The following is a 115,343-nucleotide window of genomic DNA, read 5'->3' on the forward strand; positions in this document are numbered from 1 at the left end:
GGAAGGCACTGAACATGGCCGGTGCCCTGTTGCTGTTGCTGGTCGTGGCGGGGATCGCAGCTGGCTGGAGCGGGGCAGGACCATGGCAGCTGGCCGGCCTGGGCTATCTGGCAGTGCTGTTGGGCTGCTCGCAATGCCCGCCGCGTCTGCTCGTCAACCGGGCGACGGCGTGGCTGGGTACGGTGAGCTACTCGCTCTACCTGGGGCATCCCATTGTGATCGCCGTGCTGGGGCCGGTGCTTCGCCGGCTGTTGGCGGCCGTTGGTGATGGGACAACCGGCTATCTGCTGTGCGCTGCGCTGGTACTGGCAGTCGCAATGCCGTTGGCTGCGCTGGGCCACCGCTGCATCGAAGCGCCGATGATCCGGCTGGGCAAACGCGTGATGGCATCGCTGTCCGTATCACGTGCAGGGCCCTCTCCCAGGCAGGCAGAGGGCGGCCCACGCTAGAATGACGCGCCCCACTACGGGGACGCTGTCCAGAAGTGGTGTTCATGATGTTGCTTCAATCGTCGATTTTTCCCACTCCGCGCGCGATGCAGTCGCCGGCAAGCGTGTTGTATACGGTTGCACTGCCGTGATCCTCGACCTGGTCCGCCATGCCGGCAACGGTCGCGATGAGTTCCTCGATGGCCGCAGCGATCCACCGCAGCTGGCCCGCCTGCCGCAGGAACTGGTCGACGCCTACGCTGCGCAGCCCTGGGAGCGGGTGATCAGTTCGCCACGGCTGCGCTCGCTGCACACGGCGATGGCCCTGGCCACGCCGCGTGGGCTGGACGTGGAAGCAGACGAGGAATGGGAAGAGCTGGATTTCGGCGATTGGGACGGGCAGTCGCTGTTCGACCTGCCGGAGGACGCATTGGCGGCCTTCCATGCCGACCCGCATGCATTCCCGCCGCCGAACGGCGAAAGCTGGGGCCACTTCGAGCGGCGCATCGCGCGCGCGCTGGATCGCCTGCTTGATGATGACGATCCGGTACCGACGCTGGTGGTCAGCCACGGCGGCCCGCTGCGCATGGTGCTGTCGCAGGTCTGCGGCCTGCCGATGTCGCTGTGCTGGGCCCTGCGTATTGACCACGGCACACGCCTGCGGGTGTGGCTGGAGCGCGGCGAGGTCGGGATGGTGGGCGAACTGCTGGAGCTGCAGCAGCCCTGACCGCACTCGCCGGGCATGACCCGGCGCTACCGATCCCGCATCACAGTGGTAGTGCCGGCCGCTGGCCGGCATCCCCAGGAACGCGGAGGCCTCAATCCTCGTCCGCGCGCTCGGCCACGCTGTCCTCAGCGTCGTCGTCAGCATCGAAGCGCTGCTCATGCACCGGGCCCGAAGCGGGGCCGGCCGCCTTCAGCGGATGCGCAGCGATGCGCGCTTCGTAATCCTGCACCAGCGCCTCACGCTGCGGCTCGCTCAGTTCCTGCCAATGGCAGTCCAGCAACGCGCCTTCCAGTGAATAGAGCAGGTTCAGGCTGGGCTTGAAGCCGGCGCGCTTGACCTTGACGAAGGCACCGACCGCGCCGATCGCAACCAGATCCTCGCGGCTGCGCAGGCCGACCTGACGCAGCCACGCCGCACTCTTCGGGCCGATGTTGCGCAGCTTCGGTGCGCTCATCCCAGCGCCTCGACGAACACGCGGGCGATGGCTTCCAGGCCGGCCTGGTCGTCGGCATCGAAGCGGCCGACTTTCGGGCTGTCGATGTCGAACACGCCGATCAGTTCATCGCCGCGCAGCAGTGGCACCACCAGTTCCGAACGCGAGGCCGAATCGCAGGCGATGTGGCCGGGGAAGGCATCGACGTCCTCCACGCGCTGGGTCACGCGCTGGCTGGCGGCGGCACCGCACACGCCCTTGTCCAGCGGGATGCGCACGCAGGCCGGCAGGCCCTGGAACGGGCCGACCACCAGTTCCTTGCCGTCGTAAAGGTAGAAGCCCACCCAGTTCAGGTCGGGCAGAGCGTGATAGACCAGTGCGGAGAGGTTGGCCGCGTTGGCGATGCGGTCGGACTCGGCGTAGACCAGGCCACGGGCCTGTTCCAGCAGCTGGGCGTATTGTTCCGGCTTGCTGCCGGTAAGCGAGGCATTGGCGAACATGCCCGCAGTCTAGCAAGCGCGCCGGGCCGGCGATAATGCAGGCTCTGTTGCCCCGCTGGAGCTTATCGATGCCGTTGCTCGCCACGCTGCCGCCTGCCCTGTTCGTCACCGGCACCGATACCGAGATCGGCAAGACCGCGGCCAGCACCGCGCTGCTGCATGCACTGCGCCGGCGCGGCCTGCGCGCAGTCGGCATGAAGCCCGTGGCCAGTGGCAGTGAAGATCTGGGGCAGGGCCTGCGCAACGAGGACGCGCTGGCGCTGCAGGCGGCCAGTTGGCCGGTGCCGGTCTATGCCGACCTGAATCCGTACGCGCTGCGGCAACCGCTGGCGCCGGAGCTGGCCGCTGCCGAGGATGGCGTGCAGGTGGAACTGGCGCCGATCGTGGCCGCGTTCGCGCGCCTGCGTGCGCAGGCCGATGTCGTGGTGGTGGAGGGCGTTGGCGGTTGGCTGGCGCCGGTCTCGGCCACGCTGGACCAGCTTGACCTGGTGCGCGCACTGCAGCTGCCCGTGCTGTTGGTGGTGGGCATGCGGCTGGGCTGCGTCAACCATGCGCGGCTGACCGCGCAGTCGCTGCAGGCCAGCGGCGTGGAGTGCCTGGGCTGGATCGGCAACCACATCGACCCGGTGATGCAGCGCCAGGATGAGAACATCGCGACGTTGCAGCAGCGCCTGCCGATGCCGTGCTGGGGGCGGCTGCCGTATCTGCCGGGTGCGAATGGCGAAGCGCTGTCGGCGTACCTGCTCGAGTGACCCTGGGTAGTGCCGGCCGCTGGCCGGCAACTGCATCCACCCGGCGATCCCGAGGTTGCCGGCCAGCGGCCGGCGTTACCGTGCCGCAGCCGCCAGCTCCTTCGCGATCGCACCGAGCCGCTCCACCGCACCGATGAAGCGCGCATCCAGCGTCTGGCAGCACGACAGCCGCAGGCAGTGGCGGTAGCGTGCGCCGCGCGAGTACACGCGGCGCTGGGCGCGCACGTGCTTGAGTGATCCTGGGTAGTGCCGGCCGCTGGCCGGCAACTGCATCCACCCGGCGATCCCGAGGTTGCCGGCCAGCGGCCGGCACTACCGTGTTGCAGCTGCCAGCTCCTTCGCGATCGCACCGAGCCGCTCCACCGCGCCGATGAAGCGCGCATCCAGCATCTGGCAGCACGACAGCCGCAGGCAGTGGCGATAGCGCGCGCCGCGCGAGTACACGCGGCGCTGGGCGTGCACCTGCTTGAGTGATCCTGGGTAGTGCCGGCCGCTGGCCGGCAACTGCATCCACCCGGCGATCCCGAGGTTGCCGGCCAGCGGCCGGCACTACCGTGCCGCAGCCGCCAGCTCCTTCGCGATCGCACCGAGCCGCTCCACCGCACCGATGAAACGCGCATCCAAGGTCTGGCAGCACGACAGACGCAGGCAGTGGCGATAACGCGCACCACGCGAATACACCTGGCCGGGCATGAACACGATGTCCTCTGCCAGCGCACGCTCGAACAGCTCACGCGTATCCACGCCCGGCAGTTCGAGCCACAGCAGGAAGCCGCCTTGCGGCTCGGTGGCACGGGTGCCGGCCGGGAAGTGTTCGGCCACCAGCTGGCGCAGCCGTCCCACCTGTTCGCGGTACAGCCGGCGCATGCGGTGCAGGTGATGCTCGTAGCTGCCGGCTTCCAGATACGCCGCCACCGCATCGCCCAGCAGCTGCGGTTCGCCACCGGTGGACTGGAACTTGAGCAGTGCGATGCGCTCGGCGAAGCGCCCCCCGTCCAGCCAACCGATGCGGTAATCCGGCGCCAGCGTCTTGGAGAAACCACCGACCACCATCACCCAGCCATCGCGATCAAACGCCTTCAGCAGCGGTGCCGGCGGCTCGCAGAACTGCAGTTCTGCGTACACCGCATCTTCGATCAGCGGCAGCTGGCGCGCGTTGACCAGTTCGGCCAGGCGTTGCTTGGCGGGTGTCGGCATGGTGCAGCCCAGCGGATTGTGCACGGTCGGCATCACCACCAGTGCGGCCAGCGGCGTGTGCTCCAGCAGCGCATCCAATGCGTCGACATCCAGGCCGTGCTGCGGGTGGGTGGGCAGCTCGATGGCCTGCAGGCCGAGGTTGGCCAGCAAGGGGTAGAGGTTGAAGTAGGACGGCGCCTCGATGCCGACCGCGTCGCCGGGCTGGGTGACCGCGCGCAACGCCAGCTGCAGGGCCTCCATCGCGCCGTGGGTCAGCAGCAGCCGCTCGCTATGGGTGTGCAGGCCCATGCGTGGACCGCGACGCACGATCTGCGCCAGCAGCCTGGGGGAGCCGTTCGGGCGCGCGTAGGATTCCACTGTCTGCTGGCCGTGCCGCAGCACCTGCGCGGTATGCCGGGCCAGCTGCGCGCCCGGATAGAACTGGCGCCCGCGCGGACCGGCGAAGGCCAGGTCGATCACTCCGGAGCGACGTTGTGCCTCCAGCACGCGCGCCATCAGCACCTGCTGCAGTGGTGCGGTGGGTGCGGACGGCGTGTCGCGCAGCGAACGTTCCGGCACCGACAATCGCGGCGCGACCTCGAAGCCGGCTTTGGGCCGCGGAATGACCAGGCCGGCGTCCTCCAGCTGGCGATAGGCCGCGATCACCGTGTTCAGGCTGAGCCTTCGCTGCAGGGCCATCTGCCGCAGTGAAGGCAGGCGGCTGCCGACCGGGAGACGTCCGCCGTGGATGGCTTCGGCCAGTTCATCGGACAGCCGTTGGTAGCGGGGTGGGATCATCGCGCTCTGGTCATCTGTATCCATCGAACTTCCCGCCATCTGGTGCTGTACCCATGATGATGGCGAGCCTAGCATGTCGTTGTCGGACGGGCCTGATCGGGGCACGGCCGATACTTCCCAAGCGCACGGCTGGATGGCCGTGCGTCTTTTTGGAGGTGGTACCGGCCGCTGGCCGGCGATCCCCAGATCCGCAGGAGCCGGCCAGCGGCCGGCACTACCCGGGTCGTTACCGCATCGGCACCAGCGCCGCGTCGCGCCGGTACAGCGCCGGGAACTGCTTGCCCAGTGCCGCCAGCTTCGGTGCGTCGTAGTAGCGGATGTAGGCCGCCTGCGGGTAGTTGCTCATGTAGTTCTGGTGGTAGCTCTCGGCCGGGTAGAAGCGCTGGCCGCTGACCAGCTGGGTGACGATCGGTGCGCGGTAGCTGCCGGCCTGGCCGAGCTGGGCGATGTAGGCGCGGCTGGCAGCCTGCTGGCGTGCGTCATCACTGAAGATCGCCGAGCGGTACTGGCTGCCCTGGTCCGGTCCCTGCCGATTGAGCTGGGTCGGGTCGTGCACCACCGAGAAGAACACCTGCATCAGCTGGCCATAGCTGACCTGGCGCGGGTCGTAGTCGATCTTCACCGCCTCGGCATGACCGGTCTGGCCACCGCTGACGCGCTCATAGCGCGCATTGGCCGCGCTGCCACCGATGTAGCCGGACACCGCATTGCTCACGCCTTTGACGTGCTGGAACACGCCCTGCACGCCCCAGAAGCAACCGCCGGCGAACACCACGCTGGCATGGGTGGCGTCATCGCGGAACGCGGCGTCGCCGCTGGGCGCCGGCAGTGCCTTGGCCTGCGCGCTGGCTTCCAGCGGTGCCGCGACTGCGCCGTGGTCGACCAGCAGCACGCCAGCGATCAATGCAGCAGCTACCAAGCCGGCGACACCGGCGGCGATACCTTGTTCAAAAGAGAGTTTCATCGTGTGCTCCCGTTTCAACCGAAGGTGAAGGCATAGGCCTGCGCGCCCGCATCGAGGAATTCGATCTCGAAGCGATGCGGGCCGACCGCGCCGCGCTGGCGCACCAGCTGGTACAGGCGGTGTTCGTTGACCACGCCGCTGCCATCGGCGCCGACATCGCTGCCGGCATCGGCGGCGGGCAGCGGCTTGCCATCCAGCCAGACGCGGAAGCGCACTGGCTTGCCGTCCTCGTTCGGTGCCAGCACCAGGTGCAGGTCACGTGCGTGGAACTGGAAGGCGATGCGGCCACCGGCCTGCTGCAGCTGTGCGGCCTCGTCGGTGACGGTCCAGCGCCCGGACAGTCCCCATTGGTTCAACGCCAGAGTGGTGGGCAGCGTGTAGTCGAACGCGGTGTCGCTGCGCTGCCCGCCGGGCGAGGCGAACTGCTCGGCGCGGGCGTGGCCCAGGTAGGTTTCCGGCGAACGCAGGTTGCCCATGTCGGCCTGCACGGCCACGCCCTTCAGGTCGGCGGCAGCGGGATCGGCCGGTGGTGGCAGGTTGGTCTGCCCGGCTTCGGTCAGCAGGCGACGGATCATCTGTTCCGAGCGCGCATAGTTGCCCTCGCCGAACTGGTGGCCGCGGATGTTGCCCTGCGCGTCGACGAAGTACTGCGCCGGCCAGTAGCGGTTATTGAAGGCGCGCCAGATCGTGTACTGGTTGTCGAGCGCCACCGGGTACTCGACCTTCAGCTGTTGCACCGCCTTCATCACGTTGCGTGGGTCACGTTCGAAGGCGAATTCCGGCGTGTGCACGCCGACCACCACCAGCCCATGGTCACGGTAGCGACGTTCCCATTCGTGCACGAACGGCATCGCGCGCAGGCAGTTGATGCAGGAATAGGTCCAGAAATCGACCAGCACCACCTTGCCGCGCAGCTGCTGTGCGCTCAGCGGCGGGCTGTTGAGCCAGCCGGTGGCGCCATCCAGCGCGGGCAGGGTGCCTTCCACCGGCAGCGGTGCATCGGCACCGGCATTGGCGCCGGCCATCATCATCATCGGTGGTGCCGCCGGCTGCGCGCCGGGCACTGCGTCCAGCAGGCTTTGCTCGATACGCGCGGTGCTGACCGTTGAAAGACGGGTCAGCAGGCCGGTATCCCAGCCGAGGCCGATCGCCACGACGGCCAGCAGCGCGGCTACACCCAGCACCTTGCGCAGGACATCGCCGAGGCCGAGCCGCGCATGCAGCGCACGGAACACGCGGCCGCCGACCCACACCGCCAGCGCCAGCGCGGTGATCGCACCCGATGCATAGGCAAGCAGCAGGGTGCTGGTACCGACGCTGGCGCCATGCAGGGCAGCACCGGTCAGCACCAGGCCGAGGATCGGCCCGGCGCACGGCGCCCACAGCAGGCCAGTGGCGATGCCGATCAGCAGCGAGGTCCACGCGCCGCCGTGCCCCGCGGCATCCGCCGCATCGGCGCGTGCGCTCAGGCGGGCACCCACGCGCTGGAACGGTGCCAGCAGGTGGTCGGCCAGCCGCGGCCAGAGCAGGGCGACCGAGAACAACGCCATCAGCAGCAGGGCGATCCAGCGTCCTACCTGGTTGGCCTGCGCCACCCATTGGCTGCCCACCGCGGCCAGGCTGGCGACCACGGTGAAGGTGAGCGCCATGCCCAACAGCAGCGGCAGCGTGCTGCGCAGGAACGGGCGATCGGCACGCGCGAACACGAACGGCAGCACCGGCAGGATGCAGGGGCTGAGCAGGGTCAGCGCGCCCCCCAGATAGGCAAGCAGCAACAGCAGCATCGTCAGGCTCCGGAAGCAGGGGAAGAACCGACCGGCACCCGCCAGCCGTCGGCAGTGCCAGCAGGGGCACTGGGAACGAACACCATCGCCGCACCGTTCATGCAGTAGCGCAGCCCGGTCGGGCGTGGCCCATCGTTGAACACATGGCCGAGATGGCCGCCGCAGCGGCGGCAGTGCACCTCCACCCGCAGCATCCCGAAGGTGACGTCGCGGTCTTCGCCGATGGCGTTGTGCAGCGGTGCCCAGAAGCTGGGCCAGCCGGTGCCGCTCTCGAACTTGGTGGAGGAGGAGAACAGCGGCAGCGCACAGCCGGCGCAGGCGAAAGTGCCCTGCCGATGTTCCTTGTTGAGTGGGCTGCTGTACGGGCGCTCGGTGGCCTGCTGGCGCAGCACCGCGTACTGCGCCGGGGTCAGTTGCTGGCGCCACTGCGCATCGCTGTGCATGACCTCGAACTGTCGCGGCGGGCGTGCTTCAGCGGCCGCCGGGGCGGCGCGGCTGCAGGCCCCCAGGCCGAGCAGGCCGGCGGCGGTGGCAACACCGCCCAGGCCCAGCAGATGGCGGCGGGAGAGGGACATGGCGGACTCCGGGAAGGGGCGACGGGGCCATGCTGCGCCCGCCCGGGTCAACGAATCCTCACGCAGGATTCAATTTTTCGTGAGGTATCGGCGGCCGTCCCGCGCCACAATGCAGCCAGCCTCCCCACTGGCCCCGAGCTGCCGATGTCCACCAAACGCGTGCTGATCGTTGAAGACGATGCCCACATCGCCGACCTGCTGCGCATGCATCTGGGCGATGAGGGTTACGACGTCGCCCATGCCGCCAGCGGCGATGCCGGCCTGCGCCTGCTCGAGCAGGACGGCCCGTGGGATGCACTGGTGCTGGACGTGATGCTGCCCGGCGTGGATGGGCTGCAGGTGTGCCAGCGTGCACGCGCGATGGCGCGCTATGTACCGATCATCATCATCAGCGCGCGCGGCAGCGAAACGCAGCGGATCGTCGGCCTGGAACTCGGCGCGGACGATTACCTGGCAAAACCTTTTTCGATGCCGGAACTGGTGGCACGGGTGCGCGCGCTGCTGCGCCGCGCCGAGGCGATGGCGCAGAGCGCGCGCATCGATGCCGGCGCGATCGAGCTGGGTGGGCTGCAACTCGATCCGGTCGCGCGCACCGCGTCGGTGGATGGCAATACGTTGGAGCTGACGCCGCGCGAATTTGATCTGCTGCTGTTCTTCGCCCGTCATCCGGACCAGGTGTTCGCGCGTATGGAGCTGCTCAACCAGGTCTGGGGCTATCAGCACGATGGTTACGAGCATACGGTCAATACCCATATCAACCGCCTGCGCAGCAAGATCGAGCCGGACCCGGCCAACCCGCGGCGGCTGCTGACGGTGTGGGGCCGCGGCTACAAGCTGGTCGACCCGGCCGGGGCGGCGGCATGATCAAGCCCAATCTGTGGCAGAAGCTGGCGGCGGTGATCGCCGCGCTGATGCTGATGTGCTGCATGGCGTTGCTGGCACTGCAGATGCGCGCCAACACCCGCCATGAGCAGGAAGTGGTGCAGCGGCTGTCGCTGGGCCTGGCCGAACACATCGCCCAGCGCAGCGAACTGATGGACACCAGTGGCATGCGCGATGCGGCGGTGCGCGCGCTGTTCGGTCAGTTGATGGCGGTTAATCCCAGCGTCGAGGTCTACCTGCTGGACGACCAGGGCCGCATCCTCGGTCACGATGCGCCCAGTGGCCATCTGGTGCGAAACAAGGTGGACGTGGCACCGCTGCGCCGCCTGCTGGCTGGTGCGCCACTGCCGATCCTCGGCGATGACCCGCGCAGCGCCGATGGCCGCAAGGTGTTCAGTGCTGCACCGTTGATCGTGCAGGGCCGCCAGGCCGGTTATGTGTACGTAGTGCTGGTCGGCGAACACCGGCAGATGCTCGCCGACGACCTGGCGGCGGGCAGCCAGTGGAACACCACATGGTGGTCGGTGATGCTGGTCGGAAGCCTCGGCCTGCTGGCCGGGCTGGTGGCGTTCTACTGGGTGACCCGTCCGCTGCGGCGGCTGACCCGGCGCATCCAAGCCTTCGATATCGATGCGCCGACACCGTTGCCGCCGCCCGAACCGCTGCGCCCGGGCGAGCGCGACGAGCTGGTAATTCTCGAACATGCACATGCGCAGATGGCGCAGCGGCTGGGTGAGCAATGGCAGCAGCTGCGCCAGCAGGACCTGCAGCGGCGCGAACTGGTGGCCAACATCTCGCATGATCTGCGCACGCCGTTGTCGTCGCTGCACGGCTACCTGGAAACGCTGGCGCTGAAGGACTCCACGCTGTCACCGGACGAGCGCCGCCGCTACCTCGGTATCGCGCTGGCACAGAGCGCCAAGGTTGGCCGGCTGGCGCGTGCGCTGTTCGAGCTGGCGCGGCTGGAACATGGCGAAGTGCGCCTGGAGTGGGAAGTGTTCGCGCTGCCGGAACTGCTGCAGGACGTACTGCAGAAATTCGAGCTGGCGGCGCAGGCACGCAACCAGCGCCTGCACGCCGCGTTCCCGCCCGGCCTGCCGCTGGTACGTGCTGACCTGGGCCTGGTCGAGCGCGTGCTGACCAACCTGCTCGACAATGCATTGCGGCACGCACCGGAAGGTGGCCGGATCGAAGTGTGCCTGCGTGCGACCGCGGACAGCATCGAGGTGAGCGTGGCCGATGATGGTCCCGGCGTGGCAGCGGCGCTGCGTGCACAGTTGTTCCAGGCGCCGGCCGCGCTGGGCGCACGGCGTGGCGAGAACGGTGGGCTTGGCCTGCTGATCGTGCAGCGGATCGTGCAGCTGCATGGCCGCCGCATCGAACTGCGTGACAGTGAGCGTGGCGCGCTGTTCGTGTTTGCCCTGCCGCGCGCGGAACCGGCGGTCTAGCAGGTCGTCTCGCTCTCCACGGCACCGCCGCTTTCCAGCGGCAGGTGCAGGCGGATGCAGGCACCGCCCAGCTCCGAATCGGTCACTTCAACGTGGCCGCCATGCTTGTCGGCCACCACCTGCACCAGCGCCAGGCCGAGGCCGAAACCGGGGCTGCCCGGGTCCAGCCGCACATAGGGTTGCAGCACCTGGCCGCGCAGTTCGGGCGCAATGCCGGGGCCGTCGTCCTCCACCTGCAGGCACAGCCAGCCGTCGTTGACCGTGCTGGCGATACGGATCTGCCGCCGTGCGTAACGCAGGGCATTGCCGAGCAGGTTGCGCAGCGCCAGTTCCAGCATATGCCGGTTGACATTGACCAGGCCTGCTGGCGACAGCGCCTGCTGTACCGGCAGCGGCAGCGGTGCGAACTGAGCCACCACGCCACGGACCAGCGCGGCCAGCTGCAGGCGCTGGCGGGTCAGCTGATGGCAGCGGCCCAGCGCGGCGTACTCGACGCCGGCATCGGTGAGGTGCTGCAGCCGATCGACATCGGTGCGCAGGCCGCCCAGCGCATCGCGTTGTATCTCGTCCAGCGCGGTGTCCTCCAGGTCGGCCAGGCCGAAGCGCATCCGCGCCAACGGCGTGCGGACTTCGTGCGCCACCGCCTGCGCCAGCACGCGCTGGCTTTCCAGCAGCTGCTGCAGCTGCTCGGCCATGTGGTTGAATGCATTGGCCAGCGGCCGCACCAGCGCGGTGCCGGCGCGCGGCGCACGCGTGTCCAGCTGACCATCGCGCATCTGCCGGGCGGCCTGGGCCAGCTGCGAGACGTCGCGCCACAGGCGGTAGACCATCACATACATCGGCAGCGCCACGGCCACCATCAGGATCAGCAGCAGGATCGCCACGCCGGACACTTCGCTGTCCTGCCAGCCTTCCTCAGGCAACGCTTCATCCAGTGGCCCCAGCATCACGGCATAGTCGCTGTCGCCGATCCGCTGCAGGCTGCGCATGTGTTCCAGGTCGATCTGCACACGGCCGTTGTTGAACGGCGGTCGCTGGCTGGCCGACAGCGCCTTCTCCGCCTCGGCCAGCGGCACCATCCGCAGGGCATAGGCGAAGTCGGCGTCGAGCCCTCGTGCCAGCGCCGGCCACTGGTCACGTGGTGTTTCCGCGAAGCGTTGCTGCAGCAGCGCATGGGTGCCACGCATCTCGGCCAGCAGGCTGGCTTCGGTGCGGTCTTCCAGCAGCGCATCCCAGGCCCACAGGCCCAGCACGATCAGCAGCAGGTGGGCGACCAGGAAGCCGATGCCGTAGCGCAGGAAGTGGAAGGCGTGGCCGCGCATCGCCGAGTGCGTGCGCTTCATCCCCATGCCGAGCGGCTGAACAGGTAGCCGCGTCCACGGACGGTCTTGATCCGCTCCGGTTGTTCAGGGTTGTCGCCCAGCTTGCGGCGCAGGCGCGAGATGCGCGCATCGATCGAACGGTCCAGGCCGTCAAAGGCGATGCCACGCAGGCCGCGCAGCAGCGCATCGCGGTCCAGGATCTGGCCGGCGTTGCTGGCCAGCAGGAACAGCAGGTCGAACTCGGCCGTGGTCAGCTCCAGCAGGCCGCCCTGCAGGTGCACGTTGCGGGTGGACGGGTCGATGTTCAGCTCGCCGAAGCGCAGGCTGCCGTCGCGCGGTTCGACCCGGCGATGGCGGCGCAGGTGGGCACGCAGGCGGGCGAGCAGCACCCGCGGTTCGATGGGTTTACCGATGTAATCGTCGGCCCCCAGCTCCAGTCCCAGCACCTGGTCGATGTTGTCGGTGCGGGCGGTCAACACACAGATGATGCCGTCATAGTGGGGCCGGATCTGCCGACACACTTCGAAACCATCCTGGTCGGGCAGGCCGACATCGAGCAGGACCAGGGCCGGCTTCTCGGCCAGGATCCGGGCCACCGCGCGCTCACCACTGCGCTCATGGGCCACCTGATAGCCATGCCGCTGCAGATAGTCGCTGACCATCGTACCCAGGCGGGCATCGTCTTCAACCAGTACGATATCCAGCATTTTCAAGGCCTCCGTGGGCGCAAACGTACCGCCACGGCACGAGCGCGGCGATGCTATCCCAGCCTGCGGGCCGCCCGGGTCCCGGGGGCGGGCGCCATTCAGCCGGGGTTGCTGGCGCTCGGGCCGGGCCTCAGGCCTGGCAACAACTTGGCGTCCAGCATAGCCGGTTGCCGTTACAAAACGTTACCTTCGTGATACGTCTGGTGACCATCGCTGACAGCAAAGCGACTGACGCGGGGCAGGTGGGGCGCCGAGCATGGAGTCTCCTCCGCTCCGCGTGCCGTTCCCATGTCGCTCGCCGCCCCCTGCCTGCTGAACCCGTCCCGCCGCTGCCGCTGCGGAGGTGCCCGATGAGCGGCGTGGTCGGGGCCTGGTTGCCGCCCGCCGAGGACGAACATCTGCTGCAGCAGCTGGCACCGATGCTGCGCGCCCTGCAGCAGCGTGGCCGGGGCCGCATCGGTTACTGGACCGACGCCGAGGCCGGCCTCGCGCTGGGCCATTGCCGGGCGCCGACCGACACCCCACTGCAGCCGCTGAGCTCGGACTGCGGCCGTTACGTGTTGTGCCTGGACGGCCGCCTGTACAACCGCGCCGACCTGCAGGCGCAGCTGCGCGAGCTGCCACGCAGCTGCAGTGACGCCCGGCTGTTGCTGCAGGCGATCGTTGAATGGGGCGTGGAGCGGGCGCTGTCGCGTATCGAAGGCGCGTTCGGTTTCAGCGTCTGGGACCGCGAATCGCGTGAGTTGTGGCTGGCGCGTGATCCGGTGGGCGAGCGGCCGCTGTATTACGGCTGGTTCCAGGGCCAGTTCCTGTTCGCCTCGGAAATGAAGGCGCTGCAGGCCTTCGCCGGCTTCGCGCCGAGCATCGACCAGGATGCGCTGAGCCTGCTGCTGCGCCACGACTATGTGCCGGCGCCGCACACCATCTACCGGGGCATCCACAAGCTGGTGGCCGGCGCGGTGCTGCGCGTCGATCTGGATGACCACGCTGCCGGCGGTTCCAGCCAGGCGGCGGAAGGGGGCGCGCGCTACTGGTGCGCACGCGATGCGATGCAGAGTGCGCTGCAGGAACCCCTGCAGCCGGCGCCGAGCCTGGAACAGGCCACCGACCAGCTGGAAGTGGTGTTGCAGAAGGCGATCGCGGCACGCATGCATTCGCCGCTGGCCTGCGGTGCGTTCCTGTCCGGCGGCACCGACTCGTCGCTGGTGACCGCGATGATGCAGGCGCAGTCGACGCTGCCGATCGAGGCGTGGACGGTCGGCTTCGACGATCCCGGCCACGATGAGAGCGACTGGGCCACGCAGGTCGCACGCCACCTGGGCGTGCAGCATCACCTGCACCGCATGGACGCGCGCCAGGGCCTGGACCTGCTGCAGCGCCTGCCGCAGGTCTGGTGCGAACCGTTCGCCGACGCCTCGCAGCTGCCGACCCTGTTGGCCAGCGAACTGCTGGGCGCGCGCAAGCCGGTGGCGCTGACCGGCGACGGTGGCGATGAACTGTTCTTCGGTCATCCCAGCTATGGCCGGGCGCTGCGCAATGCACGCCTCTGTGGTGGCTTGCCGGACTGGGTGCGTGATCTGGCGCGACGCAGTGGCAACCGCATGAACGTCGAACGTGGCCGCCTGGGCGGTTGGCGTGCGCTGGTGGCCGAGGTTGCCGCCAACGATGTGGAAGGGCATTACCTGCAACGTGTCACCCGCTGGCGGCAGCCGGCGCAGGTGGTGCTGGGCGCACGTGAGCCGATGACGATCTTCCAGCAGCAGGACACCGCGCTGCCGGCCGAGGCGCGCATCCAGCTGTTGGATTTCCGCATGGATCTGGCCGAGGGCATCCTCGCCAAGGTCGATCGTGCGGGCATGGCGGCGGGCGTGGAGACGCGTGCGCCGCTGCTGGACATGGAGGTGGTGCGTCTGGCCTGGCGCCTGCCGCAGCACCTGAAGTACCACGATGGTGAGCACAAGCGGATCCTCAAGCACCTGCTGGCGCGCTACCTGCCGGAACCGCTGGTGTACCGCCCCAAGCGCGGTTTTGGCCCGCCGATGGCGCGTTGGCTGGCGGGCCCGCTGCGCGATTGGGCGGAGGCGCTGCTGGAGCCGCAGCTGTTGCGCAACCAGGGGTGTTTCGATGTTGCGCGCGTGCGCGGTATCTGGGAGGCGTTCCTGCGTGGCGAGCGCAAGTGGCACACGCACCTGTGGAACGTGCTGATGTTCCAGGCGTGGCACCAGCATTGGCACGGTGGTCGCGGGCGCTGAGCGGTTTCTGCATCGCGTGCGGCGGATTGAATCATCGTGGCGCGGGGCGGATGCCCTTGCGTACGAATGTCCTCCGGCGCCGGCCGTTGGCCGTCACCTCCCCCTTTACTTCGTACGCAAGGGCATCCGCCCCGCGTTCGGAGTTCGTCGGCGCCTCATTGAGAAGCTGTCGCGAGCGCTGCGCTCTGCTCACCGCACGCCGAGCCTCGTCGGGATGGGCAGGGGTCTGGGCAAAGTAAAGGAGGAGGTGACGACCAACGGCCGGCACCGGGGGACATTTGCCCAGGCCCCTGCCCACCCCGGGGAGGCCCTTCAGTTCGCGGCGAATCCGGACGAAGACGCGCTTCGTAATCCGAACGCCAGGCAAAAAAAGACCCGACAGAGGGAGGGATCTGCCGGGTCCGGATTGCGTGGGGGGAGGGACCCACGCAATGAGCGTTGCGTCGCGTCAGTGGTTGCTCGCGTCCGCCGTTGATTCGTTGTAGCCCTGCACCAGTTCGGACCAGGCCTTGCCGGCCTGCAGGCCGAGGCCGACCACGTCCTGCTGGGCCTGGCCCAGCCGCTGCAGGTTGTCCTGCCACAGCTGCGCCCCCTTGTTGAGCATCCCGGCCGCATCCTCGCTGCGGGCCAGTTCGCCCAGCCAGCCGCTGGTCGCGGTCAGGTTGCGCTCCATCACCTTCAGCTGCACGCCGAACATGCTTTCCGCGTTCTCCAACGCCAACCGGTTCGCACGCGTTGCCGCGGCGGCGAGCTGGCGGGTGGCATCACTGAAGCGATCGCTGAAGGCGGCGGCCATGGGGGCATCAGGGAGTGGCTTGATGCACTGCAGCATACGCCGTTGATGTGGCAATGCAACAAAAATAACAAAGGCGCCCAAGGCGCCTTTGAAATGCCTTTCAGATCAATGGGTTGATCAGGCCGTCGGGCCGCGGTAACGGCAACCCGAGGTGCAGGTTTCGTGCACGGTGATCTCGCTCAACGCCGGCAGGCTGGGCTTGAGTTCGTTCCAGATCCACACCGCCAGGTTCTCGCTGGTCGGATTCTCCAGGCCGGGGATGTCATTGAGGTAGTGATGGTCCAGGCGGTCATAGATCGGCTGGAAGGCCGCCTTGACGTCGCCGAAGTCCATGATCCAGCCGGTCTGCGCACCCGGCTCGCCCTCGACCTTCAGTTCCACCCGGAACGAGTGGCCGTGCAGGCGCGCGCACTTGTGCCCCGGCGGCACGTTGGGGAGGCGGTGCGCCGCCTCGAGCATGAAGACTTTGAAGATTTCCATGGTGCGATTGTACGCCGCAGGTGGCCGGGCAGCCTGAGCGGATGTTGGGTCTTCGTGAAGAAGTTCTTTCCATCCGGATGAAGAGATGATAGTTTCTCTTATATCCGTATGAAGAGATGTTATTGGCCGGACCCCGGCCAGGCATGGACTACTGCGGAACTTCGTCGTCCTTTCCACCTCCCCCACATCGTCATGCCCAAGCACACCCTGCTCGTGGCGGCCCTGGCCGTCGCTCTGGCCGCGCCTTTGTCCGCCGCCGCCGAAACCTCCGCCGACGCCAGTGGCGAAGCCAGCACCCTGGCCGCCGTGCGCGTCACCGGTTCCAACATCAAGCGCACCGATACCGAGGCCTCCAACCCGGTGCAGGTGATCGGCCGCCAGCAGCTGGAACAGACCGGCAAGGCCACCGTGGCCGATGTGCTGCGCTCGATCTCGGCGAACACCGGCAACGCCAGCAACGAAACCACCAACAACGGCTGGGCCTCCGGCTCGGCCGGCATCGGCCTGCGTGGCCTGTCGCAGAAGAACACGCTGGTGCTGCTCAATGGCCGTCGCCTGGCCAACTACGGCTTCCCGGCCGGTGGCCTGTCCGACACCTTTGTTGATCTCAACGCGCTTCCGCTGGTCGCGGTCGAACGCATCGAAGTGCTCAAGGATGGCGCCTCGGCGGTCTACGGCTCCGACGCCGTGGCCGGTGTGGTCAACATCATCACCCGGCAGAACTTCGAAGGCGCCGAGATCGGCGGCAGCTTCGGCGGCGCCGACCAGGGCGGCCTGCACGAGCAGAACCTGAAGTTCGTCGGCGGCCTCGGTGATCTCGATACCGATGGCTACAACATCCTCTTCAGCCTGCAGGGCTACAACCGCGAACGCCTGGATCAGGACGAACGCAACCTGACAAAGAGCGGCATCTACACCGACAAGCCCGGCGGCCGCTGGAACGGCTGGTCGGCCAAGGGTGCGCGCTATCTGGTCGACGGCGTGTCGGTGCCGATGCTCGATGCCAACGGTAACTGCCCGACCGGTACCACCCGCGTTGCCAGCGCGCCGATCGACGGCCTGGCCGGTGATACCTGCGGCTTCAACCAGGCGCCGTTCACCACGCTGATTCCCTCGACCAAGCGCTACCAGGCCTATGCCAACGGCACCTTCCGCCTGAACGACAATGTCGAAGCCTTCGGCGAAGTGCTGTACAGCCAGATCAAGAGCACCGCGTGGTTTGGCAGCAGCCCGTTCTTCACTCTGGAAAGTGGCCGCTTCGCCTTGAACGCGGACAGTGGCCTGGCCGAGCCGGTGTCGTCGCTGCTGCCGGCCAACAATCCGTACAACCCCTACGGTCGTGCGATTCCGATCGAATACACCTTCTTCGACCTGGGCGGCACGCTCAAGACCAACCGCTCCACCGCCTACCGCGGCGTATTCGGCCTGCGTGGCACCACCGCGAACTGGGACTGGGAAGTGGCCGCGTTCGGCGCGCGCAGCAGCGAGCGTGAGAGTGTCTCTGGCGGTTTCGCCAACCGCTGGGCGCTGGCCGATGCGCTGGCAACGGGCAGCTACAACCTGCTGAACCCGGCCGCCACCCCGCAGTCGGTGCGCGACTCGATCAACATCGCCACGCTGCGTCCGGCCGAGTCCAAGCTGCAGGGCATCGATGCGAAGATTTCCGGCAGCCTGGGCCATACCTGGGCCGGCGAGATCGGCTTCGCCGCCGGTGCCGAGTGGCGCCGCGAGAAGCTCGATTCCAACAACCCGTGGCAGATCGACGCAGGCCTGCAGGTGCGCCCGGCCATCGCCGAAGTGCACGGCAAGCGCCAGGTCAGTGCGGCCTACGCCGAAGTGAACGTGCCGCTGGCATCGACGCTGGAGCTGTCCGCTGCCGCGCGCGCCGATCACTACGATGATTTCGGCGATGCGTTCTCGCCGAAGATCGGCCTGCGCTGGCAGCCGCTCGACTTCCTGCTGGTGCGTGCCTCCGCCTCGAAGGGCTTCCGTGCGCCGTCGCTGTCGGAGAACTCCAACAGCACCAGCATCGCCTACGGCAGCGTGGTCGATCCGCGTGACCCGGACGTGCCGGGCTCGCGCCAGAACCCGACCTTCTTCACCGTCGGCAACAACGAACTGAAGCCCGAGCGCACCAAGAGCGTGAACTTCGGCGTGGTGCTGTCGCCGTGGGCCAATACCAACCTGAGCGTGGACTACTACCGCATCCAGCTGGACAACCTGGTCGGTACCAACAACACCCAGACCCTGGTCAACGACAATGTCGCCGGTGCCGTGCAGCGCGATGAGCGTGGCAAGCTGCAGGCGGTCTACAACCGCTACCAGAACCTGAGCGAGTTGAAGACCTCGGGCATCGACGTCGAGCTGCGCCAGCGCATCCCGACCGCTGCGTTCGGTGACTTCACCGTGTCTTCGGCCTATACCCACGTGCGCGATTACCGTCGCCCGACCGTGGTCGGTGGCCCACTGGTGGACTACGCCGGCAGCAACCTGGGCGCAACCCTGCCCAAGGACAAGGCCACCACCGCGCTGGACTGGAAGTACGGCGACTTCAACGCAGCCGTGACCTGGTACTACACCAGCAGCTACCGCCAGGAAGCCAGTACCGCCGCCAAGGCCGTGCAGCAGCGTGTCGGCAGCTACAGCCAGTACGACCTGTACCTGGCCTACACCGGCATCGACAAGCTGACCGTGTACGCCAAGGTGCAGAACCTGGCCGACAAGACGCCGCCGTACGACGCCTCGTTCCCGGGCATCCGCGCGCCGTACGACTTCAGCCAGTACGACCTGCGTGGCCGCTACTTCACGCTGGGCTTCGATTACCGCTTCTGATCCATCCGCCGCGGCCGGTCACCTGAAGGGACCGGCCGCGCGACTGTCTGCCGTTGTGTTCCAGGGGAGTCATCGTGTCCTTGCATCGCCGTGCCGTTCTTCCGTTGCTGCTTGCCGCCGCCACCGCACTGTCCTCGCCGCAGCCGGCGCAGGCACAGAGCGCGTACTTCTTCCCGCAGGTCACCGACGCAGCGGCGTTCGATGCAGCGGTGCCCACGCCGGAGCAGTTCCTCGGCTACCCGATCGGCAGCCGTTACACCCGGCACGACCAGCTGGTGGCGTACTTCCAGGAACTTGCGAAACGCTCGGACAAGATCAGCGTGCGCGAGATCGGCCGCAGCTATGAAGGTCGCCCGCTGCTGATCGCCACCGTCACTGCTGCAGGCAACCACGCGCGGCTGGAACAGATCCGCCAGCAGCACGCGACCCTGGCCGATCCGGCGCAGCCGCGCAGCGCCGCCGGTGACAGCCCGGTGGTGGTGTGGCTGGGCTACAGCGTGCATGGCAACGAGACCTCCAGTGCCGAAGCGGCGATGCTGACGGCGTACTACCTGGTGGCCAACCACAGTGCCGAAACCCAGCAGTGGCTGCAGCAGGCGGTGGTGCTGTTCGATCCGGCGCAGAACCCGGACGGCCGTGATCGTGCCGCCAACTGGCACAACGCGTGGGCCTCCGATCCGGCTTCGGCCGACCCGGCCGACAAGGAACACGTCGAGCCGTTCCCGCAGGGCCGCACCAACCACTACTTCACCGATCTCAACCGCGACTGGCTGGCCCTGACCCAGCAGGACTCGCGGCCGAAGGTGGAGGTGTTCCACCAGTGGTACCCGAACGTGCAGATTGATTTCCACGAGATGGGCAAGGACAGCACCTATTACTTCGAACCGTCGCCGAAGAGCATGCACAGCCCGCTGATTCCGGCGGCGTCGTACGAATTCAACAAGACTCTGGCCAAGTACCACGCGCAGGCGCTGGATGCGCTGGGCTCGCTGTACTACACCGGCGAGAACTTCGACAACTTCTCGCCGGTGTACGGCTCGACCTATCCTGATTTCCACGGTGCCGTCGGCGTTACCGTCGAGCAGGCCAGCTCGCGCGGCCGCGTGCAGGAATCGGTGAACGGCCTGCTGACGTTCCCGTTCACCATCCGCAACCAGGTGGCTACCGGGCTGGGCACGGTGCGCGGCGCGGTAGCCGAGCGCAGCGGCCTGTTCGACCTGCAGAAGCAGTTCTTCCAGAGCGCACTGAAGCAGGCCGCGCAGCAGCCGGTGAAGAGCTTCGTGTTCGGCGATGCGCATGATCCGGCACTGACCCGCCGCCTGCTGGAACTGTTGCTGCTGCATCGCATCGAGGTGCGCGCGCTGGATCGTGACGTCAGTGTCGATGGCCAGCGCTTCGATGCCGGCAGCGCCTACGTGGTGCCGGTGCAGCAGGCGCAGTTCCGCCTGGTGCATTCGATCTTTGCCGAGACGCCGCCGATCAAGGGCGATGTGTTCTACGGCAGCACCAGCTACGCGATTGCACCGGCCTACGGCGTGGCCTTCGCCGGTAGCCGCAGCCGCATCGACGGCGGCGCACGCGTGGCGGCGCTGCCGGCGGAGCAGGGCACCGTGCTGGGCGGCCAGGCAGGATTCGCCTACGCGATCGACTGGCGCGACTACAATGCCGGGCGCGCGCTGGCCGCGCTGCAGGGCAAGGGCGTGAATGCACGCGCGGCATTCCAGCCGTTCACCACCGCGACGGCGCAGGGCGAGGCCAGCTTCGCCGCCGGCAGCCTGGTGATTCCGGTGGCCGGGCAACCACTGCAGGGCACGGCGTTGCTTGAGGCAGTGACATCCGCCGCACGCGAGGCAGGTGTGCAGGTGCACGCGCTGTCCAGTGGCCGCAGCCGCGAAGGCATCGACCTCGGCAGTGACGGCGTCAAAGCGCTGCGCAAGCCCTCGGTGGCACTGGTGATGGGCGAGGGCGTGGCCGCCACCGAAATCGGATCGGCGTGGTTCCTGTTGGACCAGCAGCTGCGGTTGCCGGCCAGCAAGCTGGATCCGCAGCAGCTGGGCAAAGTGCCGCTGGACCGTTACACCACCATCGTGTTGTCCGGCGGAACCTATGCCGGCGTCGATGCCACGGCGGTGGCTGCACTGAAGCGCTGGGTGCAGGCCGGTGGTTCGTTGGTGACCTACGGCAGTGCCTCGAAATGGGCGATCGAACAGAAGCTGGCCGACGGCGAGAAGCTTGGCAAGGAAGAAGAAACCGCTGACGAGAGCCGCCGCGCGTTCGGCGACCAGCGTGACATTGCTGCGATCGAGCGCGTCAGCGGCAACATCCTCAGCGCTGATGTGGATACCAGCCATCCGCTGGCATTCGGTGTGCCGCGCCGGCAGCTGGCGATCAACAAGGAGAACACGGTAACGTTGCAGCCGAGCGCGAACCCGTTCTCGACGGTGGTGCGCATCGACACGCCGCCGCGGGTGAATGGCTATCTGTCCGAGCGCAACCGCGCGCGGGTGGCAGGCAGCGCGTGGCTGCTGGTGTCGGCGCAAGGGCAGGGCAACGTGGTGCTGTTTGCCGATGATCCGGCGCATCGCAAGTACTGGCACGGGACGGATCGACTGCTGATCAACGCGGTCTTCTTCGGGAATCTGGTGAATCCGAGTAAAGCGCGGGGTTGAGGCGTTTGGCGCCGAGTTGTTGCTGGGTTTGGGAGGCAGGGGGCCTCAGCCAGGACACGCCGTAAACCCCGCTCCGCGGTCCGGCCCAGCCGCTGGCGGCTGGGCGTTCGGGCGCTCGCGAAGCAGTGCTTCGCAAGCAAAGCACCCTCACCCCTGGGGGCTCGATGGCGCCTTGCTCGTGTGCGCAGTCCTGCGCACACGGCAAGGCCGGGGTTGGGCGTCCTGCCCAACCCGCCCGAGGCATGCCTCGGGCCCATGGCGCCAACGGTCCTGCCTGGGCCTCCGGGCCTCCCCTCGACAATTTCCTGCGGGCGCGGACGCATCGAACCCCAAGGCGGGAGCAAGGGCGAAAGCAAAAGCAAAGCCAGGAATTGCGACTTCGGCTTTTGCCTTTGAATTTGAATTTGAATTTGAATTTGAATTTGATCTTCTTCTCCCGGCTACCCGGCGGGACAAGTAGGCGCTGGCGATCTTTGACGCGGCGCAGGGCGGAGTGGGGGCAAAACCGTGAGCGCCATGGATGGCGCGATCGAGCCCCCATGGATGGGTTTACGGCGTGTTTTGCCCCCACTCCGCCCTGCGTCGCCCCAAGCCAAACCATCCGCGTGCTTTCACCCAGGGTAGCCGGCAAAAAAAAGGACGGCGCGTCAGCGCCGTCCCTCGATAGCCCCCCGCGCAGCGGGAAGCGCCATCCATGTCAGCTGGGATCAGCCGGCGCGACCGCCGCCGTTGCCACCCTGGCCACGACCACGGCCGCCACCATTGCCGCCACTGCCACGACGCTGGCCCTGACCGGCGCCTGCACGCTGCTGGCCATTGCCACCGCCCTCGCGACGGCCACCACCGGCCTTCTTCGGGCCCGCATGTGCATGGCGCGGCGCATCGCCGTGCGGACGGCGCGCGTGGCTCTTGCGCGGTGCGCGCTCGCCGGTATCGTGCTCGGCTTTGCCCGGCGCACTGTTGCCCCAGCGGATCGGCGTCTGCAGCTCGAAGCCCGGCACATCGCGGATGTCCATGTCGCGGCCCAGCAGGCGCACGATCGCGCGCAGCAGCTTCACTTCATCCTGCGCCACCAGCGAGATCGCCTGGCCGGTCGCGCCGTTGCGGCCGGTGCGGCCGATGCGGTGCACGTAATCTTCGGCCACCATCGGCAGGTCGAAGTTGATCACCTTCGGCAGCTCGTTGATGTCGATGCCGCGCGCGGCGATATCGGTGGCCACCAGCACGGTCACACGGCCGGCCTTGAAGTCGCCCAGTGCACGCAGGCGCTGGCCCTGGCTCTTGTTGCCGTGGATCGCCGCGGTCTTGATGCCCGACTTTTCCAGGAACGTGGCCAGCTTGTCGCTGCCGTGCTTGGTGCGGGCGAACACCAGGGTCTGCTCGCGGCTGTCCTGCGCCAGCAGGTGCAGCAGCAGGTCGCGCTTGCGGCCGGCATCGACCGGGTGCACGCGATGGGTGATGGTTTCGGCCACGGTGTTCTTCGGCGTCACCTGGATCTGTTCCGGGTTGCGCATGAACTCCAGCGCCAGCTGGCGGATGTTGTCCTCGAAGGTGGCCGAGAACAGCAGGGTCTGGCGGTTCTGCTTCGGCAGCTTGGCCAGGATGCGCTTGATCGACGGCAGGAAGCCCATGTCGAGCATGCGGTCGGCTTCGTCCAGCACCAGCAGTTCAATGCCGGACAGGTCGATGCTGCGACGCTCGAGGTGGTCGATCAGGCGGCCCGGGCAGGCCACCAGCAGGTCCACGCCACGGCGCAGGATGTCCAGCTGGTTGCCCATGCCGACGCCGCCGTAGATGCAGGCGCTGGGGATGCGCAGGTACTTGCTGTAGCCGCGCAGGCTGTCATGCACCTGGGTGGCCAGCTCGCGGGTCGGGGCCAGGATCAGCGCGCGCGGCTTGCGCGGGCCGCTGCGCACTTCCTGCGAGGCGGTGCCCAGGTGCTGCAGCAGCGGCAGGCCAAAGGCAGCGGTCTTGCCGGTACCGGTCTGTGCACCGGCCAGCAGGTCGCGGCCGGCCAGCGCCAGCGGGATCGCCTGCTGCTGGATCGGGGTCGGGTTTTCGTAGCCCTGCTCGGCAAGCGCACGCAGCAGGAAGGGCGCCAGGCCCAGCGATTCAAAAGACATTGAGATTGCTCCAAGTACAAGAAACGCCTGTCCGATCGGACAGACGGGGGCAGATCAAACTGATCGGCTGACTCGGAGCGTTCCCGTGAACCGCGCTGCGAGAATTGGGTGCAGCCGGCACGGAGCGCAGGCTGGAATGCGTGACGAACGGCGTCGGAGTGGGGGCGGGCGAAGAGGGCGGACCCTGGTCGCCGGCGGTCCCGGAGGGAAACGGACGGCCGCTGCAGACCCTGCAAGTCTAAACGATGTTTGAGACTTCACGCAAAAAGGCCTGTTCAGGTAGGGGGGCTCTCTGCAGGGCTGCGCCCTGCACCCGCAGAGGCTGAAGCAACGTCAACGTCAACGTCAAAAGCCGGTTTCCTGAGGGATGCGGGGTGGGTCCGGTTGCGGGGGGCGCTGCAAGTCCCCCTCCGGGGCCCGGCCCAGCCGCTGGCGGCTGTGCGTTCGGGCGCTTGCGAAGCAATGCTTCGCAAGCAAAGCGCCCTCACCCATGTAAGCTCGGTCGCCGCATCCATGCGGCTCACGCCCCCGCAACCGGACCCACCCCGCCTTCGAGAGTTTTCCGCGATCTGTCGAATCTCATTCGATCAATTTCGATATCTGACGGATTTCGACGATGAATGATGTGGATGTTCGATCCGTCATCGGGAAATTGTCAGGGGTGGGACGGTGTGGGTGGGCAGGACCGTTGGCGCCATGGATGGCGCCATCGAGCCCCCAGGGACGGGTTTACGGCGTGTCCTCCCCACCCACACCGTCCCGCCCAGCTCACAGACAACCCAGAGCCGGCTGTTGCTGTTGACGTTGCCCTGGCTTGAAGCAGGTGCAGGGTGCAACCCTGCCGAAACCCCCACTACGGTAGGGTGGGCCGATGCCGCGCTGCAGCTTGGCGTCGACGCAGATTTGATTACACTTGAAACTTGTTTGCCCACGACTCCGGACACCCACCCATGAAGCTTGGTTCTTTGAAGGAAGGCGGCCGCGACGGCACCCTGATCGTCGTCTCGCGTGACCTGCGCCACGGCGTGCGCGCCACCGGCATTGCCGCCACCCTGCAGCAGGCCCTGGAGGACTGGAGCCACATCGCGCCGCGCCTGAACGCCCTGTACGAATCGCTCAACGCGGGCGACGCCGATGGCGTGTTCGACCTGGACCCGCAGGCGCTGGCCGCGCCGATGCCGCGTGCCTATGAGTTCGTCGATGGCAGCGCCTACCTGCCGCATGTCGAGCGCGTGCGCCGCGCCCGTGGCGCCGAGGTGCCGGAGAGCTTCTACACCGACCCGCTGATGTACCAGGCGACCAGCGCCGGTTTCTACGGTCCGCGCGACGCGGTCAAGGTGGTCAGCGAGGACTATGGCATCGACCTGGAAGCAGAGATCGTGGTGATCACCGACGACGTGCCGATGGCCGCCACCCCGGAACAGGCCGCAGGCCATATCCAGCTGGTCGGCCTGGTCAACGATGTCTCGCTGCGCAACCTGATTCCGGGCGAGCTGGCCAAGGGCTTCGGTTTCCTGCAGTCCAAGCCGCGCTCGGCGCTGTCGCCGGTGTTCGTCACCCCCGACGAGCTGGGCGCCGCGTGGCAGGACAGCAAGGTGCACCTGCCGCTGCTGACCCACATCAACGGCCAGTGGTTCGGCGCGCCGGAAGCCGGCGTGGACATGCAGTTCAACTTCGCCCAGCTGGTCGCACATGCGGCTAAGACCCGTCCGCTCAGCGCCGGCACCATCGTTGGCTCGGGCACCATCGCCAACGAGGACACCAGCAAGGGCGCCTCGTGCTTCGCCGAGCAGCGCGTGGTGGAGACCCTGCGCGACGGCAAGCCGAGCACGCCGTTCATGTCCTTCGGCGACGTGGTCCGCATCGAGATGCTCGATGCCGCCGGCAACAGCATCTTCGGTGCGATCGAGCAGCGCATCGAACAGGCGACCAGGCCCTGAGCAGAGAGGCGGCGATGGAGATCCCGGTCGACGACGGCATCGTGCTGTACACCTACTGGCGATCCAGCGCCGCCTACCGCGTGCGCATCGGCCTGGAGCTGAAGGGCCTGGCCTGGGAAGCCCGGCCGGTGCACTTGGTGCGCGACGGTGGCGAGCAGCACCTGGACGCCTATCGCGCGCTCAATCCGCAGCAGCTGGTGCCAACCCTGCTGCATGACGGGCATGCACTGACCCAGTCGCTGGCGATCCTTGAATACCTGGAAGAACGCTTCCCGCAGGTGCCGCTGCTGCCGGCCGATGCCGCCGGCCGTGCGCGGGTGCGTGCGCTGGCCCAGCTGGTGGCCTGCGATATCCACCCGATCAACAACCTGCGGGTGATGCAGTACCTGGAGCGCAGCCTGCAGTTGCCGGCCGACGCCCGCACGCAGTGGACCCTGCACTGGATCGCCGAAGGCTTCGCTGCCATGGAGGCAATGTTGGCCAACAGCAGCGCGACGGGCACCTTCTGCCACGGTGACCGTCCCGGCCTGGCCGATATCTGCCTGCTGCCGCAGCTGTACAACGCGCATCGCTTCGGCCTGGACCTGGCGCCGTACCCGACCCTGCGCCGTATCGAAGCTGCCTGCCAGGCACTGGACGCCTTCGACCGCGCACGCCCGGAAAACCAGCTCGACGCCGCCTGAAAGTAGAGGGGACGGAGGGGATTAAGTCGTTTGTGCACTTACGACTTAATCCCCTCCGTCCCCTTTTTCGTGCGGTCAGAACCCGTGAGTGATGCTTGGCTGCCCGGCCGAGAAATCCGCATACGGGTCGTGCTCGCCGCTGCTGCCTTCGGACAGGCGGAACTTCAGGGCCAGGCCATCGCGCGAGTCGGCCGCGCGCAGCGCTTCCTCCTGCTCGATGATGCCGGCCTTGGCCAGACGGAACAGGCACTGGTCGAAACTCTCCATGCCTTCCTCCAGCGAGCCTTCCATCGCCGCCTTGATCTCGTGCACCTGGCCGCGACGCAGCAGGTCACGGATCATCGGCGTGTTGATCAGCACCTCGGTGGCCGGCAGGCGACGGCCCTCCTTGTTCTTCACCAGGCGCTGGCTGATCACCGCACGCAGGTTCAGCGCCAGGTTCATCAGCACGTTCTTGTGCGCGCTTTCCGGGAAGAAGTTGAGGATGCGCTCGATGGTCTGGTCGGCGTTGTTGGAGTGCAGGGTGGCCAGGCACAGGTGGCCGGTTTCGGCGAAGGCGATCGCCGCCTCCATCGTTTCCGCATCCAGGATCTCGCCGATCAGGATCACGTCCGGCGCTTCACGCATCGCGTTCTTCAGCGCGTTGTGGAAGGCATGGGTGTCCAGCCCGACCTCGCGCTGGTTGACGATCGACATCTTGTGCTTGTGCAGGTACTCGATCGGGTCCTCGATGGTGAGGATGTGACCGGTGGTGGTGCTGTTGCGGTGGTCGATCATCGACGCCAGCGAGGTGGACTTGCCGGAACCGGTGGACCCCACCACCAGCACCAGCCCGCGCGGGGTCATGATGACGTCCTTCAGCACCTGCGGCAGGTTCAGCTCCTCGATGCTCGGGATGCGGCTGCGGATGGCGCGGATGACCATGCCCACTTCGCCGCGCTGCTTGAACACGTTGACGCGGAAGCGCCCGGCATCGGGCAGGGCGATGGCCATGTTGAGCTCCAGCTCGCGCTCGAACTGCGGCACCTGGCCTTCGTCCATCAGCGAGTAGGCGATCTTCTTGACCATGCCCGGCGGCAGGCCGGTGTTGCCCAGCGGATAAAGCTTCCCCTCGATCTTGATGTAGACCGGTGCTCCGGTGGTCAGGAACATGTCCGAAGCGTTCTTTTCGGTCATCAGCTTCAGGAAGTAGCCGATATCCATTGCGAATTTTCCCCAACGAAACGGCCGACGCCCGTTGCCAGCACGGTGTCGGCTTGACGACAATGGCCGTGAACCGACAACCGGTACGGCCTCCCCAATGAAACGACTTAGCTTCGCACGAATGCGCCATGGCCTGTATGTGATGGCGTTTGCATTCGCACTGTCTGCCCCCGCCTGGGCGCAGGACGGCGCACTGGAACTGGCCCAGGCCCGGCAGGCGGTCGACAAGGCCACCCAGGCCGACGCCGACCAGTACGCCCCGGACCTGATCGGGCTGGCCCGGCAGGGGCTGGAACAGGCCCAGCGTGCTGCCGGCGACCGCCGCGAGCGCAAGAACGCCCCGGCGATCGCCCTGCGCGCCGCTGCCGATGCCGACCTGGCCCGCGCCCGCAGCGAGGAAGCCACCGTCACCGCGCAGCTGCAGCTGCGCCGCAACGAGGTCAACCAGCTGCAACGCCAGCTGTCGACCGGGGAGGACCGCCGGTGAAGCCGATGACTGCCGCAACCCTGGCTGCCCTGCTGACGCTGCCGACCCTGGCCCTGGCCGCCGACAACCCGATGGTGGCGCAACTGAGCCAGCGTCTGATGGCCATCCAGGCCAATCCCGACACGGCTGAGCTGGGCGCCTTCGAGCGCATGCAGGCCCAGCAGGCCATCGCCACCCTGGACAAGGCCAAGCGCCGCGACCAGGAGCTGGCCACCTACCTGGCCGAGCGCCGGGTGGAGATTGCCGAGACTGCCGTGCGTGCCGCATTGGCCGCGCGTGAGGTCGATCGCCTCGAGCGCACCCGCAGTGATCTGCTGATCGAGGCCAGCCGCCGCGATGCCGCCCGTGCCCGCCAGGAGGCCGAGCAGCTGCGCATGCAGGCGCAGATGCAGGCCGAGGAGGCTGAGCGCCTGCGCCAGGCCGCCGAGGCCGAGACCCTGGCCCGCCAGGACGCCGAGAATGCCCTGACCAGCGTGGCCGGCAAGCAGCAGCAGCGCCTCAGCGCCGCCCAGCAGAACGCCGCCAAGCTGGCCCGCGAGGAAGCCGAGCTGGTATCCGGGCAGAAGTTGCCGGGCTCGAAGTTCGATGGCCGTGGCGAAGTCTTCACCTTCAGTGGTGACGCATTTGCCGCTGGCGCCTCCAGCCTGTCCGGTGGGGCCCGCAACCAGACCAAGGCACTGGCCGAGTACCTGAACATCGGCAAGAAGGGCCGCCTGCGCATCGAGGCCTATGACAGCGCCAACGGGGTCGGTCAGAAGCGTGCCGAGGCCCTGCGCGATGCCCTGGTCGCGGCGGGTGTCGCGAGCAACCGGATCCAGCTCAGCGGCAAGAAGGCGGCGTCCACCCGGGCACGCTCGGCCGAGGTCATCATCGCCCCGTAATTGCTTGATATTGTTTGTTTTTCGTTGCGATGAGCATTCAGCCTGAACCCCGCCCCGGCGGGGTTCGGTCTTTTTGCCGCAGGGGTCTTGTACCCCGCCTTGAGCAGGCGTAGGGTCAATCGTCCGGGACGCAATGCCGCGGACCGGACGATGGGAGGGCCGGGCCGATGCAAACAGGGCGCGAACCGCAGCAGATCGACGTGCGCAGGCCAGTGCCGCAGGTCGTTGCAGGCGTCCAGGTGGCCATCGACCGGCGCTCCTCCATGAACAACGCCCCGTGCCTTGCGGCCGGGGCGTTCGTGTATCTGTCGAAGGAGGTCCATCATGTTTGAAGATCAGCCCCAGAGCGAGATCGACGCCCGTCGCGCGCGTGATCCGGAGTTCAGGGCACTCCATGACCAGCACCGCAAGTTGAACAAGAAGTGCATGGACGCGGAGTTGGGTGTACTCCCGATCGATGATGTCACCCTGGGTCGCATGAAGCGCGAGAAGCTGCTGGCCAAGCAACGACTTCTGCGAATGTACGAAACACCGCTCCCAATGACGTCCCCCACGCTTTGACGCACCCCGTCACGCCCGGAACGGCGTGACCCGGCCATCGATGGCCCCGCCGGGCGCTCCTGCCCCGGCATCGCGGCACCGCCGATGAGGCGGCCGCGCCAAGGCACCACAGGCCGTGGTGCCTTGGCCTGCAGGCACAGCTCACCGATGCGGGCGGTACCGGTCTCCTCGTCGATCCGGGGCCGTCCGCATCTCTTTTTACGGTGGACGGGCTGCGGCCCTGCCGACCTGACTTTCATCGCCATCCGTCGGATAATCATCGGTCCGGCCCTGTGCGGCGCGAACCGAAAGTCCTCCGAATGCCCATCCATTCTTCCGTCCTCGAACTCATCGGCCAGACCCCGATCGTCAAGGCCCAGCGCCTGGACACCGGCGTCTGCGAGCTCTACCTGAAGCTGGAGAGCGCCAACCCGGGCGGATCGATCAAGGATCGCATCGGCCTGTCGATGATCGAGGCGGCGGAAAAGCGCGGCGACCTGAAGCCCGGTGCCACCCTGGTCGAGGGCACGGCTGGCAACACCGGCCTGGGCCTGGCACTGGTGGCCCAGCAGAAGGGCTATAAGCTCATTCTGGTCGTTCCCGACAAGATGAGCCGGGAAAAGATCTTCAATCTGAAGGCGATGGGCGCCGAAGTGCGCCTGACCCGCTCTGACGTGGCCAAGGGCCATCCGGAGTACTACCAGGACCTGGCCAAGACCATCGCCGAGCAGACCCCGGGCGCCTACTTCATCAACCAGTTCGGCAACCCGGACAACCCGGCCGCGCATGAATTCGGTACTGGCCCGGAAATCCTCGAACAGATGGGCGGTGACCTCGACGCCATCGTGTTCGGCTGTGGCAGTTCCGGCACCATGACCGGCCTGTCGCGTGCCTTCGCCAAGCTGTCGCCGAAGACCGAACTGGTGCTGGCCGATCCGGTCGGTTCGATCCTGGCCGAGTACATCAACGACGGCAATCTGAACGACAAATCGGGCAGCTGGCTGGTGGAAGGCATCGGCGAGGACTTCCTGCCGTCGATCTCCGATTTCAGCCGCGTCAAGAAGGCTTATGCCATCAGCGACGCCGAGAGCTTCCACACCGCACGCGAACTGCTGGGCAAGGAAGGCATCCTGGGTGGCTCGTCCACCGGCACCCTGCTGGCCGCCGGCCTGAAGTACTGCAAGGAGCAGACCACGCCGAAGAAGGTGCTGGTGCTGGTGCCGGATACCGGCAACAAGTACCTGTCGAAGATGTACAACGACTACTGGATGCTGGACAACGGTTTCCTGCAGCGCCCGCAGCACGGCGACCTGCGCGACCTGATCCTGCGCCCTTACGGCCAGCGCGACACCGTGGTGATCGGTCCGAACGACCTGCTGACCACTGCCTACCAGCGCATGAAGCTGTACGACGTGTCGCAGCTGCCGGTGATGGACGGCGAGCAGCTGGTCGGCATCGTCGACGAAAGCGACGTGCTGCTGCACGTGTATGGCGATGAGGCACGCTTCCGCGACACCGTCGCCACCGCGATGGTCAGCAAGCTGGACCGGCTGGACGTGAAGTCGCCGATCGAGGCGCTGCTGCCGGTGTTCGACCGCGGCCAGGTGGCGATCGTGATGGACGGCGACACTTTCCTGGGCCTGATCACCCGTATCGACCTGCTGAACTATCTGCGCCGTCGCGTGCAGTAAGCCGCTGATCGCCGACGTTCACTGCTGAATCCTGGTTTATCCGCGTCAAAGGTCGTTAAGGCCGCGCTGGTAGACTTCCGCACCTTCGATGGCGCCGTGCGTCGGCGCCCCTCAGGAAAGAACATGTCCAACGCAACTTCCCAGGATCGCGCCCTGGCCCTGGCTACCCTGGCCATCCACGGTGGCCAGTCGCCCGACCCCAGCACCGGCGCGGTGATGCCGCCGATCTACGCCACCTCGACCTACGCCCAGTCCAGCCCGGGCGAGCATCAGGGCTTCGAGTACTCGCGTACCCACAACCCGACCCGCTTCGCCTATGAGCGTTGCGTGGCGTCGCTGGAAGGCGGCACCCGCGGCTTTGCCTTCGCTTCGGGCATGGCGGCCAGCTCGACCGTGATCGAGCTGCTGGACGCCGGCAGCCATGTGGTGGCAATGGACGATATCTACGGCGGCAGCTTCCGTCTGTTCGAGCGCGTGCGTCGCCGCACCGCCGGGCTGGATTTCAGCTTCGTCGACCTGACCGATCTGGCCGCGTTCGAGGCCTCCATCACGCCGAAGACGAAGATGGTGTGGATCGAGACCCCGACCAACCCGATGCTGAAGATCGTCGACATCGCTGCGGTCGCTGCCATCGCCAAGCGCCATGGCCTGATCGTCGTCGTCGACAACACCTTCGCCTCGCCGATGCTGCAGCGTCCGCTGGAACTGGGTGCGGACCTGGTCCTGCATTCGGCCACCAAGTACCTCAACGGCCATTCGGACATGGTGGGCGGCATGGTCGTGGTCGGCGACAACGCCGAACTGGCGGAGCAGATGGCCTTCCTGCAGAACTCGGTGGGTGGTGTGCAGGGCCCGTTCGACAGCTTCCTGGCCCTGCGTGGCCTGAAGACCCTGCCGCTGCGCATGAAGGCGCACTGCGCCAACGCGCTGGCCCTGGCCCAGTGGCTGGAGAAGCACCCGGCGGTGGAAAAGGTGATCTACCCGGGCCTGCCGTCGCACCCGCAGCATGAGCTGGCCGGCAAGCAGATGGCCGGTTACGGCGGCATCGTTTCGATCGTGCTCAAGGGCGGTTTCGAGGCGGCCAAGCGCTTCTGCGAGAAGACCGAGCTGTTCACTCTGGCCGAGTCGCTGGGCGGCGTGGAAAGCCTGGTGAACCATCCGGCGGTGATGACGCATGCGTCGATTCCGGTCGCGCGGCGCGAGCAGCTGGGGATCAGTGATGCGCTGGTAAGGCTGAGCGTGGGTGTGGAGGATCTGGGGGATCTGCAGGTGGATCTGGAACGGGCGCTGGAGGCTGCCACCGCATGATGGGCCGGCGCATCGAATTGATGCTGAGCCTGACCGGCCGTGACATCAAGAAGAAGTACAAGGATTCGCTGCTGGGTGCGCTATGGGGCGTGCTTGTGCCGCTGATCATGCTGGCCATCTATACGATCATCTTCTCCACAATCTTCAGTGCGAAGTGGAAAGGCATCGAAACCCATACGAAGGTTGACTACGCTGTCCTGCTGTTCATCGGATTGATCGTCTACAACTTCTTCGCTGAGTCGCTTACGCGTGCGCCCACTGCGGTGCTCAGTAATCCGAATCTGGTGAAGAAGGTGGTGTTCCCGCTGGAGGTGCTGCCGCCGGTGGTGGTGCTGTCTTCCCTGTACAACGCAGGTGTGGCGACGGTGGCGCTGGTGGCGTTCCTGCTGTTCAGCAGCTTCGGGCTGCATTGGCAGGTCGTGCTGCTGCCGCTCCTGATCGTGCCATTGCTGGCCCTGACCATGGGCGTGACCTACCTGTTCGCCTCCCTGGGCGTGTTCTTCCGCGACGTGGATCAGATCGCCGGGTTGCTGGCGCGGGTGCTGCAGTACCTTACTCCCGTGCTGTATCCGTCGATCATCTTTCCCGAGGCCATCGGCAACTGGATGCGCCTCAGTCCGCTGGCCATCTATGTCGAGCAGACCCGCGCGCTGATCGTAACCGGCACCTTGCCTGACTGGGGGCACTACGCCTGGGCGGTGGGCTGGTCGGCAGGGATCTATGTCTTTGGTTACTGGTGGTTCCAGCGGACCCGGAGGGCCTTCGCCGATGTCGTCTGACAATCTGGTTATCGACATCGAGAATGTCAGCAAGGTCTTCAATATTTTCGACAAGCCGTCGGATCGCCTGCTGCAGATGCTGCTGCCCCGGCTTGGCCGTGTGCTGCCTGGCAAAGGGGAATGGTCCTCTCGTCAGCGCGGGCGCGAATTCTGGGCGCTGCGCGACGTCAGTCTGAAGGTGAAGCGCGGTGACGCGGTGGGCATCATCGGACGCAATGGTTCAGGCAAGTCGACCCTGCTGCAGATCATCGCCGGCACGCTGGCCCCCACCACCGGCTCGGCGCAGGTCAATGGTCGTATCGCCGCGTTGCTGGAGCTGGGCAGCGGCTTCAATCCAGACTTCACCGGGCGTGAGAACGTCGTTCTCAATGGCATGATCCTGGGCCTGACCGAGCGCGAGGTGATGCAGCGTTTCGATGCCATCGCCGCCTTCGCCGACATCGGCAACTTCATCGACCAGCCGGTGCGGACCTACTCCAGCGGCATGATGCTGCGACTGGCGTTTGCAGTGCAGACTCAGGTGGAGCCCGACATCCTGATTGTCGATGAGGCCTTGGCGGTGGGTGATGCGCTGTTCCAGAAGCGCTGTTTCCAGCAGATGGAGGCGCTGCGTGCAAACGGCTGCACGCTGCTGCTGGTGTCGCACGATCAGGAGTCGATCCGTACGCTCACGGACCATGCCATCCTGCTTCGTGACGGCACCGTGCGCGTGGCCGGCCCGTCTTCGGAGGTCGTGTTGGAGTACCGCAAGCAGCTGCACGACGATGAGCGCGATTACTACGCATCCATCAGTGCCCAGCACCTGCAGCACGCCAGGCAAACCATCGAGGCACAGTCGGATGCCGACCCGGTGGCCGAGCCTGCCGAGCACGGCGGTTCGCCTGTGCTAGGGGTGCGCAGTGACAAGCTGTCCTTCGGTGACTTCGACTGCGTGGTGGAACATGTGCGGGTGCTGGACACCGACGGCAACGAATGTGCGTACTTCCTTCCGCGCGAACGCGCGATCATCGAGGTCACCGCGCGACCGACGCGGGCCATGGATAAACTGAACGTCAATGTCCGCCTGCGCAACAAGGAAGGCGTGAAGCTCTATTCATGGGGAACCCTGAATCAGGATGTCAGCCAATGGACCGAGCAGGGCAGTGAACAACCGGGTGTATGGGGGACCACGTTCCCCGCCGATGAGCCGTTTGTTGTGAGATTCGAATTCGACTGCGCTCTGGGTGTCAATTTCTACGAGGTGCAGGTTTCGGTTTCAGAGGAGCTCGAGCGTTTTGGCGGTGCCCAGCGCATGCTGCACTGGCGGGACGAGGCTGCGTTCTTCCAAGTCGGGATGCGGCAGAAGGAATACACGTTTGGTGGCGTCTGCGACCTCCGCATGCGCGCAACTGTCGCCACCACCCCTTGAACGAAGAAGGCACTGCAATGGATATGACTCCATCCCTTTCGAACACTGCCCTGACACCCGCTGCGGCGCGGGTCGCAGTTGAGCGGCTGCGTTCCTGGTTGCCTGCAGGCGCGGTAGCACTACGCGGCGACGTACCTTCGGCGTTGTTGCAGGGGCTTCGCCAGACTGGCATGACGCTGCAGGATGGCGGTCACGGCGCCGCGTCGGGCGTCATCGTGCTTGAGCAGGGGGATGTGGGCCACGCGAGCGAGAGAATTTCAGCACTGCTGTCGGACATCGCAGGACCGGTTTGCCTGGTGATTGTGGGTGATGCTGCCTCCACTTCCAGCCGTGCTGCCTGGGAAGCGGCAATCATCAAGACGGAGTGGCGGAAGCATCCACTCAATGAGCGGGTGGCGCCTTATGGTGAGCTGGATCGAGTCACCGGCTTGCTGATGATTGCCTTCGAACGTGTGCCTGCTGCTGCTTTGGCGGTCTATCCGCTGAAGGCGCTCGAAGAAGAACGGGATCTGCACACCGACATGACGCGTGAACCCGGCCGTCGCTCCGACGCGCACATGACGCGGTACGCGCAGGCAGCACAGTTCATCCGCCCCGGGGACCGGGTTGTCGACGTGGCCTGTGGACTGGGCTACGGCTCCTATCAGTTGGCGCACAACAGTCATGCCGCCTCGTTCATCGGCCTTGATGCCAGCGAGTATGCGGTGGACTATGCCAACGCCAATTTCGCACCGGTTTCGCCTGTGCCAACTACGTTCGTGGTGGGCGATGCACAGGATCTGACCGGAATGGCCGACGGGTCTGCTGATTTCGCGGTATCCGTGGAAACCCTGGAGCATCTGCCGGAGCCGGATCGGTTGTTGTCCGAGCTGCACCGAGTGTTGTCTGCACGTGGGCGCGTGTACGCCAGCGTACCCAATGACTGGTCGGACGAGACCGGCGAAGATCCCAACCCGTTCCACTTCCATGTTTATGACTGGCCGCGGCTGGTGGCGCAGTTCGAACGCAATGGTTTCGAGATCGAGAAGGCGTGGCTGCAGGATGCCGGTGGTGGTCAGAAACGCCACCTTGTTGCGCGCTCGATGCTGGAGATCGACCCTCTCCAGGGTCCCGTGTGCGATGGCGAATGGTTGCTGGTGTTGGCGCGCAAGGCGGGTGCTTTCTCCGAAGGTGTCTCCTGTCCTTTGCAGGAAATTCAGGTCCTGATTGCAGAGGGTCGCCGTGGCGATGCACTGGACCGGCTCGATGCAATGCACGGTGACGAAGATGCGTTGTTGCGGGGGGCGTCCCACGCACTGTCCGCGATTCTGAACGTGGTCGATGGGAATGACGAGCAGGCTCGAGTCCATTGGCAACACGTGCGGACAGCTGCTCGCGAAGCGCTGGCCTCTGGTGCCGATGACGCTAGAGCGGCGGGACTATTGCACCTCGCCTCCGAACGTATGACCGACGACACTCCGGCGAGCCCGGGTGCATTGCAGAGGTTGCTTGAGTCGCATCCGCTGGTCATGGCGGAATTGCTCGGTACATCGGCTGTCCTGCCATCGGACGAAGATGACCGAGCGATTACTTCGGGTCCCGGCGATGGAGCCGAACAGATCAATCTGGGGTCCCGTGAGATGCGCCAGTTGATGGATGCCAAGCAGTGGCTGGACGGCAAGTACCACGAGCACATGCAACGCATCAGCGAGCTTGAGCAGTACACTGCGGAACTTGAAGCCGCCCGGCAATGGCTGGATGCGCAATATCATGCGTTGTCGGCCGAGGTTCGACGACTGTCCACCGACGCCGCATCGCACGCCGGTGGCAACGGATAACCGCGACGATGAGTGACTCCTCTCCATGCGTTGCCGCTGCCACGTTGGATGCCCAACTGGCAGAAGATCTGGCCGGATATTGCCTGCGAGCGGTCGGCCCCAGCCGAGTCTGCCTGCGAGGACAGGAACTGGCTGCGATGGCGGCCCCGCTGCGTGCCGCGGGCTGCGACGTCGTGGAAGATGCACGAGGGGTTTTTAGTTTGCCTGGTCGAAGCTTGGGTATCGCTTGGGCAGGTGATGCGGTCGAACGCTCGTCCGCCCTTGACTGCACGCTGGATTCGCTGGTGCTGATTGGTCCGGCAGAGTGCTCGCAGGAGCTGGCCGACTGGGTCAAGCAGGCGGTCGCACAGGGTTGGCAGATGCATCCGGCCACCTATGCACTGGAAGGTGCACCTGCCGGTGCAGCGGTCCTGACCCTCAGCCGGAAAGGCGTGCATTCCTTGCAGCCGAGCGTCGACCTTAAGGCCAGCTACCATGGCTTGGCCGCCGCACTGGTGCGGCCTGGTGATGCGGTGATCGCGACGGACGCAGGCGATCGCGGCCTCTGGCGCATCGTGCAGCAGCATTCACGCTGTCGCTGGCTCGGCGTGGTCATGGAGCCTGCACTGGAGCTGGAACTGGAACCAGGCGTGGAATGGCTGGAGCCTTCGGCATGGCGACAGAACGCACAGCCGGTCGATGTGGTGATCACAAGCGTAGATCACGAGCATTCGGACCTGAGTGTTTGGTTACAGCACGTGCAGGCGGTGTTGGCCCGTAGTGGCCGCCTGGTCGTAGCGATCCCGCTTCACGATGGACGTAGCGCCCAGGCTCGTGCGCTGATGGACGCGATGGAACAACAGGGCCTCGTCATCGATCGTGCATGGTGGCAAGGTCTGAATCATCCGGCAGGTCTATCCCAGTTCGTGGAAGTTCCGCGCGATGCTGACGATCACCTGGTCCTGGATCCAACCATTACCGCAACGGCGGACCTGCTGGTGTTGATGGCGGTCAAGATCAATGGACATGGCGTCATTCGCGATGCCTCCTTGCAGGCGCCGAACATCATCGCATTCCAGCGTGACTACCTTGATGCGAGCCTGGTCCGCCTGATCGTCGCAATGGGGCTCCGCCTGGAATCTGCAGGCCTGCGCAGGCAGTTGGCTGACAGGGTGCTCCGCGAGTGCCCTGATACGTCTGCCGACTATGGCGCTGCGCTCTGCGTGCTTCTGTATGACACCACCGCATCGGGTGGCGACAAGCGAGATGCGTTGCTTGCTGCTGCCAAGCGCTACATGGACCTGCCCGTTGCCAACCCGACAGTGTTGCGCTGGCAGGTCTCACTGGCCTTCGCCGCTGCGCTCCTCCATCAAGCAGATGGCGAGCTGTCATTGGCAGCAGACTGCTACACGCGCGTCCTCGCGTTCGATGTACTGCAGTTCAGCCCGTTGCTGGGAACCAAAACCACTGCTGCGGCTGTGCGCCTGGGCTGGATACGATTCGGCCAGGGCGATGTGGCGGCTGCTCGCGAGGCATGGGCGCGCGGGCTGGATGAGGCGCGTCGGTTGTCTGCTCAATCTCTTTGGAGAGAGGTGGTCGGCAATGCCGATGCGCCTGAAACGTTTGCGCTTCCGGAACTTGCGGCAGTTATGGACGAGGCGGGCTGCCTCGCATCGGCACTGCGCCTGACAGCTGAAGTCCCGCTGCGGCCCGGCCTTGCCTGGCAATGGAGCAACCGTTCCTGGCGGACGCAGTTGCACGAACTCCGCAGCCAGCAGCAACACTCCAAGCTGTGGCTGGAGCAATTGCAGGATGCGAAGGATTGGCTGGATGGCCAGTATCATCAGTTGACGGCAGCACTGGAGCAATCACGGCAGGTGATCGAGGCAGCCCAGTTGCAGAAGGATCTCCTGGACAAGGAGATTGCAGGTATTCGTGCGGCCTTCCACCTGGCGCACCAGCACGCGGAGGCCAGGCAATCGGCATTGCAGGGTGAGCTTCGCCAGGCCCAGGCGGAGAACGCGGACCTGTTGGATCTCTACACCCGGCAGCAGGCGGTGCATGCACGCTTGGAGGCGTCCGCGCGCACGCTGGCGGCAGCGACCGGCGTGGTCATGGGGAACGCGCCGCAGCCGTGCCTACCGGCCGAATCGCTGGCGGCGGAGATGTCCCGGCTGGCCGAGGCACTGGAACGCTTGCCGATGAAGCGCATGGTGCGAGCGATGCTGCGTGCGCTGACCTCGCTGCTCCGGCGGAGGTGAGCCCATGGCACCGGGCCTGAGTGTTGTAGTCACCTTCCACAAGGAGGGTCTGTTTGCCCACGCGGCATTGTGCAGCTATCTGAAGTCGCGTGCGGACGCCCGCCAGGCGGGGATCGACGTGGAAGTCGTGCTTGTACTGGACAATGCAGATACAGAGACCACGGCGATCATTCGAAACCATCCCGATCTGGAGGGCGATGAGCTCATCATCGAGGTTGCCGTGGGGGATGCTGCACTCGCCCGGAATCTCGGCCTGGCGCGCGCGCGCGGTATTCATGCTTGCACGTTGGATGGTGATGACCTGATCAGCCGCGAGTACTTCCGGCGTCACATGGCCTTTGCGGTCGGCCTGCCTGAGCGCACGATCCTGCATCCGGAAGTGGTCGTCAGCTTCGGTAGGGACAACTTCTTCAGCTGGCAGCTGGACCAGGACTCCACGTACTTTTCCGCCGACATGCTGATCTCCGAGAACCCATGGGTCAGTGCGGTGTTCGCACGACGCGATGTGTTTGCTGAGGTTCCCTATGTCGGGTGTCGCCCGAAACAGACCGGTTTTGGCTATGAGGATTGGCATTGGAGTTGCCAGTCCGTGGCCGCGGGCTTCCGGCATGTGACCGTGCCGGAGACAGCCTACTTCTATCGGTTGAAGCAGAGCGGCTCGGTCAACGCGACCAGCAGTGAGCTGCAGGTCGTCATGCCGCCAAGCGACCTTTTCGGTCGTTGGGAGGATGCATGATCGGGCGGCTGCTGGCTTTGCTGCGTCGCGTGAGCCTTCGACAGCTCCTGCGTGATCCGCGCGCTGAACTGGGACGCATCCTGGGCGGAGTGGGCAGGCGGCTGGAGAGCACGGGTAAACGCATCAGTCATGCGCGCCGTGAGATGCCCGCGTGGCTGGATGGTGAGATCAACGCGCTGGCGCACTTCGAGCCAGAGCTGCTTGGACCGGAAGGTTGCGGTGTCCACTACAGGCACTATGGCGTCCCCGTCGATACCCGGGCAGGAGCGTTGTATCGCGAGCTGGCTGCCGCCGTGGGCGCCCGTCGCGCCACGCACGTGCTGATCTTGCCGTGGCTTGTGCGGGGTGGTGCTGACCGCGGAGCTTTGTATCACCTGAAAGCGTGGGTCGAGTCAATGCCGGCGGCCAATGTTCTGGTGATCCTGACCGAAGACATCAATTCGCCTTGGCTGGATCGCATTCCTGCCGGCATCAGGGTGTTGCATTTCGGGCGGATGCTGGGGCCGATGGGAATGCCGGGCAGGGTGCAGTTGTTGACCCGGCTGCTGGTGCAGATGCAGCCGAAGGTCATCCATGTCATCAATTCCCGCGTTGCATGGGAATCCTTCAGGCTGCATGGATTGGCATTGCGCCAAGCGTCGCGGCTGTTCGCCTCGCTTTTCTGCGATGACCGTAACAACGATGGCGTGCCCGTCGGCTACGCACGCAGCTATCTGCGTGAGTGCCGTACGCACCTTGCGGGGGTGTTCTGCGACAACGACGTATTCCCGGACCTGTGGGCGCAGGAACTCGGTGTGCCGCGTCAATTGTTCACGGTCCTTCGTTTTCCCTATGACCGCACGGTTGTCCGCAAGGATGATGATTTTGGGATCGACGGCGCTCCCCGGATCCTGTGGGCGGGGCGTTTTGATCGACAGAAGCGGCCGGATGTCCTGCTGGCCATTGCGCGGACGATGCCGTCAGTGCCTTTCGATGTGTACGGTGTATCTGAGTTGGGCCGCGTGCATCCGGCGATCAGTGAACTGCAGAGGCTGCCGAATGTGAAACTGCATGGTTCATTTTCGCGGTTCGAAGATATTGCAGGGAAGGCCCATGCGGCCTACCTGTTCACCTCCTCATGGGAAGGGGTGCCGACGATACTGTTGGACGCCAGTGCTGCCGGTTTGCCCATTGTTGCCCCTGCCGTGGGCGGTATCGTGGACCTGATCGATCGTTCCATCCTGGTGGACACATCGGATGACGTTGCGGCGTATGTGGAGCAGTTGCAGCAACTCATCGATAGTCCGGCGCTTCGCCGAAACCGCCGGGAGCAGCAGTACGCCGCATTGGCGGTGGGGCGTGGCTGGGGCGACTTTGCCGGCGTGCTGCGTGAGATTTCCTACTATCTTCCGGGGGCACCGGCGACGTTGACCCATAAAAAAGGACGCTCATCGTGATTATTGGACGTGGATTGGTTGCCACGGCCTTCGTGGACGACTGGCTGCAGGATGAGACGACGATGATCGTCGCTGCCGGCGTGTCGAACTCGGCCGAAACAGAGCGCGCCGCATTTGCGCGCGAAGAGCGCATGCTCGACGAGGTGCTTGCAAGCAAGCAGTTGCGGCGGATTGTCTATTTTGGCAGCTGCGCGGTCGGCAACCCATCGGAACGGCAAACCCCCTATCTACAGCACAAGGCGGCAATGGAGGCTCGCATCCTCGCCGACGTGCGTGGCCAGGTGTTCCGCCTCCCGCAGGTGGTGGGGGCGGGCGGGAATCCGCACACCCTGACCAATTTTCTGTGTTCGAGGATACTTTCGGGCGAGCCCTTCGACGTGTGGGCTCGGGCGGAACGTAATCTGATCGACATCCAGGACGTGGCGACACTTGGCACCCATGTGCTGCGCCATCGGGACCAGTATCCACCGATGATGTCGCTGGCCGATGTCTGCTCCACCAACATGCTGGCGATCGTGCGTTGCATGGAGGACGTGCTGGGGCGGCAGGGCAATTGCCGGGTTCTGGACCAAGGCGTAGCGTTCCCGATTGAAACAGCGGATTGCGAGCGTGCGGCTCAGGCATGCGGTGTCCGCCTGGGCCCCGGATACATGCGGGCGCTGATTGGGAAGTACTATGCTGATGCCGTCAATGGTTGACGTATTCACTCAGTCTTCCAGGCCGCAAGTATGATCAACGAAACGCCAGCGGCTGGCTCCGGCCCCGGTGGTAACCCATGACAATCTGGTGGTGCAGAATGAACTGCAGTCGTAAACGGTGCACTGCGATGCGGCCGAGCCACAGGAGTGGCGAATGAACGTGCCGGCACTGAGTGCCATTGTCACCTTCCATGGAGAGGGGATACTGGCGCATACCACGTTGCGCTCCTACGCGCTGTCGCGCAATATCGCCCGCCAGCAGGGGGTGGAGGTGCAACTGGTGCTGGTGCTGGATCGGGCAGATGCGCAGACGCGTGCGTTCGTGGTCAATCATCCGGACCTGGATGGCAGCGAGACCGTTGTCGAAACCCAGGTTGGTGATCTGGCATTGGCGCGGAACGCGGGCGTGGCTGCCAGCAGCGCTGACTACATCTGCACACTGGACGGCGATGATCTGATTTCGACCCGTTACTTCCTTATGCACCTGAAGGAAGCCGCGCAGCTGGATGGATGGTTCGTGCTGCACCCGGAAATGGTGCTGAGCTTTGGAATGTACAGCGCGTTCAACTGGCAGGTCGACCAGACGGGCCCCTATTACGACGAGCACGCCCTGCTCAGTGTCAATCCGTGGATCAGCGCGGCATTCTCCACGCGCGCGCTTTACGAGGAAATCCCATATGTGGCCTGTTATCCACGGCAGACCGGATTCGGCTATGAAGACTGGTACTGGAACTCGGAAACCATCGCGCGTGGCGTCGTGCACCGGCTCGCTTGGGGCGCGGCGTACTTCTATCGGCGCAAGTGGCATGGATCGCTCAACGAAGCCAGCCATGCGATGAAGACCGTCGTCCCGATGACATCGCTGTTCGCGTTGGGGCGCGATCGCGGCCAAGGGCGCGACCATGCTTGAGCGCATGACCCACAGCCGCTGGGTGCGAAACCGCTACACGCGCCGTGTCGCTCATTGGGTGCGGCACCTTTACGCGTTGCTGTTCGGGCCGGACGGCTTGGAACAAGCCGGCACCCATGGCGCGTCTGCACCGGCCATGCCTGCGTGGCTGCAGGAAGAAATGCTTACGCTCGCGGCACTGGAGCCTGAACTGCTACCACCAGGGTCGGGCGTGGATCGCTACGCGTTCTATGCAGTGCCAATGGATGTGGCTCCTGGTCGCGTCTTCGATGCCGTCTCCCAGGCCATCGGCTCGCTGCCCTACAGTCACGTCCTGCTGATTCCCTGGTTGAAGCAGGGGGGGCGGACCGGGGGATCCTCTACCACTGCAATGCCATCGTGGAAAGCAACGCCAAGGCGCGGATCCTGGTGCTGTCGACGGAGAACGCAGCGTCACCGTGGGCGTCACGCCTCCCGCCTCAGGCTACCCACGTAGACTTTGGCGGGTTGTGTGCGTCGCTCGACTTCAACCAGCAAGTGGCAGTGATGACGCGCGTGCTTGTGCAGCTGCGTGCGCCGCTGGTGCATCTGGTGAACTCCCGGGTCGGCTGGGAAATGATCCTTCGCCACGGGCTGGCGCTTACCCAGCACAGCCGGATCTACGCGTCCATCTTCTGTGATGACTACGACCAGCGGATGAACCCGGTCGGGTATGCGCGAGATTATCTTCGCTATTGCTATCCCTACCTGTCTGCAGTGATCTGTGACAATTCCTGCTATCCAAGGATCTGGACACACGAACTGGGTATCCCCGCTTCGTTGTTCACGGTGGTCCCTTTCCCCTATGACGGTACCCTTCCGGAAGCGGCCGACGTGGCACGGTCTGCGGATTCCGCCGCGCGCGTTCTTTGGGCGGGGCGCCTGGACCGGCAGAAGCGGCCGGACCTGCTGGCCGCCATCGCGGCACAGATGCCCGATGTACAGTTCGACGTGTACGGTGCCCAAGTGATGTCTGGTGCTGCTGGGCAGGACCTTCAACGACTGCGCTCGCTGGCCAACGTCACATTGCATGGTGAGTTCAATCGACTGGAAGCTGTAGCCAGCAGCGAGCACTTTGGCTACCTGCATACCACTGCATGGGAAGGTACTCCGACGATCCTGTTCGATGTGGCTGCGGCGCGCTTGCCGATCTGTGCAGCTGCGGTAGGCGGCATTGTCGACTTCCTGGCTACCCAGGATATGGTCGCCGTTGCAGATGATGTGGATGGTTTCGTGCAGGAGCTGGGCCGGTTGCGTGCATCGGCCGCACTGCGCAACGCGCGGGTCAAGCGGCAGGTTGAATCCTTGCGACGCGATCGCGGTTGGTCTGATTTCCGCCAGCGATTGCGCGAACTGGATGGATATCTGACTTCGGATACGGCGGCGCAGCACAAGTCACAGATGGATGGCACTCAAGAATGAAGGTTCTGGTTACGGGCGGGGCCGGCTTTGTCGGATCGCATACAGTTGTGGAGCTACTGGCTGCAGGTCATCAGGTGCAGGTGATCGACAATTTCTGCAACAGCGAGCGGTGGATCGTTGATCGCATCGAGCGTATCGCCGGGCAGCGACTTGCATTGGATGAGCTGGACATCAGGGACAGCGAGGCTCTCGTGGCGAGCATGCAGCGTTTCCGGCCCGACGCGGTCATTCACTTCGCTGCCTTGAAGTCGGTCTCGGAAAGCACGGAACAGCCGGCCAGGTACTACGATGTCAATGTCGCGGGAACCACCTGCCTGTTGGAGGCCATGCAGGCGGTGGGGAGCCGCCACATCGTGTTCAGCTCTTCGGCGACGGTCTATGGTCAGCCGGAAACATGCCCGGTCGCCGAAGGAGCACCCGTTGGGCCCGGCAACCCTTACGGGCGCACCAAACTGATCGGGGAATGGCTGATACGTGATTGCGTGCATGCGCCGGGAGCTTCCCTGAACGCGGCAATTCTTCGCTACTTCAATCCTGTCGGCGCGCATTCCAGTGGGCTGATCGGCGAACTGCCGCGGGGAGTGCCGAACAATCTTGCTCCCTACATCACCCAGACTGCTGCGGGGCAACGCGATTACATCCGTGTGTTCGGCGCCGACTACGCAACGCCCGATGGAACCGGGGTGCGCGACTACATTCACGTGATGGATCTAGCCAAGGCGCATGTTGCGGCACTCGATGCCCTCGCTACAGGCGGTGAGCGCGAACTGACGTTGAATCTGGGAACCGGTCGTGGCTACTCGGTGCTGGAGCTGATTGAAGCCTTCTCGGCGGTGGTCGGCCGTCCAATCCCATATCGCCTACAGGATCGTCGCGCTGGTGACATCGGCGAGTGCTGGGCCGACCCCTCTTTGGCCAATCGAGTGCTGGGTTGGCGTGCGCAGAAGGACCTCCAGGACATCTGCGCTGATGCCTGGCGCTGGCAGCAGGCCCTCTCTGGAAGCCCCGCGCTCCGCTAGAGCAGCACGGTGGGAAAAAGCCCTGTGCTTCCGGCTTCAGTGTCGGGGCGCAGCGCGGAAGACCCAGGCGTTCATCACCACAAAGACGATGATCGGCACCGCGATGGCCGAGAACAGAATGCCCCAGCGATAGTCCAGGGATGCCTGGGAGATGATTGCCATGCCCCCGGCCGACAACGCGATGTTCAGGCCATGCACCAGCAGGAATCGTGTCGACTCCGTGGACACCTGTCCCTTGGACGCGAAGGTGAAATACTTGTGGGCGATGAAGTTGGGCGGGAGCAGCAGCAGATAAGCCACCACGGTAGCCAGTACCGGGTGCATGCCGCCTTTGCTGACCAGCAGCCAGGTCAGCGCGGAGAACAGCAACGTGCTTGTACCACCCACTGCGCCAAAGCGGAAAAGCTTCCCGGCCAGTTGCTTGGCCTGGTGCGACTTCATTGTTGCGTGTCCGGCGCCGGGTTAACGCGCTCGGCAATGGCGTACTGCGTGGGTGTGGTGAAATTGAGCAGGATTCGACCGACGTACTCGCCGATCGCCCCCAGCGCCAACAGTTGCACGCCGCCCATGATCAGGATGGCCACAATCAGCGAGGACCAGCCGACTGCAATGGTCGGATCGAGCAGCTTGTGCACCGTGATGACCGCAGCAAAGACGAAGCCAATGGCTGAAATGACCATGCCGGTCAGGGATGCCATCCGCAGCGGAGCGACCGAGAAGCTGGTGGCCATCTTCAACCACAGCGAGATCGACTTCTTCAGGCTGTAGCCTGAAGTGCCGTCTTCGCGGGCATGGTGGCCCACGCTTCGCGTGGTGATGCGTGAGGTGGCCGACAGGATCAGGCCATCGAGGTAAATGGCAGGGCCGCGGAACTGCACCACCTCATCGCGAACGCCACGCTTGAACGCTTTGAACGGAGACAGATAAAGCCCTTTGGGCTTCTCCAGCAGCCATGTCGCCACAAGATCGTTGAAGCGGCTGCCGAGGATTTTCCAGGCAGCATGCTTGCGCCCGGTGAACGTGCCATAGCAGACATCATGGTCGGCATCCAGGGCGTCCACCAGGGTCGGAATATCGGACGGCGCATGCTGCAGGTCGTCGTCCATGGTAACAATGACCCGGCCACGACACTCCCGGAGCCCAGCGAAGATCGCCATGTGCTGTCCGACGTTCTTGCGCAGATTCACCGCCCGGACCCATGAATGGGTTCGGGCCAGCTCGGATGCGACCGCCCAGGAACGGTCCGGGCTACGGTCGTTGACCAGGATCAACTCCAGCGCGTATCGCCCGCCGATGGCGGCTTCAATGGCCGCGACGAGCGATGCCAGCGTCTTCTCGCTGCGATAAGCCGGAACAACGATCGAAAGATCGATCTGGCTTGACGGGTCGCCCATAGCCGCGTTGGTCGCCATACCCACCCCGAAGTGGAGGAAAATTCACCTAGTCAGTTAGTATAGGGCCGATCATGGCCCGGTGCACGGCGGGCTGCCCCGTACTGGCCCTGTGCCAGCAGTCCCGGCTGCTGGATTCGGGGCAGCTGATGGACATCATGCCACGTATGAATTTGAATCAGCTGGCCCGCGCTTGTGAGAGCGGGTTTGATCGCCTGGATCGCAGCTATCTGCTGTATGCCGCCCTGATACTGCTGGGCATGTACAGCCTGGGTCAGCTCACCGCGCCGTTCATCGCCCACGATGATTTCGACTGGCTGCTATCCGGTTTCGACCAGGGGTTCGAAACTCCTTTCAGCAAGGCCGGTTCAGAAGGGCGGTGGGGCAACTTCCTGTGGTCCAAGTTCAGCCCCAATCTCAGCATCCAGGCCGCGTTTGGGTTGTATCTGGTCGCGTTTTCGCTGATGTGCGTTGCCATTGCAAGGGTGGTGTCCCCGTCGTCAGGTGTGTTGGCTGCACTGCTGGTATTTCTGTCACCAATGACTGCAGAAACCATGCAGTGGCCGGTGACGCAGGTCACCGGCGTCGTCGTGACGGTATTGGGTTGCCTGGCCATGCAGCGAGCGCAAAGTGATGGGCGAAGGCGCCTCGTGATGGCTGTTGCGGTCGTCGCGGGATTCCTTTTCTATCCTTCCTTCGGCCCTCTTTTCCTGCTCATGTACGCGGCGCGATGCAACGGCAGTTATCGGAGCATCGTGCTCGGGGCGTTGATATATGTGCTGGCGTTTGCCTGCGCTGTGCTGTTGGTCTTCACGTTGAATTACGTGTTTCACGGGACGTTCTCGATCAAGCCGGCAGCGTGGCGTGAAGCTACTCCTCTGATGCATGGCGGTTCGCTGCAGGGAAACATCGAGCGCTATCTGGCGTGGTTCCAGGCGGTCAAGCCGCTTTGGCCCGCCCTTCTTGCCGCTGCTGTTGCGTTTGCCCTATGTATCCATCAGCGCATTCGTACCCGCCAATGCCTTGCATTGCTGCTGTCAGCAGCAATGCTGCTGAGCATCGATGCCTCGCTTTCGGTGATCTCTGGCTTATCGATTCCCTTGCGCTCAACAGTGTGGCTCTGGCTGCTTTGCGCTGTGCCAATCATCTTTCTGGTGTACGAGCGCAGGGCTCTGCTGCCTGGCCTGCTGCTTGCGCTGCCGCTGGCCTCTACCGGCCTGCTCGGCTGGCAATCGGCCTATTCCGGCACCAGGCATGTTTTTCCCGCCATGCAGAGCACCGGAATGGAGATCTCACGGGTCCAGGCGGCCAATGCGGGACGATTCGACGATGTGATCCTGTTCGGTGACGTCCATGGCAATCAAACCATGGGGTGGCTGCACAGCAATCGAGCCCTGCGCAATTACCTGTTCAAGGATATGTCGATCTACACCCGGCCCTGCGACGATGTGCTCTGCGCCCGTATTCAGGGCGAGATTGATCAGCGTGCCGAAGTCCCACAGTGGCTGATGGTCGATCGCCATCTTGTATGGGTGCTGTCCCCACGGAACACGAGTACGTATTGATGCATTGCGTTGCCCGATCGTGGAGCCGAGAACATGATTGACTATGGTCCCCTACATGCCCGGCTCCGTGGCTTGCTGCCGGCGTCTGCGATCGGGCAGCTGCTGCTGACCTGCCTGGTGGTGGCAGGCCTGACCACTCTGGCCCGGCTGCCCTTTGTGCTTTCCCCAGGGCTGTCAACGGATTCCTATGCCTAGCTGCAGGGATGGCCGACGCTCGAGCAGCTTTTCAGCCAAGGCCGGTTCGGGCAGTTCCTGGTCTTCAAGCTGCTGGGCGCGTTTGCGATTGATCCCTTGGCATTCGCGACCCTGTTGCAGGGCGTAGGGCTGGCGGTTTTCGCTTTCAGCACTCCTTTGATGTTTACAGCTTTTGCCGACCGGCGACAGCGCCGTCTCGGTGCGACAGGTCTTGCCGCATTGATGGTGACCTTGCATCCCTACTCGGCGGAAATCCTGACCTTCTCCGAGGCATCATTCACTGCGCAGTTGGCCTGTGCGATGGGCGTTGCCGCGATCTTCATCGTGGCTACGCGGCCACGGTTCTGGTGGTTGGCCTGGATCATGCTGGTGGCGGCGCTGTCCATGTACCAGCTGCTGATCAACATTGCAGCATTGATGATATTGCTGGGTATCATCCAGACCTATCTGCGGACTGGGGGCTCGTTGCGTGGTGAGTGTGCAGCGTACCGGCCTCTGTTTTACGCCATTCTGGTACTGGGTGGTGCCTTGGTGGCGTACCTGTGTATTCACAAGTCGCTGGTGACCGTTCTTGGCATCAGTGAAGTCGGCCGAGCCGGCTTTCTTCCGTTGGATAAGCTCTATCTGCGTGCCCAGGAAATTGTCTCGCTAGGCGGATTTCTGTGGCAGCGTACCTTGCTGGTAGCGTACGGATCTGCAGCCAAGGGGCTCTTCTGGGGTATGGTTGCGTCGGGCTGGCTTCTGTTGTTGCTTCGTCTTCTGGTGCGCCCTCGCATGGGTTCCGTCTTGCCAATCATCGCAATGGGGCTTGTTCCGGCAGCCGCTATGGGCGTGATCGCGGTCGGTAAGGTTTGGTGGCCTGCGCCGCGCGTGCTGGGAGGGGTTGTTCTTGCGTGCGCTATGGGCATCTACTGGGTGGGATGGTTCGCGCAGGGGCGGCTGGGGCGGGCACTGGTTCTAGTACTCGGGGGGATACTGCTGCTGAGCTTTACAGCGGTGGGTCATCGCGTGCACAGCGATCAGTTGCAGTTGAACGCCTTCGATCGCCTGCTTGCACAGCGCATATATGACGAAATGATCCGTACGCCTGGCTATACGGACCAGATGCCGGTTGCCGTGGTCAATCGCCGCCTGAACTGGGCACATTCCATGCCCTTGGCAACGGCTTGGATGGACCTGAATCTGACTGCGTTCGCCGACAAGCGCGCGTTGAAAGGGCTGCTTGAGCTTTCCAATGGACGCACGTTGAATCACGTGCCCGCCGAGCCGGGCGATATCGAAGAATGTGCGAAGCATCCGGCTTGGCCTGATCCCGGTTTTGTTTTGAAGCGACCTGAAGGCGGCATTCTGGTCTGTATTTGACTGCGCGTGGAAGGAGCCGACCGCCGTGAGGCGGCAAAGGCGCTCCTGCCTGCTGTAAAGAGCGTGCATTCCAAAGACCAGGCGGGGCCGATCGCTGTCATTTGCTTCCACGGCCTCGGCCACCATGCGGCGGACCTTCCCAGGAGCAATTCTTGGATACTGCGATCGGAATGATGCCCGTGGGAGTAAACGCTGGGCGAGATGATCCGTCTTACAGGCCATCGCGGTGAAATCAGGATGGCGCCGTCAGGGTGTTGACCTCATTGAACATTCCTTTCCCACGGGAAATGTGCCAACTCAATTCAGGACGGGTCAGGTAAAACAAGAAAGCCCGGCGAACTTCGCCGGGCTTTTTCACATTGCGCTGTTCAGAGCGCCTTCTCTAGTTCTGGCAGGATCGCAAACAGATCCCCCACCAGGCCGATATCGGCAATCTCGAAGATCGGCGCGTCGCCGTCCTTGTTGATCGCGACAATCGTGCCAGCGTCCTTGATGCCGGTCAGGTGCTGGATCGCACCACTGATGCCGACCGCCACATACAGTTCCGGTGCGATGATCTTGCCGGTCTGGCCGACCTGCAGGTCGCTGGGCACGTAACCGGCGTCAACGGCGGCACGCGAGGCACCGACGGCGGCACCGAGCTTGTCGGCCAGCTGGAAGATGACCTTGAAGTTCTCTTCCGAACCGACGCCACGGCCACCGGAGACCACGCGCTTGGCGCTCTGCAGGTCCGGGCGGTCGCTGGCACCGGCGGCCAGGCCGACGAAGCGGGTGTGGGTCGGCAGGGCAGCGTCGACGCTGGCTGCTTCAACGGTGGCATTGCCACCCTGGGCGGCTTCCGGCCACGAGGCGGCACGCACGGTGGCGACCACGATCTGGTCAGCCGGCGCTTCCACGGTGATGATTGCGTTGCCGGCGTAGATCGGGCGCTTGAAGCTGTGGCTGCCTTCAACGCTCATCAGATCGGAGACCTGGTTGACGCCGAGCAGGGCGGCCACGCAGGGCATCAGGTCCTTGCCGAAGGTGGTCGACGGGCCGAAGACGTGGGTGTAGCCCTTGGCCAGCTGTGCGATCTGCGGCGCCAGCACCTGGGCGATGGCCTGCGCGTTGGCCGCGTTGGCGACGGTCAGGACCTTGGCGACCCCAGCGATCTTCGCGGCTTCAGCGGCGACAGCGGCCGGATCGGCGGCCAGCACCAGCACGTCGATGCTGGCACCGCTGATGGCGGCGGCGGCACTGACGGTCTTGGCGGTGGCGGCATTGAGCTTGCCGTCGTGGTGCTCGGCGATGACGAGAATCCTGCTCATTACAGCAACCCCTTCTGCTTGAGTGCGGCAACCAGTTCGGCCGCGTCCTTGACCATCACACCCTTGCTGCGCTTGGACGGCGCGGCGTACTGGGTGGTCTTGAAGGTGTCGGCGGCTTCAACGCCGAGGTCGGCCAGCTGCAGGGTCTCCAGCGGCTTGGCCTTGGCCTTCATGATGTCCGGCAGTTTGATGAAGCGCGGCTCGTTCAGGCGCAGGTCGGTGGTGACCACGGCCGGCAGATCGACTTCCAGTGTTTCCAGGCCAGCATCGACTTCACGGGTGACCGTGGCCTTGCCGTCGGCAATTTCGAGCTTGCTGGCGAAGGTCGCCTGCGGGCGGCCCCAGAGCGTGGCCAGCATCTGGCCGGTCTGGTTGGCGTCGTCATCAATGGCCTGCTTGCCAAGGATCACCAGGTCCGGCTGTTCCTTTTCGATCAGCTTGAGCAGGGTGCGCGACGCGGTCAGCGGCTGGATGGCCTGGTCGGTGACGACGTGGATGGCACGGTTTGCGCCCATGGCCAAGCCGTTGCGCAGGTGTGCCTGGGCGTCGGCGGGGGCGATGGTGGCGACCACGACTTCGCTGGCGATGCCCTTGTCGCGCAGGCGCAGGGCTTCTTCCAGGGCGATTTCATCGAAGGGGTTGGGGGACAGCTTGACGCCGTCGGTGACCACGCCGGAACCGTCCGGCTTGACCTGAATGCGGACGTTGTAGTCCACCACGCGCTTGTACGCGACGAGGATTTTCATCTGGTACGGGGTCCTTGTAGTGCCGGCCGCTGGCCGGCTCACATTTGCTGGAGATCATCCGGTCCTGGAAAAGCAACCGGTTCGGGGGTGGGACCCCGATTCTAGCTGGCTTGGGGGGACCATGCGAATGCGTATGGTTATGTTGCGGTGCGACAAGGGTATGCCGGATGCTATGCCTCGTTCACGGTGCGAAGGCAGTCGTGAAGGTGCCCCCGATGTATCCTGTTGCGCTGAACCGGGTTGCGGCATGCGACCGATATGAATCATCAACAGGAGAACAGGTAGTGCCCACATGGCTTGTCACCGGCGGTGCCGGATTCATTGGCGGTAACTTTGTTCTCGAAGCTGTCGCCCGTGGTGTCAAGGTCGTCAATCTCGACGCATTGACCTACGCCGGTAATCTGAAGACCCTGTCCAGCCTGGACGGCAATCCCGATCACGTTTTCGTGCAGGGCGACATCGGTGACCGCGAGCTGGTAGCGCGTCTGTTGGCCGAGCACCGCCCGGACGCCGTGCTCAATTTCGCCGCCGAAAGCCACGTGGACCGTTCCATCGACGGCCCGGGCGCGTTCATCCAGACCAACGTGGTCGGCACCCTGGGCCTGCTGGAAGCAGTGCGCGATTACTGGAAGGCGCTCCCGGCCGAACAGGGCGCGGCCTTCCGTTTCCTGCACGTGTCCACCGACGAGGTGTACGGCACGCTGGGTGAGACCGGCAAATTCAGCGAAACCACTCCGTACGCCCCGAATTCGCCGTACTCGGCGTCGAAGGCGGCTTCGGACCATCTGGTGCGTGCGTTCCACCACACCTACGGGTTGCCGGTGCTGACCACCAACTGCTCCAACAACTACGGCCCGTACCACTTCCCCGAGAAGCTGATCCCGCTGGTGATCGCCAAGGCGCTGGCCGGCGAGCCGCTGCCGGTGTACGGCGACGGCAAGCAGGTGCGTGACTGGCTGTTCGTGTCCGACCACTGCGAAGCGATCCGTACCGTGCTGGCCAAGGGCCAGGTCGGCGAGACCTACAACGTCGGCGGCAACTCGGAAAAGCAGAACATCGAAGTGGTGCAGGCCATCTGCGCGCTGCTCGATGCGCGCCGCCCGCGTGAGGATGGCCAGCCGCGCAGCAGCCAGATCACCTACGTCACCGACCGCCCGGGCCATGACCGCCGTTACGCGATCGATGCATCGAAGCTGAAGAACGACCTGGGCTGGGAACCGGCCTACACCTTCGAGCAGGGCATCGCCTTCACCGTCGACTGGTACCTGGACAACCAGGACTGGGTCAACGGTGTGCTCGACGGCAGCTACCGTCTGCAGCGCATCGGCACCACGGCTTGAACCCAGGAGACACCATGACCCAGCGCAAGGGCATCATCCTCGCCGGTGGTTCCGGCACCCGCCTTTATCCGATCACCAAGGGCGTCAGCAAGCAGCTGCTGCCGGTGTACGACAAGCCGATGATCTACTACCCGCTCAGCGTGCTGATGCTGGCGGGCATCCGTGAAGTGCTGATCATCAACACCCCACACGAGCAGGCGTTGTTCCAGCAGTTGCTGGGCGATGGTTCGCAGTGGGGCATGGATATCCAGTACGCCGTGCAGCCGAGCCCGGATGGGCTGGCCCAGGCTTACCTGATCGGCCGCGACTTCGTCGCCGGCAAGCCGAGCTGCCTGGTGCTGGGCGACAACATCTTCCACGGCCACGGCCTGCGCGAAGTGCTCAAGCGCGCCGACGAGCGCGTGGACGGCTCGACCGTGTTCGGCTACTGGGTGAACGACCCGGAGCGTTATGGCGTCGCAGAGTTCGACACGAGCGGCAAGGTCATCGATCTGGTCGAGAAGCCGGAGAATCCCCGTTCGAACTACGCAGTCACCGGCCTGTACTTCTACGATGGCAAGGCCAGTGACTACGCTTCCGAGCTGAAGCCGTCGCCGCGCGGCGAGCTGGAGATCACCGATCTCAACAAGCGTTACCTGGAAGAAGGCAATCTGCACCTGGAGGCACTCGGCCGTGGCTATGCCTGGCTCGATACCGGCACCCACCAGTCGCTGCTGGAAGCTTCCAACTTCATCGAGACCATCCAGACCCGCCAGGGGCTGCAGGTCTGTTGCCCTGAAGAAATCGCTTTCGGCAAGGGTTGGATAAGCGCCGAACAGTTGCAGGCGCTGGCCGCGCCGTTGATCAAGAATGGCTATGGTCAGTACTTGAACAAGCTTGCTGAACGAGGCGTAGTGCCGTGAAGATCGTTGAGACTTCGCTGGCAGGATGCCGGGTGATCGAACCGGCAGTGTTCGGCGACTCGCGCGGATTCTTCTTTGAGACCTGGAATGCCGAACGCTTCCAGGACCAAGGCCTGCCGGGCAGTTTCGTGCAGAGCAACGTATCCTCGTCCGTCCGCGGTGTGCTGCGCGGTTTGCACTACCAATGGCCACGCCCGCAGGGCAAGCTGGTCAGCGTGCTGGAGGGCGAGGTCTATGACGTGGCCGTGGACATCCGTCGTGGCTCGCCGACCTTCGGCCAGTGGGAAGCGGTGGTGCTGAGTGCGGAAAACAGGAAGCAGTTCTGGATTCCGGAAGGCTTCGCGCATGGGTTTGCCGTGCTGTCCGAACGTGCGCTGTTCAGCTACCTGTGCACCGATGTCTACGTCAAGGAAGCGGATGCGGGTATTCGCTGGAACGATGCTGATATCGCAGTGGACTGGCCGATCAGTGCGCCGACCCTGTCGGCCAAGGACGAGACCGCTCCGTTCCTGAAGGACATTGCCGAAGACCGCCTGCCGGTCTACATCCCGTGACGGTGCTGGTGTTCGGCGGCAATGGCCAGGTCGGCCAGGAGCTGCTGCGCGCGCTGGCGCCGCAGGGCAAGGTGGTCGCAACTACCCGCAGCGGGCAACTGCCCGACGGAAGTGCCTGCGAAACCGCCGATTTCGGCCAGCGCGACAGCCTGCCGGCATTGCTGGATCGCCTGCAGCCATCGGTGGTGGTCAACGCGGCCGCCTACACGGCGGTCGATCGCGCCGAGCAGGATGCCGAGGCTGCCTTCGCCGCCAATGCGCAGGCGCCGGGCGTGATCGCGCGCTGGTGTGCGGCGCACGGCGTGCCCTTCGTGCATTACTCCACCGACTACGTGTTCGATGGCCAGGGCAGCGCGCCCTACCGCGAGGACGAGCCGACCGCGCCATTGGGTGTGTATGGCGCCAGCAAGCGTGATGGCGAAGAGGCCGTGCGCGCTGCCGGTGGCCGCCATCTGATCTTCCGCACGGCGTGGGTGTACGCCTCGCATGGTGCCAATTTCCTGCGCACGATGCTGCGGGTGGGTGCCGAGCGCGACCAGTTGCGTGTGGTAGCCGATCAGATCGGCACGCCGACACCGGCTGCGCTGGTCGCTGATGTCACCGCGCAGGCACTGCAGCATCCGGGGCAGCTGTCCGGCATCTGGCATCTGACGGCCAGCGGTCAGACCAGCTGGCACGGGTTCGCCGAGGCGATCTTCGCCGAAGCGCTGGCGACCGGCGTGTTGGCGAAGGTGCCGACCGTCGAGGCGATTCCCAGTTCCGAGTACCCGACCCCGGCCAAGCGCCCGGCCTGGTCGGTGCTGGACAACCGCAAGCTGCAGCAGGATTTCGGCATCGTGCTGCCGACCTGGCAGGACGGGCTGAAGCGGGTGATGGCGGAGATTGCCTGACCCGGTAGGCGACGTGCCGACCGACGGTCGGCACCCACCCCGACCAACGGTCGGCACCCGCCGCAGGGCGTCGGATCAACTACGCCCGTACGTGTCCTCGAAACGCACGATGTCGTCCTCACCGAGGTAACTGCCGGACTGCACCTCGATCAGCTCCAGCGGCAGCTTGCCCGGGTTGCGCAGGCGATGGGTCACGCCCAGCGGGATGTACGTGCTCTGGTTCTCGCTGAGCAGGATCACCTCGTCGCCGCGGGTCACCTCGGCGGTGCCGCTGACCACGATCCAGTGCTCGGCGCGATGGTGATGCATCTGCAGGCTGAGCGTACCGCCGGGCTTGACGGTGATGCGCTTGACCTGGAAGCGCTCGCCGTTGTCGATCGAATCGTAGGCGCCCCACGGGCGGTAGACCTTGCGATGCCAGGTGGCCTCGCTGCGACCGTCGGCCTTCAGCTGCGCCACCACGGTCTTGACCTCCTGCATGCGGTCGGCCTTGCCGACCAGCACCGCGTCGTCGGTCTCGACCACGATCACGTCATCCAGGCCGACCAGTGCCACCAGGCGCTGTGCATAGGCATAGGTGTTGCGGCAGTCGATCGCGATCACGTCACCCTGGTGCGCATTGCCATCGCCATCCTGATGCGAGACATCGCGCAGTGCGGTCCACGAACCGACGTCGTTCCAGCCGGCGTCCAACGGAATCACCACGGCGTCTTCGGTTTTTTCCATCACGGCATAGTCGATGGAATCGGAGGGAACGGTGGCGAACGCCTCCTTGTCGAGGCGGGTGAAATCCGAATCGCGACGGGCCTGCTGCCAGGCCTGGCGGCTGCTGGCCAGCATGTCGGGCTGGAAGCGCTCCAGTTCCTGCAGGTAGCGCGAGGCCTTGAACAGGAACATGCCGCTGTTCCAGTAGTACTGGCCGCTGGCCACATAGCCGGTGGCGGTGTCCAGGTCGGGCTTTTCGACAAAGCGCTCGACCGCACGCAGGCCCTGCCCATTGGCGGCCTTGATATAGCCGTAGCCGGTTTCCGGACCGGTCGGCACGATGCCGAAGGTCACCAGCTTGCCGGCCTCGGCAGCGCTGGCTGCAGCCTGCACGACTGCACGGAACGCAGCCTCATCGGTGATTACATGGTCCGAGGGCAGCACCAGCAGCAGCGCATCGGCGCCGTCGCGGGTGGCCTCCAGGGCTGCGACCGCAATCGCCGGCGCCGTATTGCGTCCAACCGGTTCCAGGATGATGGCAGCCGGCTCGGCGCCGACCTGCTGCAGTTGCTCGGCAGCGACGAAGCGGTGCTCTTCGTTGGCGATCACCAACGGGCCGTGGGTGGCGATGGGCGCGACGCGCTGCCAGGTGGCCTGCAGCATCGTCAGTTCGCCTGCCAGCGGCAGGAACTGCTTCGGATACGCCTCGCGCGACAGTGGCCACAGGCGGGTGCCGGAACCACCGGACAGGATGACGGGCTGGATGTTGCTCATGATCTTCCTTGATTACTGCTGGATAAGGCGGGAGATTTCGTCGGTGCGCGCCTGCATCAGCGCTGCGTCGCCGCGGGCTTCAACGTTCAGGCGCAGCAGCGGCTCGGTGTTGGAACTGCGCAGGTTGAAGCGCCAGTCGCCGAAATCGGCGCTGATGCCATCGGTATGGTCCAGCGCGGGCGACCGCGCGGCGAAGTGCTCCATCACGCGGGCCACGGCGGCCTTGGCATCGGCCACCTTGAAGTTGATCTCGCCGCTGCAGGGATAGGCCGCCATGCGGTCTTCGACCCAGTCGGCCAGCGAGCGGCCGCTCTCGGAGATCAGCTGCGCGATCAGCAGCCACGGGATCATGCCGGAGTCGGCATAGGCGAATTCGCGGAAGTAGTGGTGGGCGCTCATCTCGCCGCCGTACACCGCATCTTCGGCGCGCATCTTTTCCTTGATGAAAGCGTGACCGCTCTTGCACAGCACCGGCACGCCGCCTGCCTGTTCAACCATTTCCACGGTGTTCCAGACCAGCCGCGGGTCGTGCACGATCTTGCCACCGGGATTGCGTGCCAGGATGGCCTTGGCCAGCAGGCCGACCAGATAGTAGCCCTCGATGAAGCGGCCGGTATGGTCGAAGAAGAAGCAGCGGTCGAAGTCACCGTCCCAGGCAATGCCGAAGTCGGCGCCGTGTTCGCGCACCGCATTGGCGGTGGCGGCGCGGTTTTCCGGCAGCAGCGGGTTGGGAATGCCGTTGGGGAAGCTGCCATCGGGTTCGTGGCAGATGCGGATGAACTCGAACGGCAGGTGCGGTGCCAGCAGGTCGACGATGGCGCCCGCACCACCGTTGCCGGCATTGACCACCAGCTTCAGCGGCTTGAGCTTGGCGGCGTCGACGTAGCTCAGCAGATGCTGGATATAGGCGCTCTTGTCATGCTGGGCGGTCTGCCCGGCGCGTGGCGGCTGGGCCTCGGACGTATCGACGGCGACCGCATCGGAGATCGCGAACAGGCCGGTATCGGAGCTGATCGGGCGGGCGTTCTCCTTGACCAGCTTCATCCCGTTGTAGTCCATCGGGTTGTGGCTGGCGGTCACCATCACACCGCCGGCTGCGCCGAGGTGATCGGTCTGGAAGTAGACCTCTTCGGTACCGCACAGACCGATGTCGATCACCTCACGACCGGTACCACGCAGGCCTGCGGCCAGTGCATCCTGCAGCGCCGGGCTGGTCAGGCGCACATCGTGGCCGAGGACCACCGGGCCGGGAGCGAGCTGCGCAGCCAGGGCGACGCCGATGCGGCGCGCCAGGTCTTCGTTCAGTTCTTCCGGCACGCGGCCGCGGATATCGTAGGCCTTGAAGGCGGGCAGGGGCATCGATCAGATCCTTTGTGAGCTCAGCCCTCAATTGTAGTCCCAGTCCCGTTTGGGAATCGTTTCCATCGGAGAACGCCACCTGACTGGCGCCACGGATCAGGCCTGCGGCGATCGTCGGCCTGGCCGGCGGGTGCGCTTGGCCGGCAGGCCCGGCAACGGCGCCAGCAGCGCCTGGACGTCTTCCTCACTGAAGCGTGGACCCGTGCTGCCGCCGCCTTCCAGAATCGATTCCGCCAGAAGGGCCTTGCGTTCCTGCAGCTCGGCAATCCGTTCTTCGATGCTGCCTGCGGCGATCAGCCGGTAGACGAACACCGGCTGCTGCTGGCCGATGCGGTGGGCGCGGTCACTGGCCTGGTTTTCGGCCGCCGGGTTCCACCAGGGATCGAAGTGGATGACGGTGTCTGCAGCAGTCAGGTTCAACCCGACGCCACCGGCCTTCAGGCTGATCAGGAACACGGGTACCTCGCCCTGCATGAAGCGCTGCACCGGTGTGGCCCGGTCCTGGGTATCGCCGGTCAGCGTCACATAGGCCAGCCCGAGCTCCTCCAGCGCCTGCGCGATCAGCGCCAGCATGCCGGTGAACTGCGAGAACACCAGGATCCGCCGGCCTTCCTCGACCATCGACGGCAGCATGTCGCGCAGCAGCTCCAGCTTGGCCGAGCCGGCATTGCGTGCAGGGGCGTCGCCCGGCAGCAGGCGCGGATCGCAGCAGACCTGGCGCAGCTTCAGCAAGGCATCCAGCACCACGATATGGCTGCGCGCCAACCCGCTGCCGCTGATGGCTTCGCGCACCTGCTTTTCCATCGCCGCACGCACGGTTTCATAGAGATCACGCTGGCCACCCTCCATCTCCACCGCGCGGGTGATGAGGGTCTTGGGCGGAAGCTCTGACGCGACCTGATCCTTGCGCCGGCGCAGGATGAAGGGGCGCAGACGCTGCGCCAGCAACGTGGCGCGACGGTGGTCGCTGCCGCGTTCGATCGGATGGCGCCAATGCTGGTTGAACTGTTTCTCGCTGCCGAGCAGGCCGGGCAGCAGGAAATCGAACTGCGTCCACAGTTCGCCCAGATGGTTTTCCAGCGGCGTACCGGTCAGGCACAGGCGATGGCGGGCCTGCAGCGTGCGCAGGGTGACCGCCGCACGCGATTTCGGATTCTTCACCTGCTGGGCCTCGTCGAGGATCAGCAGATGGTAGGCATGTGCCTGCAGCGCTTGCTCGTCGCGCCACAGCAGGGGATACGTGGTCAGTACAAGATCGTGCTCGGGGATCGCCTCGAACAGTGCTTCACGTGCCGGTCCGTGCAGGGTCAGTACGCGCAGGCCCGGGGTGAAGCGTGCCGCTTCGCTCTGCCAGTTGTGCAGCAGCGAGGTCGGCACCACCAGCAGCGCCGGCCGGTCCAGGCGGCCACTTTCCTTCTCGACCAGCAGATGCGCCAGTGTCTGCAGGGTCTTGCCCAGCCCCATGTCGTCGGCCAGCACCCCGCCCAGCCCCTGCTGGCGCAGGTACTGCAGCCACGACAGGCCCTCCAGCTGGTAGGGACGCAGCGTTGCCACCAGCCCCGCTGGTGGCGGCACTTCGCCCAGTGCGGGTGCCTGCATCAGCCGCTGCACCAGCGCCTGGGTGTCCTTGCGGCCCCGGAACTGCAGGCGCGCCGTGTCCTGCAGTGCCTGCAGGCGGCCACGGTCAAGCGCTGACAAGCGCAGCGGCGCGCCACGCTGGGCGAACAGGTCCGCCAACAGGGCCATGATCGGCTTCAGTCGCGCGGCCCGCAGTGCCAGGCGGGTGTTGTCGCCTGCCATCAACAGGACGTTCTCGTCGTCGCCGATGGCGTCCAGCTGGCCACGCATCCAGCGGGGATCGGACTGCAGCACCTGCTGCAGCAGCGGAACCATCGATACGTTGCGGCCTTCCACCTGGATGTCCAGACCCAGGTTGAACCAGCCCGCATCCGTCGGGTCCGCCTGGATGTCCAGGTCGATCTCATCCACCCGGGTGATGCGATGGCGGAAGTCGTCGTCAGCCTCCACCTTCCAGCCCAAGGCTTCCAGGCGCGGCACGTCATCCAGCAGGAACCGTGTCCAGTCATGGGTGCGCAGCTGGAACTGCGGGCCAGCGCCGTCCAATGGCGCCCGCGGGTCCGTGTCGCGATACAGTCCCACCGTGCGCAGCTCGGCCTCGCGCCGTGATTCCTCAGCCAGGTCACGGGGCAGCAGGGCGAGCTGGCCCTCCGGATCGAGTGCGAACAGGCTCGGATCATCCAGGAACCGCACGTGCTCGTCGTACTCGAAGGCCACGGTCGCGATATCGGCCCATTGCGACGGGTCGCGGCGGCCGAGCCACGCCGGCCGGAACTCAATCGTATGCAGGCGCAGCACGGGGATCATCGCGCTGATCTGCAGGGTGGGCAGTGTGTCGCTTGCACCGGGGCGCGGCAGGGCAGGGTCGATCTGTTGCAGCATCTGTGCGACCACCGCTTCTTCGTTGGGTAACAGATTGGGCAGGCTCAGGAAGGCGTCGGCGTCCTCGGCCCTGACATCCAGCAGCAGCGGACCGACTTCGCCGGTGACCGGGTCCAGATAGCACGCACTCCGGCCCAGGACCACGCCTCTGGCGCCGCCCTCCACGCTCAACGTGGGTTCCAGCAGCGTCGCGCCCTGCGTCATGCCAACGGTCCAGCCCAGTTCGCCGCGGCGTGGAGCTCCTGACCGGGCCGGCACGTCGCCGTGCGTACCGCAGGAGACCCAGCCATGGCCGCTGGAGACGATCAACTGCAGGGTGGCCGCGAAGTCGATCCATTCGTCCTTCGTCGCGGGCTGCCGCTGGGTGCGTAGCTGGATCATCACCGCCAGATCAGTCGGCGTGAGATAGGCCGGAGGATCCAGCAGCAGGTCCGCGGTGATATCCATCCACTTGCCCGTGCTGATCGCACCATCGGTCCCGTACTTGACGCGCCGGACCAGCACGGCGGGGTGGTGGTTGTAGGTGGACAGTTCGAAGATGACACCGTTCCGGCGTGGTTGGGCCGGCCGGATCCGCGCGCTCTGCCAACGCGAAAGCTCCGCCAGCAGTTCAGGACGCGGCGGTTGCGTCATGTCCTGTTCGGTCAGGGGGCTCTCGTCGTCCATGGCAAGCGAATCCAGCATGTACGAGACCAGCACCGCCGCCACATGCTTGCAGGTGCGGCCGACGGGGCAGGAACAGGCACTCTGCAGGCGGCTGCGCGCGGTACGCGTACTGGCCGTCAGATCGATCTCCACGTAGTAGGGATGCCTGGCCGAACCCTGTACCTCGGCCGTCAGCAGGCCATCGCGAAGTTGCCGGTTGCGCACGCCACCCAGGCACTGCTCGCTTTTCTGCAGTGTCCATTCGTCGATCCAGCGGAACAGGTCTTCGTCTGTGAAGGTCGGCGTCATCGTAGATCGAGGGGCGCAGGCGCTGAAGCACCCTTCTGCGTGGAATCGCCCATTCTACCCAATGCCCGCCTGGTGCTCCGTCAATGCTGCGGCGCATCCAGGCCCTTCGCCGCCCTCCAGCTAGAATGCGGTCATCCTCAACGTGCAGGGTAGTACAGCAATGCAGCAATCGACTTCCACCGGCAAGCGCGGCAAGCGCTTCGCCAGTGCGGCGGAGGCCCTGCAAGGGGTGGTCGCCGATGGCCAGACGCTGGCCGTGGGCGGCTTCGGCCTGTGTGGCATTCCCGAGGCCCTGATCGCCGCGCTGCGTGACAGTGGCGCCAAGGGCCTGACCGTGATCTCCAACAATGCCGGCGTCGATGGTTTCGGCCTGGGCCAGCTGCTGGAAACCCGGCAGATCAAGAAGATGATTTCGTCCTACGTGGGCGAGAACAAGGAATTCGAGCGCCAGTTCCTGGCTGGCGAGCTGGAGCTGGAATTCAACCCGCAGGGCACCCTGGCCGAGCGCCTGCGTGCCGGCGGCGCGGGCATCCCGGCGTTCTTCACTGCCACGGGCTACGGCACGGTGGTGGCCGAGGGCAAGGAAACCCGCGAGTTCGACGGCAAGCACTACGTGATGGAGACCGCGCTGCGTGCCGATGTCGCGCTGGTCAAGGCGTGGAAGGCCGACGAAGCGGGCAACCTGGTGTTCCGCAAGACCGCGCGTAACTTCAACCCGGCCTGCGCGATGGCCGGCAAGGTCTGCATCGTGGAAGTGGAGGAGGTCGTGCCGGTCGGCGCCATCGATCCGGACCAGGTGCACCTGCCCGGTATCTACGTGCATCGCATCGTGCACAACCCGCATCCTGAAAAGCGTATCGAACAGCGCACCATCCGCGCGGAGGGCAACTGACATGGCGTGGACCCGCGATGAGATGGCGGCACGTGCCGCCCGCGAACTGACCGATGGTGCCTACGTGAACCTGGGCATCGGCCTGCCGACCCTGGTTGCCAACCACATCCCCGAAGGCGTGGACGTGTGGCTGCAGTCGGAAAACGGCCTGCTCGGTATCGGCCCGTTCCCGACCGATGCCGAAGTCGATGCCGACCTGATCAACGCCGGCAAGCAGACCGTGACCGCACGTGCCGGTGCCAGCTACTTCGGCAGCCACGACAGCTTTGCGATGATCCGCGGCGGCCATGTCAACCTGGCCATCCTCGGCGCCATGCAGGTCACCCACAAGGGCGACCTGGCCAACTGGATGGTGCCCGGCAAGATGGTCAAGGGCATGGGCGGCGCGATGGATCTGGTGGCCGGCGTGCAGCGCGTGGTGGTGCTGATGGAGCACACCGCCAAGAACGGCGAGCACAAGATCCTGACCGAATGCACGCTGCCGCTGACCGGTGTGGGCGTGGTCGACCGCATCATCACCGATCTGGCCGTGTTCGACGTGACTGACAAGGGACTGCTGCTGGTGGAAGCCGCGCCGGGTGTCAGCGATGAAGAACTGAAGGAAAAGACGGGCGTCGCGTTCCAGCGCTGAAGTCAACGATGTTGCCGCGCAGCGCCAGCCTCAGGGCTGGCGTTGTGGGCCTGCGACGACGTAGCCTGCGTTGGCAACAAGGTCCGGCAGCAACTGTATGACCGAGTCAAATGCACTGTCGTTGTCCAGCTCAGTGGGATAGCAGTGCGCATCCAGTAGGGATCGCAGCGCCGCTGCCCGCAGCCACATCGTGTCTGCTGCCTGCGGCGTTGGCGCGCGCGTCAGCCCAAGCCGGGCTGCCCAGCGCAGATGACTGCGCGAAACGACGATTGCCTCCCGGGTGGATGTCGCGAGCATGCCCAGCGCAGGTTTCTCGCTGAACTGCTGAAGCGCGGCATCGATAGCGGCCGCCCCGGGTAGCTGCTGTCCAGCTTCGCGGCTTCCGCGCAGATCCAGCCAGCAGGCCAGCAACGATGGATCCGGACCGAAGGTTTCCAGAGTCTGCAGGATGCTGGGCAATACATTGCCAGCATGGCCGATGATATCGACCGCAGCGTCCTGCGGGCGTAGCGCGGTTGGAATGAACACTCGGTAGCTCACCCCCAGTTTGCACGCGGCATCACAAGCGGTGGTGATCAACTCGGGATCATCAATGAGAACCAGCAGGCAAACCTGCAGGGGTGAGGCGAGCGGAGTCGGGGACAGCGCTTGGCGCGTCGCGTCGAGCCAGGCATGCCCAAGCCGTGCATCCGGTTCCAGCACGGCGCCTTCTGCCCATTCGTTCCAGGCGTTGATGAACACCATCCGCTGGGTCGCCGGCGCCGGGGCCAGGCGTTCATGGATCGTGGTATGCAGCCAGTCGCGGTAGCCACGTGGTGAAGCGTGCAGGTAAACGCGGCCGCGACCGGAACGACGTGCTTCGTTGTCCCAACCAGGGTTTACGCCTGGGTATAGCGGATAGTCCGGCAGCGGGCGTGCTGCGATTTCTGCAGCCAGTTCGCGCCAGTCGCGCACATCGCCATTGAAGGCCGGATTGAGCAGCCATTGTTGCGCCGACAGCGAACGCGGATTACTCATGTTCGGCGGGAACTCTACTGCCGCATCGAACCCGATGTCGCGTGGATCTGGGCGCTCGAAGCCCTGCACGTACGCCAGGTGGATCTCGCCGACACCGTTGTCGCGACACCAGCGACGCCAGCGTTCGGCGGTCGCACGGGCGTCTGGCAGCAGGTGCGGGCGATAGACCAGCAGCATCGGCCGGCCCTCGACCTTCAATGCGCGGCGGTCGCGCAGGTAGGGCGCGACATGTGCGATGAAGGCCAGATCGTCCTCGGCGCTGTGCTGCTGGCCGATCAGGATGTCCTCGTCGCGGCCGTCCCAGCGTCGTGCCCAGTTCTCGTTGGCCCAGCACAGGCAGAACGGCAGTTCGATGCTGTCGTCTTCCAGCCATTGGCGCAGCGGATCCTCCATCAGGGTGCGGCCGCTGAACCAGTAGTAGTAGAAGCAGAACGCGCCGATGCCGTACTCAGCTGCGAGGCGTGCCTGGTCCCGCATCACATGAGGGTTGCGCAGGTCATAGAAGCCCAGGTCTGCAGGCAGGCGCGGCTGGATGTGGCCCTCGAACTGCGGCAGGGCGCGGGTCACGTTGCGCCACTCGGTAAAGCCCTTGCCCCACCAGGCGTCGTTCTCTGGGAAGGTGTGGAACTGCGGCAGGTAGAAAGCGACCAGCGTCGCCGGCATGGGCGACGGCAATGCTCCCTCGCGCCAGGGCACGTGGCCGATCGCCGGCTCGTCGGCACGCCGGCGCAGCTGGGCGCTGGCGCGCGTGCCCCCCTCATCCTGCTGTCCCTTGGGCGGCGGCGGCACCCAGTCGCCATGCCGTGCCAACAGCCGGGTGCGCAATCGGTCGCGCTGCGCCTGCGGCAATGGCAAGGCCCGGAACAGGGCGCGCAGCAACGGGAACAGCGACTGGCGCAGGCTCATCGGGCGGGGCCTCGCGACAGGGGGCGGTAGGACGGGATCAGCATCTGGGCAACAGTCATGGCGCCATTTTCGGTGCTGGCGGCCATGACGGCAAACGGCGGCGTGCTAGCGTGTGACCATGCTGCTCCCCCACGACCTGCCCGATGCCGATGTCCAGCACCTGCCGGGCTGGCTGGCCGCGACCGATGCCGACCGGCTCCTGTCCGTGCTGCAGGCCGAAGTCCCCTGGGAAGTTCACCGCATCCGCATGTTCGGCAACTGGGTGGATTCGCCGCGGCTGAGCTGCTGGATCGGCGATCCGCAGGCGCGCTACCGATATTCGGGGGCTGAATTCGTGCCGCATCCCTGGCCACCCGCGTTGCAGGCCATGCGTGATCGCCTGCAGGTGGAGGGCCTCGGCCGCTTCAACAGCGTGCTGCTGAACCGCTATCGCGGCGGCGGTGATTACATGGGCTGGCACAGCGATGACGAGCCGGAGCTGGGGCCGGCCCCGGTGATTGCTTCGCTGAGCCTGGGCGCGGCGCGGCGCTTCCTGCTGCGCCGGCGCGATGACCCGGCGCGGAAGGTCGAGTATCTGCTCGGCCATGGCGATCTGCTGGTGATGGCCGGTCAGACCCAACAGTTCTATCAGCACGCGCTGCCGAAGATGGCACGCGTGCAGGGGGAGCGGATCAACCTGACGTTCCGCTGGATCACGCCGCGCTGATCGATCAGCGCGCGACGGTCGGCTGATCGGCCTGGCCGCTCAGCAGCGTCCAGCCCACCACGTCCTGCGCCAGCTGCTGCAGCCCACGCTCGAACGCGGCGGTCACTGCCGGTACGTCGGTGCTGCCGACCGGCTGCGCCTGGCGGAAGGTGCGGTCAGCCACCACGCGCTGGTCGGCGACGTGGATCAGCTTGGCGTTGACCTCGATCACCACCGTCGGCGTGGCCTGTCCCTGGTAATCCGATTCGAAGCGGCGCACGTCGGTGGACAGCTTGTAGTCGGCGCGGATGCCGGCGGTGCTGCGCGCCACGCCGCGGATGCGGCCGGAATCCTCGAAGCCGCGCAGCAGGGTGTCCTCGATCATGTCGGTGGCCGGCTGGGCCCAGCTGGCGCCCTTGTAGATCTCCAGCTGCGACGGCGTCGGCCGCACGTTGATGCGCGGACTGTCGACCATGCGCGCGGCGCTGGGTTTGGCCAGTACCAGCTGCCAGCTGGCCTGTGGCCACGCCGGGTCCGCCTTGACCTGCACGGACGGCGAGTACAGCGTCACTGCGGTTTTCTCGCTGCTGCCAAGGATGGAGCAGCCGCCCAGCAGGGTGACCATCGAAGCGGCCAGCAGCAGGCGCGGAAGGGTGGTCGGGCTCATTTGGGTTCGAACTCCTTCGGTGCGTCGCGGCCCAGCAGGTAGCGCGCGGGGTTGTTCTCGAGGCGGTCGCTGACCCTGCGCAGGTCGCGGATCAGGCCGCGCAGCTCGGTCAGCGTCGGGCCCAGCTGGCCGAGGCCATCGTTGGCAAAGCTGTTGATCGCGGCGCGGTTCTCGCCAAGGATCGAATCGGCGTTGCCGGCGGCCGAATCAAGCTTGGCCAGGGTGCCGTCGAGCTTGTCGATGATGCCGGGCAGCTGCTGCACCAGGTTCTTGTCCAGGCGCTCGATGGTGCCGTTGGTGGTCTTCAGCGTGGTGTCCAGGCTGCGGGCGGCGTCGCGCGCGCTGAGCAGCAGCGCCTGCGTGCCCTGGTCACGGTCGGCCAGACCACCGCTGATGGTTTCCAGGTTGGCCAGTGTCGCGTTGATCGAAGCCACGTTGCGGTCGCTGAGAATCTGGTCCATGCGCTCGACGATGCGGTTGGCGACGTCGGTGATGTTCTGCAGCGCCGACGGCGTGGTCGGGATGATCGGCGCCGGGTCCTTGTTGACCGTGGTCAGCGCCGGCGACTGCGGCGTGCCACCGCTGAGCTGGATGATCGACGGGCCGGTCAGGCTGGTGATCGCCAGCTTGGCGCGGGTATCGGTCTTGACCGGCGTGTTGGAGTTCAGGCGGATGCGCGCGACCACCTGGCGCGGGTCGTCCGGTACCAGGTTCAGTTCGGTGATCGAGCCCACCGCGATGCCGTTGTACTGCACCGGGCTGCCCACCGACAGCCCGGTCACCGCTTCGCGGAACACCACGCGGTATTCCTGCCAGGTGCGGTCGGAAGAGTACTTGGCCGCCCACAGGCCGAAGGCCAGCAGGGCCAGGCCGGTGATCAGGGTGAACGCGCCGATCAGCACGTAGTTGGCTTTGGTTTCCATGGCTCAGGCACTCTCGATCTGTTCGCCACGCGCGGCACGCGCGCGGGGTCCGTGGAAGTATTCCTGGATCCACGGATGATCCAGTTTCTCGATGTCAGGCAAGGGCGCGTTGGCCACCACCCTGCGGTCGGCGATCACCGCGACCCGGTCGCAGATCGCGTACAGCGTGTCCAGGTCGTGGGTGATCAGGAACACGGTCAGTCCCAGCGCTTCCTGCAGGGTCTTGATCAGGCGGTCAAATGCAGCCGCACCGATCGGGTCGAGGCCTGCGGTCGGTTCGTCCAGGAACAGCAGCGGCGGATCCAGCGCCAGCGCTCGGGCCAGGCCGGCGCGCTTGCGCATGCCACCGGACAACTGCGAGGGCAGCTTGTTGATCGCATCGGCGGGCAGGCCGGCCAGCTTCACTTTCAGCAGCGCCAGTTCGTAGTGCCAGCGCTCGGGCAATTCGCGGTGGTGTTCCTTCAAGGGCACCTGCACGTTCTCGCCCACGGTCAGCGAGGAGAACAGGGCGCCGTCCTGGAACAGCACGCCGGTGTTGCGCTCGATGTGCAGGCGGCTCTCGGCATCGTCGGCACGCGCGTCGCGGCCGAGCACTTCGATCTGCCCGGCATCGGGCACGCGCAGGCCGAGGATCGAACGCATCAGCACCGATTTGCCGGTACCCGAACCACCCACCACGCCCAGGATCTCGCCGCGGCGTACATCCAGGTCCAGGTCCTCATGCACGGTCTGGCTGCCGAAGCGGTTGACCAGCCCGCGCACGCGGATGGCCAGCTCGTGGCCGTTGTCGTCCTGCATGGGAACTTCTTCGGGCGTCGCATGCGTGCTCATGTCACCAGTCCATGTGCATGAACCACAACGCCGCGAAGGCGTCGATGATGATCACCAGCGAGATGGTCTGCACCACGCTGGAGGTGGTGCGTTCGCCGACCGACTGCGCCGTGCCTTCGACCTTCAGTCCTTCCAGGCAGCCGATCAGGCCGATCACCAGCGCGAACACCGGCGCCTTCGACAGGCCGACCAGCATGTGCCGCACTTCCATCGTCTCGTGCATGCGCGCGATGTACATCTGCGGCGGAATATCCAGGTCGAACGCACCCACCGTGATGCCGCCGGCCAGACCGGCGACCATGGCGATGAAGGTCAGCAGGGGCAGGGTGACCAGCAGCGCCAGCAGCCGTGGCAGCACCAGCAGGTCGATCGGGTCCAGGCCCAGAGTGCGCATCGCATCGATTTCCTCGCGCGCTTTCATCGCACCGATCTGCGCGGTGAAGGCGCTGGCGGTGCGGCCGGCCAGCACGATCGCGGTCAGCAGTACCGCGAATTCGCGCAGGAAGGCAATGTTGACCAGTTCGACCACATAGATCTCGGCGCCGAAGTCGCGCAGGATGGTCGAGCCGAGGAAAGCGATCACCGCGCCAACCAGGTAGGACAGCAGTGCCACCAGCGGTACCGCATCCAGCCCGACCTGCTCCATCTGGTGCACGGTGGCGGTCAGGCGGAAACGGCGGGGTTCCTTGACCAGGCGCGCGGCCTTGACCAGGTTCTCGCCGAGGAAGCTGCACAGCGCTTTGATGTTGTGGCCGGTTGCATGGACGCTGACACCCAGCCGCTCCAGTGCCGCCAGCACGCCGAAGTCGCGCTTGGGCCTGGGCCGGTCGTCGGCCACTTCCTCGATGGTGCACACCAGCGCCTGGTGGTCCGGGCGGAACTTCAGTGCGTCCTCACCGAGGTCGGCGCGATGGGCCACGCGCAGCACCTGCAGCACGCCGGCCGAATCCATCTTCTCGATGGCGGTGGCATCGATGCCGGTCAGCGTGTCGGGAACGCCGCGCAGGACTTCGGCCGCGGCCAGCGCGGTCTTCAAGGTCCAGGTGCCGGACAGGCGGATCACGCCCGGGTCATGGGCATCCTGTTCGAGCTGGGGGGCGTGGTTCGGGGTCACTTGGGCCATTCGGGTCGCAGCATAACCGTTCTGTATTGGGCATCGCGTCGAACTCGGATGAATTTCTCCGGTAAGGCCCAGCCTAGGTAATACTACGGCGCATGTCCGCAGACGCTCACACGATCCCCACGCCCCAGGCCACCTACGCGCAGCGCGTGGCCTTCGTTTCCGAGATCGCCGGACGCCTGCACAGCTACGGCACAACGGCCCAGCGCCTGGAAACGGCAGTGGTGGCACTGGCCCGCCAGCTCGATCTGGATTGTGAACCGTGGTCGAATCCCACCGGTATCATCCTCAGCTTCAGCGACCCTGCGCAGGCGATCGGCTCCAGTGACATCACCCGCGTGATCCGCCTGGCCCCCGGCGAGAACGACCTGCACAAGCTCAGCGTGGCCGACCATATCGCCGAGGAAGTGGCCAACGGGCGGATGAGCATCGCCCAGGGCCACACCGCGCTGCGCCAGCTGGACAAGGATCCGGGCCGGCGCGGCAAGCTGCGCACCATCCTTTCGTTCACCCTCGGCGCGGCCGGCGTGGCCGGCATGTGGAAGCTGCCGTGGCTGGACATTGCCACCGCCGGTGTCATCGGCCTGATGATCGGCCTGCTCGGCATGGTCACCGACCGTCGCCCGGCCACCCGCGAAGCGGCCGAGGCGCTGGCGGCGCTGCTGGCCGGCCTGGTCGCCACCCTGGTGGCGTCCTTCATCGGCGCGCTCAACCTCAACACGGTGATCATCGCCTCGCTGGTGGTGCTGCTGCCCGGCATGTCGCTGACCAATGCGGTCAATGAACTGGCGAGCCAGCACTGGGTGTCGGGTACCGCGCGCTTTGCCGGCGCGCTGACCACCATCATGAAGCTCAGCGTCGGCGCGATGATCGCGGTGACCCTGGCCGACGTGCTCGGGCTCGATCCGGTGATCCGCGCCACGCGGCCGCAGGGGCCGTGGGTGGAGTGGGGTTCACTGCTGACCGCAGCGTTTGCCTTCGCGATGCTGTTCAAGGCCAACCGCCGCGATTATCCGTGGGTGATCGCGGCCTCGGTGGCTGGTTATGCGATCTCCAAGTTCGGTGGCCACGCCTGGGGCGCGCCGGCTGGCATCTTCCTGTCGGCGATGCTGCTGACCGCCGGTGGCAATCTGTTCGGCCGCCTCGTCGGCCGCCCGGGCGCAATCATCCGCCTGCCCGGCATCATCATGATGGTGCCCGGCAGCACCAGCCTGCGCGGCGTGCTGACCCTGGTCCAGCAGCAGGACGTGGGCGCCGGCCAGAGCGTGTTCCTCACCGTGCTCAACGTGGTGATGGCGCTGGTCGCTGGCCTGCTGTTCGGCAACCTGCTGATGCCGGCCCGCAAAACCCTGTAATCGCCCTCTGGGCTGCTTCCTGTGGGTGTGGACCGTTGGTCCACACCCCTTTCCTTTCCGGGCAATGAAAAACGCCGGCTTTCGCCGGCGTTTTTCATTGCATCCCGATCCGGCCTCAGGCCTTCTTGATCAGGAAATCTTCCGGCTTCTTGTTGCCCTTGGCGGTCAGCTCGGCCATCCAGCGCGGCTGCTTGCCACGGCCGGTCCAGGTTTCCTTCGGATTGGCCGGGTTGCGGTACTTCGGCGCAACCTTGCCCAGCTTGCGGCCAGCGGTCTTCGACGGTGCCTTGGCAACCTTGGCCACCTTGCGCGCGCGCGGGGCCGGGGCGTCGCCGAACAGTTCCTCGATGGTGTAACCCTCGGTCTTGGCCAGCTTGGTCAGCTGTGCCCGGACCTTGGTGATCGGCCGGCGCTTGGCGACGATGGTCTGCTGTTTCTTGGCGGTGCGGATCAGGGCGCCCAGCTCGCGTGCCGACAGGCCGGTCAGGTCAATGCTCATTTACGGTTACTCCGGAAACTAATAAGTGGACGGGACGAGCCAGTCCCTGGCGTCGCGGGACAGAATAAAGATGAATTAATCCCAGCACAAATGCAGAGCGGTCATGGCCTGGCAGCATCCCGGCTGCATTGCGTCGATTTTGACCGGATTATGTCCGCTGCAATATTGCTCAAATGGGCGTCAGGCAAAAAAAAGACCGGGGCATGCCCCGGTCTCTTCCTGATCAACCCTGCAGGCGCTGCAGCAGGGTGGCCTTGTCCAGGCTTTCCGCTTCGCTGGCGCGGCGCGAACGGTACTCGTAGGTGCCGGCGGCCAGGCCACGTTCGCTGACCACCACGCGGTGCGGGATGCCGATCAGTTCCATGTCGGCGAACATCGCGCCCGGGCGCAGGCCACGGTCGTCAAGTACCGCGTCCAGGCCCGCATCGCGCAGCTCCTGCAGCAGGTTGGCCGCGGCGTCGGCCACGGCGGCGTCGCCCTTCGGATTGATCACGCATACCACCACCTGCCACGGCGCCATCGCGTCCGGCCAGATGATGCCGGCATCGTCATGGTTCTGTTCGATCGCGGCAGCCACCACGCGCGAGATACCGATGCCATAGCAGCCCATCGCCATCACCGCGGCCTTGCCGTTCTCGTCCAGAACGGTGGCATCCAGCGCTTCGGCGTACTTGCGGCCGAGCTGGAACACGTGGCCGACTTCGATGCCACGGGCGATCTTCAGTTCACCACCGTCCAGCGCGCGGTCACCGGCACGCACGTTGCGGATGTCGGCCACTTCCGGTTCCGGCAGGTCGCGGCCCCAGTTGACGCCAGCCAGGTGGAAACCGGCTTCGTTGGCGCCGACGACGAAGTCGGACATCGCCGCCACTTCGCGATCGGCCACCACGCGGATGGCCTTCGTCGGGGCGACCGGGCCGAGGAAGCCCGGCACGCTGCCCAGGTACTCGGCGATTTCCGCCTCACTGGCGAAGCGCTGTTCGTCCAGGCCGGCAACCTTGGCCAGCTTGATCTCGTTGACCTCATGGTCGCCGCGTACCAGCAGCAGCACGAACTGCTGTGCCTTGCCTTCGCCGGCGATCAGCGCCACCGATTTCACCGTGCGCTGCAGGTCGATGCCGAGCAGCGCCGCGACATCCTCGCAGGTCTTCTGGGTGGGGGTATCGACCTTGCGCATGGCTTCGCTGGCGGCCGCACGCGGTGCCGGATCGGCAGCGATCGCCGCTTCCATGTTGGCCGCGTAGTCCGAACCGGTGGAGAACACCAGCGCGTCTTCGCCGGAATCGGCGATGACGTGGAACTCCTGCGAGGCATCACCGCCGATCGCGCCGGAGTCGGCCTGCACCATGCGGAAGTCCAGGCCGAGGCGGGTGAAGATGCGGCTGTAGGCCGACTTCATGTTCTCGTACTCGCGTACCAGGCACTCATCGTGCAGGTGGAACGAATAGGCGTCCTTCATCAGGAACTCGCGCGAACGCATCACGCCGAAGCGCGGACGGATCTCGTCGCGGAACTTGGTCTGCACCTGGTAGAAGTTCACCGGCAGCTGCTTGTAGCTGGACAGCTCGCTGCGCGCGAAGTCGCAGGCGGCTTCTTCGGCGGTCGGGCTGTAGCAGAACACCTGGTCCTTGCGGTCCTTGATCTTCAGCAGCTGCGGGCCGAACTTCTGCCAGCGCCCGGTCTGCTCCCACAGTTCCTTCGGCTGGATGGTCGGGATCTGGAATTCCACGGCACCGGCGCGGTCCATTTCCTCGCGCACGATGCGCTCGACCTTGCGCAGCACGCGCAGGCCCAGCGGCGACCAGGTGTACAGGCCCGATGCCAGCTTGCGGATCATGCCCGCGCGCAGCATCAGCCGGTGGCTGGTGAGCTCGGCGTCGCTGGGGGTTTCCTTGGTGGTGTGCAGGTGGAACTGGGAGAGGCGCATCGTCGGCTTCGGATAACGGCAGAGACGCCTATTCTGCCAGCCCGGCCGGGGGGAGGGGTATCGGCAGGGCTGCGCCCTGCACCCGCCTCAAGCAACGTCAACAGCAACAGCAACAGCAACAGCAACAGCGGGCTTACTGTGGGATGGCGGGGTGGGTCCGGTGGCAGGGGACGCCGTAAACCCGTCCATGGGGGCTTGGTCGCGGCATCCATGCCGCTCACACCCCTGCCACCGGACCCACCCCGCCTTCGACAGTTTCCTGCGAGCTGCCTGCATTTCTGTAGAGCCGAGCCATGCTCGGCTGCTGTTCGATCAATTCTCGAACTATTCGATTTCCATGGAGATTCATCCACGCATGGCGTGGATCCAGCGTGTCGACCAAGGTCGACACCTACCAACAGCAGCAGGAAACTGTCAGAGGTGGGGCGGTGTCGGGTTGCGGGGTGTCAGCCGCATGGATGCGGCTGCCAAGCCTACAGGGACGTACTTGCGGCGTCCCCGCACTCCGACACCGCCCCGCCATTCCACGGAATGCCCGCTTTTGACGTTGCCCTTGCCATTGCCTCTGCGGGTGCAGGGCTGCAAGCCCTGCCGATAACCCTCACTCCGCCGGGCAGTAGGCCTTGATGGCGGCTTCAGCCAATCCCTTCTGCGCGCTGCGCTGCTCCGGAGCCAACGGGGTATCGGCCTTGCCATCACCATCGGTGTCCTGCATCACCTGGCCGCCGCCGTCCAGCAGGGCCAGGTTGGCGCGGGCGGTGCTGCACTGCTCGGGCACCGGCGCGGCCGGGGTCTCGGCGCTGGCCGCCGCCTGGGGACTGCGCGCCTGCGCCCGGGTCTCGAACTTCCTGCCCGCCGGCGGGGTCTCCGAGTACTGGGTCACGCCATTGGCGTCCTCCCATTTGTAGACCGGGCCGGCCACGGCGTTGGCACTGGCCAACAGCAGCAGGCATCCAAGGCAGGACAGGGCACGCATGGCAAACTCCACGGAATGGGCGTAGAACGCCGATTGCAGCATTGGCGCCGAGCACTGGCAAGTCGATTAAACTGGATTCCATGGACCCGATCACACCGCCGCCGCGTTCGCGCACGATTTACCTGCTGCCCAACCTGTTCACCACCGCCGGCCTGTTTGCTGGCTTCTACGCGATCATCGCCGCGGCCAACGGGGACTTCGTCAACGCCAGCATCGCCGTGTTCGTGGCGGCGGTGATGGATGGCCTGGATGGGCGCGTGGCGCGCCTGACCGGCACCAGCAGCGAATTCGGCGTGCAGTACGACTCGCTGGCCGACCTGGTCAGCTTCGGCATGGCCCCGGCGCTGGTGATGTACCACTGGTCGCTGTCGTGGCTGAAGTTCGACGACCCGCTGCTGGGTCGCGTCGGCTGGGCCGTGGCCTTCCTGTATGCCGCCTGCGCGGCGCTGCGCCTGGCCCGCTTCAATACCCAGGTAGCGGTGGTCGACAAGCGCTGGTTCGTCGGCCTTGCCAGCCCGGCCGCGGCCGGCCTGATGATGTCCTTCGTCTGGGCGTTCGCCGATGGCAACCTGGGCTGGGACGGCAACCAGCTGCGCTACGTGGCGCTGGCGGTGACGATCATCGCGGCGCTGCTGATGGTCAGCCGCATCCGCTTCTGGAGCTTCAAGGGCGGCGGCGCCAAGGGCACCCGCTCCGACCGCGTGCCGTTCCTGGTACTGGCCCTGGTGCCAGTGGCGATCGCCATTGCGGTCATCGACCTGCCGCGCGTGCTGTTCGCGGTGGGCATCCTGTATGCCTTGTCGGGCCCGGTGATGTGGGCCGTGCAGCGCCTGCGCAAGAAGCCCGAGGCCGCGTGAGCGAGGACCTGCCCGTGCTGTGGTCACCGGCCCAGCAGGCCTGGCTGCAGGGCATGGGCTATACCGTCTATCACGACGGCCAGCTGGCCGCCGAGCTGGATGCCGCGCTGCAGCTGAGCGTGGCCGACGCCGAGGCGGCTGCCACACCAGCGGCGGAGCAGGCGCGGGCGCCAACCGCACCCGCGCGCGAACCTCTGGCTGCGGCCGCACCGGTTTCCCGCCAGGAACGCCCGGCGCCAGCGCGTCGCGAGACCCCGGTCAGCGCACCGGACACCGCGCCCGCGGCTGCCCGGCCGCTGCCTGGCAATGCCCGGCAGCCGGTGGTGCGCCTGCCGGATCGCCTGCAGATCGCCTTGCTGCGCGCATCCGGCTGCAATCCCAATGATCCGGCCACGCAGGCGCTGATGGATAGCTGGCCGCTGGACCAGCTGCGTCAGGACCCGGCCGCCAAGCGCGCGCTGTGGCCGCAGCTGCGCGCCCTGCGCAAGCGGGGCACGCCATGAGTGCGGTCAGCCAGCCCGGGCCGGTCAGCCTGCGCGCACTGCGCGAGAGCGACCTCAACGCGGTGATGGCGATTGAAGTGCGCGGCTATCCGTTTCCGTGGACCCGCGGCATCTTCGTCGACTGCCTGCGCGCGGGTTATCCGGGCCTGGCCATGGAACGCGATGGCCAGCTGATCGGCTATGGCGTGCTCAGCATCGCGGCCGACGAGGCGCATGTGCTGAACATTTGCATCGACCCGCTGACGCAGTCGCGTGGGCTCGGACGTCAGTTGCTGCGCGCGCTGGTACAGCTGGCCGGCGACCGCGGGGCGCAGCGTGTGTTCCTGGAAGTGCGTCCGTCCAACACACCCGCGCTGGCCTTGTACCACAGCGAAGGCTTCAACGAGATCGGTCGCCGCCCGCGTTACTACCCGGCCGCACAGGGCCGCGAAGACGCGGTGGTGATGGCGATCGAACTGGTCGACGGCGACCTGCAGGCGATGCCGCCGCTGTAACGGAGCAGGGTTGCCGGCCAGCGGCCAGCACTACCGGTAGCCGGCAACCGGGGGTGGCAGGAATGCGCCGACCAAGGTCGGCTGCTACCAAGGCGTGCAATGGCTTGTCCGGTAGGTGCCAACCTTGGTTGGCACGCTTTCCTCACGCCAGCCGCAGTGCCAACACACCGCCGACGATCAACGCCGCCGCCAGCCAGCGCGCGCGCGGAATCCGTTCGCGCAGCAGGAACACCGAGATCAGCAACGCGAACAGGATCGACGATTCGCGCAACGCCGAGACCATCGCCACCGGCGCCTGGGTCATTGCCCACAACGCCATCGCATACGAGGTGGTGGTGCCGACGCCACCGGCCAGCCCCAGCGGCCAGTGCTGCCGCGCATAGTCCAGCACCGCGCCGCGGCGCGTGTACAGCGCCCACAGTGGCAGTGGAATGCCCGACAGCAGGAACAGCCACAACGTATAGCTGAGTGCGCTGCCGGACTGACGCGCGCCCTGCGCATCGACCAGCGTGTAGGTGGCGATCATCGCCGCGGTCAGCAGCGGCAGGCGCAGCTGACCGCCACGTGCACCCAGCGCCATGCACAGGATGCCGGTGCTGACCAGCACCACGCCCAGCCACGCCGCCGGTGGCAGCTGCTCGCCCAGCAGGGTGCCCGCCAACGCGACCAGGATCGGCGCGCTGCCGCGCATCAGCGGGTAGGCCAGGCTCATGTCGACCTGCTGGTAACAGCGTGCGACCAGGCCGTAGTAGGTCACCTGCAGCAGCACCGACGCGCTCAGCCACGGCCAGCTGTGCGCGGCGGGAAATGGCAGGAAGGGCAGGGCGGCAGCCGACAGCAGCGCGGCACTGCCGGTGACCAGCACGGTGCCGAGGAACTTGTCCGGCCCGCGCTTGACGATCGCGTTCCAGCTGGCGTGCAGGGCTGCAGCGGCGAGAACCAGCAGGAAGATGGAAAGCGGCATCCAGCGATGATGCCATGCGCGGGAAATGTAGAGTCGAGCCATGCTCGACTGCTGCCATGAGTCGAGCACGGCTCGACTCTACAAAAGGAAACGCCGGGCAGTACCCGGCGTTTCCCGGCACTTACAGCTTCGCGCGCTGCTCGCGCAGGCCGGCCAGCTGGGTGTTCCAGTCGACCAGGCGCACGCGTTCCTGCTCGACCACCGCCGGGGGCACCTTGTCGGTGAACTTGGCCAGCTTGGTTTCGCTCTTCTCCTGCTCGCCTTCCACGCGCTTGATCTCCTTGTCCAGGCGCGCGCGCTCGGCATCGAGATCGACCAGGCCTTCCAGCGGCACCAGCAGCTTCAGTTCACCGACGATCGCGGCGGCAGCCGGCGGTGCACTTTCGCCTTCAGCCAGCCACTGGATGCTGTCCAGCTTGAGCAGGAACGACAGCGAGGCGCTGAAACGTTCGATGCGCACGCGGTCCTGCTCCAGACCGGCCTGCAGGCGCAGCGGCACCAGCTTGGACGGCGCGACGTTCAGCTCACTGCGCACGCGGCGCACGGCACTGATCACGGCCTTCAGCCATTCCACGTCGGCCTCGGCCTGGGCGAAATCGCCTTCGAACTCGGCGGCGGTCGGGTACGGACGCAGCGACAGCGTGGTTTCGGCCAGGCCCAGGCGCGGGGCCAGCTGCTGCCACAGCTGTTCGGTGATGAACGGCGTGAGCGGGTGCAGCAGGCGCAGCAGCGCTTCCAGCACGTACAGCAGAGTGTGGCGGGTGCTTTCGGCGTCGGCGGCATCGGCACCATTCAGTGCCGGCTTGCTCAGCTCCAGGAACCAGTCGCAGAACTCGTTCCAGGCGAACTCGTACAGGCACTGCGCCAGCAGGTCGAAGCGGTAGTTGGCGTAGTGGCCCTGCGCCTCGGTGGACACCGCCGCCAGGCGCGCAAGGATCCAGCGCTCGGCATCGGTGCGCGGCGTCGGCACGCCGGTGAACGTTGCACCCTCGGTGTTCATCAGGGTGAAGCGGCTGGCGTTCCACAGCTTGTTGCAGAAGTTCTTGTAGCCCTCGGCGCGGTTCATGTCGAACTTGATGTCGCGGCCGTGGGTGGCCAGCGCGGCGATGGTGAAGCGCAGCGCATCGGCACCGTGGGCAGCAATGCCGTCCGGGAATTCCTTGCGGGTGGCCTTCTCGATCTTCTCCACCATCTTCGGCTGCATCAGGCCGCCGGTGCGCTTGGCGACCAGATCGTCGATGGTGATGCCGTCGATGATGTCCAGCGGATCGAGCACGTTGCCCTTGCTCTTGGACATCTTCTGGCCCTGGCCGTCGCGGATCAGGCCGGTGAAGTAGACGTCCTTGAACGGGATCTTCCCGACCAGGTTGTCGGTGGCCATGATCATGCGCGCCACCCAGAAGAAGATGATGTCGAAGCCAGTGATCAGCACCGACGACGGCAGGTAGCGGTCGAAGCCGCGCTCGGCCATGGCCTGTTCGCTCGGCCAGCCCAGGGTGGAGAACGGCCACAGCTGCGAGGAGAACCAGGTCTCCAGCACGTCGCTTTCCTGGTTCAGCACCACGTCGCTGCCCAGGTTGTGCTTCGCCCGCACTTCCTCTTCGCTGCGACCGACGTAGCAGCTGCCGGTGGCTTCGTCGAACCACGCCGGAATGCGGTGGCCCCACCACAGCTGGCGGCTGATGCACCAGTCCTGGATGTTGTTCATCCAGTGGCGGTAAGTGTTGATCCAGTTCGGCGGCACGAAGGAAATGCTGCCGTCTTCGACCAGCTCCAGGCCACGCTTGGCCAGGTCGTCCATCTTCACGAACCACTGGTCGGTCAGGTACGGCTCGATCACCTGGCCGGTACGGTCGCCACGCGGCACCTGCAGCTTGTGCGCCTTGGTCTCGACCAGAATGCCCAGGTCTTCCAGCTCGGCCAGCACGGCCTTGCGCGCGGCGTAGCGGTCCAGGCCCTGGAAACGCTCCGGTGCGTTTTCGTTCAGCGCCGCCACCGGGGTGAACAGGTTGATCATCGGCAGGCTGTGGCGCACGCCCACTTCGTAGTCGTTGAAATCGTGCGCCGGGGTGACCTTGACCACGCCGGTGCCGAACGCGCGGTCCACGTAATCATCGGCGATCACCGGCACGCGGCGGCCGGTCAGCGGCAACACCACGCTCTTGCCGATCAGATGTGCATAGCGCTCGTCTTCCGGGTGCACCATCACCGCGGTATCGCCCAGCAGGGTTTCCGGGCGGGTGGTGGCGACGACCAGGTAGTCGCGGGTTTCGCGCAGGGTTTCCACGCCGTCGGCATCGCGCTCGACGTGTTCGTAGCTCAGGCCCTCATCCAGCGTGTAGGCGATCGACCACAGGAAGCCGTCTTCCTCGGCGCTCTCCACTTCCAGGTCCGAGATCGCGGTCTTCAGCACCGGGTCCCAGTTGACCAGGCGCTGGCCGCGGTAGATCAGGCCCTGCTCGTACCAGCGCACGAAGGCTTCGTTGACCGCCGCCGACGGCTGCGGATCCATGGTGAAAGTGCTGCGCGACCAGTCGGCGGAAGTGCCGAGGCGGCGCATCTGGCGCTCGATGGTGTCGCCGGACTGCTGCTTCCACTCCCAGACCTTGCCGATGAAGCCTTCGCGGCCCAGCGAATCGCGGGTCTCGCCCTTGCCTTCCAGCGCCAGGTTGCGGCTGACCACCATTTCGGTGGCGATGCCGGCATGGTCGGTACCGACCTGCCACAGCGTGTCGTAGCCGCGCATGCGGTGATAGCGCACCAGCGCATCCATCAGGGTCTGCTGGAAGGCATGGCCCATGTGCAGGGTGCCGGTCACGTTCGGCGGCGGCAGCAGGATGGTGTACGGCTCGCCCGTGCCGGACGGCTTGAAGTGGCCGGCCTTCTCCCAGGCCTCGTAGAGGTCGGTCTCGAAGGACTTCGGGTCGTAGCTGGAGGCGAGTTGGGTCATGCGGGGGAACCGGTAATCAAGGCGGAAGGGAGATCAGCGCGACCCGAGGGCGCGCCGGATCTTCTGGTCGGTGTGGTACTGGCTGACCGCGTAGGCGGCCCAGATGGCGGCGGGCAGCCAGCCGATCAGGGTGATCTGCAGGATCAGGCAGACGATGCCGGCCAGCGGTCGGCCGATGGTGAAGAAGGACAGCCAGGGAAGAATCAGGGCGATCAGCAGGCGCATCAAGGGGTCCTCGCTGGGCTTACATGTCGTGCTTGTTCAGGTCGTACCCGGCGGCCTTGTACTGGCGCCAGCGCTCGCGCAGCGGTTCGCGCGCTTCCGGATCGGCCGGAACCACTTCCAGCACGCGCTCGCACTGGCCCAGCCAGGGCTCGTCGCGCAGGTTGATCACCAGCGGACGCGCCGGTGCCTCGGTGCCGGGCACGGCGATCAGCACCAGGGCCTCTTCCTCGTCCATGTCTTCCCCGGCGATCTGGTGCGGGATGTAGGCATCGTTGTCGAACGCCCACAGCAGCTCGTCCAGTTCCTCGGCCTGGGCCTGGTCGCGGGCCAGCACCAGGGTGAACAACCCGGCGTCGTTGGCCTTGCGCGCCAGTTCGCAGACCAGGCGCAACGGCTCGGTCAGGAAGCGGGGCTTGGCGATCAGGTAGAAGTCGGCGCGGGGCATGGCAGGGTCCGGGTCAGGCAGGGGCCCGGCAGTGCCGGGCGAGGCCCTGGCCGGCGGGCGCCGGCCAGGGTCGGGTACGGCATCAGGCGCGGGCGGCCTGGTCCAGCAGCCACTGGCTCAGCAGGCCGACCGGGCGGCCGGTGGCCATGCCACGCTTACCTTCATCGCTGGCCACGCCGGCGATGTCCAGGTGGGCCCAGCGCTGGCCTTCGGCGAAGCGCGACAGGAAACAGCCGGCGGTGATCGCACCGGCCCAGCGGCCGCCGATGTTGTAGACGTCGGCGAAGGTCGAATCCAGCATCGGCTGGTACTCGTCCCACAGCGGCAGGCGCCAGGCGCGGTCGAACACCTGCTCGCCGGCGGCCAGCAGCTCGTTGGCCAGGTCGTCGTGCTTGCTCATCAGGCCGGCGGTCTGGTGGCCGAGGGCGACCATGCAGGCACCGGTCAGGGTGGCGACGTCGACCAGCGCGGCCGGCTCGAAGCGCTGCGCGTAGGTCAGCGCGTCGCACAGGATCAGGCGGCCTTCGGCGTCGGTGTTGCCGACTTCGATGGTCTTGCCCGACATCGAGGTGATCACGTCGGACGGACGGTAGGCGTTGCCGTCGATGGCGTTCTCCACCGCCGGCACCACCACCACCAGGTTCAGCGGCAGCTTGGCCTTGACCGCAGCGACGAAGGTGCCGATGACGTTGGCGCCACCGCACATGTCGTACTTCATCTCCTCGATGCCGCCCTGGGTCTTCAGGTTGACGCCACCGGTATCGAAGGTGATGCCCTTGCCGACCAGCACGTACGGCTTGGCGTCGCCGCCATTGTTCCACTTCAACACGACCAGGCGCGGGCGGTTGGCCGAACCACGGGCCACGGCCAGCAGCGAGCCCATGCCCAGTGCTTCCATCTGGTGCTCGTCGAGGATCTCGGCTTCGGCACCGTCGTGCTCGCCGGCGAACTTCACACCCACTTCGGCCAGATGGGCCGGGGTGCAGTAGTTCGGCGGCAGGTTGCCCAGTTCGCGGGCGAACTCGACACCGGCGGCGATGGCCTGGCCCTGGGCCAGGGCCTGCGCGTCGTCACCGGCGATGGTCAGCTGGGCCAGGCCGGCGTCGTCGGCCTTCTTCTTGCCCAGGGTGGCGGTGTAGCGGTACGCGGCATGATCGGCGGCGATCACCGCCTGGCGGATCGCCCAGGCCGCGTCGCGGTCCTTCACCGCCACTTCGGACAGGGTGAACAGTGCGCTGCGGGCAGCGCCGGCCTTCAGCGCGCGCACGGCGTCGCCGACGGCCTTCAGGTACTGCGGCACGCCGAAGCGGGCGGCTTCGCCCAGGCCGACCACCAGCACGCGCGGGGCGGTCACGCCCGGCAGGTCATGCAGCAGGGTGGTGGCGCCGGTCTTGCCGGACAGGTCGCCGCGCTGGGCCAGGGCGGCCAGGCGGCCACCGCTGGCGGCGTCCAGGGCCTGTGCGGCGGGGGTCAGGGTATGGTCGGCATACGCGCCAACCACCAGGCAATCGACGGTGGCGGCGGCCGGAGCAACGTGGTTCAGGGTGAATTCGAGGGCCATTGAGCAGATTCCATTGGCGAGTCCGTACAATCGCAGGCCGTTTACGCCCAGACAGTAGACTGGGCGGCACCGCGAACGAACCCCAGAGTTTAAACCACCGCCCCATGCTGAAGCTCGACCGATACCTGCTGGGCGATTTCGTCCAGAGTTTCCTGGCTACCCTGATCGTCCTGCTGGTGGTCAGCGTGGGCGGCGTGCTGGTGGACATCCTCGGCAACATCGCCGACGGGCGCCTGCCGGCCAAGCTGCTGTTCTCGCAGCTGGGCCTGCAGTTCATCGCCTACCTGCCGCTGATCCTGCCGCTGGCGCTGATGCTGGGCCTGCTGCTGGCCATCGCGCGCCTGTACCGCGACTCGGAAATGGCGGTGATCACCGCCATTGGTGTCGGCCCCAAGCGACTGCTGCGGCCACTGCTGATGCTGGTGGTGCCGGTGGTGGCCCTGGTGGGCGCCTGCTCGCTGTGGCTGGGCCCGTGGGCCGGCCGGGTGGCCGAGCAGATGATCATCGAGGCCAACCGCAGCGTGCTGATGGCCGGTCTGGAGCCGGGCCGCTTCACCCCCCTGCCCAACGGCGGCGTGGTCTACCTGTCCTCGATCTCGCCCGATGGCACCCAGCTGGGCAAGGTGTTCCTGCAGCGCCAGAAGGATGACCGCCTGGAGGTGGTGTCGGCCAATGGCGGCCGCATGTTCTTCGAGGGCACCCGTCAGCGCTTCCTGGAGCTGGATGACGGCCACCAGGTGGAAGGGCCGGTGGCTGGTGGCCTGGACTACCGCCTGGCGACCTTTGCCCGCAATGACGTGGCCCTGCCCGATGGCGCGCAGACCCGCACCGAGGATGACCCGGAACTGATGCCGACCCTGCAGCTGATCGGCGATGAGCGTCCGCAGGCGCAGGCGCAGCTGCACCGCCGCCTGGCGCCGCCGCTGATCGCGCTGGCGTTCGCCCTGCTGACCGTGCCGCTGGGCCGCAGCTCGCCGCGCCAGCAGCGCTACGGCCGCATGATGCTGGCGCTGATGGCCTACATGGTCGGCACCAATCTGATGTTCATCGGCAGCGGCTGGATCGCCAACGGCAAGATCCCCCCTGCGCTTGGCCTGTGGTGGTTGACCCTGCCGTTGCTGGCGCTGGCAATCTGGATGTATGCACGTGATGGCCGCTTGGGCCGCCCGAAGGGAGCCCGCGCATGAGGCTGCGCCCGATGCGTTTCGACCTGTACCTGGGCCGGTCGGTGTTCACCACGGTGCTGCTGACCTGGGCCGTGCTGGTCGGCCTGGACGTGGTGATGGCGTTCTCCGGCGAGTTCAAGGACATCGGCAAGAACGGCTACACGCTGGGCCATGCCGCCGCCTGGGTGCTGTACACGGTGCCACGCCGCGCCTACACCATGTTCCCCACCGCCGCGGTGATCGGTGCACTGATGGGCCTGGGCCAGCTGGCAGCGACCTCGGAGCTGACCGCGCTGCGTGCGCTGGGCCTGTCGCGCAAGCGCCTGAGCGTTTCGGTGGCGATCGCGCTGTCGCTGCTGACCGCGGTGATGGTGTTCAGCGCCGAGACCCTGGGCCCCTGGGGCCAGGACCGCGCCGATGCGTTGAAGTCCAGCGCCAAGTGGGGGCGGGATATCGCCACCAGCCGCTACTCGGGCCTGTGGGCACGCGAGGGCGATACCTTCCTCAACGCGCAGAGCGGCGAGGAGCAGCTGGTCGGCGACAAGGGCACGCGCCTGATCCTGCGCGACGTGCGCCTGTACCGCATCGCCGAGAATGGGGGCATCGCCTCATTGACCCATGCCGACACCGCCGAGCATGACAGGGATGGCTGGGTGCTGACCGGGGTACGTCGCGATACCTTCGGCGAGCGCTCGGCGACCCGCCAGGAAATCGCGCGCGAACCGTGGAATTCGAAGCTGGATGCGGCCGCATTGGCCACCGGCATCGCCAAGCCGCGCAACCTCAGCCTGGCCGAACTGAGCACCAGCATCACCTACCGGCAGCGCAACGGGCTGGACGCGCGTGACTTCGAGGACGTGTACTGGAGCCGCTGGTTCTACCCGTTGAACGTGCTGGCGCTGTGCCTGGCGGCGGTGCCGTTCGCGTTCGGTTCGCTGCGCAGCGGCGGCATGGGCAAGCGCCTGTTCCTGGGCATCCTGTTCGCGCTGGGCTTCTGGCTGCTGCAGCTGTTCTTCGGCCGCATGGCCGGCGCGCTGAAGTTCGATTACCGCATTGCCTATGCGCTGCCACCGATCGTGATGCTGGGAGTGTCCGGACTGCTGTTCCGGCGCAAATCGGGTTGATTCCCAGGGAGCCGGGCAAGGCCCGGCTGTTTCCGTTTCACTTCAAGGACGAACATGAGCTTCCAACGCTTTCTGCCGTACATCGCGGCCGTGCTGCTTTCTGCCGGCTGCAGCCGGTCCACCGTCGACTTCGAGATCGACAACCCGACGGATGCACCGCTGACCTTGTCGGTCGACCAGCAGGTGCATACCCTGCCGCCGCACACCTCCATGCCCCTGGTCCTGGAGCCGGGCCAGTACCGGCTGCAGAGCGAGAAAATCGGCAGCGTACGCATGGTTGTCTACGCCGACGGGATCGGTGGGCTGATCAACCCGGCCATGGCCGAGTACGTGATCGTCACCGAGCAGTACGTCACCAGCAAAACCAATACCGGCAACCTGGCATCGAAGATCGAACTGAACGATGTGGAGATCGAGGGTCCCTACGTGAAGGCGACCGGCTTCTTCATTCCGCGCCGCTGGGACGCAGGACTGAAGGGCGAGCTGCCTGACACGGTGGTCTCCAGCAGCCCGGATACCTCGTCCGACTACCGGACCAAGCTCTACAACGTGCCTGGCTTCTTCGAATACCTGGATGCCGGGGACGAGCTGAAGGAGGCTTTCGGGCCGGATGGCTACCGGCCGCCGGCAGCATCGGTGGCTTTCACTGCCGCCCAGCTGCCGCCGCTTCCGGCGGCCTATGAGGCCCAGGGCAAACCGATGCGCGAGCTGTACGCGCAGTACCTTGCCGCAACCGATGCAGGCGAGCAGAAGCGCCTGAAGAAGGCCAGCCTGAAACTGTGGCAGGAGTTCGTGAAGACCCGTGCGCAGTTGAGCGGACAGTCGCCGGTGGCCGATGACGTGCAGGCCAATGCGTTTGCGTCCGCCTTCTTCGACCTCTGGACGCAGCCGGCGGTGATCCTGCCGGACCCGGCGCCAGCCGGCTGATCGCTGCGTTGATCGTGTAGAGCCGAGCCCATGCTCGGCTCTACACGTGGTGCATCACTGCTTCGGCATGCGCATCAGGCGGGTGCCGCTGGCGCGGTCGTGCCAGGTCAGGCGGTCGCGGTCGACCCATGCCCACCAGAACCCCAGTCCACCCAGCAGCAGCGACAGTGAGCCCACCGCGAAGCGCAGCCACAGTTGGCCGCGCCGCAGCGGCGTGCCATCGCTCGATTGCAGTTTCAGCCGCCACGGTCGCATGCCCAGCGTCTGTCCGCCACGGCGCCAGCTGGCCGTGGCGTACCACCCCGTGATTCCCCAGCACACCGCCCACAGCAGCCACTGCCAGGCACTGAACGGTGCGATGTTCTCGCGCTGCGCGTGGCCGCTGAAGGTGTAGGCGAGGGTGAACAGCGTGCCGGCCAGCATCCACAGCGCCAGCACCGGCAGTGCGTCGTAGACCATCGCCAGCACGCGCCAGGCCAACAAGGCACGTGGGCGGGGCATTTCGGTAGCGGCCGCAGGGGCCGTGTCGGTGGCGGGGCGGGACATGCGCCGAGCATACGCAAAGCTGGCCGCGCCCGCAGTGGCCCTCGTATCCTGCACCCATGGCCCTTGTTTCCACCCCCGCCGAACGCCGCCAGCTGGTGCAGCAACTGCCCGAGCTGCGCGCCGACGACAGCGCGCGCATCCAGCGCTTCCTCGATGCGATCTGGGCCGAGAACGGCCTGGCCCGCGCCACCCTCGACAGCTACCGGCGCGACCTGGAAGGGCTTGCGCGCTGGATGGATGGGCGCGACGGTGGCCTGGCCGGCATCGAGCGCCCGGGGCTGTTCGATTACCTGGCCTGGCGCACCCGGCATGGCTGGTCGCCGCGCAGCAATGCGCGCCTGCTGTCGGCGCTGCGCGCGTTCTTCGCCGATGGCGTGCGCCGTGGTGAACGCAGCGAGGACCCCAGTGCACTGCTGGACCCGCCGAAGCTGCCGCGGCTGTTGCCGAAGGCGCTGGCCGAAAGCCAGATCGACGCACTGCTGGCGGCGCCGGACATCGACAGTCCGCTGGGCCTGCGCGATCGCGCCATGCTGGAGCTGATGTATGCCGCCGGCCTGCGCGTGAGCGAGCTGGTGCTGCTGCCGGCCACGGCAGTCAACCTGCGCCAGGGCGTGCTGCGGGTCACGGGCAAGGGCAGCAAGGAGCGGCTGGTGCCGCTGGGCGAGGAATCGCAGCACTGGCTGGAACGCTACCTGCAGCAGTCGCGGCCGCAGCTGGTCGGCAGGGGCAGGGTGCAGGCACTGGCCGATGGGCAGACGCCGTTGTTCGTCGAGCCGACGCTGCATGCGCTGACCCGGCAGGCCTTCTGGCACCTGGTCAAGCGCCACGCGCAGGTGGCCGGTATCGACCCGGTGCGGATCAGCCCGCATGGCCTGCGCCACAGCTTCGCCACGCATCTGCTCAACCGTGGCGCCGACCTGCGCGCGCTGCAGATGCTGCTCGGCCACAGCTCGCTGTCCACCACTCAGATCTACACCCTGGTGGCGCGCGAGCACCTTCAGAAACTGCACGCCCGCCATCACCCGCGCGGCTGAGCAGCGGCCTGAACCCCGGCCTCGGGCTGTGCGCACCATCGCGGCCGGGTACGGGTGGCTGTGTCAGAATCCGGGGTCTTCTTCTGCTGCGGACCGCTCCATGCTCCGATTTGCCATCGCCGCCGTGTTCGGTGCGCTCAGCCTGACCGCCTGCGCCCAGCCGGCTCCGCCGGCCGCCAAGGCACCCGCCGCGGCTGCGGCCAAGGCCGCCCCGGCCGCCAACGCTTCGGCCGACCAGGCCGTACGCGCCGCGCTGACCGCCCTGAATCCCGGCTTCCAGGTGGACTACATCGGCGCTGCGCCGTTCCCCGGCTTCCGCGAGGTCGTGGTCTCCGGCCAGTTGCTGTACGTGTCCGACGATGGCCGCTACCTGTTCCAGTCGCAGCCCTACGACACGCGTGCCAAGGGCCCGGCCAACAGCGAAGGCCTGCTCGGCTACCGCCGCGACCTGCTGGCCAAGGCCAACCACGGCGACCGCATCGTGTTCGCTGCGCCCAATGCCAAGTACACCATCAGCGTGTTCACCGACATCGAGTGCGGCTACTGCCGCAAGCTGCATCAGGACATCGCAGAGCTCAACCGCAACGGCATCTCGGTCGAGTACCTGGCATTCCCGCGCATGGGCCTGGGCAGCAAGGACTACACCGACATGATTTCGGTCTGGTGTGCAGCGGATCGCCGCCAGGCCCTGACCAACGCCAAGCGCGGTGGCAGTGTGCCGGCCAAGAACTGCACCAACCCGGTGGCGATGCAGTACGCGCTGGGCCAGCAGTTGGGCGTGAACGGCACGCCGGCGATCTTCGCCCCGGACGGCATCCAGCTGGGCGGTTACCTGCCGCCGGCGCAGCTGCGTGCGGCGCTGGAAAAGCTGTCGGCCAAGCGCTGACCGGGAATGCCGCCGGGCCATGCCCGGCGGATGCATCAATCGAACGAGGCCGGGGATGCGTGTCGCATCCCCGGCTTTTCTCTTATTTCAGGCCATCACTGACCGCCTTGGTCAGCGTGCCCTGTGCATCGTCGCCACTGAACTCCCAGACGAACGCGCCGCCCAGGCCCTGGGTCTTCACGTAGCCCATCTTGCGGGTGATGTTGGCCGGGGTGTCGAAGCTCCACAGCGTGCTGCCGTTGTAGATCCAGGTGGCACCGGCGGTGTTGTCGGTGTAGCCCGGCCACGCCAGGTTCTTCAGTACCTTCCAGTCTTCGATGCCGGCCTCGTAGGTGCCCGGGGCGGCGCCGGTCGCGGCCTGGTACAGGCCGTTGTTGGCGTTGGCCACACCGGTCCAACCGCGCCCGTAGTAGCCGATGCCCAGGTTGAGCTTGGCGGCGGGCACGCCACGGCTGATGAAGGCCTCGATGGCGTCGTTGCTGTTGTAGAGCTTCTGGTCGCCGGTGGACGGATCATTCGGCGAATCGAACAGCGCCGACTGGTGATTGGTCTTCGCATCCCACGCGCCGTGGAAGTCGTAGGTCATCACGTTGATGTAGTCCAGGTACGGGTGGTACGCGGCCGGATCAGTGACGCGGATCTTGTCGATGCCGGCACCCACCGCCACCGTCAGCAACAGGCCCGGACGCACCGCATCGAGCTGGCGGCGGAACTCGGCCATCAGCGCGGTGAAGTTGGCGTTGTCCTCCGGCTTGCCGCATTCGATGCCACAGGCCACCGGGTACTCCCAGTCGATGTCGATGCCGTCGAACACGCCCAGTGCGGCACCAGCGCCACCGGCACCGTCGGTCACCGGCAGGTTGCCCTTGATATAGGCGTCGATGCACGAGGCGACGAAGGCCTGGCGGTTTTCCGGACGCGCCGCGCTGGAGAAGCCACGCGACCAGGTCCAGCCACCGAGCGAGATCAGCACCTTCATGCCCGGGTACTTGGCCTTGAGCTGCTTGAGCTGGTTCCAGTTGCCGCGCAGCGGCTGGTCCCAGGTATCGGCGCTGCCGCTGACACTCTCGGCGGCACTGAAGGCCTTGGTGTAGTCGGCGAAGGCATCGCCACCGGCACCGCTGTTCGGATCCGACGGCTGGGTGATGCCCACTTCGCAACGGTTGTTGCGCACGTTGCCGAACGCGTAGTTGATGTGGGTCAGGCGTGCGGCCGAGCCACTGCTGTCGATGTTCTTGACCCGGTAGTTGCGGCCGTAGATGCCCCACTGGGTGAAGTAACCGATCACCCGCTTGCCGGTGGTGCCGCCGTCGCCGGCCAGCGTAGTGGCGCTGATCTCGGTGCCCTGGGCCGAGGCGTTGCCGGCGTTGTCGCGGGCACGAACCCGGTAGCGGTAGGTGGTGGAGGCAGTCAGCCCGCCATCGATGTAGCTGGCGCTGGACGGTGAACCGACCAGGCTGCCGTTGCGGTACACGTCGTAGCCGGCCACGCCGCTGCCACCGGTGTTGTCGGTGGACGGGCTCCAGCTGAGCGCGATGCTGTTGGCGGTGCGGGTGCCGACCGCCAGCCCGCCCGGCACGCTCGGTGCGGTGGTATCGCCACCGGCGGCGTTGACGGTGATGGTGATGGTCGCGGTGCTGGTGGTGGCGTTGTTGTTGTCGGTCGCGACTGCACGCAGGGTGTGGCTGCCGGCGCTGGCATTGGCCCAGCTGGCCGCGTACGGCGCACTGGTGGCCACGCCCAGCGTGCTGCCATCGCGGAAGAACTCGACCTTGGCGACGCTGCCGTCCGGATCACTGGCGTTGGCGGTCACGTTGACCGTGCTGCCGGCGCTGAAGGTGGCGCCGTTGGCCGGCGAGGTCAGGCTGACCACCGGCGGCTGGTTGCTGCCGCTGCCATCGCAGGCACCGAGGTTGGTGTAGTAGGGCGCACCGGCCGGATGGTCCGGCGGCGCGTTCCAGATGTCCTGGTTCGCCCGATAGAGGACGCCTCCTTTCTGCAGGGTATCGCCGGCCCGGTAGATCTTGGCCTGGTCCCACTGGGCCACCCCGGCACAGCTGGCGGCCTGCGCCAGGCCGGGCAGGGCGGCGGTACCGGCGGCCAGGGCAAGCAGCCAGGCCAGGCGGCGGGGACGACAGCTTCGGGTCGAACGTTCGGCACTGCGCACAATCGGGTCGTACATGGGTAAGTCTCCGATCAAAGGGCGCGCGGGCCCCGATGGCGCCGCGCGTGACGCAGGTCCGGGCGTCGCCGGGGAAGGCGACGGAGGGGGCGGACGGAGGTACCTGGGAGGCCGGGGAGAGAGTCCGGCGCCAGGTAGGGACAACGTTGTCATCAATCGTGTGGTCAATCCGTGAGCGAGTGCATGGTTCGGGGATTTGGCGGAGAGCGGCGCTGCGCGCGGTCGGCGGCCATCGGCGGAGCCCCTCGTGGCTGGGGCTTTCCGCGAAAAGCAGATTTCTGGGGGTTGGCCGGGCGGGTGGGCTGCGCAGGGGACGCTGCAAGTACGTCCCTGTAAGCTCGGTCGCCGCTTGCTCTTGCGCGCAGTCCTGCACGCGCGGCAAGGCCAGGGTTGGGCGTCCTGCCCAACCCGCCCGAGGCATGCCTCGGGCCCATGCGGCTCACGCCCCTGCGCAGCCCACCCGCCCGGCCACGGACAGGTTCCTGCGCGGCCAGCCACGGAAGACAGAACAGAAAATCAAAGGCAGAAGCCGGTCGCTTCGCTCTTCAATGCCTGATTTCTGAAATTTCCCTGGTTGCCGGCCAGCGGCCGGCACTACCGGGGAGCATCCACGCATGGCGTGGATCTACCGCAGATCGCGGAAATCTGTCGAAGGCGGGGTGGGTCCGGTTGCGGGGGCGTGAGCCGCATGGATGCGGCGATCGAGCCTCCATGGACGGATTCACGGCGTCCCCCGCAACCGGACCCACCCCGCCATCCCACGGAATGCCCGTTGTTGCTGTGGCTTTTGCCTTTGCTCTGGCTGTGGCCTTGGCTTGGGCGCCTCTGCGGGTGCCGGGCGCCGCCCGGCCAAAGCCCTTCCCCCGCTTCCGGTACAATGTCGGGCCCGTTTCCCAACTACGGTTCCCCGGACATGATGGTCCTTGAGGGCGCGCCCGCCCTGTCGCCGTTCCGCCGCGAACGTCTTGAATCCCGCCTGCAGTCCATCGCTCCCTCCCTGCGTATCAGCGGTGCCTGGCACGTCTACTTCGTGCAGCCCGAAGGCAGCGCCGCCCCCGACCTGATCACGCTGTGCCGCATCCTCGAAGCTGCGCCGCAGGCCGAGGCCGTGGCCGAAGGTGCGGTCAGCCGCATCGTGGTGCCGCGCCTGGGTACGCTGTCGCCGTGGTCGAGCAAGGCCACCGAACTGGTCCGTGGTGCCGGGCAGCCGGTCAGCCGGGTCGAGCGTGGCCTGCGCATCGACGTGCAGGGGTGGCCGGCCGATGCCGCCGCCCAGCAGGCGCTGGTCAAGGCGCTGCACGACCCGATGACGCAGTCGGTGCTGGAGACCGTGGAACAGGGCCTGGCGCTGTTCTCGGCGCCGGCCCGCGGTGAACTGGAACGCGTGCCGGTGGACCAGCTGGAGGCCGCCAACCAGCGCCTCGGCCTGGCCATGGCCCAGGACGAGATCGACTACCTGCGCGAACGCTTCACCGCGCTCGGCCGCGCGCCGTCCGACGTCGAGCTGATGATGTTCGCGCAGGCCAATTCCGAGCACTGCCGCCACAAGATCTTCAACGCCAGCTGGACCATCGACGGCCAGGAACAGGACCGTTCGCTGTTCCGGATGATCAAGAACACCCACCAGCAGACCCCGCAGCACACGCTCAGCGCGTACAGCGACAACGCCGCGGTGATCGAAGGCCATCCGGCGTCGCGTTACCGCCCGGATCCGGCCAGCGGCGAATACCGCCGCGAGCCGCAGGTGCCCAGCGCGTTCCAGATCAAGGTGGAAACGCATAACCATCCGACCGCGATCGCGCCGTTCCCGGGTGCCTCGACCGGCAACGGTGGCGAGATCCGCGACGAAGGCGCGACCGGCCGCGGCGGCAAGCCGAAGGCGGGCCTGTCCGGGTTCTCGGTCTCGCACCTTCGCATTCCCGAGCTGCCGCAGCCGTGGGAAGCGCCGCGCGCGCTGAACCCGCGCATGGCACCGGCGCTGGAAATCATGACCGACGGCCCGCTTGGCGGCGCCGCGTTCAACAACGAGTTCGGCCGCCCGAACCTGCTCGGCTACTTCCGCAGCTTCGAGCTGCCGGAAGGCGCCGATCTGGTGCGTGCCTACGACAAGCCGATCATGCTGGCCGGTGGCCTCGGCGCGATCGACCGCGTGCAGGTCGACAAGATCCAGCTGCAGGCCGGTGATGCGGTCATTGTGCTCGGCGGTCCGGCGATGCTGATCGGCCTGGGCGGCGGTGCCGCCAGTTCGGTGGCCTCCGGCGAGAGCGCCGAGGACCTGGACTTCGCCAGCGTGCAGCGCGACAACCCGGAAATGGAGCGCCGCTGCCAGGAGGTCATCGACCGCTGCGTGGCGATGGGCGCCAACAACCCGATCAAATTCTTCCACGACGTCGGTGCCGGTGGCCTGTCCAATGCCATCCCGGAACTGCTGCACGACTCCAAGGTCGGCGGTGTCATCGACCTGGGCAAGGTGCCCACCGATGATCCGTCGCTGTCGCCGATGCAGCTGTGGTGCAACGAGTCGCAGGAACGCTACGTGCTGGGCGTGGCCCAGGAGCGCCTGGCCGAGTTCGCCGCACTGTGCGCCCGCGAGCGCTGCCCGTTCGCTGCGGTTGGCGTGGCGACTGCCGAGGAGCACCTGGTGGTGGCCTACGGTGCCGTGCCGGGCCATACCCCGGCCGATGCGCCGATCGACCTGCCGATGGATGTGCTGTTCGGCAAGCCGCCGAAGATGCACCGCGACACCGCGCACCCGCCGGCCCCGCGCTGGCCGGCGCTGAAGACCGGCGGTCTGGACCTGCAGGAAGCCGGCCTTCGCGTGCTCGCGCACCCGACCGTGGCCTCAAAGAACTTCCTGGTCACCATCGGTGACCGCAGCGTCGGCGGCCTGACCGCACGCGAACAGATGGTCGGCCCGTGGCAGCTGCCGGTTTCCGACGTGGCGATCACCCTGGCCGACTTCGACGGCGTGGCCGGCGAAGCGATGTCGATCGGCGAGCGCACCCCGCTGGCCCTGCTCGACGCCGCTGCTTCGGCACGCATGGCGGTGGGCGAAGCGTTGACCAACCTGTGCGCGGCCCCGGTCGATGCGCTGGATGAGATCAAGCTGTCGGCGAACTGGATGGCCGCGGCCGGCCACCCGGGCGAAGACGCGCTGCTGTACGATGCAGTGAAGGCGGTGGGCATGGAACTGTGCCCGCAGCTGGACATCAGCATCCCGGTGGGCAAGGACTCGCTGTCGATGCAGGCGCAGTGGCACGACCAGGGCGAAGCGCACAAGAGCGTGTCGCCGGTGTCACTGGTGATCTCGGCGTTTGCGCCGGTGGCTGACGTGCGCCAGCAGCTGACCCCGCTGCTCGACCGCGACGTGGAAAGCGAGCTGTGGCTGATCGGCCTGGGCGCCGGCAAGCAGCGCCTGGGCGGTTCGATTCTGGCCCAGGTGCATGCCGACCACGCCGATCTGCCGGCCTTTGCCGGTGCCGCGCCGGACCTGGACGACCCGCAGCGCCTGCGTGGCTTCTTCGAGCTGATCCGCGATGCGCGCCAGTCCGGCCTGCTGCTGGCCTATCACGACCGCAGCGACGGCGGCGCCTTCGCTGCGCTGTGCGAAATGGCCTTCACCTCGCGCCTGGGCCTGGACATCACCCTCGATGCCTGGGGTGATGATCCGTTCCGCAGCCTGTTCAACGAAGAGCTGGGCGCGGTGGTGCAGATCGCGCGCGAAGACCGTGCTGCGTTCGCCGACCTGGTCGAGCGCCATGCACTGACCGAATGCGCGCAGCGCATCGCCAAGCCGACCACCGCACCGGTGGTGCGCGTGTCGCTGGGTGGCGAGAACCTGGCCGAGTGGCGCTGGGACGCGCTGTTCGATGCCTGGTGGTCGGTCACCCACGCCATGCAGAAGCGCCGCGACAACCCGGCCAACGCCGACGCCGAGCGCGAGATTGCGCGTTCCTTCACGGCGCCGGGCCTGAAGCCCAAGCTCAGCTTCGACCTCAACGAGGACGTGGCGGCGCCGTTCATCAGCACCGGTGCGCGCCCGCGCGTGGCCGTGCTGCGCGAGCAGGGCGTGAACGGCCAGATTGAAATGGCCAACGCCTTCGAACGTGCCGGCTTCCGCGCGTTTGACGTGCACATGAGCGACCTGATCGAAGGCCGCGTGGCCCTGCAGGACTTCACCGGCCTGGTCGCCTGTGGTGGCTTCAGCTACGGCGACGTGCTCGGTGCCGGCCGTGGCTGGGCCACCTCGATCCTGGAGCGCAGCGCGCTGCGTGATGCCTTCGCTGCGTTCTTCGCCCGCGAGGACAGCTTCGCGCTGGGCGTGTGCAACGGCTGCCAGATGATGAGCCAGCTGAAGGGCATCATTCCGGGGGCCGAGCACTGGCCACAGTTCCGCCGCAACGCCAGCGAGCAGTTCGAAGCCCGCACTGCGTTGCTGGAAGTGGTGGAATCGCCGTCGATCCTGCTGCGTGGCATGGCCGGATCACGCCTGCAGGTGGCGGTGGCGCATGGTGAAGGCCAGGCGGTGTTCGACAACGCCGTTGACCAGGCCGCCGCACGCGTCTCGCTGCGCTACATCGACGGCAATGGCAACGTCGCCAGCCAGTACCCGCTGAACCCGAACGGTTCGCCGGACGGCATCACCGGCCTGACCAGCAGCGACGGCCGCGTCACCATCATGATGCCGCACCCGGAGCGCACCCCGCGCGCGCTCAACCTGAGCTGGGCTCCGGCCGAGTGGCAGGGTGACTCGCCGTGGATGCGCATGTTCCGCAACGCGCGGGTGTGGTGCGGCTGATCGCACTGCATCGCGCAGGCCTCAATGCCATCGCGTATGGAAAAACCCGCCGTTGATCGGCGGGTTTTTCTTTGCGCGCTTGAAACTCCAGTCGCGACCGCTAGTTACATGCATTTTCATGCGTCGAGGAATCGTCACGCATGCATAACAAAATCCTTTCATAAACACGTGAAATAGTGATGTGCTTCACGGCAATAGGATTTGCTGTGTCAAAGTCTTGACGATCTGCAAAGTTGCCGTTAACACTTGAACCCCGTTTCAGAATCATTCATTTCGCAGTAACCGCTTGGCGCACGCGCTCGGTTTTCTGTCGCTGCGCGCCGTTCGGCAATACCCCGCAGTAAATCACGCGAATAAACGCCCCCAGGGGACGTTGGGCCGGAAAGCCCAGCGGTGGCGTTGCTTTGCCCAAAACCAGTCCAATCAGGAGCCGTACCGATGAATCGGATTTATCGCAAGGTCTGGAACAAAGCATTGGGTCAGTTGGTGGTGGCCTCGGAACTGGCCTCCTCCGACAGCGGCGGCGGGGTCGTCGACCAGCGCCGCGATGCAACGCAGGCTGCGCCCGCAAGGTTGGCGATGGCACTGGGCCTGGTATTGGGATTGGGCATGAGCGGTATCGCCGCAGCACAGTCGGTGCAGATCGGCGGCAGCGCCACCTGCGTTGCATTCAGCGGCAAGCTGCTCGAAAAGTGCCTGATCGAAGGCTCGGCCACGGCCAAGGGCAGCAACGCGGTGGCGATCGGCAGCAACAGCAATGCCAGTGCGGCCAACAGCGTTGCGCTGGGCGCTGGCTCCAAGGCCACGCGGGCCAACACCGTGTCCGTCGGCGATGCCGGCAAGGAACGGCAGATCGCCAACGTTGCGGCGGGCACCCAGGCGACCGATGCGGTGAACAAGGCGCAGCTGGACGCGCAGGCGCGCGCCACCCAGGCTGCGCTGGCCGACGTTGCCGCAGATGGCAACCGCTATTTCAAGGCCGATGGCGCAGGCGATGACAGCGACGCGGCGAAGATCGACGGGCAGGGCGCAGTTGCGGCCGGTGCGGGTGCGCAGTCGCTGGCCAACGCCACCACCGCCATCGGCACCCAGGCCATTGCCGCTGGCATCGGCGCCAGCGCGTTCGGCCAGGGTGCTTTGGCGATCGGCGATGCCAGCGTGGTGGTCGGGCAGAGCGCTGCGGCCTTCGGTCTCGGCGACACTGCCGTCGGTGCAAGCGCTACCGCCGCCAGCGAAAACGGCGCGGCTACCGCGCTGGGTGCCTTGTCCGAAGCCACCGCCGATGGCGCCACCGCTGTTGGCGGCGGTGCCGTGGCGATGGGCCCGGGCAGCACCGCGCTCGGTCGTGGCGCCACCGCCGCCAACGAAGCATCGATCGCAGTCGGTGCGTTCAGCACGGCTGTCGGTGAATACAGCACCGCGCTGGGTTCCAACTCCGCCGCGGTTGCCACCGGCAGCGTGGCGCTCGGCGCGGGTTCGCTGGCCGACCGCGTCGATACCGTGTCCGTCGGCGCCGCCGGATACGGCCTGACCCGGCAGATCACCAGCGTGGCCGCCGGCACTGAAGACAACGATGCAGTCAATGTCGGTCAGCTGAAGGACGTTGCCGCCGTGGCCGATGCCACCGCCAAGCGCTTCCAGGCTAACGGCAGCAGCAACAGCGATGCCGGTGCACTGGCCGAGGGCGACGAGGCGCTGGCGGCCGGCGAGGCCGCCAATGCCATCGGCAACGGCACCACTGCAGTCGGTGCCGGCGCCACCGCCATCGCGCAGAACGCCACTGCCGTTGGCAACAACGCGCTGGCCTCGGGCCAGAACAGTGCCGCGTTCGGCAACAACGCGCAGGCCAACGGTCCGGGCAGCGTTGCCGTGGGTGGCGCTGCGGTGGATGCCGACGGCAACCCGCTGATCACCAGCGGCGGCGTGCCGGTGGAAACCGGCGCAACCAGCGCAGGCGTCGGCGGCACTGCGGTCGGCGCCAGTGCCGAAGCCAGTGGTTTTGCGGCGTCGTCCTACGGCGTCGGCGCCTATGCGGCCGGTGCGCAGGCGTCGGCCTTCGGCGCCGTGGCCAATGCCATCGGTGACTACTCCACCGCGCTGGGTACGCAGAGCAATGCGACGGGTACCAGCAGCGTCGCCATCGGTGGTCCGGCTGACCTGATCCCCGGCCTGGGCTTCTTCGTGCAGACCCAGGCCAGTGGCGAAGCCGCCACCGCCGTCGGTGCCGGTGCCATCGCCAGTGGCGACCGTGCCGTGGCCAACGGCAGCCTCAGCGAAGCCTCCGGCGCCGAAGCGACCGCGGTCGGCTACTTCGCCTATGCACCGGGCGAGAACGCCAGTGCCCTCGGCGCGCAGACCTGGGCGAGCGGTGCGCAGAGCACGGCCGTGGGTTACTACGCCACCGCACGCGGCGCGAACAGTGTGGCACTCGGCGCGAATTCCGAAGCGGTGCGCGCCAACAGCGTGGCCGTCGGCAGCGCCGGCAACGAGCGGCAGATCACCAGCGTCGCTGCGGGCAGCGAAGCCACCGATGCGGTGAACAAAGCCCAGCTCGACGCCGTGGCCGGCACTGCCGACACCACCGCGCGTTTCTTCCAGGCACAGCCGGAGGCGGGCAGTGATGCTGGCGCACTGGCTGATGGCGAAGGCTCCATCGCTGTGGGTTCGTCGAGCAATGCGATCGGCGCAGGTGCCATTGCACATGGTGCTGCCGCGTCGGCCATCGGCGATGACAGCGTGGCCGTGGGCCGCAACAGCGCGGCCACCGGTAATGGCGGTGTCGCCATCGGTGGCCTCGGCCAGGCCTACGACGAGTTCAACCAGCCGATCATCGGTGCCGATGGCACGGCGCAGCAGGTGGGCACCACCGCTGTTGCCGATGCCACCGCAGTCGGCAGCGGCGCGCAGGCCACCGGGGCTGCCAGCAGCGCCTTCGGCAACGCGGCCAAGGCCAGTGGTGACAACAGCTTCGCCGCAGGCGGCAAGTCGCGCGCCACCGGCAGCTATGCGGTTGCGGTCGGCGACAGCGCATTCGCCAGCAGCGATGACAGCACTGCAGTAGGCGGTTACAGCTGGGCGACTGCCAGTGGCGCAGCAGCATTCGGTTCGGGTGCATGGGCCACTGCCACCAATGCCTCGGCGTTCGGCAACGCGGCCTGGGCCAGTGGCAGCGGCGCAACGTCCATTGGTTACAACAGCTGGGCCAACGGCGCCAGCTCCACAGCGGTCGGCCGTGGTGCCTTCGGCTATGGCGACAACAGCGTGGCGCTGGGCTTCCAGGCGCTGGGCAACAGCATCAACAGCATCGCCATCGGCACCAACACGGTAGCCGGTGGTGAAAGCGCGATCGCGCTGGGTGCGGGCAGCAATGCCAGCGCCAGCAATGCGGTTGCGCTGGGCGCCGGCTCGGTTGCCAACCGTGCGCGCACGGTATCGGTGGGCAGCACTGGCAACGAACGCCAGGTGACCAATGTCGCTGCCGGTACCCAGGCTACCGATGCGGTGAACAAGGCGCAGCTGGATGCCGTGGCAGGCGCAGCAGCCACCACCAGCCGCTTCTTCCAGGCCAGCGGCAACGGCGACGACGTAGCCGGTGCATTGGTGGAAGGTGACAACGCACTGGCGGCCGGTGATGCCGCCAACGCCATCGGCAATGGCGCTACCGCACTGGGCAGCGGCGCCAACGCGTTGGCCAGCAATGCGCAGGCGCTGGGCTTCAATGCGTTGGCGACCGCAGCCAACGCCAGCGCTGTTGGTGCCAACGCACAGGCCACGGGCGAGTACGCCACCGCGCATGGCGCGGAAAGCGAAGCCAGCGGCGAGCAGAGCGCGGCGTTCGGTGCGGCCAGCATCGCCAGCGGCGCCGGTAGCACTGCCAATGGCGTGCTGTCCGAAGCGTCCGGCGAAGAGGCCGTGGCCGTGGGCTACTTCAGCAATGCCAGTGGTGACGCGGCCACCGCTGTCGGTAGCGAGAGCGTAGCCAGTGGTACGGCGTCGGCGGCCTTCGGTATCGGTGCCGAAGCCAGCGGCGGTTACAGCACCGCCATCGGTGGCTACGCGCAGGCCTCGGCGTTCAATGCCACCGCGTTCGGCAACTTTGCCAATGCCTCCGGTTCCAACAGCGTGGCCGTGGGTGGCGACTCGGAAGCCTCCGGTGCCTACAGCACTGCAACCGGCCAGGGCAGCCTGGCCACCGGCACGAACAGTGTCGCCGTCGGCGGCTCGCTGTTCGGTCTGCTGGCCACCGAGGCATCGGGCAACTACTCCACTGCGGTGGGTGGTGGCGCCTGGTCGGGGGGCATCAACAGCACCGCACTGGGCAACGCCGCCGAATCGCGCGGTGCCAACAGCGTGGCGCTGGGTGCGGACTCGATTGCCGACCGCGACAACACCGTGTCGGTGGGCGGCGGTGGCAACACCCGCCAGATCACCAACGTGGCCGATGGCACGCAGGGTAATGATGCGGTCAACAGGAATCAGCTCGATGCCGTAGCCGCGGCAGCGGAAAAGACCAGCCGGCAGTTCCAGGCCAGCGGCAATGCCGATGGTGAAACCGGGGCGCTGGTGGAGGGCGACAACGCGCTGGCCGCAGGTGACGCCGCCAATGCCATCGGCAACGGCGCCACCGCGCTGGGTAGTGGTGCCAATGCGCTCGCGGCCAACGCCACGGCGGTAGGCATCGATGCGCTGGCCACCGGCAGCAACGCGGCTGCCCTGGGCAGCACGGCACAGGCCACCGGCGAAGACAGCCTGGCGCTCGGTACCGGCGCCAGCGCCAGTGAACTGGGCGCAAGCGCGGTCGGCGCGCGCGCGCAGGCCAGCGGTGCCTACAGCACGGCCACGGGCACTGAAGCCAATGCCAGCGGCACCCAGGCACTGGCCAGCGGCTTCCGCAGTGCCGCGTCCGCCGATGGCACTACCGCTGTCGGCGGTTATGCCGAAGCCAGCGGTCGGCTCGGCACGGCACTGGGCTACGGTTCGGCGGCCAGTGGCGCCAACACCACGGCGGTCGGCTTCGGTGCCGCCGCCGCCGGTACCGGTGCAGTAGCGGTCGGTCAGTCCAGCGAAGCCAGTGGCGAAGAAAGCGTGGCGATCGGTGGCAGCACCTTCTTCGGCCTGATCCCCTCGCGTGCCAGTGGCACCGGTGCTGCGGCATTCGGTGCGGGCGCGTGGGCCACCGAAGACTACGCCACGGCGATTGGCTGGAATTCGTGGGCGGCGGGCAGCAGTGCCACCGCACTGGGTGCCAATGCCACCGCCAACGGCAGCAACAGCGTCGCGCTCGGCGCCGGCTCCAAGGCCGACCGTGACAACACGGTGGCTGTCGGCAAGGCGGGCGGTGAGCGCCAGGTCACCCATGTCGCAGCCGGTACCGAAGCCACCGATGCGGTGAACAAGGGCCAGTTGGATACGGTCGCCAGCGTTGCCGACAAGACCAGCCGGCAGTTCCAGGCCAGCGGCAATGCCGATGGCGAGGCCGGTGCCCTGGTGGACGGTGACAACGCACTGGCCGCCGGCAACGCGGCCAATGCGCTCGGCAACGGCGCCACTGCGCTGGGCAGTGGTGCCAACGCCATGGCCGCCAATGCCACGGCCGTGGGCTTCGATGCACTGGCCACCGGCAACAATGCGGCCGCACTGGGCAACGCGGCGCAGGCTGCTGGTGTCGACAGCGTGGCCGTGGGCAGCGGTGCCAGCGCCAGCGAACTCGGCGCCAGCGCTACCGGTGCCGGTGCCCAGGCCAAGGGCGCCTACAGCACCGCCAGCGGCGCGCAGGCCACGGCCAGCGGCACCCAGTCGCAGGCCAGTGGTTTCCGCGCCAATGCTTCGGCCGATGGCGCTTCGGCGCTGGGCAGCTATGCCGAAGCCAGTGGCCGCCTCGGTACTGCGGTCGGCTATGGCAGCAAGGCCACCGGCGCCAATGCCACTGCGGTGGGTGTCAGTGCCAACGCGTCGGCGGCCGGCAGCATCGCACTGGGCGCAGGCTCGGTGGCCGACCGTGCCAACACCGTGTCGGTGGGCAGCAGTACCAGTGATCGTCAGATCACCCGCGTCGCTGCCGGTACCGAGCGCACCGATGCGGTCAATCGTGGCCAGCTTGATGCGGTCGCAGCGACCGCCGATGGCACGGCACGTTACGTCAAGGCCACCGGCGCAGGTATCGCCAGCGCCAGCGGCAGTGATGCCGCCGCGATCGGTTCGGCGGCCAGTGCCAGCGGCGCACGCAGCAATGCGCTGGGCGCCAACGCGATGGCGATCGGCAACGGTGCACTTGCACTGGGCAACAGTGCCGGCGCGTCCGGTGCCAACTCGGTGGCGCTGGGTGCGGGCTCGCGTGCGCTCGATGCCAACGTGGTGTCGGTCGGCGGTGGCAATGGCACCGATGGTCCAGCCACGCGCCGCATCGTCAATGTGGCCGATGGCCGCATCGCCGCCGGCAGCAGCGATGCCATCACCGGCTCCCAGCTCAACGTCACCAACCAGCGGGTGGGCGCGGTGGAAACGCGCGTGGGCGATTTCGATTCGCGCATCGCCACCGTGGAAACCACCGCGGCCAGCGCGGTCGGCTACGACGACGCCAGCCGTGACCGCCTGACCCTGTCCGGCTTCCAGGGCACCACCATCGACAACGTCGGTGCCGGCAGCATCGCTGCGGGCAGTCGCCAGGCGATCAACGGCGGCCAGCTGTTCCAGTCGCTCAGCGATGCCGCCAGCTTCCTCGGCGGCGGTGCCAGCGTCGGCATGCAGGGGGTGTTCGTGGCTCCGAACTACGTGATCCAGGGCGCCACCTACAGCAACGTCGGCGATGCGCTCGGCGCGCTGGACCGCAAGGTCAGCGAGATCGACCGCAGAACCGCCGGTGGCTCGCGTGCCGGGACTGCCAACCTGCGCGCGATGAGTGCCTCGCTGGATGAGAGCCCGCTGGCCAGCTCCGCTGATGCACCTGCAACGGCCGACGCGGCACCGGCCAGCACCGCGCGCGTGCAGGGCACGCCGACCGCCGCCGCAGCGGGTGCCGGCATTCCGGTGGGCACGCCGGCAAACGGCTTCAATGCCGTCGCCATGGGCGAGGGCGCTGTCGCCAGCGGCGCCTCGTCCACGGCCATCGGCCAGGGCGCCAATGCCACCGCGGCGAACGCGGTGGCGCTGGGCCAGGGCTCGGTTGCCGATCGTGCCAACACGGTCTCGGTGGGCAGTGAAGGCAACGAGCGCCAGGTCACCAATGTGGCGGCGGGTACCACGGCCACCGATGCGGTCAACAAGGGCCAGCTCGACCGTGGCATGGCCACGGCCAACAGCTACACCGACAGCCGCGTCCAGGCCGTCGCCGACAGCTTCGATGTGTTCAAGGGCGAGATCGACGGACGCCTGCGCCACATGGATCGCCGCATCGACCGCCAGGGTGCGATGAGCGCGGCGATGCTCAACATGGCCACCAGTGCCGCCGGTATCCGCACCCAGAACCGGGTCGGCGTCGGCATTGGTTTCCAGGGCGGCGAGTCGGCGTTGTCGCTGGGCTACCAGCGTGCGATCAGCGATCGCGCCACGGTGACCTTCGGCGGTGCTTTCAGCAGCGACGACAGCTCGGTTGGCGTCGGTGCCGGCTTCGGCTGGTAAGCCACTCCATCGCGCCGGCGGCCACCCACGCCGGCGCAGCACCTGCAGTGAGGGCCTGGGGGGAGGTCACGGCAATCCCGGCTGGGCCGGCCGGGAGTCGTCAAGGAATGATGGCCGCAGTGTTGGTTCGATCCATGACCCAGAAGAGGAATTCGACGTGATCAAGAAGCAGAACCTTCGCATCAATGTGCTTGCCGCCGCCGTGCTGTCGATGACGGCCGTCGGTGCCGTCCACGCCGCCGGCCTGCCGACCCGCGAACCGGTGCGCCAGGCCAGCACCGCCCAGCCGGGCGCCGAGCGCATCATCGTCAAGTACCGGGCCGGCGCTGCCGCCGCCACCGACCGCTCGGCGAAGCTGTCCACCGTGCAGTCGGCGCTGACCCGGGCCAGCCTGTCCGGCGGTACCTCACGTGCCAGTACCCTCGGCCCGCAGGTGGTACGCAAGCTCGCTACCGGTGCGGACCTGATCCGCGTGCAGGGCCGCCTGGCCCCGGCCGAACTGCAGCGTGTGCTGAAGGAACTGCAGGCCGACCCGTCGGTGCAGTACGCCGAAGCCGACGTCAAGCTGCGCCGCACCGAGCTGCGTGCCGGCGACGTACAGCCGGCGCTGGTGCCGAACGATCCCTTCTACCAGCAGAACCAGTGGCACCTGCACAACGCCGTCGGCGGCATCAACGCACCGGCGGCATGGGATGTCTCGCAGGGTGAGGGCATCGTGGTGGCGGTGATCGATACCGGCATCCTGCCGCAGCATCCGGACCTGGTCGGCAACCTGCTGGAGGGTTACGACTTCATCAGCGATGCGGAGACCTCGCGGCGCCCGACCAACGATCGTGTGCCGGGTGCGCAGGACTACGGTGACTGGGTCGAGAACGACAACGAGTGCTATGACGGCTCGCTGGCAGAGGACAGTTCCTGGCACGGCACCCACGTCGCCGGCACCGTGGCCGAACAGACCAACAACGGCGTCGGCATGGCCGGTGTCGCCTACAAGGCCAAGGTGCTGCCGGTGCGCGTGCTGGGCAAGTGCGGCGGCTACCTGTCCGACATCGCCGACGCGGTGGTCTGGGCATCGGGTGGCACGGTGACCGGCATCCCGGCCAACACCAACCCGGCCGAGATCATCAACATGAGCCTGGGCGGCAGCGGCGCCTGCGGCAGCACCTACCAGGACGCCATCAACGGCGCCATCTCGCGCGGTACCACGGTGGTGGTGGCGGCCGGCAATGAGACCGACAACGCGTCCAAGTACCGTCCGGCCAGCTGCGAAGGCGTGGTGACCGTGGGTGCCACGCGCATCACCGGTGGCATCACCTACTACTCAAACTATGGCACCCGCGTGGACCTGTCCGGTCCGGGTGGCGGCGGCAGTGTCGACGGCAACCCGGGTGGCTACATCTGGCAGACCGGCTCCAATGCGGCGACCACGCCGGAATCGGGCACGCCGGGTTACATGGGCATGGGCGGTACCTCGATGGCCTCGCCGCATGTGGCCGCCGTTGCTGCACTGGTGCAGAGCGCGCTGATCGCCAAGGGCAAGGATCCGCTGACCCCGGCCGCGATGCGTACCCTGCTGAAGGAAACCGCACGTCCGTTCCCGGTCGCCATCCCGGCAGCCACGCCGATCGGTACCGGCATCCTCGATGCCAAGGCCGCGCTGGCCAAGGCACTGGAAGAACCGTGCACCGAGAACTGCGGGCCGGTGGCCACGCCGCTGACCAACAAGGCTGCCGTCGGTGGCCTGTCCGGTGCGGCCGGCAGCAGCAAGCTCTACAGCTTCGAAGCGGCTGCCGGCAAGCAGTTCAGCGTGATCACCTACGGTGGCACCGGCAACGTTTCGGTCTACGTGGCTGAAGGCCGTGAGCCCAGTGCCAGCGACAACGACGCCAAGTCGACCCGTCCGGGCACCTCCGAGACGGTGCGGGTGACCAAGCCGGTGGCGGCCACCTACTACATCAAGGTGGTGGGTGAAGCGGCCTACAACGGGGTGAGCATTCTCGCCACGCAGTAAGCTTGAACTGTCGTAGTTGAATGGCCGAAGCCCGTCATCCCATGTGACGGGCTTCGTCTTTTTACGAAAGGTGGCGCAGGGGCGGCGGAAATCATGGCTTAACTGTTAAAGTCGAGCCGATTGACAGGAGAGTCATGTGAACGCGCTTGCTGCTACCGCCGCTGCCGACGACGCTGAAGGCCGCATCCTGGATGCGCTGCTGGCGCGCGGCCGGCTGAAGGAAGGCGATCTGGCACGTGCGCGGCCGCTGCACGCAGAGGCCGGCGGCAGCCTGCTGGGCCTGCTGGTGCGGCTGGGGCTGGTCTCCGAGCGTGACCAGGCCCAGGCCAGCGCCGAAGTGCTGGGGCTGCCGCTGCTGGAAGGCAAACAGCTGCCGGAAGCACCGCCACAAGGGCTGGCGGAAGGCTTGCCGTTGTCGCTGCGCTTCCTCAAGCAGTTCCATGTCTGCCCGCTCGCGCTGGATGAACAGGGGGTCCGGCTGTGGCTGGCCGATGCCCATGATCCTTATCCGCAGCAGGCCGTGCAGCTGGCACTGGGTGTACCGGTGACACCGGTGCTGGGCATGCGCGCAGAAATTGATGACCTGGTCGAACGCTGGTTCGGCCAGGGCCGCAGCGCGATGGGCGCGATCGTCGAAACCGCCGATGGCGAGGGCGGTGCGGTCGATGACATCGAGCATCTGCGTGACCTCGCCTCGGAAGCGCCGGTGATCCGCCTGGTCAACCTGGTGATCCAGCGCGCGGTGGAACTGCGCGCTTCGGACATCCATGTCGAACCGTTCGAAAGCCGGTTGAAGGTGCGTTACCGCGTCGATGGCGTGCTGGTGGAAGGCGAAAGCCCGCCGGCCAACCTCACTGCTGCGGTGATCAGCCGCATCAAGATCATGGCCCGGCTCAACATCGCCGAGCGCCGCCTGCCGCAGGACGGCCGCATCATGCTGCGCGTGCAGGGCAAGGAGCTGGACCTGCGCGTGAGCACGGTGCCGACCGCGCACGGCGAAAGCGTGGTGATGCGATTGCTGGACCGCGAAACGGTGGTGTTCGATTTCCATCGTCTCGGTTTCACTGACGCCTTCCTGCCGCAGTTCCGCAAGGTGCTGGAACAGCCGCACGGCATCCTGCTGGTGACCGGCCCGACCGGTTCAGGCAAGACCACCACGCTGTACACCGCGCTGAGCCAGCTGAACACTGCCGACGTCAAGATCATCACGGTCGAAGACCCGGTGGAATACCAGATCGAAGGCATCAACCAGATCCAGGCCAAGCCGCAGATCGGCCTCGACTTCGCCAACGCCCTGCGCAGCATCGTGCGCCAGGACCCGGACATCATCATGATCGGCGAAATGCGCGACCTGGAAACCGCGCGCATCGCGATCCAGTCGGCGCTGACCGGCCACCTGGTGCTGTCCACCCTGCATACCAACAACGCAGCCGGCGGCATCACCCGCCTGCTCGACATGGGCGTGGAAGACTATCTGCTCACCTCCACCATCAACGGCATCCTGGCCCAGCGCCTGGTGCGTCGGCTGGAGCCGACCCATGCCGAGCGCTATGAAGCCTCGCCGGAAGAGATCGAACGCTTCGAGCTGCGCCGCCTGCAGCCGGAAGGACCGATCTACCTGTACCGCCCGAAGCCCTCCGCGCTGGCGCCGACCGGTTACCTCGGCCGGACCACCATCATGGAATTCCTGGTGATGAACGACGCGCTACGGCGCGCGGTGATGCGCCGCGACGGCATGGGCGAGATCGAACGCATTGCCCGCGAAGCCGGTATGCGCACGATGTACGAAGATGGCCTGTCCAAGGCCCTCAGTGGTCAGACGACCATCGAGGAAGTCCTGCGCGTCACCGAGGAAAGCTGATGCGCGCAGGACGCCGGGGCTGACATGCCGACCTACCGTTACAAGGCACTGAATCCGCACGGCGAGATCTTCGACGGGCAGATGGAAGCGGCAAGCGAGGCCGAGCTGGTCGCGCGCCTGCAGGACCAGGGCCATCTGCCGATGGAGACCCAGCTGGCCGATGGCGGTGCGATCGGTGGCAGTACCTGGCGCAACCTGTTCCGCCAACGGCCGCTGCAGGGCGCGGCATTGCTGCAGTTCACCCAGCAGCTGGCGACACTGCTCGGTGCAGGCCAGCCGCTGGATCGCGCGCTGTCGATCCTGCTCGGGTTGCCCGAAGACGAACGCTCGCGCCGCGCGATCACCGACATCCGCGATGTGGTGCGCGGTGGCGCGCCGCTGTCGACCGCACTGGAGCGCCAGCATGGGTTGTTCTCGCGCCTGTACGTGAACATGGTGCGGGCCGGTGAAGCCGGCGGCAGCCTGCACGAAACCCTGCAGCGCCTGGCCGACTACCTCGAACGCAGCCGCGCGCTGCAGGGCAAGGTGATCAACGCGCTGGTGTACCCGGCCATCCTGCTGGTGGTGGTGGGCGGCGCGCTGCTGTTCCTGCTCGGCTACGTGGTGCCGCAGTTCGCGCAGATGTACGAGAGCCTGGATGTGGCGCTGCCGTGGTTCACCAACGCGGTGCTGCAGCTGGGCCTGTTCGTGCGCGACTGGTGGGTGTTGCTGCTGGTGGTGCCAGGGATACTTGCGCTGTTCTTCGAACGCAAGGCGCGGCAACCAGCCTTCCGGCTGGCGCTGGATGGCTGGCTGCTGCAGCGTCGCGGCATTGGCCGCCTGCTCGGTGAACTGGAAACCGCGCGGCTGGCCCGCACGCTGGGCACGCTGCTGCGCAATGGCGTGCCGCTGCTGGGTGCCTTGGGCATCGCCCGCAACGTGCTGGGCAACCGCGCGCTGGCCGCCGATGTGGAAGCCGCCGCGGATGAAGTGAAGAACGGTACCGGCCTGTCGCTGGCGCTGTCGCGCGGCAAGCGTTTCCCGCGCCTGGCGCTGCAGATGATCCAGGTCGGCGAGGAATCCGGTGCACTCGATACCATGCTGCTGAAAGCGGCCGATACCTTCGAGCAGGACAGCGCCCGGCGCATCGACCGCCTGCTGGCGGCGATGGTGCCGGCGATCACCCTGGTGCTGGCCTCGGTGGTCGGTGCGGTGATCGTTGCCGTGCTGGTGCCGCTGTACGACCTGACCAATGCCATCGGTTGACGATGGATCCCTACGCAACCCCGACACTCCGCAACTGAAAGGACCGACCATGATTGCTTCCCGTCGACCGATCCGCCTTTCCTTCACCGCCGCGCGCAACCAGTCGGGCATGAGCCTGCTGGAAATCATCATCGTCATCGTGCTGATCGGTGCGGTGCTGACCCTGGTCGCCAGCCGCGTGCTGGGCGGCGCCGATCGCGGCAAGGCCAACATCGCCAAGGCGCAGGTGCAGACCGTTGCGTCCAAGGTCGACAATTACCAGATCGATACCGGCAAGCTGCCCGGCTCGCTCAACGATCTGGTGACCGCACCGGCGGGTGTCGGTGGCTGGCTGGGGCCGTATGCCAAGCCGGCTGACCTGAACGACCCGTGGGGCCACGCGCTGGAGTACCGTGCGCCGGGCGAAGGCCAGCCGTACGAGCTGATCAGCCTCGGCAAGGATGGAAAGGCCGGCGGCAGCAGCGTCGATGCCGACATCCGCTACCAGCCGTAATCCTGCATGACGTATTTCCTGCCGCGCCGGCTGCCTCGCCCGCGCCTGCACGGCAGGCGCGCAGCGGGCCTGTCGCTGCTGGAAATGCTGCTGGTGATCGCGCTGATCGCAGCGATCGGCCTGATTACCGCCGCCGGCCTGTCGCGCGGCTTCGCCGGCATGCAGCTGCGCAGCGCCGGCAAGGACATCGCCAACCAGCTGCGGGTGGTACGCGCGCAGGCGATCGCCCGCGGCGAGCCGCAGCGCTTTGTCATCGAACCGGCAAAGCGGCGCTGGGAAGGCGCCAACCAGCGCCATGGTGACGTGCCGGCACAGCTGCAGGTGCAGTTCGAAGGCGCCGCGCAGCTGGCCACCGCGCCAGGGCAGGGCGTGATCGAGTTCCATCCCGATGGTGGCTCCAGCGGTGGCCGCATCCGGCTGCAGCGTGACGATGCCGAATGGCGCATCGACGTGGGCTGGCTGACCGGTGAGGTCCGCTCCGGCCCCTGGCGGGCACAATGAAGCGGCACGTTCGCGGCTTCACCCTGCTTGAAGTGATCATCGCCTTTGCCCTGCTCGGGCTGGCGCTGACCCTGCTGCTGGGCAGTCTGTCCGGTGGTGCCAGGCAGGTGCGCGAGGCCGAGCTGCGCACGCGCGCGATACTGCATGCGCAGTCGCTGCTGGCCGAAACCGGTGTCGCCACGCCACTGCAGGTGGGTAGCCAGCAGGGCGACTGGGAACAGGGACGCTACCACTGGGAGCTGCAGGTGCAGCCGTGGGTGGAGCCACGTGCCGGCAACGCCGTGCAGTCACAGTCGGCCGGTGCCCCCTGGCTGGCCGAACTGCAGCTGCAGGTGCGTTGGGGCGACAGCGAACGCGAGCAGCTGCGCTGGCGCAGCCTGCGCCTGCTGCCGCCGGACCTGGAGAGCGCGCGATGAAGCGCCGCGCCGCGGGTTTCACGCTGGTTGAAGTGATGCTGGCCACGGTGCTGCTGGCCGGTGGCCTGGCGCTGGCGTTCGCCAGCGTCCGCTCGGCAATGGCGGTCAGCCAGCGTGGCGAGCAGATCGCGGCCGAGAGTGAGCGCATGCGCGCGGTGCAGTCGCTGTTGCGGCGGCAGCTGGCCGGTGCGCTGCGCACGCCGCTGGAAGTACCCGATCCCACCCGCGAACCGATCTTCTTCCAGGGCGAAGAGCAGCGCATGTTGTTCGCCGCCGATCTGCCGGGCTACCTCGGCCGCGGCGGACCCTACCTGCACGCGCTGCAGGTGGACGGCCGCGATGGCCAGCAGCGCCTGCTGCTGGACCTGGTGCTGCTGCAGGAAGGCGAGCGCATCGCCGAGAACCCGCCGCGCCCGCCGGAAGTGCTGGTGGAAAACCTGAAGTCGGTACAACTGCGCTATCGCGGCATCGATGCCAGTACCGGCCAGGTGAGCGACTGGATGCCGCGCTGGGACGATACCCGCCGCCTGCCGATGCTGGTGGAGATCAAGATCGTCCCGGCCAGGGGCGCGCCCTGGCCGACGCTGGTGGTGGCGCCGCGCAACGGTGGCAGCGGAGGCGCGCGATGAACCGGCAACGCGGTGCGGCACTGGTACTGGTGCTGTGGTTGATCGCATTGATGACCGCGCTGGTCGGTGCGTTCGCGCTGAGCGCACGGGTCGAGCATCTGCAGCAGCGGGTGCTGGATGACGATGCACGCGGCCAGGAACGGGCGCGCGCCGGCCTGGAGTACGCGCTGCTGCGCCTGTCCGCCGATCCGCTGCGGGCGCCCTGGCGCGCTGATGGCCGAACCTACCGCTGGCAGTTCGATGACGCCAGCATCGAAATCAAGGTGCTGGACGAGAACGGCAAGATCAACCTGAACCTGGCCGACGTGACCTTGCTGACCGCGTTCCTCAAGGCGCTCGGCGAAGACGAAGGGGCAGCCCGGCAGCTGGCCGGTGCCATTGTCGACTGGCGTGATGAAGACAGCCTGCTGCAGCCGGGCGGCGGTGCCGAAGCCCCGGACTATGCGGCGGCGGGGTTGCCGTATGGCCCACGCAACAAGCGTTTCGAGACGCTCGGTGAACTGCAGCGGGTACTGGGCATGCGCGGCCCGCTGTACAAGGCCATGCTGCCGCACCTGACCCTGTACAGCCGCCAGGCACGCCCGGATCCCCAGTTCGCCAGCGCGCCGGTGCTGACCGCACTGGGCCTGGATGCGGATACCGTGCTGGCGCAGCGCGCACAGCAGGAGCGTGACGCAGATACCGCTGGCGGTGCGACAACGCTTGCCAGCAGCAGCGGCACCTATAGTATCGAGTCTCGTGCAACCGACGGCAGTGGACGCCGGTCGGTGTTGCAGGCAGTGGTACGCAATGGCTCGGGCGGGGTTCCCGGGCGGTCCTACACAGTGCTTCGCTGGGAGCAGGGAATGACAGCAAGATGACGGCATGGCAGGACAGTGTGCGGCAGGTGCAGGGCCGGATCGGCCCTGGCGCCGGCCGTTTCCTGCGCTGGTGGCGGCAATCGCTGCTGGCCTGGGTGCCGGCACGTTGGCAGTGGGCACTGGGCTGGGCACAGGCGCGCCTGCTGCTGCAGCGCCAGGGTGAGCAGCTGCAGGTCTGGCGAGAGGCCGGAGAACGCCGCGAAGCAGTTGCCAGCGTGCCATGGCCGCTGTCGCCGGCCGAACTGGACCGCGTGCTGGAACCGCGACTGCGCAGCCTGCCGCGGGTGTGGCTGCTGCCGGCCAGCGAGGTACTGCGTCGTCATCTGCGCCTGCCTGCGGCTGCGGCCGACCGGCTGCGCGCCGTGGTCGGTTTCGAGATCGACCGCCAGACGCCGTTCGAATCCAGCCAGGTCAGCTATGACGTGCGTGAACTCGGGGGCGCCGCCGAGGGCCAGCTGCAGGTCGAACTGATCGCCTGGCCACTGCGCCAGCTTGAGGCGTGGCGGGCCAGCGTGGGCGAATGGGCCGATGCACTGGCCGGTGTCGATGCCATCGACACCGAGGGTGAACCCCTGCAGGTGAATCTGCTGCCACCGGGGCAGCGCCAGCTGCGGGCAGACCCGACGCGGCGCTGGAATGTGCTGCTGGCCGTGGCCGCGCTGGTGATGCTGGTGCTGGCGGCCCTGCAGCTGCTCGACAACCGCCGCGCCGCCGCCGACGAACTGCGTGCGCAGGTCGAGCGCAGTGCACGCAGTGCGCGTGGTGTCGCCAGCGAACGCGCGCAGCTGCAGGCGCTGATCGATGGTGCCGCATTCCTGGAAAAGCAGCGCAGCCAGCGCGCCGGAACGGTGGAAATCTGGAATGAACTGACCCGGCGCCTGCCGGAGGGCACCTACCTGGAAAAGCTGGCCATCGAGAACAACAACCTGCAGCTGATCGGCCTGAGCCGCGAGGCCTCGCAGCTGGTGCAGCTGCTGCAGGACGCACCGCAGTGGCGCAAGGTCAATCTGACCGGCGTACTGCAGGCCGATGGCGCCGCCAGTGGCCGTGACCGCTTCACCATGACCGCCGAACTGCAGCCGTTGCCGGCTGCGGCCCCGACCCGGGAGGCGGCCGATGCCGATGCCAAGCGCACGCCGTGACCGCTGGCTGGCACTGGCGCTGCTGCTGGCAGTGCTGGGCCTGGCGTACCTGCTGCTGGTGCACCCCTGGTTCACCCAGCCACTGCGCGAAATCGACGCCGACGTGGCCGCCCTGCGCGAGCGCGAGCAGCGCGTGCAGGCGCAGCTGCAGCAGCAGCCGCAGATCGAACAGCGCCTGCGCGCCACCCGCGAGGCACTGCAGCAGCGGCCGGGCTTCCTGCGCGAAGCCACCGCCGAAGCTGCGGCCGCTGCGCTGGGCGCGAAGCTGCAGGATGCGGTGGCGATGGCCAGCCCGGGCAACCGCAGCTGCACCATCAGCAACCGTACGCCACTGACCGACAACCGCCGTGACGCCGAATTCGTGCGCGTGGCCATGCAGGTGCGCCTGCGTTGCGGTGTGGCCGAACTGGCCACGGTGCTGCACAGCCTGGAAACCGGCAGCCCGCGCCTGTTCGTCGACAACCTCAACCTGATCGCGCAGCGCTTCCAGCAGTCGCCCAACGAGTCCGGGCTCGGCCTGGACGTGTCGTTCGAACTGGCCGGTTACCTGCTGCCCGGTGCTGCGGCCGATGGCGCTGCGCCGGCACCTGCAGCCGAACCGGGCGCGGCGCCGCAACCGCCTTCGGCCACACCTTCACCGGCCGCCGCACCGGCTGCGCCGGAAGAAGGGCAGGAGGTGGCCGATGAAGCTTGAGCAGATCAGCCTGCGCACCGGCTTCCTGCTGGCACTGGCCGGCTGGGCGGCAGCGGTCTGGCTGGCCACCGGCTTCGGTCTGGGCAGCCAGCTGCCAGGTGCGGACGGTGATGCCGATGCGGTGCCTTCGTTGCCGGTGCTGCCGCCGTTGGCCGCAGAACGCATGGCCAGCGCCGAAAGCTACAGCGCGATCGGCGAGCGACCGCTGTTCGCCGAGGACCGCAGGCCGAAGCCCTACCTGCTCGGCGGCAGCGAGCCCGCCGCCAGCGCCGCGCTGCGCCTGACCGGCGTGCTGCTGACCGGCGACTTCGGCATGGCCACCTTCACCACCGAACAGAACCGCTCGCTGCGCCTGCGCCTCAACGGTGAAGCCGTCGACGGCTGGCAGCTGGTCGCACTGCAGCCGCGCCAGGCCACCGTGATCGGCCCCGGTGGCAACCAGGTGCTGGAACTGGCGGTATTCAACGGGCAGGGGGGGGAACCGCCGACCGTGCTGCGCGGCGCCAACGGTGCGCCACCGGCCGGTGCGATCGTTGTGCCGCCACCGGCAGGCGCTCCGCCGGCACCGCTGCCGGCTGCGGCAACCGCATCGCCGTCGCCTGCTGGCAGTGCGCCAGCATCCTCGGCTGCGGCGGCCGCCACACCGCCTGCCAACAACAACGGCCCCAGCGAAGCGCAGATGCAGGCCATCCGCGAACGCATCCAGGCCCGTCGCCGCCAGCTGCAGCAACAACAACAGCAGCAACAACCGTCGCCGCCCCCGGGCGATGGCACCAACCGATAGAGTGAATGCATGAGCCTGCGTTTCCTTCCCTGGTCCTTTGCCCTCGCGCTGCTGGTCGGCTGCAGCACCGTGTCCGCACCGCATGTGCAGCGCAAGGGCAATCTGTCGCCCACTGCCGAGGCCGGCCAGGCGGCCGAAGTCGCCGCTGATGCTGCCCGTGACGCCCAGGGCGCTCCGCAGGCGGTGATCCGCCGTGGCACCGGCACCATGATCAACCGCGAAGCAGCACGCGCACCGGCTCCGGCACTGCATGGCGCCAGCACCGGTGAAGCAACCTTCAATTTCGAAGGCGAATCGGTGCATGCGGTGGTCAAGGCCATCCTCGGTGACATGCTGGGCCAGAACTACGTGATCGCACCGGGGGTGCAGGGCACAGTCACCCTGGCCACGCCCAAGCCGGTGTCGCCGGCGCAGGCGTTGAACCTGCTGGAGATGGTGCTGGGCTGGAACAATGCCCGCATGGTCTACAGCGGCGGCCGCTACAACATCGTCGCCGCCGATCAGGCATTGGCCGGCACTGTCGCGCCGAGCACGGCGCCGGCAGCCAGCGCGCGTGGCTTCGAGGTACGGGTGATCCCGCTGCAGTTCATCTCCGCAACTGAAATGAAGAAGGTGCTGGAGCCGTACGCGCGCCCCAACGCCATCGTCAACGTCGACAGCGGCCGCAACGTGATCACCCTGGGCGGTACCCGCGCCGAGCTGGAAAACTACATGCGCACCGTCGAGATCTTCGATGTCGACTGGCTGTCGGGCATGTCGGTGGGCGTGTTCCCGATCCAGTCCGGCAAGGCCGAGCAGGTGGCCGCCGACCTGGAGAAGGTGTTCGGCGAGGAGAGCAAGACGCCCAGCGCCGGCATGTTCCGCTTCCTGCCGCTGGAAAACGCCAACGCGGTGCTGGTGATCACCCCGCAGGTGCGTTACCTGGACCAGATCCAGCAGTGGCTGGACCGCATCGACACCGCCGGTGGCAGCGCCCGCCTGTTCTCCTATGAGCTGCGCTACATCAAGGCGCGCGATCTGGCCGAACGCCTCAGTGAAGCCTTCGCCAGCAGCGGCAATCGCGGCGGCTCCAGCCCGGCCTCGCTGGCACCGGGTGCAATGCCGTCGCAGCTGGGCAGCGACGGTGATCGTGGCATGGACAGCAACAACAGCAGCAATTTCGGTTCGACGCCGGGCAGTGGTTCCAGTGGCACCGGCAACGGCAGCATGAACCTGCCGCAGCGCCAGTCCGGCAACGTCAGCGTCAGCCTGGAAGTGGAAGGCGATCGCGTGGGCGTGTCGGCGGTGGAGGAAACCAACACCCTGCTGGTGCGCTCGACCCCGCAGGCCTGGCGTTCGATCCGCGAAGTGATCGAGAAGCTGGACGTGATGCCGCTGCAGGTGCATATCGAAGCGCAGGTGGCTGAGGTCGCGCTGGATGGCGATCTGAAGTACGGCGTGAACTGGTTCTTCGACAACGCGGTGGCCGGGCGCGCGCTGACCGGCGCATTGGCCGGCGTGACCCTGCCGCCCGCCGCCGGCGGTTCCTGGAGCAGCTTCGCCGGTGCCGCGACCGGTGGCGAAGGCCTGGGCTGGGCGTTCACCGGCCACAATGGCGCGGCGGTGGTGAGCGCGCTGGACAAGGTCACCGATGTGCGCCTGCTGCAGACCCCCTCGGTGTTCGTGCGCAACAACGCCGAGGCCACGCTCAACGTAGGCGACAAGGTGCCGATCAACACCACCACGGTGAACACCGGTATCGGCGCCGGCACCTACAGCTCGGTGCAGTACATCGACACCGGCGTGATCCTGAAGGTGCGGCCGCGCGTGACCCGTGATGGCACCGTGTTCCTCGACATCGTGCAGGAAGTGAGCAGTGCCTCCAACGTGCCGGACAATTGCAATCCGACGGAGCGCAACTGCAACCCGCGTATTTCCACCAAGAAGCTGTCGACCGAAGCGGCGGTGCAGAGCGGGGACACCATCATGCTGGCCGGCCTGATCACCGACACGGCCACCGATGGCAGCAGCGGCATCCCCGGCCTGAGCCGGATTCCGGTGGTGGGCGCACTGTTCGGGCAGAAGAGCCGCACCAGCCGTCGTTCGGAGGTGATCGTGCTGCTGACGCCGAGCATCGTGCGCAACGGGCAGGAGGCACGCACCCTGACCGACGAGTACAGCCAGCGCTTCCGCGCGATGGAACCGCTGAACCAGCCGCGCGCAAAGAAGTAAGGGGGTTACGGCCGGGCTGCGCCCGGCACCCGCAGAGGTCAGAGCAACAGCAACAGCAACAGCAACAGCAACAGCTGGTTTACTGAGGGGTGGCGGGGCACTGTGGGTTTGCGGGGACGCCGTAAATCCGTCCATGGAGGCTTGGTCGCCGCATCCATGCGGCTCACACCCCGCAAACCCACAGTGCCCCGCCTTCGACAGTTTCCTGCTGCTGTTGGTAGGTGTCGACCTTGGTCGACACGCTGGATCCACGCCATGCGTGGATGCATTTCGATTCCAATTCGAAATATTCGATTCCGATGGAGATTCATCCACGCATGGCGTGGATCTACTGCAGATCGCAGAGATCTGTCGAAGGCGGGGTGGGTCCGGTTGTGGGGGCGTGAGCCGCATGGGCCCGAGGCATGCCTCGGGCGGGTT

General features: G+C 66.6%; 92 protein-coding genes and 1 pseudogene (1 of these 93 running past the window's edge). 57 read left to right on the plus strand and 36 right to left on the minus strand.

Features of this window, described 5'->3' with window-relative positions; translation table 11 throughout:
- Both ACZLIB_RS02620 and ACZLIB_RS02625 read left to right on the plus strand, forming a co-directional pair.
- Positions 1-449 carry the 3' end of an acyltransferase family protein gene (locus ACZLIB_RS02620; protein ID WP_110710946.1) on the plus strand. 679 nt of this gene lie to the left of the window's left edge, so only the last 449 of its 1,128 coding nucleotides appear in the window; its start codon lies off the left edge, out of view; its stop codon occupies positions 447-449.
- Between the two features lie 127 nt (positions 450-576).
- Entirely contained in the window at positions 577-1,155 is a 579-nt protein-coding gene (locus tag ACZLIB_RS02625) for a histidine phosphatase family protein (protein ID WP_478469089.1), read from the plus strand.
- Between the two features lie 91 nt (positions 1,156-1,246).
- On the opposite strand, the gene ACZLIB_RS02630 is transcribed toward ACZLIB_RS02625, so the two are convergent.
- On the minus strand, positions 1,247-1,609 hold the full coding sequence (locus ACZLIB_RS02630; protein ID WP_032128727.1) for a TfoX/Sxy family protein: 363 nt from the start codon (positions 1,607-1,609) through the stop codon (positions 1,247-1,249).
- Positions 1,606-2,088: a GAF domain-containing protein gene (locus tag ACZLIB_RS02635; protein ID WP_005407940.1), complete on the minus strand. Its 483-nt coding sequence runs from the start codon at positions 2,086-2,088 to the stop codon at positions 1,606-1,608. The genes ACZLIB_RS02630 and ACZLIB_RS02635 overlap by 4 nt, the downstream gene beginning before the upstream one ends.
- A gap of 68 nt (positions 2,089-2,156) precedes the next feature.
- Here ACZLIB_RS02635 and bioD point away from each other — a divergent pair, with 68 nt between their 5' ends.
- Positions 2,157-2,840, plus strand: coding sequence for a dethiobiotin synthase (bioD, locus tag ACZLIB_RS02640; RefSeq protein ID WP_478469090.1), 684 nt, complete (start codon positions 2,157-2,159; stop codon positions 2,838-2,840).
- A 75-nt stretch (positions 2,841-2,915) separates the two neighbouring features.
- Here bioD and ACZLIB_RS02645 read toward each other — a convergent pair whose 3' ends face one another.
- The 6 genes from ACZLIB_RS02645 to msrB form a co-directional block, all read right to left on the minus strand.
- Positions 2,916-3,065, minus strand: coding sequence for a hypothetical protein (locus ACZLIB_RS02645; protein WP_157805922.1), 150 nt, complete (start codon positions 3,063-3,065; stop codon positions 2,916-2,918).
- A gap of 87 nt (positions 3,066-3,152) precedes the next feature.
- On the minus strand, positions 3,153-3,350 hold the full coding sequence (locus ACZLIB_RS02650) for a hypothetical protein (protein WP_164080447.1): 198 nt from the start codon (positions 3,348-3,350) through the stop codon (positions 3,153-3,155).
- Positions 3,351-3,389: 39 nt separating this feature from the next.
- On the minus strand, positions 3,390-4,838 hold the full coding sequence (locus tag ACZLIB_RS02655) for an aminotransferase-like domain-containing protein (RefSeq protein WP_478469092.1): 1,449 nt from the start codon (positions 4,836-4,838) through the stop codon (positions 3,390-3,392).
- A gap of 202 nt (positions 4,839-5,040) precedes the next feature.
- Positions 5,041-5,778: a peptide-methionine (S)-S-oxide reductase MsrA gene (gene msrA / locus ACZLIB_RS02660; protein WP_285302970.1), complete on the minus strand. Its 738-nt coding sequence runs from the start codon at positions 5,776-5,778 to the stop codon at positions 5,041-5,043.
- 14 nt (positions 5,779-5,792) lie between these two features.
- Positions 5,793-7,562 (minus strand): cytochrome c biogenesis protein DipZ, encoded by a 1,770-nt coding sequence (locus tag ACZLIB_RS02665; protein WP_478469095.1) that lies wholly within the window; start codon positions 7,560-7,562, stop codon positions 5,793-5,795.
- 2 nt (positions 7,563-7,564) lie between these two features.
- On the minus strand, positions 7,565-8,137 hold the full coding sequence (msrB, locus tag ACZLIB_RS02670; RefSeq protein ID WP_478469097.1) for a peptide-methionine (R)-S-oxide reductase MsrB: 573 nt from the start codon (positions 8,135-8,137) through the stop codon (positions 7,565-7,567).
- 144 nt (positions 8,138-8,281) lie between these two features.
- Here msrB and ACZLIB_RS02675 point away from each other — a divergent pair, with 144 nt between their 5' ends.
- Together ACZLIB_RS02675 and ACZLIB_RS02680 are read left to right on the plus strand one after the other, a co-directional pair.
- Complete coding sequence (locus ACZLIB_RS02675; RefSeq protein WP_014645826.1) at positions 8,282-9,001, plus strand: response regulator transcription factor; 720 nt, start codon at positions 8,282-8,284, stop codon at positions 8,999-9,001.
- On the plus strand, positions 8,998-10,467 hold the full coding sequence (locus tag ACZLIB_RS02680; protein ID WP_478469098.1) for a sensor histidine kinase: 1,470 nt from the start codon (positions 8,998-9,000) through the stop codon (positions 10,465-10,467). Before ACZLIB_RS02675 ends, ACZLIB_RS02680 begins: the two co-directional genes overlap by 4 nt.
- Here the strand turns inward: ACZLIB_RS02680 and ACZLIB_RS02685 are convergent.
- Positions 10,464-11,810, minus strand: coding sequence for an ATP-binding protein (locus ACZLIB_RS02685; RefSeq protein WP_121504808.1), 1,347 nt, complete (start codon positions 11,808-11,810; stop codon positions 10,464-10,466). The genes ACZLIB_RS02680 and ACZLIB_RS02685 overlap by 4 nt on opposite strands.
- Positions 11,807-12,496: a winged helix-turn-helix domain-containing protein gene (locus ACZLIB_RS02690; RefSeq protein WP_010484092.1), complete on the minus strand. Its 690-nt coding sequence runs from the start codon at positions 12,494-12,496 to the stop codon at positions 11,807-11,809. Before ACZLIB_RS02690 ends, ACZLIB_RS02685 begins: the two co-directional genes overlap by 4 nt.
- A 350-nt stretch (positions 12,497-12,846) precedes the next feature.
- On the opposite strand from ACZLIB_RS02690, the gene asnB reads away from it, so the two are divergent.
- Positions 12,847-14,748 carry an asparagine synthase (glutamine-hydrolyzing) gene (gene asnB / locus ACZLIB_RS02695; protein WP_478469100.1) on the plus strand — a complete coding sequence of 634 codons (1,902 nt, stop codon included), beginning with the start codon at positions 12,847-12,849 and terminating at the stop codon, positions 14,746-14,748.
- A gap of 448 nt (positions 14,749-15,196) precedes the next feature.
- Here the strand turns inward: asnB and ACZLIB_RS02700 are convergent, their stop codons facing one another.
- Both ACZLIB_RS02700 and queD read right to left on the minus strand, forming a co-directional pair.
- Positions 15,197-15,544 (minus strand): phasin family protein, encoded by a 348-nt coding sequence (locus ACZLIB_RS02700; RefSeq protein ID WP_107432464.1) that lies wholly within the window; start codon positions 15,542-15,544, stop codon positions 15,197-15,199.
- Positions 15,545-15,661: 117 nt separating this feature from the next.
- Entirely contained in the window at positions 15,662-16,024 is a 363-nt protein-coding gene (queD, locus tag ACZLIB_RS02705) for a 6-carboxytetrahydropterin synthase QueD (protein WP_005407953.1), read from the minus strand.
- Between the two features lie 192 nt (positions 16,025-16,216).
- Here queD and ACZLIB_RS02710 point away from each other — a divergent pair, with 192 nt between their 5' ends.
- Both ACZLIB_RS02710 and ACZLIB_RS02715 read left to right on the plus strand, forming a co-directional pair.
- Positions 16,217-18,856 carry a TonB-dependent receptor plug domain-containing protein gene (locus tag ACZLIB_RS02710; RefSeq protein WP_478469101.1) on the plus strand — a complete coding sequence of 880 codons (2,640 nt, stop codon included), beginning with the start codon at positions 16,217-16,219 and terminating at the stop codon, positions 18,854-18,856.
- Between the two features lie 74 nt (positions 18,857-18,930).
- On the plus strand, positions 18,931-21,525 hold the full coding sequence (locus ACZLIB_RS02715; protein WP_478469103.1) for a M14 family zinc carboxypeptidase: 2,595 nt from the start codon (positions 18,931-18,933) through the stop codon (positions 21,523-21,525).
- A gap of 707 nt (positions 21,526-22,232) precedes the next feature.
- On the opposite strand, the gene ACZLIB_RS02720 is transcribed toward ACZLIB_RS02715, so the two are convergent.
- Positions 22,233-23,648, minus strand: a complete 1,416-nt coding sequence (locus ACZLIB_RS02720) for a DEAD/DEAH box helicase (RefSeq protein ID WP_478469104.1) — start codon at positions 23,646-23,648, stop codon at positions 22,233-22,235.
- A 950-nt stretch (positions 23,649-24,598) separates the two neighbouring features.
- Here ACZLIB_RS02720 and ACZLIB_RS02725 point away from each other — a divergent pair.
- Positions 24,599-25,588, plus strand: a complete 990-nt coding sequence (locus tag ACZLIB_RS02725) for a fumarylacetoacetate hydrolase family protein (protein WP_032127967.1) — start codon at positions 24,599-24,601, stop codon at positions 25,586-25,588.
- A 14-nt stretch (positions 25,589-25,602) separates the two neighbouring features.
- Positions 25,603-26,271, plus strand: a complete 669-nt coding sequence (gene maiA / locus ACZLIB_RS02730; RefSeq protein WP_478469106.1) for a maleylacetoacetate isomerase — start codon at positions 25,603-25,605, stop codon at positions 26,269-26,271.
- Between the two features lie 75 nt (positions 26,272-26,346).
- Here the strand turns inward: maiA and ACZLIB_RS02735 are convergent, their stop codons facing one another.
- The gene (locus tag ACZLIB_RS02735; RefSeq protein WP_032127971.1) at positions 26,347-27,474 is read right to left on the minus strand and encodes a PilT/PilU family type 4a pilus ATPase; all 1,128 of its coding nucleotides are present in this window, start codon (positions 27,472-27,474) and stop codon (positions 26,347-26,349) included.
- Between the two features lie 121 nt (positions 27,475-27,595).
- Between ACZLIB_RS02735 and ACZLIB_RS02740 the strand changes: the two genes are divergently transcribed.
- The 15 genes from ACZLIB_RS02740 (at position 27,596) to galE (ending at position 44,864) form a co-directional block, all read left to right on the plus strand.
- Complete coding sequence (locus ACZLIB_RS02740; protein WP_049398394.1) at positions 27,596-27,961, plus strand: DUF4398 domain-containing protein; 366 nt, start codon at positions 27,596-27,598, stop codon at positions 27,959-27,961.
- Entirely contained in the window at positions 27,958-28,842 is an 885-nt protein-coding gene (locus tag ACZLIB_RS02745) for an OmpA family protein (protein ID WP_478469107.1), read from the plus strand. Before ACZLIB_RS02740 ends, ACZLIB_RS02745 begins: the two co-directional genes overlap by 4 nt.
- A 324-nt stretch (positions 28,843-29,166) precedes the next feature.
- Positions 29,167-29,403: an HP1242/YdcH family protein gene (locus ACZLIB_RS02750; RefSeq protein ID WP_004154075.1), complete on the plus strand. Its 237-nt coding sequence runs from the start codon at positions 29,167-29,169 to the stop codon at positions 29,401-29,403.
- A gap of 299 nt (positions 29,404-29,702) precedes the next feature.
- A complete protein-coding gene (locus ACZLIB_RS02755; protein WP_032127973.1) occupies positions 29,703-31,073 on the plus strand; it encodes a pyridoxal-phosphate dependent enzyme in 1,371 nt (456 codons plus the stop codon).
- Positions 31,074-31,196: 123 nt separating this feature from the next.
- Complete coding sequence (locus ACZLIB_RS02760; RefSeq protein ID WP_478469109.1) at positions 31,197-32,381, plus strand: cystathionine gamma-synthase; 1,185 nt, start codon at positions 31,197-31,199, stop codon at positions 32,379-32,381.
- Positions 32,378-33,160, plus strand: a complete 783-nt coding sequence (locus ACZLIB_RS02765; protein ID WP_080291756.1) for an ABC transporter permease — start codon at positions 32,378-32,380, stop codon at positions 33,158-33,160. Before ACZLIB_RS02760 ends, ACZLIB_RS02765 begins: the two co-directional genes overlap by 4 nt.
- A complete protein-coding gene (locus ACZLIB_RS02770) occupies positions 33,150-34,568 on the plus strand; it encodes an ABC transporter ATP-binding protein (RefSeq protein WP_032127975.1) in 1,419 nt (472 codons plus the stop codon). Before ACZLIB_RS02765 ends, ACZLIB_RS02770 begins: the two co-directional genes overlap by 11 nt.
- Positions 34,569-34,585: 17 nt before the next feature.
- On the plus strand, positions 34,586-36,385 hold the full coding sequence (locus tag ACZLIB_RS02775; protein WP_478469110.1) for a class I SAM-dependent methyltransferase: 1,800 nt from the start codon (positions 34,586-34,588) through the stop codon (positions 36,383-36,385).
- Positions 36,386-36,393: 8 nt separating this feature from the next.
- Positions 36,394-38,625 (plus strand): hypothetical protein, encoded by a 2,232-nt coding sequence (locus ACZLIB_RS02780; protein ID WP_279912370.1) that lies wholly within the window; start codon positions 36,394-36,396, stop codon positions 38,623-38,625.
- 4 nt (positions 38,626-38,629) lie between these two features.
- Complete coding sequence (locus tag ACZLIB_RS02785) at positions 38,630-39,361, plus strand: glycosyltransferase (RefSeq protein WP_125892507.1); 732 nt, start codon at positions 38,630-38,632, stop codon at positions 39,359-39,361.
- Positions 39,358-40,797, plus strand: a complete 1,440-nt coding sequence (locus tag ACZLIB_RS02790; protein WP_478469111.1) for a glycosyltransferase family 4 protein — start codon at positions 39,358-39,360, stop codon at positions 40,795-40,797. The genes ACZLIB_RS02785 and ACZLIB_RS02790 overlap by 4 nt, the downstream gene beginning before the upstream one ends.
- A complete protein-coding gene (locus ACZLIB_RS02795) occupies positions 40,794-41,495 on the plus strand; it encodes an NAD-dependent epimerase/dehydratase family protein (protein ID WP_125892511.1) in 702 nt (233 codons plus the stop codon). Before ACZLIB_RS02790 ends, ACZLIB_RS02795 begins: the two co-directional genes overlap by 4 nt.
- A gap of 154 nt (positions 41,496-41,649) precedes the next feature.
- Positions 41,650-42,405 (plus strand): glycosyltransferase family A protein, encoded by a 756-nt coding sequence (locus ACZLIB_RS02800; protein ID WP_478469113.1) that lies wholly within the window; start codon positions 41,650-41,652, stop codon positions 42,403-42,405.
- A 378-nt stretch (positions 42,406-42,783) separates the two neighbouring features.
- Positions 42,784-43,845, plus strand: a complete 1,062-nt coding sequence (locus tag ACZLIB_RS02805; protein ID WP_478469114.1) for a glycosyltransferase — start codon at positions 42,784-42,786, stop codon at positions 43,843-43,845.
- Complete coding sequence (galE, locus tag ACZLIB_RS02810) at positions 43,842-44,864, plus strand: UDP-glucose 4-epimerase GalE (protein WP_032127979.1); 1,023 nt, start codon at positions 43,842-43,844, stop codon at positions 44,862-44,864. Before ACZLIB_RS02805 ends, galE begins: the two co-directional genes overlap by 4 nt.
- A gap of 36 nt (positions 44,865-44,900) precedes the next feature.
- On the opposite strand, the gene ACZLIB_RS02815 is transcribed toward galE, so the two are convergent.
- Both ACZLIB_RS02815 and ACZLIB_RS02820 read right to left on the minus strand, forming a co-directional pair.
- Entirely contained in the window at positions 44,901-45,305 is a 405-nt protein-coding gene (locus ACZLIB_RS02815) for a GtrA family protein (protein ID WP_478469116.1), read from the minus strand.
- On the minus strand, positions 45,302-46,276 hold the full coding sequence (locus ACZLIB_RS02820) for a glycosyltransferase family 2 protein (RefSeq protein WP_478469118.1): 975 nt from the start codon (positions 46,274-46,276) through the stop codon (positions 45,302-45,304). Before ACZLIB_RS02820 ends, ACZLIB_RS02815 begins: the two co-directional genes overlap by 4 nt.
- 128 nt (positions 46,277-46,404) lie before the next feature.
- Between ACZLIB_RS02820 and ACZLIB_RS02825 the strand changes: the two genes are divergently transcribed.
- Positions 46,405-47,820 carry a hypothetical protein gene (locus ACZLIB_RS02825; RefSeq protein WP_458073820.1) on the plus strand — a complete coding sequence of 472 codons (1,416 nt, stop codon included), beginning with the start codon at positions 46,405-46,407 and terminating at the stop codon, positions 47,818-47,820.
- A gap of 195 nt (positions 47,821-48,015) precedes the next feature.
- Positions 48,016-49,377 (plus strand): glucosyltransferase domain-containing protein, encoded by a 1,362-nt coding sequence (locus ACZLIB_RS02830; protein WP_478469901.1) that lies wholly within the window; start codon positions 48,016-48,018, stop codon positions 49,375-49,377.
- Positions 49,378-49,745: 368 nt separating this feature from the next.
- On the opposite strand, the gene ACZLIB_RS02835 is transcribed toward ACZLIB_RS02830, so the two are convergent.
- Together ACZLIB_RS02835 and ACZLIB_RS02840 are read right to left on the minus strand one after the other, a co-directional pair.
- A complete protein-coding gene (locus ACZLIB_RS02835; protein WP_478469119.1) occupies positions 49,746-50,684 on the minus strand; it encodes an electron transfer flavoprotein subunit alpha/FixB family protein in 939 nt (312 codons plus the stop codon).
- The gene (locus ACZLIB_RS02840; RefSeq protein ID WP_012509979.1) at positions 50,684-51,430 is read right to left on the minus strand and encodes an electron transfer flavoprotein subunit beta/FixA family protein; all 747 of its coding nucleotides are present in this window, start codon (positions 51,428-51,430) and stop codon (positions 50,684-50,686) included. The genes ACZLIB_RS02835 and ACZLIB_RS02840 overlap by 1 nt, the downstream gene beginning before the upstream one ends.
- 284 nt (positions 51,431-51,714) lie before the next feature.
- On the opposite strand from ACZLIB_RS02840, the gene rfbB reads away from it, so the two are divergent.
- The 4 genes from rfbB to rfbD are packed head-to-tail and all read left to right on the plus strand — an operon-like array spanning position 51,715 to position 55,116.
- Complete coding sequence (rfbB, locus tag ACZLIB_RS02845; RefSeq protein ID WP_107432743.1) at positions 51,715-52,770, plus strand: dTDP-glucose 4,6-dehydratase; 1,056 nt, start codon at positions 51,715-51,717, stop codon at positions 52,768-52,770.
- A 14-nt stretch (positions 52,771-52,784) separates the two neighbouring features.
- Positions 52,785-53,672 (plus strand): glucose-1-phosphate thymidylyltransferase RfbA, encoded by an 888-nt coding sequence (gene rfbA, locus ACZLIB_RS02850; RefSeq protein WP_032127987.1) that lies wholly within the window; start codon positions 52,785-52,787, stop codon positions 53,670-53,672.
- Complete coding sequence (rfbC, locus tag ACZLIB_RS02855) at positions 53,669-54,226, plus strand: dTDP-4-dehydrorhamnose 3,5-epimerase (RefSeq protein ID WP_279912364.1); 558 nt, start codon at positions 53,669-53,671, stop codon at positions 54,224-54,226. Before rfbA ends, rfbC begins: the two co-directional genes overlap by 4 nt.
- Positions 54,223-55,116, plus strand: a complete 894-nt coding sequence (gene rfbD, locus ACZLIB_RS02860; RefSeq protein ID WP_478469121.1) for a dTDP-4-dehydrorhamnose reductase — start codon at positions 54,223-54,225, stop codon at positions 55,114-55,116. The genes rfbC and rfbD overlap by 4 nt, the downstream gene beginning before the upstream one ends.
- A gap of 75 nt (positions 55,117-55,191) precedes the next feature.
- Here rfbD and ACZLIB_RS02865 read toward each other — a convergent pair whose 3' ends face one another.
- The 3 genes from ACZLIB_RS02865 to ACZLIB_RS02875 all read right to left on the minus strand — a co-directional run bounded on the left by ACZLIB_RS02865 (position 55,192) and on the right by ACZLIB_RS02875 (position 61,368).
- Positions 55,192-56,595, minus strand: coding sequence for a mannose-1-phosphate guanylyltransferase/mannose-6-phosphate isomerase (locus ACZLIB_RS02865; protein WP_032127990.1), 1,404 nt, complete (start codon positions 56,593-56,595; stop codon positions 55,192-55,194).
- Positions 56,596-56,607: 12 nt separating this feature from the next.
- Positions 56,608-57,954 (minus strand): phosphohexomutase domain-containing protein, encoded by a 1,347-nt coding sequence (locus ACZLIB_RS02870; RefSeq protein ID WP_049398412.1) that lies wholly within the window; start codon positions 57,952-57,954, stop codon positions 56,608-56,610.
- A 96-nt stretch (positions 57,955-58,050) separates the two neighbouring features.
- On the minus strand, positions 58,051-61,368 hold the full coding sequence (locus ACZLIB_RS02875; protein WP_478469122.1) for a DEAD/DEAH box helicase: 3,318 nt from the start codon (positions 61,366-61,368) through the stop codon (positions 58,051-58,053).
- A gap of 160 nt (positions 61,369-61,528) precedes the next feature.
- Between ACZLIB_RS02875 and ACZLIB_RS02880 the strand changes: the two genes are divergently transcribed.
- Both ACZLIB_RS02880 and ACZLIB_RS02885 read left to right on the plus strand, forming a co-directional pair.
- The gene (locus tag ACZLIB_RS02880) at positions 61,529-62,260 is read left to right on the plus strand and encodes a CoA transferase subunit A (protein WP_012509993.1); all 732 of its coding nucleotides are present in this window, start codon (positions 61,529-61,531) and stop codon (positions 62,258-62,260) included.
- 1 nt (position 62,261) lies between these two features.
- Positions 62,262-62,891: a CoA transferase subunit B gene (locus ACZLIB_RS02885; RefSeq protein ID WP_478469123.1), complete on the plus strand. Its 630-nt coding sequence runs from the start codon at positions 62,262-62,264 to the stop codon at positions 62,889-62,891.
- A 633-nt stretch (positions 62,892-63,524) separates the two neighbouring features.
- On the opposite strand, the pseudogene ACZLIB_RS02890 reads toward ACZLIB_RS02885, so the two are convergent.
- Positions 63,525-64,814, minus strand: a pseudogene (locus ACZLIB_RS02890) (glycoside hydrolase family 99-like domain-containing protein); the annotation flags it as partial.
- 118 nt (positions 64,815-64,932) lie between these two features.
- Between ACZLIB_RS02890 and ACZLIB_RS02895 the strand changes: the two are divergent.
- A complete protein-coding gene (locus ACZLIB_RS02895; RefSeq protein ID WP_478469124.1) occupies positions 64,933-65,520 on the plus strand; it encodes an alpha-ketoglutarate-dependent dioxygenase AlkB family protein in 588 nt (195 codons plus the stop codon).
- A gap of 4 nt (positions 65,521-65,524) precedes the next feature.
- Here the strand turns inward: ACZLIB_RS02895 and ACZLIB_RS02900 are convergent, their stop codons facing one another.
- From ACZLIB_RS02900 to ACZLIB_RS02915, 4 genes are read right to left on the minus strand one after another with little or no spacing between them, the layout of a single operon-like run.
- Complete coding sequence (locus tag ACZLIB_RS02900) at positions 65,525-66,166, minus strand: ABC-type transport auxiliary lipoprotein family protein (protein WP_049398417.1); 642 nt, start codon at positions 66,164-66,166, stop codon at positions 65,525-65,527.
- The gene (locus ACZLIB_RS02905; protein ID WP_014035909.1) at positions 66,163-67,089 is read right to left on the minus strand and encodes an MlaD family protein; all 927 of its coding nucleotides are present in this window, start codon (positions 67,087-67,089) and stop codon (positions 66,163-66,165) included. The genes ACZLIB_RS02900 and ACZLIB_RS02905 overlap by 4 nt, the downstream gene beginning before the upstream one ends.
- 3 nt (positions 67,090-67,092) lie before the next feature.
- Entirely contained in the window at positions 67,093-67,920 is an 828-nt protein-coding gene (locus tag ACZLIB_RS02910) for an ABC transporter ATP-binding protein (RefSeq protein ID WP_049398418.1), read from the minus strand.
- A gap of 1 nt (position 67,921) precedes the next feature.
- The gene (locus ACZLIB_RS02915; RefSeq protein WP_049424924.1) at positions 67,922-69,043 is read right to left on the minus strand and encodes an ABC transporter permease; all 1,122 of its coding nucleotides are present in this window, start codon (positions 69,041-69,043) and stop codon (positions 67,922-67,924) included.
- 92 nt (positions 69,044-69,135) lie between these two features.
- On the opposite strand from ACZLIB_RS02915, the gene ACZLIB_RS02920 reads away from it, so the two are divergent.
- A complete protein-coding gene (locus ACZLIB_RS02920; RefSeq protein ID WP_049398420.1) occupies positions 69,136-70,395 on the plus strand; it encodes a threonine/serine exporter family protein in 1,260 nt (419 codons plus the stop codon).
- A 115-nt stretch (positions 70,396-70,510) separates the two neighbouring features.
- Here ACZLIB_RS02920 and ACZLIB_RS02925 read toward each other — a convergent pair whose 3' ends face one another.
- The 3 genes from ACZLIB_RS02925 to ACZLIB_RS02935 all read right to left on the minus strand — a co-directional run bounded on the left by ACZLIB_RS02925 (position 70,511) and on the right by ACZLIB_RS02935 (position 73,797).
- Positions 70,511-70,894 (minus strand): H-NS histone family protein, encoded by a 384-nt coding sequence (locus tag ACZLIB_RS02925; protein ID WP_005415203.1) that lies wholly within the window; start codon positions 70,892-70,894, stop codon positions 70,511-70,513.
- A gap of 223 nt (positions 70,895-71,117) precedes the next feature.
- Complete coding sequence (locus ACZLIB_RS02930; RefSeq protein WP_478469126.1) at positions 71,118-72,821, minus strand: proline--tRNA ligase; 1,704 nt, start codon at positions 72,819-72,821, stop codon at positions 71,118-71,120.
- Positions 72,822-73,422: 601 nt separating this feature from the next.
- Positions 73,423-73,797, minus strand: coding sequence for a DUF4124 domain-containing protein (locus ACZLIB_RS02935; RefSeq protein WP_478469128.1), 375 nt, complete (start codon positions 73,795-73,797; stop codon positions 73,423-73,425).
- Positions 73,798-73,877: 80 nt separating this feature from the next.
- Here ACZLIB_RS02935 and pssA point away from each other — a divergent pair, with 80 nt between their 5' ends.
- Genes pssA through rimI form a run of 3 tightly spaced genes read left to right on the plus strand, consistent with a single transcriptional unit; the run spans position 73,878 to position 75,651 of the window.
- A complete protein-coding gene (gene pssA / locus ACZLIB_RS02940; protein ID WP_019660986.1) occupies positions 73,878-74,654 on the plus strand; it encodes a CDP-diacylglycerol--serine O-phosphatidyltransferase in 777 nt (258 codons plus the stop codon).
- Positions 74,651-75,157 carry a hypothetical protein gene (locus ACZLIB_RS02945; RefSeq protein WP_478469129.1) on the plus strand — a complete coding sequence of 169 codons (507 nt, stop codon included), beginning with the start codon at positions 74,651-74,653 and terminating at the stop codon, positions 75,155-75,157. The genes pssA and ACZLIB_RS02945 overlap by 4 nt, the downstream gene beginning before the upstream one ends.
- Entirely contained in the window at positions 75,154-75,651 is a 498-nt protein-coding gene (gene rimI / locus ACZLIB_RS02950) for a ribosomal protein S18-alanine N-acetyltransferase (protein WP_049400289.1), read from the plus strand. The genes ACZLIB_RS02945 and rimI overlap by 4 nt, the downstream gene beginning before the upstream one ends.
- 142 nt (positions 75,652-75,793) lie before the next feature.
- Here rimI and ACZLIB_RS02955 read toward each other — a convergent pair whose 3' ends face one another.
- The 5 genes from ACZLIB_RS02955 to ACZLIB_RS02975 all read right to left on the minus strand — a co-directional run bounded on the left by ACZLIB_RS02955 (position 75,794) and on the right by ACZLIB_RS02975 (position 81,796).
- A complete protein-coding gene (locus ACZLIB_RS02955) occupies positions 75,794-76,615 on the minus strand; it encodes an EamA family transporter (RefSeq protein WP_197615413.1) in 822 nt (273 codons plus the stop codon).
- Positions 76,616-76,736: 121 nt separating this feature from the next.
- Positions 76,737-79,565 (minus strand): valine--tRNA ligase, encoded by a 2,829-nt coding sequence (locus tag ACZLIB_RS02960; RefSeq protein WP_478469131.1) that lies wholly within the window; start codon positions 79,563-79,565, stop codon positions 76,737-76,739.
- A 33-nt stretch (positions 79,566-79,598) separates the two neighbouring features.
- A complete protein-coding gene (locus ACZLIB_RS02965) occupies positions 79,599-79,790 on the minus strand; it encodes a YqaE/Pmp3 family membrane protein (RefSeq protein ID WP_014035920.1) in 192 nt (63 codons plus the stop codon).
- A 19-nt stretch (positions 79,791-79,809) separates the two neighbouring features.
- Positions 79,810-80,235: a DNA polymerase III subunit chi gene (locus ACZLIB_RS02970; RefSeq protein ID WP_005415211.1), complete on the minus strand. Its 426-nt coding sequence runs from the start codon at positions 80,233-80,235 to the stop codon at positions 79,810-79,812.
- An 82-nt stretch (positions 80,236-80,317) separates the two neighbouring features.
- Positions 80,318-81,796: a leucyl aminopeptidase gene (locus ACZLIB_RS02975; RefSeq protein ID WP_478469133.1), complete on the minus strand. Its 1,479-nt coding sequence runs from the start codon at positions 81,794-81,796 to the stop codon at positions 80,318-80,320.
- 104 nt (positions 81,797-81,900) lie between these two features.
- On the opposite strand from ACZLIB_RS02975, the gene lptF reads away from it, so the two are divergent.
- From lptF to ACZLIB_RS02990, 3 genes are read left to right on the plus strand one after another with little or no spacing between them, the layout of a single operon-like run.
- Entirely contained in the window at positions 81,901-82,983 is a 1,083-nt protein-coding gene (lptF, locus tag ACZLIB_RS02980) for an LPS export ABC transporter permease LptF (protein WP_032128008.1), read from the plus strand.
- On the plus strand, positions 82,980-84,086 hold the full coding sequence (gene lptG / locus ACZLIB_RS02985; RefSeq protein ID WP_478469134.1) for an LPS export ABC transporter permease LptG: 1,107 nt from the start codon (positions 82,980-82,982) through the stop codon (positions 84,084-84,086). The genes lptF and lptG overlap by 4 nt, the downstream gene beginning before the upstream one ends.
- Before the next feature lie 54 nt (positions 84,087-84,140).
- Positions 84,141-85,013: a hypothetical protein gene (locus ACZLIB_RS02990; protein ID WP_132809146.1), complete on the plus strand. Its 873-nt coding sequence runs from the start codon at positions 84,141-84,143 to the stop codon at positions 85,011-85,013.
- Between the two features lie 54 nt (positions 85,014-85,067).
- Here ACZLIB_RS02990 and ACZLIB_RS02995 read toward each other — a convergent pair whose 3' ends face one another.
- Positions 85,068-85,559: an RDD family protein gene (locus ACZLIB_RS02995; RefSeq protein WP_189720553.1), complete on the minus strand. Its 492-nt coding sequence runs from the start codon at positions 85,557-85,559 to the stop codon at positions 85,068-85,070.
- A 56-nt stretch (positions 85,560-85,615) separates the two neighbouring features.
- Here ACZLIB_RS02995 and xerD point away from each other — a divergent pair, with 56 nt between their 5' ends.
- Both xerD and ACZLIB_RS03005 read left to right on the plus strand, forming a co-directional pair.
- The gene (xerD, locus tag ACZLIB_RS03000; protein WP_423163240.1) at positions 85,616-86,593 is read left to right on the plus strand and encodes a site-specific tyrosine recombinase XerD; all 978 of its coding nucleotides are present in this window, start codon (positions 85,616-85,618) and stop codon (positions 86,591-86,593) included.
- Between the two features lie 100 nt (positions 86,594-86,693).
- Positions 86,694-87,479 (plus strand): DsbC family protein, encoded by a 786-nt coding sequence (locus ACZLIB_RS03005; RefSeq protein ID WP_478469136.1) that lies wholly within the window; start codon positions 86,694-86,696, stop codon positions 87,477-87,479.
- 82 nt (positions 87,480-87,561) lie between these two features.
- Here the strand turns inward: ACZLIB_RS03005 and ACZLIB_RS03010 are convergent, their stop codons facing one another.
- The gene (locus tag ACZLIB_RS03010; protein WP_478469138.1) at positions 87,562-89,661 is read right to left on the minus strand and encodes a glycosyl hydrolase family 18 protein; all 2,100 of its coding nucleotides are present in this window, start codon (positions 89,659-89,661) and stop codon (positions 87,562-87,564) included.
- Positions 89,662-90,574: 913 nt separating this feature from the next.
- Here ACZLIB_RS03010 and purL point away from each other — a divergent pair.
- The 14 genes from purL (at position 90,575) to gspD (ending at position 114,923) form a co-directional block, all read left to right on the plus strand.
- Positions 90,575-94,459 (plus strand): phosphoribosylformylglycinamidine synthase, encoded by a 3,885-nt coding sequence (gene purL, locus ACZLIB_RS03015; RefSeq protein WP_478469140.1) that lies wholly within the window; start codon positions 90,575-90,577, stop codon positions 94,457-94,459.
- A 438-nt stretch (positions 94,460-94,897) separates the two neighbouring features.
- Positions 94,898-102,076 carry an ESPR-type extended signal peptide-containing protein gene (locus ACZLIB_RS03020; RefSeq protein WP_478469141.1) on the plus strand — a complete coding sequence of 2,393 codons (7,179 nt, stop codon included), beginning with the start codon at positions 94,898-94,900 and terminating at the stop codon, positions 102,074-102,076.
- Between the two features lie 157 nt (positions 102,077-102,233).
- Positions 102,234-104,087, plus strand: a complete 1,854-nt coding sequence (locus tag ACZLIB_RS03025) for a S8 family peptidase (RefSeq protein ID WP_049398129.1) — start codon at positions 102,234-102,236, stop codon at positions 104,085-104,087.
- A 136-nt stretch (positions 104,088-104,223) separates the two neighbouring features.
- A complete protein-coding gene (gene gspE, locus ACZLIB_RS03030) occupies positions 104,224-105,948 on the plus strand; it encodes a type II secretion system ATPase GspE (RefSeq protein WP_032130134.1) in 1,725 nt (574 codons plus the stop codon).
- Between the two features lie 24 nt (positions 105,949-105,972).
- Positions 105,973-107,193, plus strand: a complete 1,221-nt coding sequence (gene xpsF, locus ACZLIB_RS03035; protein ID WP_032130133.1) for a type II secretion system protein XpsF — start codon at positions 105,973-105,975, stop codon at positions 107,191-107,193.
- 49 nt (positions 107,194-107,242) lie between these two features.
- Positions 107,243-107,686, plus strand: a complete 444-nt coding sequence (gspG, locus tag ACZLIB_RS03040) for a type II secretion system major pseudopilin GspG (protein ID WP_004142831.1) — start codon at positions 107,243-107,245, stop codon at positions 107,684-107,686.
- 6 nt (positions 107,687-107,692) lie between these two features.
- Complete coding sequence (gene xpsH / locus ACZLIB_RS03045) at positions 107,693-108,187, plus strand: type II secretion system protein XpsH (RefSeq protein WP_032130132.1); 495 nt, start codon at positions 107,693-107,695, stop codon at positions 108,185-108,187.
- Positions 108,184-108,603, plus strand: coding sequence for a type II secretion system protein XpsI (gene xpsI / locus ACZLIB_RS03050; protein WP_032130131.1), 420 nt, complete (start codon positions 108,184-108,186; stop codon positions 108,601-108,603). Before xpsH ends, xpsI begins: the two co-directional genes overlap by 4 nt.
- Positions 108,600-109,232 carry a type II secretion system protein J gene (locus ACZLIB_RS03055; protein ID WP_032130130.1) on the plus strand — a complete coding sequence of 211 codons (633 nt, stop codon included), beginning with the start codon at positions 108,600-108,602 and terminating at the stop codon, positions 109,230-109,232. Before xpsI ends, ACZLIB_RS03055 begins: the two co-directional genes overlap by 4 nt.
- A complete protein-coding gene (locus tag ACZLIB_RS03060) occupies positions 109,229-110,092 on the plus strand; it encodes a type II secretion system minor pseudopilin (RefSeq protein ID WP_049398127.1) in 864 nt (287 codons plus the stop codon). The genes ACZLIB_RS03055 and ACZLIB_RS03060 overlap by 4 nt, the downstream gene beginning before the upstream one ends.
- The gene (locus ACZLIB_RS03065; RefSeq protein ID WP_032130128.1) at positions 110,089-111,234 is read left to right on the plus strand and encodes a PilN domain-containing protein; all 1,146 of its coding nucleotides are present in this window, start codon (positions 110,089-110,091) and stop codon (positions 111,232-111,234) included. The genes ACZLIB_RS03060 and ACZLIB_RS03065 overlap by 4 nt, the downstream gene beginning before the upstream one ends.
- Positions 111,209-111,928: a type II secretion system protein GspM gene (gene gspM / locus ACZLIB_RS03070; RefSeq protein WP_049424965.1), complete on the plus strand. Its 720-nt coding sequence runs from the start codon at positions 111,209-111,211 to the stop codon at positions 111,926-111,928. The genes ACZLIB_RS03065 and gspM overlap by 26 nt, the downstream gene beginning before the upstream one ends.
- Positions 111,918-112,712: a hypothetical protein gene (locus tag ACZLIB_RS03075; RefSeq protein ID WP_478469142.1), complete on the plus strand. Its 795-nt coding sequence runs from the start codon at positions 111,918-111,920 to the stop codon at positions 112,710-112,712. Before gspM ends, ACZLIB_RS03075 begins: the two co-directional genes overlap by 11 nt.
- 9 nt (positions 112,713-112,721) lie before the next feature.
- A complete protein-coding gene (gene gspD / locus ACZLIB_RS03080) occupies positions 112,722-114,923 on the plus strand; it encodes a type II secretion system secretin GspD (protein ID WP_478469144.1) in 2,202 nt (733 codons plus the stop codon).
- Positions 114,924-115,343: the final 420 nt, after the last annotated feature.

The organism is Stenotrophomonas sp. 220_Sma, assembly GCF_056487375.1.

What these genes read in the sequence shown, in the direction of transcription:
- ACZLIB_RS02825 (WP_458073820.1), top strand. Translation starts at nt 46,405, where the DNA reads ATGGACATCATGCCACGTATGAATTTGAATCAGCTGGCCCGCGCTTGT.
- ACZLIB_RS02920 (WP_049398420.1), top strand. Translation starts at nt 69,136, where the DNA reads ATGTCCGCAGACGCTCACACGATCCCCACGCCCCAGGCCACCTACGCG.
- ACZLIB_RS02915 (WP_049424924.1), bottom strand. Translation starts at nt 69,043, where the DNA reads ATGGCCCAAGTGACCCCGAACCACGCCCCCCAGCTCGAACAGGATGCC.
- ACZLIB_RS03065 (WP_032130128.1), top strand. Translation starts at nt 110,089, where the DNA reads ATGACGGCATGGCAGGACAGTGTGCGGCAGGTGCAGGGCCGGATCGGC.
- ACZLIB_RS02900 (WP_049398417.1), bottom strand. Translation starts at nt 66,166, where the DNA reads ATGAGCCCGACCACCCTTCCGCGCCTGCTGCTGGCCGCTTCGATGGTC.
- ACZLIB_RS02775 (WP_478469110.1), top strand. Translation starts at nt 34,586, where the DNA reads ATGGATATGACTCCATCCCTTTCGAACACTGCCCTGACACCCGCTGCG.
- maiA (WP_478469106.1), top strand. Translation starts at nt 25,603, where the DNA reads ATGGAGATCCCGGTCGACGACGGCATCGTGCTGTACACCTACTGGCGA.
- ACZLIB_RS02875 (WP_478469122.1), bottom strand. Translation starts at nt 61,368, where the DNA reads ATGACGCCGACCTTCACAGACGAAGACCTGTTCCGCTGGATCGACGAA.
- ACZLIB_RS02990 (WP_132809146.1), top strand. Translation starts at nt 84,141, where the DNA reads ATGAGCTTCCAACGCTTTCTGCCGTACATCGCGGCCGTGCTGCTTTCT.
- ACZLIB_RS02895 (WP_478469124.1), top strand. Translation starts at nt 64,933, where the DNA reads ATGCTGCTCCCCCACGACCTGCCCGATGCCGATGTCCAGCACCTGCCG.
- xpsF (WP_032130133.1), top strand. Translation starts at nt 105,973, where the DNA reads ATGCCGACCTACCGTTACAAGGCACTGAATCCGCACGGCGAGATCTTC.
- ACZLIB_RS02735 (WP_032127971.1), bottom strand. Translation starts at nt 27,474, where the DNA reads ATGGATATCGGCTACTTCCTGAAGCTGATGACCGAAAAGAACGCTTCG.
- ACZLIB_RS02905 (WP_014035909.1), bottom strand. Translation starts at nt 67,089, where the DNA reads ATGGAAACCAAAGCCAACTACGTGCTGATCGGCGCGTTCACCCTGATC.
- ACZLIB_RS02955 (WP_197615413.1), bottom strand. Translation starts at nt 76,615, where the DNA reads ATGCCGCTTTCCATCTTCCTGCTGGTTCTCGCCGCTGCAGCCCTGCAC.
- ACZLIB_RS02680 (WP_478469098.1), top strand. Translation starts at nt 8,998, where the DNA reads ATGATCAAGCCCAATCTGTGGCAGAAGCTGGCGGCGGTGATCGCCGCG.
- rfbA (WP_032127987.1), top strand. Translation starts at nt 52,785, where the DNA reads ATGACCCAGCGCAAGGGCATCATCCTCGCCGGTGGTTCCGGCACCCGC.
- ACZLIB_RS02925 (WP_005415203.1), bottom strand. Translation starts at nt 70,894, where the DNA reads ATGAGCATTGACCTGACCGGCCTGTCGGCACGCGAGCTGGGCGCCCTG.
- ACZLIB_RS02880 (WP_012509993.1), top strand. Translation starts at nt 61,529, where the DNA reads ATGCAGCAATCGACTTCCACCGGCAAGCGCGGCAAGCGCTTCGCCAGT.
- bioD (WP_478469090.1), top strand. Translation starts at nt 2,157, where the DNA reads ATGCCGTTGCTCGCCACGCTGCCGCCTGCCCTGTTCGTCACCGGCACC.
- msrB (WP_478469097.1), bottom strand. Translation starts at nt 8,137, where the DNA reads ATGTCCCTCTCCCGCCGCCATCTGCTGGGCCTGGGCGGTGTTGCCACC.
- ACZLIB_RS02885 (WP_478469123.1), top strand. Translation starts at nt 62,262, where the DNA reads ATGGCGTGGACCCGCGATGAGATGGCGGCACGTGCCGCCCGCGAACTG.
- ACZLIB_RS02740 (WP_049398394.1), top strand. Translation starts at nt 27,596, where the DNA reads ATGCGCCATGGCCTGTATGTGATGGCGTTTGCATTCGCACTGTCTGCC.
- ACZLIB_RS02770 (WP_032127975.1), top strand. Translation starts at nt 33,150, where the DNA reads ATGTCGTCTGACAATCTGGTTATCGACATCGAGAATGTCAGCAAGGTC.
- xerD (WP_423163240.1), top strand. Translation starts at nt 85,616, where the DNA reads ATGGCCCTTGTTTCCACCCCCGCCGAACGCCGCCAGCTGGTGCAGCAA.
- gspG (WP_004142831.1), top strand. Translation starts at nt 107,243, where the DNA reads ATGATTGCTTCCCGTCGACCGATCCGCCTTTCCTTCACCGCCGCGCGC.
- ACZLIB_RS02820 (WP_478469118.1), bottom strand. Translation starts at nt 46,276, where the DNA reads ATGGCGACCAACGCGGCTATGGGCGACCCGTCAAGCCAGATCGATCTT.
- ACZLIB_RS02910 (WP_049398418.1), bottom strand. Translation starts at nt 67,920, where the DNA reads ATGAGCACGCATGCGACGCCCGAAGAAGTTCCCATGCAGGACGACAAC.
- ACZLIB_RS02690 (WP_010484092.1), bottom strand. Translation starts at nt 12,496, where the DNA reads ATGCTGGATATCGTACTGGTTGAAGACGATGCCCGCCTGGGTACGATG.
- ACZLIB_RS02965 (WP_014035920.1), bottom strand. Translation starts at nt 79,790, where the DNA reads ATGCGCCTGCTGATCGCCCTGATTCTTCCCTGGCTGTCCTTCTTCACC.
- ACZLIB_RS02780 (WP_279912370.1), top strand. Translation starts at nt 36,394, where the DNA reads ATGAGTGACTCCTCTCCATGCGTTGCCGCTGCCACGTTGGATGCCCAA.
- ACZLIB_RS02685 (WP_121504808.1), bottom strand. Translation starts at nt 11,810, where the DNA reads ATGAAGCGCACGCACTCGGCGATGCGCGGCCACGCCTTCCACTTCCTG.
- ACZLIB_RS02750 (WP_004154075.1), top strand. Translation starts at nt 29,167, where the DNA reads ATGTTTGAAGATCAGCCCCAGAGCGAGATCGACGCCCGTCGCGCGCGT.
- ACZLIB_RS02650 (WP_164080447.1), bottom strand. Translation starts at nt 3,350, where the DNA reads ATGCAGTTGCCGGCCAGCGGCCGGCACTACCCAGGATCACTCAAGCAG.
- lptG (WP_478469134.1), top strand. Translation starts at nt 82,980, where the DNA reads ATGAGGCTGCGCCCGATGCGTTTCGACCTGTACCTGGGCCGGTCGGTG.
- ACZLIB_RS02930 (WP_478469126.1), bottom strand. Translation starts at nt 72,821, where the DNA reads ATGCGCCTCTCCCAGTTCCACCTGCACACCACCAAGGAAACCCCCAGC.
- ACZLIB_RS02785 (WP_125892507.1), top strand. Translation starts at nt 38,630, where the DNA reads ATGGCACCGGGCCTGAGTGTTGTAGTCACCTTCCACAAGGAGGGTCTG.
- gspD (WP_478469144.1), top strand. Translation starts at nt 112,722, where the DNA reads ATGAGCCTGCGTTTCCTTCCCTGGTCCTTTGCCCTCGCGCTGCTGGTC.
- ACZLIB_RS02765 (WP_080291756.1), top strand. Translation starts at nt 32,378, where the DNA reads ATGATGGGCCGGCGCATCGAATTGATGCTGAGCCTGACCGGCCGTGAC.
- ACZLIB_RS02720 (WP_478469104.1), bottom strand. Translation starts at nt 23,648, where the DNA reads ATGTCTTTTGAATCGCTGGGCCTGGCGCCCTTCCTGCTGCGTGCGCTT.
- ACZLIB_RS02675 (WP_014645826.1), top strand. Translation starts at nt 8,282, where the DNA reads ATGTCCACCAAACGCGTGCTGATCGTTGAAGACGATGCCCACATCGCC.
- ACZLIB_RS02790 (WP_478469111.1), top strand. Translation starts at nt 39,358, where the DNA reads ATGATCGGGCGGCTGCTGGCTTTGCTGCGTCGCGTGAGCCTTCGACAG.
- xpsH (WP_032130132.1), top strand. Translation starts at nt 107,693, where the DNA reads ATGACGTATTTCCTGCCGCGCCGGCTGCCTCGCCCGCGCCTGCACGGC.
- purL (WP_478469140.1), top strand. Translation starts at nt 90,575, where the DNA reads ATGATGGTCCTTGAGGGCGCGCCCGCCCTGTCGCCGTTCCGCCGCGAA.
- ACZLIB_RS02835 (WP_478469119.1), bottom strand. Translation starts at nt 50,684, where the DNA reads ATGAGCAGGATTCTCGTCATCGCCGAGCACCACGACGGCAAGCTCAAT.
- ACZLIB_RS02865 (WP_032127990.1), bottom strand. Translation starts at nt 56,595, where the DNA reads ATGAGCAACATCCAGCCCGTCATCCTGTCCGGTGGTTCCGGCACCCGC.
- msrA (WP_285302970.1), bottom strand. Translation starts at nt 5,778, where the DNA reads ATGAAACTCTCTTTTGAACAAGGTATCGCCGCCGGTGTCGCCGGCTTG.
- ACZLIB_RS02655 (WP_478469092.1), bottom strand. Translation starts at nt 4,838, where the DNA reads ATGGATACAGATGACCAGAGCGCGATGATCCCACCCCGCTACCAACGG.
- queD (WP_005407953.1), bottom strand. Translation starts at nt 16,024, where the DNA reads ATGGAAATCTTCAAAGTCTTCATGCTCGAGGCGGCGCACCGCCTCCCC.
- lptF (WP_032128008.1), top strand. Translation starts at nt 81,901, where the DNA reads ATGCTGAAGCTCGACCGATACCTGCTGGGCGATTTCGTCCAGAGTTTC.
- ACZLIB_RS03060 (WP_049398127.1), top strand. Translation starts at nt 109,229, where the DNA reads ATGAACCGGCAACGCGGTGCGGCACTGGTACTGGTGCTGTGGTTGATC.
- ACZLIB_RS02710 (WP_478469101.1), top strand. Translation starts at nt 16,217, where the DNA reads ATGCCCAAGCACACCCTGCTCGTGGCGGCCCTGGCCGTCGCTCTGGCC.
- ACZLIB_RS02755 (WP_032127973.1), top strand. Translation starts at nt 29,703, where the DNA reads ATGCCCATCCATTCTTCCGTCCTCGAACTCATCGGCCAGACCCCGATC.
- ACZLIB_RS02870 (WP_049398412.1), bottom strand. Translation starts at nt 57,954, where the DNA reads ATGCCCCTGCCCGCCTTCAAGGCCTACGATATCCGCGGCCGCGTGCCG.
- rimI (WP_049400289.1), top strand. Translation starts at nt 75,154, where the DNA reads ATGAGTGCGGTCAGCCAGCCCGGGCCGGTCAGCCTGCGCGCACTGCGC.
- ACZLIB_RS02630 (WP_032128727.1), bottom strand. Translation starts at nt 1,609, where the DNA reads ATGAGCGCACCGAAGCTGCGCAACATCGGCCCGAAGAGTGCGGCGTGG.
- ACZLIB_RS02995 (WP_189720553.1), bottom strand. Translation starts at nt 85,559, where the DNA reads ATGTCCCGCCCCGCCACCGACACGGCCCCTGCGGCCGCTACCGAAATG.
- ACZLIB_RS03055 (WP_032130130.1), top strand. Translation starts at nt 108,600, where the DNA reads ATGAAGCGCCGCGCCGCGGGTTTCACGCTGGTTGAAGTGATGCTGGCC.
- asnB (WP_478469100.1), top strand. Translation starts at nt 12,847, where the DNA reads ATGAGCGGCGTGGTCGGGGCCTGGTTGCCGCCCGCCGAGGACGAACAT.
- ACZLIB_RS03075 (WP_478469142.1), top strand. Translation starts at nt 111,918, where the DNA reads ATGAAGCTTGAGCAGATCAGCCTGCGCACCGGCTTCCTGCTGGCACTG.
- pssA (WP_019660986.1), top strand. Translation starts at nt 73,878, where the DNA reads ATGGACCCGATCACACCGCCGCCGCGTTCGCGCACGATTTACCTGCTG.
- ACZLIB_RS02635 (WP_005407940.1), bottom strand. Translation starts at nt 2,088, where the DNA reads ATGTTCGCCAATGCCTCGCTTACCGGCAGCAAGCCGGAACAATACGCC.
- xpsI (WP_032130131.1), top strand. Translation starts at nt 108,184, where the DNA reads ATGAAGCGGCACGTTCGCGGCTTCACCCTGCTTGAAGTGATCATCGCC.
- ACZLIB_RS02935 (WP_478469128.1), bottom strand. Translation starts at nt 73,797, where the DNA reads ATGCGTGCCCTGTCCTGCCTTGGATGCCTGCTGCTGTTGGCCAGTGCC.
- ACZLIB_RS02970 (WP_005415211.1), bottom strand. Translation starts at nt 80,235, where the DNA reads ATGCCCCGCGCCGACTTCTACCTGATCGCCAAGCCCCGCTTCCTGACC.
- ACZLIB_RS02960 (WP_478469131.1), bottom strand. Translation starts at nt 79,565, where the DNA reads ATGACCCAACTCGCCTCCAGCTACGACCCGAAGTCCTTCGAGACCGAC.
- ACZLIB_RS02975 (WP_478469133.1), bottom strand. Translation starts at nt 81,796, where the DNA reads ATGGCCCTCGAATTCACCCTGAACCACGTTGCTCCGGCCGCCGCCACC.
- ACZLIB_RS03005 (WP_478469136.1), top strand. Translation starts at nt 86,694, where the DNA reads ATGCTCCGATTTGCCATCGCCGCCGTGTTCGGTGCGCTCAGCCTGACC.
- ACZLIB_RS02665 (WP_478469095.1), bottom strand. Translation starts at nt 7,562, where the DNA reads ATGCTGCTGTTGCTGCTTGCCTATCTGGGGGGCGCGCTGACCCTGCTC.
- gspM (WP_049424965.1), top strand. Translation starts at nt 111,209, where the DNA reads ATGCCGATGCCAAGCGCACGCCGTGACCGCTGGCTGGCACTGGCGCTG.
- ACZLIB_RS02725 (WP_032127967.1), top strand. Translation starts at nt 24,599, where the DNA reads ATGAAGCTTGGTTCTTTGAAGGAAGGCGGCCGCGACGGCACCCTGATC.
- ACZLIB_RS02700 (WP_107432464.1), bottom strand. Translation starts at nt 15,544, where the DNA reads ATGGCCGCCGCCTTCAGCGATCGCTTCAGTGATGCCACCCGCCAGCTC.
- ACZLIB_RS02800 (WP_478469113.1), top strand. Translation starts at nt 41,650, where the DNA reads ATGAACGTGCCGGCACTGAGTGCCATTGTCACCTTCCATGGAGAGGGG.
- ACZLIB_RS02760 (WP_478469109.1), top strand. Translation starts at nt 31,197, where the DNA reads ATGTCCAACGCAACTTCCCAGGATCGCGCCCTGGCCCTGGCTACCCTG.
- ACZLIB_RS03010 (WP_478469138.1), bottom strand. Translation starts at nt 89,661, where the DNA reads ATGTACGACCCGATTGTGCGCAGTGCCGAACGTTCGACCCGAAGCTGT.
- ACZLIB_RS02815 (WP_478469116.1), bottom strand. Translation starts at nt 45,305, where the DNA reads ATGAAGTCGCACCAGGCCAAGCAACTGGCCGGGAAGCTTTTCCGCTTT.
- ACZLIB_RS02840 (WP_012509979.1), bottom strand. Translation starts at nt 51,430, where the DNA reads ATGAAAATCCTCGTCGCGTACAAGCGCGTGGTGGACTACAACGTCCGC.
- galE (WP_032127979.1), top strand. Translation starts at nt 43,842, where the DNA reads ATGAAGGTTCTGGTTACGGGCGGGGCCGGCTTTGTCGGATCGCATACA.
- ACZLIB_RS03020 (WP_478469141.1), top strand. Translation starts at nt 94,898, where the DNA reads ATGAATCGGATTTATCGCAAGGTCTGGAACAAAGCATTGGGTCAGTTG.